Origin of the sequence: Streptomyces sp. CWNU-52B (genome assembly GCF_047444975.1) — a bacterium.
Classification (GTDB): Bacteria; Actinomycetota; Actinomycetes; order Streptomycetales; family Streptomycetaceae; genus Streptomyces.
This window is the reverse complement of sequence record NZ_JBLFJV010000050.1, coordinates 341,120-455,779: the sequence shown is the minus strand read 5'-3', so window position 1 is coordinate 455,779 and position 114,660 is coordinate 341,120. Positions and strand designations below refer to the sequence as shown.

The 114,660-nt window shown below is 72.0% G+C and carries 97 protein-coding genes, 1 tRNA gene and 1 pseudogene (2 of these 99 only partly in view); 58 read left to right on the top strand and 41 right to left on the bottom strand.

The features are described 5' to 3' along the window. The 3 genes from ACLVWQ_RS34865 to ACLVWQ_RS34855 form a co-directional block, all read left to right on the top strand. Positions 1-331, top strand: the 3' portion of a protein-coding gene (locus tag ACLVWQ_RS34865) for a sigma-70 family RNA polymerase sigma factor (protein WP_414113343.1). Its footprint begins 269 nt before the window's first position; 331 of the gene's 600 nt are visible here — the last part of the coding sequence; the start codon falls outside the window, past its left edge; the stop codon is at positions 329-331. After that, positions 328-1,119 carry an anti-sigma factor domain-containing protein gene (locus ACLVWQ_RS34860; protein WP_414113245.1) on the top strand — a complete coding sequence of 264 codons (792 nt, stop codon included), beginning with the start codon at positions 328-330 and terminating at the stop codon, positions 1,117-1,119. Before ACLVWQ_RS34865 ends, ACLVWQ_RS34860 begins: the two co-directional genes overlap by 4 nt. A gap of 115 nt (positions 1,120-1,234) precedes the next feature. Continuing rightward, positions 1,235-1,504, top strand: a complete 270-nt coding sequence (locus ACLVWQ_RS34855; protein ID WP_414113244.1) for a hypothetical protein — start codon at positions 1,235-1,237, stop codon at positions 1,502-1,504. Positions 1,505-1,564: 60 nt separating this feature from the next. On the opposite strand, the gene ACLVWQ_RS34850 is transcribed toward ACLVWQ_RS34855, so the two are convergent. The 4 genes from ACLVWQ_RS34850 to hmgA all read right to left on the bottom strand — a co-directional run bounded on the left by ACLVWQ_RS34850 (position 1,565) and on the right by hmgA (position 6,558). Next, positions 1,565-2,809, bottom strand: coding sequence for a CaiB/BaiF CoA transferase family protein (locus tag ACLVWQ_RS34850; RefSeq protein ID WP_414113243.1), 1,245 nt, complete (start codon positions 2,807-2,809; stop codon positions 1,565-1,567). 63 nt (positions 2,810-2,872) lie between these two features. Next, a complete protein-coding gene (locus ACLVWQ_RS34845) occupies positions 2,873-4,093 on the bottom strand; it encodes a type ISP restriction/modification enzyme (protein ID WP_414113242.1) in 1,221 nt (406 codons plus the stop codon). A 41-nt stretch (positions 4,094-4,134) separates the two neighbouring features. Continuing rightward, on the bottom strand, positions 4,135-4,884 hold the full coding sequence (locus ACLVWQ_RS34840) for a GntR family transcriptional regulator (RefSeq protein ID WP_414113241.1): 750 nt from the start codon (positions 4,882-4,884) through the stop codon (positions 4,135-4,137). A gap of 273 nt (positions 4,885-5,157) precedes the next feature. Then, positions 5,158-6,558, bottom strand: coding sequence for a homogentisate 1,2-dioxygenase (gene hmgA / locus ACLVWQ_RS34835; RefSeq protein ID WP_414113240.1), 1,401 nt, complete (start codon positions 6,556-6,558; stop codon positions 5,158-5,160). A gap of 227 nt (positions 6,559-6,785) precedes the next feature. Between hmgA and ACLVWQ_RS34830 the strand changes: the two genes are divergently transcribed. The 7 genes from ACLVWQ_RS34830 (at position 6,786) to ACLVWQ_RS34800 (ending at position 16,511) form a co-directional block, all read left to right on the top strand. Further along, entirely contained in the window at positions 6,786-7,355 is a 570-nt protein-coding gene (locus tag ACLVWQ_RS34830) for a hypothetical protein (protein ID WP_414113239.1), read from the top strand. Between the two features lie 440 nt (positions 7,356-7,795). Further along, complete coding sequence (locus tag ACLVWQ_RS34825; RefSeq protein ID WP_414113238.1) at positions 7,796-8,416, top strand: TetR family transcriptional regulator; 621 nt, start codon at positions 7,796-7,798, stop codon at positions 8,414-8,416. Between the two features lie 232 nt (positions 8,417-8,648). Next, positions 8,649-10,973, top strand: coding sequence for a molybdopterin oxidoreductase family protein (locus tag ACLVWQ_RS34820; RefSeq protein WP_414113237.1), 2,325 nt, complete (start codon positions 8,649-8,651; stop codon positions 10,971-10,973). A gap of 122 nt (positions 10,974-11,095) precedes the next feature. Next, on the top strand, positions 11,096-12,583 hold the full coding sequence (locus ACLVWQ_RS34815; RefSeq protein WP_414113236.1) for a CitMHS family transporter: 1,488 nt from the start codon (positions 11,096-11,098) through the stop codon (positions 12,581-12,583). A gap of 61 nt (positions 12,584-12,644) precedes the next feature. Continuing rightward, positions 12,645-13,922, top strand: coding sequence for an MFS transporter (locus ACLVWQ_RS34810; protein WP_414113235.1), 1,278 nt, complete (start codon positions 12,645-12,647; stop codon positions 13,920-13,922). 103 nt (positions 13,923-14,025) lie between these two features. Beyond that, entirely contained in the window at positions 14,026-15,414 is a 1,389-nt protein-coding gene (locus tag ACLVWQ_RS34805) for an aldehyde dehydrogenase family protein (protein WP_414113234.1), read from the top strand. Between the two features lie 14 nt (positions 15,415-15,428). Further along, positions 15,429-16,511 carry a Zn-dependent alcohol dehydrogenase gene (locus ACLVWQ_RS34800; protein ID WP_414113233.1) on the top strand — a complete coding sequence of 361 codons (1,083 nt, stop codon included), beginning with the start codon at positions 15,429-15,431 and terminating at the stop codon, positions 16,509-16,511. 141 nt (positions 16,512-16,652) lie between these two features. Here ACLVWQ_RS34800 and ACLVWQ_RS34795 read toward each other — a convergent pair whose 3' ends face one another. After that, complete coding sequence (locus tag ACLVWQ_RS34795; protein WP_414113232.1) at positions 16,653-17,372, bottom strand: ArsR/SmtB family transcription factor; 720 nt, start codon at positions 17,370-17,372, stop codon at positions 16,653-16,655. A gap of 150 nt (positions 17,373-17,522) precedes the next feature. Then, a complete protein-coding gene (locus ACLVWQ_RS34790; RefSeq protein WP_414113231.1) occupies positions 17,523-18,158 on the bottom strand; it encodes a TetR/AcrR family transcriptional regulator in 636 nt (211 codons plus the stop codon). A gap of 90 nt (positions 18,159-18,248) precedes the next feature. Between ACLVWQ_RS34790 and ACLVWQ_RS34785 the strand changes: the two genes are divergently transcribed. The 3 genes from ACLVWQ_RS34785 (at position 18,249) to ACLVWQ_RS34775 (ending at position 20,480) form a co-directional block, all read left to right on the top strand. Continuing rightward, positions 18,249-19,400: an acyl-CoA dehydrogenase family protein gene (locus ACLVWQ_RS34785; RefSeq protein WP_414113230.1), complete on the top strand. Its 1,152-nt coding sequence runs from the start codon at positions 18,249-18,251 to the stop codon at positions 19,398-19,400. A gap of 83 nt (positions 19,401-19,483) precedes the next feature. Next, positions 19,484-19,780, top strand: a complete 297-nt coding sequence (locus ACLVWQ_RS34780; protein WP_414113229.1) for a YiaA/YiaB family inner membrane protein — start codon at positions 19,484-19,486, stop codon at positions 19,778-19,780. Between the two features lie 73 nt (positions 19,781-19,853). Continuing rightward, the gene (locus ACLVWQ_RS34775) at positions 19,854-20,480 is read left to right on the top strand and encodes a TetR/AcrR family transcriptional regulator (RefSeq protein ID WP_414113228.1); all 627 of its coding nucleotides are present in this window, start codon (positions 19,854-19,856) and stop codon (positions 20,478-20,480) included. A 10-nt stretch (positions 20,481-20,490) separates the two neighbouring features. Here the strand turns inward: ACLVWQ_RS34775 and ACLVWQ_RS34770 are convergent, their stop codons facing one another. Next, positions 20,491-20,952, bottom strand: coding sequence for a MaoC family dehydratase (locus ACLVWQ_RS34770; RefSeq protein ID WP_414113227.1), 462 nt, complete (start codon positions 20,950-20,952; stop codon positions 20,491-20,493). A gap of 121 nt (positions 20,953-21,073) precedes the next feature. On the opposite strand from ACLVWQ_RS34770, the gene soxR reads away from it, so the two are divergent. Beyond that, entirely contained in the window at positions 21,074-21,577 is a 504-nt protein-coding gene (gene soxR / locus ACLVWQ_RS34765) for a redox-sensitive transcriptional activator SoxR (RefSeq protein ID WP_414113226.1), read from the top strand. Positions 21,578-21,627: 50 nt separating this feature from the next. Here the strand turns inward: soxR and ACLVWQ_RS34760 are convergent, their stop codons facing one another. Next, positions 21,628-21,822 (bottom strand): hypothetical protein, encoded by a 195-nt coding sequence (locus ACLVWQ_RS34760; protein WP_414113225.1) that lies wholly within the window; start codon positions 21,820-21,822, stop codon positions 21,628-21,630. Between the two features lie 105 nt (positions 21,823-21,927). Between ACLVWQ_RS34760 and ACLVWQ_RS34755 the strand changes: the two genes are divergently transcribed. Then, a complete protein-coding gene (locus ACLVWQ_RS34755; protein WP_414113224.1) occupies positions 21,928-22,446 on the top strand; it encodes a hypothetical protein in 519 nt (172 codons plus the stop codon). A 57-nt stretch (positions 22,447-22,503) separates the two neighbouring features. Here the strand turns inward: ACLVWQ_RS34755 and ACLVWQ_RS34750 are convergent, their stop codons facing one another. Then, positions 22,504-23,112 carry a hypothetical protein gene (locus ACLVWQ_RS34750; protein ID WP_414113223.1) on the bottom strand — a complete coding sequence of 203 codons (609 nt, stop codon included), beginning with the start codon at positions 23,110-23,112 and terminating at the stop codon, positions 22,504-22,506. 327 nt (positions 23,113-23,439) lie between these two features. On the opposite strand from ACLVWQ_RS34750, the gene ACLVWQ_RS34745 reads away from it, so the two are divergent. Next, entirely contained in the window at positions 23,440-26,229 is a 2,790-nt protein-coding gene (locus ACLVWQ_RS34745) for a penicillin acylase family protein (protein WP_414113222.1), read from the top strand. Between the two features lie 27 nt (positions 26,230-26,256). Here the strand turns inward: ACLVWQ_RS34745 and ACLVWQ_RS34740 are convergent, their stop codons facing one another. Both ACLVWQ_RS34740 and ACLVWQ_RS34735 read right to left on the bottom strand, forming a co-directional pair. Beyond that, a complete protein-coding gene (locus ACLVWQ_RS34740; RefSeq protein WP_414113221.1) occupies positions 26,257-27,597 on the bottom strand; it encodes a serine-threonine protein kinase in 1,341 nt (446 codons plus the stop codon). A gap of 254 nt (positions 27,598-27,851) precedes the next feature. Further along, the gene (locus tag ACLVWQ_RS34735; RefSeq protein WP_414113220.1) at positions 27,852-29,123 is read right to left on the bottom strand and encodes an exo-beta-N-acetylmuramidase NamZ domain-containing protein; all 1,272 of its coding nucleotides are present in this window, start codon (positions 29,121-29,123) and stop codon (positions 27,852-27,854) included. A gap of 221 nt (positions 29,124-29,344) precedes the next feature. On the opposite strand from ACLVWQ_RS34735, the gene ACLVWQ_RS34730 reads away from it, so the two are divergent. The 4 genes and pseudogenes from ACLVWQ_RS34730 to ACLVWQ_RS34715 all read left to right on the top strand — a co-directional run. Next, complete coding sequence (locus ACLVWQ_RS34730) at positions 29,345-30,112, top strand: SDR family oxidoreductase (protein WP_414113219.1); 768 nt, start codon at positions 29,345-29,347, stop codon at positions 30,110-30,112. Further along, the gene (locus ACLVWQ_RS34725) at positions 30,109-31,791 is read left to right on the top strand and encodes a class I adenylate-forming enzyme family protein (protein WP_414113218.1); all 1,683 of its coding nucleotides are present in this window, start codon (positions 30,109-30,111) and stop codon (positions 31,789-31,791) included. Before ACLVWQ_RS34730 ends, ACLVWQ_RS34725 begins: the two co-directional genes overlap by 4 nt. A gap of 73 nt (positions 31,792-31,864) precedes the next feature. After that, positions 31,865-32,458, top strand: a complete 594-nt coding sequence (locus ACLVWQ_RS34720; RefSeq protein ID WP_414113217.1) for a TetR/AcrR family transcriptional regulator — start codon at positions 31,865-31,867, stop codon at positions 32,456-32,458. A gap of 77 nt (positions 32,459-32,535) precedes the next feature. Next, positions 32,536-32,925 (top strand): annotated as a pseudogene (locus tag ACLVWQ_RS34715) (SCO6745 family protein); the annotation flags it as partial. A gap of 7 nt (positions 32,926-32,932) precedes the next feature. On the opposite strand, the gene ACLVWQ_RS34710 reads toward ACLVWQ_RS34715, so the two are convergent. From ACLVWQ_RS34710 to ACLVWQ_RS34685, 6 genes are all read right to left on the bottom strand, one after another. Next, a complete protein-coding gene (locus ACLVWQ_RS34710) occupies positions 32,933-34,174 on the bottom strand; it encodes an acyl-CoA dehydrogenase family protein (RefSeq protein WP_414113216.1) in 1,242 nt (413 codons plus the stop codon). A gap of 6 nt (positions 34,175-34,180) precedes the next feature. Then, positions 34,181-35,203, bottom strand: a complete 1,023-nt coding sequence (locus tag ACLVWQ_RS34705; RefSeq protein ID WP_414113215.1) for a phosphotransferase family protein — start codon at positions 35,201-35,203, stop codon at positions 34,181-34,183. 183 nt (positions 35,204-35,386) lie between these two features. Beyond that, positions 35,387-35,701 (bottom strand): DUF202 domain-containing protein, encoded by a 315-nt coding sequence (locus ACLVWQ_RS34700; protein ID WP_414113214.1) that lies wholly within the window; start codon positions 35,699-35,701, stop codon positions 35,387-35,389. Then, positions 35,698-36,090, bottom strand: coding sequence for a YidH family protein (locus tag ACLVWQ_RS34695; protein WP_414113213.1), 393 nt, complete (start codon positions 36,088-36,090; stop codon positions 35,698-35,700). Before ACLVWQ_RS34695 ends, ACLVWQ_RS34700 begins: the two co-directional genes overlap by 4 nt. Before the next feature lie 72 nt (positions 36,091-36,162). Continuing rightward, the gene (locus ACLVWQ_RS34690; RefSeq protein WP_414113212.1) at positions 36,163-36,678 is read right to left on the bottom strand and encodes an NUDIX domain-containing protein; all 516 of its coding nucleotides are present in this window, start codon (positions 36,676-36,678) and stop codon (positions 36,163-36,165) included. A gap of 104 nt (positions 36,679-36,782) precedes the next feature. Further along, positions 36,783-37,676 (bottom strand): DMT family transporter, encoded by an 894-nt coding sequence (locus ACLVWQ_RS34685; RefSeq protein WP_414113211.1) that lies wholly within the window; start codon positions 37,674-37,676, stop codon positions 36,783-36,785. 153 nt (positions 37,677-37,829) lie between these two features. Here ACLVWQ_RS34685 and ACLVWQ_RS34680 point away from each other — a divergent pair, with 153 nt between their 5' ends. The 3 genes from ACLVWQ_RS34680 to ACLVWQ_RS34670 all read left to right on the top strand — a co-directional run bounded on the left by ACLVWQ_RS34680 (position 37,830) and on the right by ACLVWQ_RS34670 (position 41,017). Beyond that, positions 37,830-39,485: an FAD-binding dehydrogenase gene (locus ACLVWQ_RS34680; RefSeq protein WP_414113210.1), complete on the top strand. Its 1,656-nt coding sequence runs from the start codon at positions 37,830-37,832 to the stop codon at positions 39,483-39,485. Positions 39,486-39,564: 79 nt separating this feature from the next. After that, positions 39,565-40,320: a molybdopterin-dependent oxidoreductase gene (locus ACLVWQ_RS34675; RefSeq protein WP_414113209.1), complete on the top strand. Its 756-nt coding sequence runs from the start codon at positions 39,565-39,567 to the stop codon at positions 40,318-40,320. Next, on the top strand, positions 40,307-41,017 hold the full coding sequence (locus tag ACLVWQ_RS34670; RefSeq protein WP_414113208.1) for a cytochrome b/b6 domain-containing protein: 711 nt from the start codon (positions 40,307-40,309) through the stop codon (positions 41,015-41,017). Before ACLVWQ_RS34675 ends, ACLVWQ_RS34670 begins: the two co-directional genes overlap by 14 nt. 51 nt (positions 41,018-41,068) lie before the next feature. On the opposite strand, the gene bla is transcribed toward ACLVWQ_RS34670, so the two are convergent. Beyond that, positions 41,069-41,992, bottom strand: coding sequence for a class A beta-lactamase (gene bla / locus ACLVWQ_RS34665; protein ID WP_414113207.1), 924 nt, complete (start codon positions 41,990-41,992; stop codon positions 41,069-41,071). A 92-nt stretch (positions 41,993-42,084) separates the two neighbouring features. After that, on the bottom strand, positions 42,085-42,795 hold the full coding sequence (locus ACLVWQ_RS34660) for a TetR/AcrR family transcriptional regulator (RefSeq protein WP_414113206.1): 711 nt from the start codon (positions 42,793-42,795) through the stop codon (positions 42,085-42,087). 69 nt (positions 42,796-42,864) lie between these two features. Here ACLVWQ_RS34660 and ACLVWQ_RS34655 point away from each other — a divergent pair, with 69 nt between their 5' ends. After that, complete coding sequence (locus ACLVWQ_RS34655; RefSeq protein WP_414113205.1) at positions 42,865-44,322, top strand: MDR family MFS transporter; 1,458 nt, start codon at positions 42,865-42,867, stop codon at positions 44,320-44,322. Positions 44,323-44,420: 98 nt separating this feature from the next. Then, positions 44,421-45,125 carry a hypothetical protein gene (locus tag ACLVWQ_RS34650; protein ID WP_414113204.1) on the top strand — a complete coding sequence of 235 codons (705 nt, stop codon included), beginning with the start codon at positions 44,421-44,423 and terminating at the stop codon, positions 45,123-45,125. A 62-nt stretch (positions 45,126-45,187) separates the two neighbouring features. Here the strand turns inward: ACLVWQ_RS34650 and ACLVWQ_RS34645 are convergent, their stop codons facing one another. Both ACLVWQ_RS34645 and ACLVWQ_RS34640 read right to left on the bottom strand, forming a co-directional pair. Further along, positions 45,188-46,585, bottom strand: coding sequence for a gluconate:H+ symporter (locus ACLVWQ_RS34645; RefSeq protein ID WP_414113203.1), 1,398 nt, complete (start codon positions 46,583-46,585; stop codon positions 45,188-45,190). A gap of 69 nt (positions 46,586-46,654) precedes the next feature. Then, on the bottom strand, positions 46,655-47,182 hold the full coding sequence (locus ACLVWQ_RS34640; RefSeq protein ID WP_414113202.1) for a gluconokinase: 528 nt from the start codon (positions 47,180-47,182) through the stop codon (positions 46,655-46,657). A gap of 167 nt (positions 47,183-47,349) precedes the next feature. On the opposite strand from ACLVWQ_RS34640, the gene ACLVWQ_RS34635 reads away from it, so the two are divergent. Beyond that, positions 47,350-48,057, top strand: coding sequence for a FadR/GntR family transcriptional regulator (locus ACLVWQ_RS34635; protein WP_414113201.1), 708 nt, complete (start codon positions 47,350-47,352; stop codon positions 48,055-48,057). A gap of 182 nt (positions 48,058-48,239) precedes the next feature. On the opposite strand, the gene ACLVWQ_RS34630 is transcribed toward ACLVWQ_RS34635, so the two are convergent. Further along, complete coding sequence (locus tag ACLVWQ_RS34630; RefSeq protein WP_414113200.1) at positions 48,240-48,662, bottom strand: YchJ family protein; 423 nt, start codon at positions 48,660-48,662, stop codon at positions 48,240-48,242. 376 nt (positions 48,663-49,038) lie between these two features. Here ACLVWQ_RS34630 and ACLVWQ_RS34625 point away from each other — a divergent pair, with 376 nt between their 5' ends. The 20 genes from ACLVWQ_RS34625 to ACLVWQ_RS34530 all read left to right on the top strand — a co-directional run bounded on the left by ACLVWQ_RS34625 (position 49,039) and on the right by ACLVWQ_RS34530 (position 79,474). Next, positions 49,039-50,904, top strand: coding sequence for a phage tail sheath family protein (locus tag ACLVWQ_RS34625; RefSeq protein WP_414113199.1), 1,866 nt, complete (start codon positions 49,039-49,041; stop codon positions 50,902-50,904). A 48-nt stretch (positions 50,905-50,952) separates the two neighbouring features. Beyond that, complete coding sequence (locus tag ACLVWQ_RS34620) at positions 50,953-51,477, top strand: phage tail protein (protein WP_055614510.1); 525 nt, start codon at positions 50,953-50,955, stop codon at positions 51,475-51,477. Between the two features lie 122 nt (positions 51,478-51,599). Further along, complete coding sequence (locus ACLVWQ_RS34615; protein WP_414113198.1) at positions 51,600-52,328, top strand: hypothetical protein; 729 nt, start codon at positions 51,600-51,602, stop codon at positions 52,326-52,328. Next, positions 52,321-53,112, top strand: a complete 792-nt coding sequence (locus tag ACLVWQ_RS34610; RefSeq protein WP_414113197.1) for a hypothetical protein — start codon at positions 52,321-52,323, stop codon at positions 53,110-53,112. Before ACLVWQ_RS34615 ends, ACLVWQ_RS34610 begins: the two co-directional genes overlap by 8 nt. Positions 53,113-53,260: 148 nt before the next feature. After that, complete coding sequence (locus ACLVWQ_RS34605) at positions 53,261-54,175, top strand: DUF4255 domain-containing protein (protein WP_414113196.1); 915 nt, start codon at positions 53,261-53,263, stop codon at positions 54,173-54,175. Between the two features lie 33 nt (positions 54,176-54,208). Beyond that, the gene (locus ACLVWQ_RS34600; RefSeq protein WP_414113195.1) at positions 54,209-56,260 is read left to right on the top strand and encodes an ATP-binding protein; all 2,052 of its coding nucleotides are present in this window, start codon (positions 54,209-54,211) and stop codon (positions 56,258-56,260) included. After that, positions 56,251-56,541 (top strand): hypothetical protein, encoded by a 291-nt coding sequence (locus ACLVWQ_RS34595; RefSeq protein ID WP_414113194.1) that lies wholly within the window; start codon positions 56,251-56,253, stop codon positions 56,539-56,541. The genes ACLVWQ_RS34600 and ACLVWQ_RS34595 overlap by 10 nt, the downstream gene beginning before the upstream one ends. Further along, a complete protein-coding gene (locus ACLVWQ_RS34590) occupies positions 56,538-63,407 on the top strand; it encodes a DUF4157 domain-containing protein (protein ID WP_414113193.1) in 6,870 nt (2,289 codons plus the stop codon). Before ACLVWQ_RS34595 ends, ACLVWQ_RS34590 begins: the two co-directional genes overlap by 4 nt. Then, positions 63,404-64,096, top strand: a complete 693-nt coding sequence (locus ACLVWQ_RS34585) for a hypothetical protein (RefSeq protein WP_414113192.1) — start codon at positions 63,404-63,406, stop codon at positions 64,094-64,096. Before ACLVWQ_RS34590 ends, ACLVWQ_RS34585 begins: the two co-directional genes overlap by 4 nt. After that, positions 64,093-64,779, top strand: coding sequence for a hypothetical protein (locus ACLVWQ_RS34580; protein WP_414113191.1), 687 nt, complete (start codon positions 64,093-64,095; stop codon positions 64,777-64,779). The genes ACLVWQ_RS34585 and ACLVWQ_RS34580 overlap by 4 nt, the downstream gene beginning before the upstream one ends. A 10-nt stretch (positions 64,780-64,789) precedes the next feature. Beyond that, positions 64,790-65,179 (top strand): hypothetical protein, encoded by a 390-nt coding sequence (locus tag ACLVWQ_RS34575; protein ID WP_414113190.1) that lies wholly within the window; start codon positions 64,790-64,792, stop codon positions 65,177-65,179. After that, positions 65,172-66,311 carry a hypothetical protein gene (locus tag ACLVWQ_RS34570; protein WP_414113189.1) on the top strand — a complete coding sequence of 380 codons (1,140 nt, stop codon included), beginning with the start codon at positions 65,172-65,174 and terminating at the stop codon, positions 66,309-66,311. The genes ACLVWQ_RS34575 and ACLVWQ_RS34570 overlap by 8 nt, the downstream gene beginning before the upstream one ends. Positions 66,312-66,365: 54 nt before the next feature. Beyond that, positions 66,366-66,902, top strand: a complete 537-nt coding sequence (locus ACLVWQ_RS34565) for a phage baseplate assembly protein V (protein ID WP_414113188.1) — start codon at positions 66,366-66,368, stop codon at positions 66,900-66,902. Between the two features lie 20 nt (positions 66,903-66,922). Beyond that, on the top strand, positions 66,923-67,279 hold the full coding sequence (locus tag ACLVWQ_RS34560; protein ID WP_414113187.1) for a hypothetical protein: 357 nt from the start codon (positions 66,923-66,925) through the stop codon (positions 67,277-67,279). Next, the gene (locus tag ACLVWQ_RS34555; RefSeq protein ID WP_414113186.1) at positions 67,276-67,662 is read left to right on the top strand and encodes a GPW/gp25 family protein; all 387 of its coding nucleotides are present in this window, start codon (positions 67,276-67,278) and stop codon (positions 67,660-67,662) included. Before ACLVWQ_RS34560 ends, ACLVWQ_RS34555 begins: the two co-directional genes overlap by 4 nt. Continuing rightward, complete coding sequence (locus ACLVWQ_RS34550) at positions 67,659-70,922, top strand: putative baseplate assembly protein (protein ID WP_414113185.1); 3,264 nt, start codon at positions 67,659-67,661, stop codon at positions 70,920-70,922. The genes ACLVWQ_RS34555 and ACLVWQ_RS34550 overlap by 4 nt, the downstream gene beginning before the upstream one ends. Then, the gene (locus tag ACLVWQ_RS34545) at positions 70,919-74,752 is read left to right on the top strand and encodes a putative baseplate assembly protein (protein ID WP_414113184.1); all 3,834 of its coding nucleotides are present in this window, start codon (positions 70,919-70,921) and stop codon (positions 74,750-74,752) included. Before ACLVWQ_RS34550 ends, ACLVWQ_RS34545 begins: the two co-directional genes overlap by 4 nt. Beyond that, the gene (locus ACLVWQ_RS34540) at positions 74,752-76,899 is read left to right on the top strand and encodes a hypothetical protein (protein ID WP_414113183.1); all 2,148 of its coding nucleotides are present in this window, start codon (positions 74,752-74,754) and stop codon (positions 76,897-76,899) included. Before ACLVWQ_RS34545 ends, ACLVWQ_RS34540 begins: the two co-directional genes overlap by 1 nt. 62 nt (positions 76,900-76,961) lie before the next feature. After that, on the top strand, positions 76,962-78,581 hold the full coding sequence (locus tag ACLVWQ_RS34535; protein WP_414113182.1) for a DUF6519 domain-containing protein: 1,620 nt from the start codon (positions 76,962-76,964) through the stop codon (positions 78,579-78,581). Continuing rightward, the gene (locus ACLVWQ_RS34530; protein WP_414113181.1) at positions 78,581-79,474 is read left to right on the top strand and encodes a peptidoglycan-binding protein; all 894 of its coding nucleotides are present in this window, start codon (positions 78,581-78,583) and stop codon (positions 79,472-79,474) included. Before ACLVWQ_RS34535 ends, ACLVWQ_RS34530 begins: the two co-directional genes overlap by 1 nt. A gap of 476 nt (positions 79,475-79,950) precedes the next feature. On the opposite strand, the gene ACLVWQ_RS34525 is transcribed toward ACLVWQ_RS34530, so the two are convergent. Beyond that, positions 79,951-81,342, bottom strand: coding sequence for a M1 family metallopeptidase (locus tag ACLVWQ_RS34525; protein WP_414113180.1), 1,392 nt, complete (start codon positions 81,340-81,342; stop codon positions 79,951-79,953). A 108-nt stretch (positions 81,343-81,450) separates the two neighbouring features. Next, positions 81,451-85,392: a Pls/PosA family non-ribosomal peptide synthetase gene (locus ACLVWQ_RS34520; RefSeq protein ID WP_414113179.1), complete on the bottom strand. Its 3,942-nt coding sequence runs from the start codon at positions 85,390-85,392 to the stop codon at positions 81,451-81,453. Positions 85,393-85,854: 462 nt separating this feature from the next. On the opposite strand from ACLVWQ_RS34520, the gene ACLVWQ_RS34515 reads away from it, so the two are divergent. After that, positions 85,855-86,538, top strand: coding sequence for a siderophore-interacting protein (locus ACLVWQ_RS34515; RefSeq protein ID WP_414113178.1), 684 nt, complete (start codon positions 85,855-85,857; stop codon positions 86,536-86,538). Positions 86,539-86,757: 219 nt separating this feature from the next. Beyond that, positions 86,758-87,087, top strand: coding sequence for a hypothetical protein (locus tag ACLVWQ_RS34510; protein ID WP_414113177.1), 330 nt, complete (start codon positions 86,758-86,760; stop codon positions 87,085-87,087). A 240-nt stretch (positions 87,088-87,327) separates the two neighbouring features. Here the strand turns inward: ACLVWQ_RS34510 and ACLVWQ_RS34505 are convergent, their stop codons facing one another. Both ACLVWQ_RS34505 and ACLVWQ_RS34500 read right to left on the bottom strand, forming a co-directional pair. Next, positions 87,328-88,221: an NADP-dependent oxidoreductase gene (locus ACLVWQ_RS34505; RefSeq protein WP_414113176.1), complete on the bottom strand. Its 894-nt coding sequence runs from the start codon at positions 88,219-88,221 to the stop codon at positions 87,328-87,330. Between the two features lie 166 nt (positions 88,222-88,387). After that, positions 88,388-88,475 (bottom strand) — tRNA-Leu (locus ACLVWQ_RS34500). Between the two features lie 197 nt (positions 88,476-88,672). Here ACLVWQ_RS34500 and ACLVWQ_RS34495 point away from each other — a divergent pair. The 4 genes from ACLVWQ_RS34495 to ACLVWQ_RS34480 all read left to right on the top strand — a co-directional run bounded on the left by ACLVWQ_RS34495 (position 88,673) and on the right by ACLVWQ_RS34480 (position 93,295). Continuing rightward, positions 88,673-89,998, top strand: a complete 1,326-nt coding sequence (locus tag ACLVWQ_RS34495; protein WP_414113175.1) for a M20/M25/M40 family metallo-hydrolase — start codon at positions 88,673-88,675, stop codon at positions 89,996-89,998. A gap of 419 nt (positions 89,999-90,417) precedes the next feature. Beyond that, entirely contained in the window at positions 90,418-90,924 is a 507-nt protein-coding gene (locus tag ACLVWQ_RS34490) for an RNA polymerase sigma factor (protein ID WP_414113174.1), read from the top strand. Between the two features lie 75 nt (positions 90,925-90,999). Continuing rightward, positions 91,000-91,641: a hypothetical protein gene (locus ACLVWQ_RS34485; protein ID WP_414113173.1), complete on the top strand. Its 642-nt coding sequence runs from the start codon at positions 91,000-91,002 to the stop codon at positions 91,639-91,641. 94 nt (positions 91,642-91,735) lie between these two features. Further along, a complete protein-coding gene (locus tag ACLVWQ_RS34480; protein WP_414113172.1) occupies positions 91,736-93,295 on the top strand; it encodes an ABC1 kinase family protein in 1,560 nt (519 codons plus the stop codon). Between the two features lie 116 nt (positions 93,296-93,411). Here ACLVWQ_RS34480 and ACLVWQ_RS34475 read toward each other — a convergent pair whose 3' ends face one another. The 11 genes from ACLVWQ_RS34475 to ACLVWQ_RS34425 all read right to left on the bottom strand — a co-directional run bounded on the left by ACLVWQ_RS34475 (position 93,412) and on the right by ACLVWQ_RS34425 (position 104,477). Next, positions 93,412-94,428, bottom strand: coding sequence for a hypothetical protein (locus ACLVWQ_RS34475; protein WP_414113171.1), 1,017 nt, complete (start codon positions 94,426-94,428; stop codon positions 93,412-93,414). Between the two features lie 78 nt (positions 94,429-94,506). Continuing rightward, positions 94,507-95,949: a cytochrome P450 gene (locus ACLVWQ_RS34470; RefSeq protein ID WP_414113170.1), complete on the bottom strand. Its 1,443-nt coding sequence runs from the start codon at positions 95,947-95,949 to the stop codon at positions 94,507-94,509. A 10-nt stretch (positions 95,950-95,959) separates the two neighbouring features. Continuing rightward, entirely contained in the window at positions 95,960-96,649 is a 690-nt protein-coding gene (locus ACLVWQ_RS34465; protein WP_414113169.1) for a class I SAM-dependent methyltransferase, read from the bottom strand. Between the two features lie 101 nt (positions 96,650-96,750). Then, positions 96,751-98,118, bottom strand: coding sequence for an NAD(P)/FAD-dependent oxidoreductase (locus tag ACLVWQ_RS34460; RefSeq protein ID WP_414113168.1), 1,368 nt, complete (start codon positions 98,116-98,118; stop codon positions 96,751-96,753). Then, complete coding sequence (locus ACLVWQ_RS34455; RefSeq protein ID WP_414113167.1) at positions 98,115-98,726, bottom strand: flavin reductase family protein; 612 nt, start codon at positions 98,724-98,726, stop codon at positions 98,115-98,117. The genes ACLVWQ_RS34460 and ACLVWQ_RS34455 overlap by 4 nt, the downstream gene beginning before the upstream one ends. Further along, entirely contained in the window at positions 98,719-99,246 is a 528-nt protein-coding gene (locus tag ACLVWQ_RS34450; protein ID WP_414113166.1) for an SRPBCC family protein, read from the bottom strand. The genes ACLVWQ_RS34455 and ACLVWQ_RS34450 overlap by 8 nt, the downstream gene beginning before the upstream one ends. Before the next feature lie 61 nt (positions 99,247-99,307). Next, positions 99,308-100,594, bottom strand: a complete 1,287-nt coding sequence (locus tag ACLVWQ_RS34445) for an aspartate aminotransferase family protein (protein ID WP_414113165.1) — start codon at positions 100,592-100,594, stop codon at positions 99,308-99,310. Beyond that, positions 100,591-101,739 carry an SDR family oxidoreductase gene (locus tag ACLVWQ_RS34440; protein WP_414113164.1) on the bottom strand — a complete coding sequence of 383 codons (1,149 nt, stop codon included), beginning with the start codon at positions 101,737-101,739 and terminating at the stop codon, positions 100,591-100,593. The genes ACLVWQ_RS34445 and ACLVWQ_RS34440 overlap by 4 nt, the downstream gene beginning before the upstream one ends. A gap of 96 nt (positions 101,740-101,835) precedes the next feature. Further along, on the bottom strand, positions 101,836-102,966 hold the full coding sequence (locus ACLVWQ_RS34435; protein WP_414113163.1) for an acyl-CoA dehydrogenase: 1,131 nt from the start codon (positions 102,964-102,966) through the stop codon (positions 101,836-101,838). 61 nt (positions 102,967-103,027) lie between these two features. After that, positions 103,028-104,020, bottom strand: coding sequence for a bifunctional lysylphosphatidylglycerol flippase/synthetase MprF (locus tag ACLVWQ_RS34430; protein WP_414113162.1), 993 nt, complete (start codon positions 104,018-104,020; stop codon positions 103,028-103,030). Next, positions 103,983-104,477 carry a hypothetical protein gene (locus ACLVWQ_RS34425; protein WP_414113161.1) on the bottom strand — a complete coding sequence of 165 codons (495 nt, stop codon included), beginning with the start codon at positions 104,475-104,477 and terminating at the stop codon, positions 103,983-103,985. Before ACLVWQ_RS34425 ends, ACLVWQ_RS34430 begins: the two co-directional genes overlap by 38 nt. Before the next feature lie 278 nt (positions 104,478-104,755). On the opposite strand from ACLVWQ_RS34425, the gene chpH reads away from it, so the two are divergent. Both chpH and ACLVWQ_RS34415 read left to right on the top strand, forming a co-directional pair. Continuing rightward, a complete protein-coding gene (gene chpH, locus ACLVWQ_RS34420; protein WP_414113160.1) occupies positions 104,756-104,989 on the top strand; it encodes a chaplin ChpH in 234 nt (77 codons plus the stop codon). Between the two features lie 181 nt (positions 104,990-105,170). After that, on the top strand, positions 105,171-105,938 hold the full coding sequence (locus ACLVWQ_RS34415) for a chaplin (RefSeq protein ID WP_414113159.1): 768 nt from the start codon (positions 105,171-105,173) through the stop codon (positions 105,936-105,938). A gap of 197 nt (positions 105,939-106,135) precedes the next feature. Here the strand turns inward: ACLVWQ_RS34415 and ACLVWQ_RS34410 are convergent, their stop codons facing one another. Beyond that, positions 106,136-106,324, bottom strand: a complete 189-nt coding sequence (locus ACLVWQ_RS34410; RefSeq protein WP_414113158.1) for a DUF5703 family protein — start codon at positions 106,322-106,324, stop codon at positions 106,136-106,138. A 47-nt stretch (positions 106,325-106,371) separates the two neighbouring features. Between ACLVWQ_RS34410 and ACLVWQ_RS34405 the strand changes: the two genes are divergently transcribed. After that, positions 106,372-107,127, top strand: coding sequence for a hypothetical protein (locus tag ACLVWQ_RS34405; protein WP_414113157.1), 756 nt, complete (start codon positions 106,372-106,374; stop codon positions 107,125-107,127). A 211-nt stretch (positions 107,128-107,338) separates the two neighbouring features. On the opposite strand, the gene ACLVWQ_RS34400 is transcribed toward ACLVWQ_RS34405, so the two are convergent. Together ACLVWQ_RS34400 and ACLVWQ_RS34395 are read right to left on the bottom strand one after the other, a co-directional pair. Then, entirely contained in the window at positions 107,339-109,684 is a 2,346-nt protein-coding gene (locus tag ACLVWQ_RS34400; RefSeq protein WP_414113156.1) for a helix-hairpin-helix domain-containing protein, read from the bottom strand. Further along, positions 109,681-110,664, bottom strand: coding sequence for an aldo/keto reductase (locus ACLVWQ_RS34395; RefSeq protein ID WP_414113155.1), 984 nt, complete (start codon positions 110,662-110,664; stop codon positions 109,681-109,683). The genes ACLVWQ_RS34400 and ACLVWQ_RS34395 overlap by 4 nt, the downstream gene beginning before the upstream one ends. A 150-nt stretch (positions 110,665-110,814) precedes the next feature. Between ACLVWQ_RS34395 and ACLVWQ_RS34390 the strand changes: the two genes are divergently transcribed. After that, positions 110,815-111,870: an LLM class F420-dependent oxidoreductase gene (locus ACLVWQ_RS34390; RefSeq protein WP_414113154.1), complete on the top strand. Its 1,056-nt coding sequence runs from the start codon at positions 110,815-110,817 to the stop codon at positions 111,868-111,870. Between the two features lie 288 nt (positions 111,871-112,158). Further along, a complete protein-coding gene (locus ACLVWQ_RS34385; RefSeq protein WP_414113153.1) occupies positions 112,159-112,947 on the top strand; it encodes a ferritin-like domain-containing protein in 789 nt (262 codons plus the stop codon). A 76-nt stretch (positions 112,948-113,023) separates the two neighbouring features. Here the strand turns inward: ACLVWQ_RS34385 and ACLVWQ_RS34380 are convergent, their stop codons facing one another. Continuing rightward, positions 113,024-114,022 (bottom strand): magnesium and cobalt transport protein CorA, encoded by a 999-nt coding sequence (locus ACLVWQ_RS34380; RefSeq protein WP_414113152.1) that lies wholly within the window; start codon positions 114,020-114,022, stop codon positions 113,024-113,026. Between the two features lie 62 nt (positions 114,023-114,084). Here ACLVWQ_RS34380 and ACLVWQ_RS34375 point away from each other — a divergent pair, with 62 nt between their 5' ends. Next, positions 114,085-114,660, top strand: partial view of a histidine phosphatase family protein gene (locus tag ACLVWQ_RS34375; RefSeq protein WP_414113151.1) — the 5' portion only. The gene runs 123 nt beyond the window's last position; only the first 576 of its 699 coding nucleotides appear in the window; the start codon lies at positions 114,085-114,087; its stop codon lies off the right edge, out of view.

The following is a 114,660-nucleotide window of genomic DNA, read 5'->3' as shown; positions in this document are numbered from 1 at the left end:
GGTCCTGACCCTCGCGCACCGCAGGGCGGTCGACCGGGTCCGCAGTGCCCGCGCCGCGGGGGAGCGCGAACTGCGCATGGCCCGGCGGGCGAACGGCCCCGCCTTCGACCAGGTCGCCGAGGAGGTGGAGGCCGGCCTCGAACGCGAATGGGTACGCCGCTGCCTCGACCGGCTCACCGCCCTGCAACGGCAGTCCGTCACCCTCGCCTACTACGACGGCTATACGTACCGTGAAGTGGCCGAACGGCTCTCGCTGCCGCTCGGCACGGTGAAGACCCGGATGCGGGACGGGCTCACCCGGCTGCGCAACTGCCTCGGAGGTGTGGCATGACCGGCATCTTCCGCCGCGGCGAACTGCACTCGCTGGCAGCCCCGTACGCCCTCGACGCCCTGGAACCCCGTGAGCACAAACGATTCGAGAAGCACCTGAAGGGCTGTGACAGCTGCGCCGCCGAGGTACGTGCCCTGCGCGAGGACGCGGTCCGCCTCGCCTGGTCCACGGCGGCCCCGGCCCCCGCCGCGCTGCGCGACCGGGTCCTGACGGCCGTACGCACGACCCCTCAGGAGCCGGCCCACGCCCGTCCGCAAGCGGGGGCCCGCGCGCGTGCGCAGCGCCCGCCGTCACGTGCCCGCCGCTCGGGCTTCTCGCCGTTCCTCGTCCCGCTCGCCTCCACCACGGCCGCCGCCGCCCTCGTCGTCGCCGCGCTCTTCGGCATGCAGGCGTCGCGTACGCAGGACCAGCTGAGCCAGGAGCGGGCGCAGGCACGTGAGATAGCCCACGTTCTCGCCGCGCCGGACGCGCGCGCGGGTGCCGGACGCGACGCGAAGGGCCAGGGCATCGGTGTCGTCGCGTCCGCCTCGCAGCACAGCGCCGTGGTCACCTCGGCCGGGCTCGTCACCCCTTCGAACGAACGGGTCCATCAGCTGTGGCTCATGCGGCCGGAGGAGAAACCGCGCTCCCTGGGGCTCCTCGACGGCGACACGCCCTTGATGGTCGCCGGGCTCGAAACGGACGCGACATCACTGGCTGTCACCGTCGAGCCGTCCGGTGGTTCTCCGCAGCCCACCAGCGCACCGGTTGTCCAACTCGCCCTGGAATCACTTGGATTCGGAGAGTAATCGTCAACGCCCTTACCGGAGAGGTGAATCCCGCGCCCGGGATACACGAGTGTCGCGAGGGAGCGATAGGGTTAACCTGCCCGGGCCGGGTGCCCTCGTATGGGTGGGGAGTGACATGGAACAGATAACGGTGCGTGGCAGGGCACGAGTCCCTGCGATCACGTGTGGAAGCAGCGCGACCAGTTCGCGCCTCGACCGCCATCTCTCGGTGATGGGCGGCCCAGCCGTCCCGCAGCGGGAAGCGGCCGAGGCGACGTTGCTGATGCGCGAGCTCACCGCTCGTGACACCACGCACGACCGCACCGGCAGGAGGGCGCGAGTGGGGCGGGTTTCGCTCTTCGCGCCGTTGCGCCGACTGCGCCGTTCCCTGTTCGGCGGTCGCTGACCGGCGACCCCGGTCGCTGACAGGCGGCCGAATCCGAACAGGACCGACCCCGACCCGCGCTCAGGCGGACACACCGTCCCGGCGCAATGCTGCGATCTCATCGTCCGTCATCCCCACGGCACGCAGCAGCGCCCCGGTGTGTTCCCCGAGTGCGGGTACGGGCCCCATCTTCGCCGAGTCCCCGCCCGGCAGCGTGATCGGCGGCAACAGCGCCCTCAGCGGCCCGACCGGCGAATCCACTTCCCGCCACCGGTCCCTGGCCGCCAGTTGCGGGTGCTGAGCCACTTCCGCCACGTCCCGCAGCAGCGCGCAGGCGATCCCGGCCGCCTCCAGCCGCGCCACCGCCTCCCGCGAGGTGAGCGCCGCCAGCGCCCCGCCGACCAGCTCGTCGGTACGCTCCCGGTGCTCGACCCGCGCCGCGTTCGTCGCGTACGCCGGATCGTGGGCCAGCTCCGGCCGCTCCAGCACCTGCTCGGCGAGGCGCCGCCACTCCCGGTCGTTCTGCACCGACAGCAGCACCCTGCCGCCGTCCCCGGTCGGATAGCCGTCGTACGGGGCGATGACGGCGTGCGCGAGGCCGGTGCGCGCCGGGGGAGTTCCGCCGTGCATCACATGGTGCAGCGGATGGCCCATCCACTCCGCGAGCGCGTCGAGCATCGACACCTCCACCGGTCCGCCGCGCCCCGTCGTGCCACGCCGCACCAGCGCCGCGAGCACCCCCGAGAACGCGTACATCGCCGCCGCGATGTCGGCCGCCGGAATACCCGCCTTGACCGGCTGCCCGGCCGTGCCCGTCACGGACACGAGGCCCGCCTCGCACTGCACGAGCATGTCGTACGCGCGCTTGCCGGCGTAGGGCCCGGTGGCCCCGTACCCCGAGATGTCCACGGCGATCAGCCGCGGGTGCGCCGCGCACAGGGTGGCCGCGTCCAGGCCGAGCCGGGCGGCGGCGCCCTGCGCGAGGTTCTGCACGAAGACGTCGGCGTCGGCCACCAGACGGCGCACCACGTCGAGCCCCCGCGGGTCCTTGAGGTCGAGGGCGATGGATTCCTTGCCGCGGTTGCACCACACGAAGTGCGAGGCGAGCCCGGCGGCCGCGGTGTCGTAGCCGCGCGCGAAGTCGCCGCCGTCCAGCCGCTCGACCTTGATGACCCGGGCCCCGAGATCGGCGAGCTGCCGGGTGGCGAAGGGCGCGGCGACGGCCTGCTCGACGGCGACGACGGTGATGCCCTCCAGGGGCAGGGGCAGGGGCAGGGGCAGGGACTGAGGCTGAGGCTGAGGCTGAGGCGGGGGAAGTGGCTCCATGCGAGGGATCATGTCCCGGGTGCGGCGGTTTTGTCATGCACTGTCATGCACGGGGGCGGGCGGTCACAGCAGGGCGAACTGGCCCTCCGGGCCCTCCTCCGGGTGGTCCAGGACCGAGGCCGGGCGGCGGGTCGCGGCCGGGGGCGGGAGTATGCCCGCCTCGCGCAGGTCCGCCGCGGTGACGGGTGCCTCGACCGTCAAGTCCGTCTGCTGTGCGCGCAGGTCGGCCAGCAGGGTCAGTACCGTCACCAGTTCCAGCAGGTCCGACGTCCAGGGCTGGGGCCACGTCGTGGGGCGGACGGCCTCCAGCGTGCCGGGCTCCGGGCGGGTGATCCGGCCGGTGAACCACTGGTCCAGGACGCGGACGCCGCCCACCTCGAAGTCCCAGGCGGCCGGCGGCACGGGGGAGATGCGGCCCTCGTCGAGGTGGAGGGTCTCCTCCTCGCGGTCGTAGCGCGGTTCGAGCGGGAAGGCCGGGAGCGGGGCCCGTACGTAGGGGCGGCGGCCGCCGGGGAGCTTGGGGCGCTCACCGTCACGGCGCATCAGCCGCAGCGCGCGATGACCCGACTCGGTGCCCCGCGCCCACAACTCGGGGTCGGAGGTGAGCGGGACGGTGTGCCCGTCCGGCCCCGGGCGGGCGACCGCGACCGTCCAGGCGAGGACGTCGAGCGGCGTCACGGGACGGCCCAGACGCTCGGACAGCAGCTCCGTCAGACCCGGGGCCAGATTCGGTTCGAGGCCGCCGGGACGCCGGTACAGGGGCCGGACGCGCCCGGCACGGGTGGCGCCGGGGGCGCTCTTCGTCCGGGGGTTCTTCGGTGGCGGCGGGACCACCGGCAGGACGGACGCGACGAGGAGCGCGGGACCGTCGGCCACCGGCGCCTGCTCGACGGCGAACACCTGGTGCTCGTCCGCCACCCGCCACAGCTCGGGGCGCGCCGCGTCGATCAACCGGTGGTCGGGAATCAGCCACTGCTCGTCGAACGGCCCGACCAGGACCCGGACCGGTGCCGCGCAGGGGCCCGACGCGCGCGCCAGCCGGCCCGTTCCGCAGGGGTGGCCGGGCAACTGCCCCACCGCCGAGTGCAGGGTCCGGGCGCGGGTGACGCCGAACAGCGCCTCGCGGTCGGGCCCCTCGGCCTTCACGAGGGCGTCCCACCGCGCTTTCAGGGACGCCGCGTCGGGCGCCGCCGGCCACGCCCGGCCCAGCCGGGGAGGTGCGACGGACCACGGCATGAGGTCCGCGAGCAGCGGAGCGTCGGTGTCGGGCGTCACGCCCGGCATCGTACGACGTGGGCTCCGGACGGCGGCCGGGTCCCGCACGGTCAGTGGGCGTCGAGGGTGACGGTGAACGAGAAACGGTCCCCCCGGTAGTGGATGCGGGCCACGTCGAGGGCCCGGCCGTCCTCGCCGTGCACGACGCCCGTGTAGTGCAGGATCGGGCTCAGCAGCGGGACCTGGAGCAGCCGGGCGGTCTCCGGGTCGGCGAGCCGCGCCTCCACGGTGTCGGTGATCTGGCCGATCCTCGCCCCCACGACATCCCGCAGCACCTTGGTCATGGGCCAGCGGACCAGGTCCTCGGGGTCGATCAGGGCGGCCAGTTCGGGCCGGACGTAGTTGCGCGCGTGATTGGTGGGTTCACCGGTCTTCTCGTCGCTGCGCAGCCGGTGGTACGTCGCGACCTCCGCCAGATCGGGGAAGTGCTCGCGGAGATCGCCCGACACGGGCTCGCTCCCGTGGGCCAGCAGCCGCGTCGTCATGCCCGACTGCTGGGCCACGATGGCGTCCACCGAGCCGAGCAGGCGGACCGGCGCGCCTCGCAGGGCGCCCGGCTCGATGAACGTGCCGCGCCTGCGGTGGCGGCTGATGAGGCCCTCGTCCTCCAGTTCCTTGAGCGCCTGCCGCATGGTCAGCACGCTCACCCCGTAGTGCTCCGCCAGCCGTTCCTCGGTGGGCAGCCGCAGTGGATCCTGCGGCGACCGGCCGAGTATCGAGGCGCGCAGGGACTGCGACACCTGGTACCAGAGCGGCAGCTTGCGGTTCAGGACGATCGAGTCCGGCGCGAAGGAGGTCACGAAGGTATCCGTACCGGTCGCGGGCGTTCGGTGCAACGGTCGGTCATCGGCAGCCGGTGGCCGGTTCGCGGCTGCGCGGCTGTCGCCGACTCCGCGGCTGCCGCGGTCCCGGCGGCCTTCGCTGCCTTCTTGGCCGGCACCGTCCCGGCGGCCGGCGCTGCCTCCGCGACCGGCACCGTCCCGGCGGCTGGCGCTGCCTCCGCGGCTGTCACCGCAGCCTCGGTCGTCACCGCAGCCTCGGTCGTCACTGCCGCCCCGCGGCCGGGACAGTCCTCATGGGCGTGCGTCGTCCGGTCGGAAGTTCCGCTGGAGGCCCTGCCACACGCTGTCGTACGCACTCTGCAGGTGGTCCGCCCGTGCGGCCTGCGCGGTGGCGGTGACCGGCCAGCGCGTCTCGAACATGAAGGCCAGCCCGTCGTCGACCTTCTGCGGTCGCAGCTCGGCGGCGCTCGCCCGCTCGTACGTCTCCCGGTCGGGGCCGTGCGCCGACATCATGTTGTGCAGCGAACCGCCGCCCGGCACGAAGCCACCTTCCCCGGCCGCCTTCGCGTCGTAGGCGCCCTCGACGAGGCCCATGTACTCGCTCATCACGTTCCGGTGGAAGTAGGGCGGCCGGAAGGTGTCCTCGCCCACCAGCCAGCGCGGCGCGAAGACCACGAAGTCGACCCCGGCGAGACCCGGGGTGTCCGACGGCGACGTCAGCACGGTGAAGATCGACGGGTCGGGGTGGTCGTAGCTGATGGTGCCCATCGTGTTGAAGAGGCGCAGGTCGTAGACGTACGGCACGTGGTTGCCGTGCCAGGCGACGACGTCCAGCGGCGAGTGGTCGTACCGCGCCGTCCAGAGGTTGCCGCAGAACTTGTTGACCACCTCCACCGGGCCCGCCGTGCCCCCGGCCGCCTCGGCGTCCTCGTACGCGGCGACCGGCGCCCGGAAGTCCCGGGCGTTGGCCAGGCCGTTGGCGCCGATCGGGCCGAGGTCGGGGAGCCGGAAGGGAGCCCCGTAGTTCTCGCACACGTACCCCCGGGCGGCCGGGCCCCGCCCGCCGTCGGACGCGGCGGTGTCCAGCAGCTCCACCCGGAAGCGCACCCCACGCGGGATCAGCGCCACATGTCCCGGCTCCACGCACAGCAGCCCGAACTCGGTGCGCAGCAGCAGTCCGCCGTGCTCCGGCACGATCAGCAGCTCGCCGTCCGCGTCGCTGAACACCCGCTCCATCGAGGAGTTGGCGTGATAGAGGTGCACGGCCATGCCAGTGCGCTGCGTGGTGTCGCCGTTGCCGCCGAGGGTCCACAGGCCCGCCAGGAAGTCGGTACCCGGCGCGGGCTCCGGCAAGGGGTTCCAGCGCAGCCGGTTCGGGTCCGGCACCGTCTCCGTGAAGGGCGCCGAGCGCAGTGTGCCGTTGTCGGTGCGGGTGAACGCGGGGTGCGCGGCCGACGGTCGGATCCGGTACAGCCACGAACGGCGGTTGTGCGCTCTGGGCTCGGTGAACGCCGAACCGCTCAGCTGTTCCGCGTACAGCCCGAGCGGGACCCGCTGCGGTGAGTTGCGGCCGCGCGGGAGGGCGCCCGGGACCGCCTCCGAGCTGTGTTCGTTGCCGAACCCGGAGAGATACGTCAGCGCCTCGGCGGTCTTCCGCGACTCCCCGGCGCCGTTGTGCGCGTCCCCGCTCATGCCCACTCCCTCACTCCCGCACTTGCGCTGCACTGCCTCGCCCTCGATTCCTATGTATCACCGTAGGATTCGATGAATCGGCGCGCAAGGGGGAGGTTCCCGGCGCCCGGTGGGAGCCGGTGCGATCGAGCCAGGGTGGCTCCTGATCGCGCCAGGGCCCGCTGAAGTGCCAAGAACCCGACTCAAGGGGGATCCGGCTGTCGGAGCGGTGCTCTAATCTCCCCGGCATGTCGTGGACGCGCGCGTTCCTCACCGCGCCGGCGGTCTGTGCCCTGCTCGGCGCTGTGCTCGCCGGAGCGACGGGCTGCGGATCCGGCGGCGCGCCCGAGGACGACGAGGTGAGGCCGTCGCCGGTGGGCAAGGTGCTGAAGGACACGGACGAGGAGGGGCGGCACTACCGTGAGATCGACAAGAAGAGCGCGCCCGAGGTCGCGATCGAGATACAGCCGGACGCGGACGACGGCTGGGACGTCCGGCTGACCCTCCGCGGCTTCCGCTTCTCCCCTGCCGGTACGGGCAGGCAGGCCGAGCCGGGCCGTGGTTACGCCATGCTCCGGCTGGACGGCCGGCCGCTGTCCCTGTTGCGGGGCCGGGAGCACCACCTCGCGGGGGACGCGGTCTCGCGGGGCACTCACCAGGTGACGGTACGGCTGCACGCCGACGACGACACGGTCTGGGCCGTGGACGGGGAGCCGGTCGGCAGCACGGCGGACATGACGGTGTCCGACCTGGCTCCGACGCGCGGGGGCTTCTCGGCGCCGGGTTCGGCGCCCGGTTCGGTGCCTGCGGGTGGGTGAGGGCTGAGCGCGCAGTTCCCCGCGCCCCTGAAAGATTGCGCCGTTCCCCGCGCCCCTGGAAGGCCTGGGGTCTGCCGTGTTCCGCGGCCGATCTGGTTCCGACGCGCGGGGGCTTTTCGGCGCCGGGTTCGGCGCCCGGTTCGGTGCCTGCGGGTGGGTGAGGGCTGAGCGCGCAGTTCCCCGCGCCCCTAAAAGATTGCGCCGTTCCCCGCGCCCCTGGAAGGCCTGGGGTCTGCCGTGTTCCGCGGGGTGGCTGCGGGTGGGTGGGGGCTGAGCGCGCAGTTCCTCGCGCCCCTAAAGGATTGCGCCGTTCCCCGCGCCCCTGGAAGGCACGGGGTCTGCCGTGTTCCGTGGTCGTGTGGGCGGTGGTGGATGAGTGGTGAGGGCACCGGTTTTCGTACCCAAGGGCATGGTTCACCGGACCGCGGCGGAAAGGCATCATGAAGCCCGTGCCCCAAGCGACCTCGCTGCGCCGCGCGCCCGTCCAACGTCGTAGCGCCGAACGACTCACCCGTATCCTCGACGCCTGCGCGGACCTCCTCGACGAGGTCGGTTACGACGCCCTGAGCACCCGCGCGGTCGCCCTGCGCGCCGGGGTGCCCATCGGGTCCGTCTACCGGTTCTTCGGCAACAAGCGGGCCATGGCCGACGCGCTCGCCCAGCGCAACTTCGAGATCTACACCGAGCGGGTCACCCACCGCCTCCAGAACACCGGCGCCGACCTGGGCTGGCGGGCGGCCGTGGACGCCGTCCTCGACGAGTACATCGCCATGAAGCGCACCGCGCCCGGCTTCTCCCTCGTCGACTTCGGCAACCAGATACCCGTCGGCACCCGCGACGCCCAGCCCAACACCCGCGTCGCCGACCGGCTCACCGACCTGCTCTCCGGCTACCTCGACCGCGAGCCCGACGACGACCTCCGGCGCGTCTTCCTCATCGCCGTCGAGGCCGCCGACACCCTCGTCCAACTCGCCTTCCGCCTCGACCCGTCGGGCGACGAGCGGGTCATAGAGGAGACACGGGAACTGCTCCGGGCGTATCTGTCACGCTCCCTGGACTGATGTCCTGGGTTGATGTCCTGGACTGATCCGGTCCCGGCACCGTGACTGTGGCGTCGAAAGGCTCTGGATCCAGGACGCCGGCAGGCCCCGCTCGTCGGCCCCCGCAACGGCCTGCCCCCGTCCTTCTCGGCCGGCTGCTCCAGGCCGACAGACCTGGGCGGCCGAAGGCGGACCGCACGCGAATTCCCGACCCGACCCCCGCGCCCCCTCCCCACCGTCCATACCGGTCGGTATGCTCGGCAGGGTCAGTGCGTCGCCGTTGCCGCCACCCCCTCCGGGAGGACCCGTGTCCAGTACCACCGACTCCCGTGCGGCCGACACCCGTACGGCCCTGCGCATCTGCCCGCTCTGCGAGGCCACCTGCGGGCTGACGCTCACCATCGAGGGGACCCGGGTGACGAGCGCGCGCGGGGACCGTGACGACGTGTTCAGCCAGGGGTTCATCTGTCCCAAGGGGGCGTCGTTCGGGGCCGCCGACAGCGACCCGGACCGGCTGCGCACCCCGCTGGTCCGCAAGGACGGGGAGCTGCGCGAGGCCACCTGGGAAGAGGCCTTCGACGCGGTCGCCGCCGGGCTCCGGCCGGTCGTCGAGCGGTACGGGCCGCACTCCGTCGGAGCCGTCCTCGGCAACCCGAACGTGCACACCATGGCCGGCGCGCTCTACCCCACCGTCCTGCTCGCCGGCCTCGGCACGCACAGCCTGTTCACCGCGTCCACGCTCGACCAGATGCCCAAGCACGTCTCCAGCGGCCTCCTCTTCGGCGACGCGAACGCGATCCCCGTACCCGATCTCGACCACACCGACCATCTGCTGCTGATCGGCGCCAACCCCCTGGAGTCCAACGGGAGTCTGTGCACCGCGCCCGACTTCCCCGGCAAGCTCAAGGCCCTCAAGGCGCGCGGCGGCACGCTCACCGTCATCGACCCCCGCCGCACCCGCACCGCCAAGCTCGCCGACCGGCACGTCGCCGTCCGCCCCGGCACCGACGCCCTGCTCCTCGCGGCGATGGCGTACGTCCTCTTCGACGAGCACCTCACCGACCTCGGCGAGCTCGGCGAACTGGTCCAAGGCCTCGACGAACTCCGCGACGCCGTACGGGACTTCACCCCCGAGGCGGCCGCCGGGGCCTGCGACGTCGACGCCGGCACCATCCGGGCGCTCGCCCGGGAGCTCGCCGCCGCGCCCACCGCCGCCGTCTACGGCCGCATCGGCAGCTGCACCGTCCCGCACGGCACCCTGGCCAGCTGGCTGGTCGACGTCCTCAACGTCCTCACCGGCAACCTCGACCGGCCTGGCGGCGCCCTCTTCCCGCAGGCCGCCACCGACCGCACACCCCGCCCCGCGGGACCCGGCCGCGGCTTCGCGCTCGGCCGCTGGCACAGCCGGGTGAGCCGGCACCCGGAGGCCAAGGGCGAACTGCCGCTCGCCGCGCTCGCCGAGGAGATCGACACCGCGACGGCCGAGGGCGAGCCGATCCGCGCCCTCGTCGTCATCGCCGCCAACCCCGTCCTCTCCGCCCCCGACGGCGACCGCCTCGACAAGGCCCTCGGCTCGCTCGACTTCATGGTCAGCGTCGACCCGTACCTGAACGAGACCTCGCGGCACGCCCATGTCGTACTGCCGCCGCCCCCGCCCTCGCAGAGCCCGCACCACGACTTCGCCTTCAACACCCTCGCCGTACGCAACCAGGTCCGCTACACCCGGGCCGCCGTCCCCCTGGAAGAGGGCAGGATGGCCGAGACGGAGATCCTGGCCCGGCTCGTCCTCGCCGCGACCGGCCTGCACGGCACCGACCCCTCCGCCGTCGACACCATGGTCATCGACCAGACCCTCGGCAAGGCCGTCAAGGAACAGCACTCGCCCGTATACGGTCGTGAACCCCGCGAACTGGCCGCCGCCCTCACCGGTGACACCGGTCCCGAGCGCCGCCTCGACCTGATGCTGCGCCTCGGCCCGTACGGCGACGGCTTCGGCGCCCGCCCCGAAGGGCTGACCCTGCGGCAACTCCTCGACCACCCGCACGGCATCGACCTCGGACCGCTCGCGCCACGCCTGCCGGGTCCCCTCAAGACCCGCAGCGGACTGGTCGAACTGCTTCCGGGGCCGCTCGCCGACGACCTGCCGCGGCTGCGCGACGCCCTGCGCAGGCGCCCGGAAGGCCTCGTCCTGGTCGGCCGCCGCCATCTGCGGTCCAACAACAGCTGGATGCACAACATCCCCGCCCTCACCGGCGGCACCAACCGCTGCACCCTGCACATCCACCCCGACGACGCCGAACGCCTCGGCGTCACCGACGGGGCACCAGTACGCGTGAAGGGCGCCGGGGGAGAGGTCGTCGCCCCCGCCGAGGTCACCGACTCCGTACGGCGCGGGGTCGTGAGCCTGCCGCACGGCTGGGGGCACGACCGGCCGGGCACCCGCACCCACCACGCCGCCGCCGACCCCGGCGTCAACGTCAACCAGCTCCTGGACGGCAGCCTGCTCGACCCGCTCTCCGGCACGGCGGTCCTCAACGGCGTACCCATCGAGATCGCCCCGACCAGCGCACCGCTGTGACCAGGAGTTCTGCGCTTATTGCTCTCGTGTCAACATCTTGTTAAGGCTTGTGGCCCCGACCTAACGTCACTCGAACCGCCGTCCCTGGTGGGAGTTCAAGGGCGAACGTTAGGTATCCACTCATGCTGACCATCCTCGGCTTCACCATGATCGCGACCTTCCTGGTCCTGATCATGCTGAAGAAGATGTCGCCGATCGCGGCGCTGGTGCTGATCCCGGCACTGTTCTGTGTGTTCGTCGGGAAGGGGGCCCAGCTCGGCGACTACGTCATCGAGGGGGTCGGCACCCTCGCGCCGACCGCCGCGATGCTGATGTTCGCCATCGTGTACTTCGGTGTGATGATCGATGTCGGCCTCTTCGACCCGATCGTCCGGGGCATCCTCAAGTTCTGCAAGGCCGACCCGATGCGCATCGTCGTCGGCACGGCCCTGCTCGCCGCGATCGTCTCCCTGGACGGCGACGGCTCGACCACCTTCATGATCACGGTCTCGGCGATGTACCCGCTGTACAAGCGCCTCAAGATGAGCCTCGTGGTGATGACCGGTGTCGCCGCCACCGCCAACGGCGTGATGAACACCCTGCCCTGGGGCGGTCCGACGGCCCGCGCCGCCACCGCGCTCAAGCTCGACGCCGGCGACATCTTCGTCCCGATGATCCCGGCGCTCGCCGTCGGCCTGGTCGCCGTGATCGCCCTCTCGTACGTACTCGGCCTGCGCGAGCGCAAGCGGCTCGGCGTGCTGAGCCTGGACGCGGTACTGGGGGACGAGCAGCGGGCGAACAGGACCGAGGTCGGGACCGAGGCTGAGGCCGAGACGGTGCTTGTCGGTGCGGGTGCCGGTGTCGCCGGCGGTTCGGGTGGTTCCGATGGCTCCGGTGGCGGCAAGGTGCGTTTCAGCAAGACCGCGGGGGGTGGCGGCGCCGGCACGGACGCCGAGGGCGACAACGAGGGCGAGGAGGACGACGTACGCCTCCAGGGGCTCGACCCGAACCGTGCGACGCTGCGGCCCAAGCTGTACTGGTTCAACGCGCTGCTCACGGTGGTCCTCCTCACCGCCATGATCATGGAACTGCTGCCGATCCCGGTCCTGTTCCTGCTCGCCGCCGCGCTCGCCCTGACGGTCAACTTCCCGCACATCCCGGACCAGCGGGAGCGCCTCGCCGCCCACGCCGACAACGTCCTCAACGTCTCCGGCATGGTCTTCGCCGCCGCCGTCTTCACCGGCGTCCTCCAGGGCACCGGCATGGTCGACTCCATGGCCGAGTGGCTCGTCGACGGCATCCCCGACGGCATGGGCCCGCACATGGCCGCCGTCACCGGGATCCTGAGCATCCCGCTCACGTACTTCATGTCGAACGACGGCTTCTACTTCGGAGTCCTGCCCGTCCTCGCCGAGGCGGGCGGCGCGCACGGCGTCTCACCGCTGGAGATCGCCCGCGCCTCCATCGTCGGCCAGCCGCTGCACATGTCGAGCCCGCTGGTCCCCGCCGTGTACGTGCTGGTCGGCATGGCCAAGGTGGACTTCGGGGACCACACCAGGTTCGTGGTCAAATGGGCGGCGCTCACGTCGCTCGTGGTGCTCGGCTCCGCGATCCTGTTCGGCATCATCTGATCCACGGCACCCGGCTGCCGCCCGGCCGGGAGGCCGGTCTCATCCCAGGGAGAACGTCACCATGAAGCCCGGTGGGAACCGCGGCTGGCTGCTCCGCCTGGTCATCGCCTTCAGCTTCTCGCAGGCGGCGGTGTCCATGGCACGACCCGCCGTCTCCTACCGGGCCCTCGCGCTCGGCGCCGACGAGCGTGCGATCGGTGTGATCGCCGGCGTGTACGCCCTGCTGCCGCTCTTCGCGGCCGTACCGCTCGGCCGCAGGACCGACCACGGCCGGTGCGCCCCGCTGCTCCCGGTGGGCGTCGTCCTCATCGCCGGGGGCTGCGCCCTCAGCGGTACGGCCGACTCGCTCACCGCGATGGCGGCCTGGAGCGGTGTGATGGGCCTCGGCCACCTCTCCTTCGTGATCGGCGCCCAGTCGCTGGTGGCCCGCCAGTCCGCGCCGCACGAACAGGACCGCAACTTCGGTCACTTCACCATCGGCGCCTCGCTGGGCCAGCTCGTCGGACCGATCGCCGCGGGCGCCCTGATCGGCGGCCCCGACATGGCGGGCACCAGCGCCCTCGCCCTGGTGGCCGCGGGCGCGCTCGCGGCGCTCTCGTTCGTCTCCCTGTGGCGCATAGAGCACCGCACGCTCGCCACGTCCCGTACCGGACAGGGCGCACGCGTGCCCGTGCACCGCATCCTGCGCACCCGGGGCGTGCCCGCGGGCATCTTCATCAGCCTCGCCGTGCTCTCCGCGACGGACATCCTCACCGCGTACCTGCCGGTGGTCGGCGAACACCGGGGCATCGCGCCCTCCGTGATCGGCCTGCTGCTCAGCCTGCGCGCGGCGGCGACCATCGCCTGCCGACTGGTGATGACGCCGATGCTGCGGGTGCTGGGCCGGGCCGCGCTGCTCGCCACGACCTGCCTCCTCGCGGCCCTGCTGTGCGCGGGGATCGCACTGCCCCTGCCGGTCTGGGGCCTCGCCGTGCTGCTCGCCCTGCTCGGGTTCTGCCTGGGCGTCGGCCAGCCCCTGTCGATGACCACCGTGGTGCAGGCCGCCCCGGGCGACGCGCGTTCCACCGCCCTCGCCCTGCGGCTGACGGGCAACCGGCTCGGCCAGGTCGCCGCGCCCGCCGCGGCGGGCCTGATCGCCGGGGTCGCGGGTGTGGCCGCGCCGTTCGTGATGCTCGGAGGGCTCCTGCTGATCGCCTCCGGGCTGGGACTCCGGCAGGGCCGGAGCGCCGCCACGGGCGCCGCCGGGACCGAGACGGAGGGAGCCGCGGCGGCTCCCTCCGCGACCGCACGACGGGTGCGGGCCGGACGCGGCCGGTCGGGCGGTTCCCCTCGTCCCTGACGGCCGGGGCCGCGCCCCGATCGGCAGCCGGAGGCCCTGGCGTCCAAAAACTAACACCGCTAGTTTGGAGCGCGGACGACGACGCACCCCCCGGGAGGACCACATGAAGGCACACGACGGCATGTACATCGACGGCGCGTGGCGCCCCGCGGCCGGGGAGGACACGATCGCCGTCGTGAACCCGGCCGACGAGCAGGTCATCGCCCTCGTGCCGGCCGGCACGATCGAGGACGTCGACGCCGCCGTCCGGGCCGCGCGCGCCGCCTTCCCGGCCTGGGCCGCCACCCCGCCCGCCGACCGCGCCGCACGCATCGGCGCCCTGCGGGACGTCCTCGTCGCCCGCAAGGACGAGATCGCCGGGACGGTCACCGCCGAACTCGGCTCGCCGTTGAAGTTCTCCCAGGCGGTGCACGTCGGAGCGCCGATCGCGGTCGCCGGTTCGTACGCCGACCTCGCCGCCTCGTACGCCTTCGAGGAGAAGGTCGGGAACTCCACCGTCCACCTGGAACCGGTCGGCGTCGTCGGCGCGATCACGCCCTGGAACTACCCGCTCCACCAGATCGTCGCCAAGGTCGCCCCCGCGCTCGCGGCCGGCTGCACGGTCGTGCTGAAGCCCGCCGAGGACACCCCGCTCACCGCCCAGCTCTTCGCCGAGGCGGTCCACGAAGCGGGCGTCCCGGCCGGCGTCTTCAACCTCGTCACCGGCCTCGGCCCGGTCGCGGGCCAGGCGCTCGCCGAGCACGAGGGCGTGGACCTGGTCTCCTTCACGGGCTCGACCGCCGTCGGCAGGCAGATCGGCGCCACGGCGGGCGCCGCCGTCAAGCGGGTCGCCCTGGAACTGGGCGGCAAGTCCGCCAACGTCATCCTGCCGAGCGCCGACCTGGCCAAGGCCGTGAACGTCGGCGTGGCCAACGTGATGTCCAACTCCGGCCAGACGTGCAGCGCCTGGACGCGCATGCTGGTCCACGACTCCCAGTACGACGAGGCGGTCTCCCTCGCCGCCGAGGCCGCCGGGAAGTACGGCGAGCGCATCGGCCCGGTCGTCAACGCCAAGCAGCGGGAACGCGTGCGGGGTTACATCGAGAAGGGGGTCGGCGAGGGCGCCCGCCTGGTCGCGGGCGGACCCGAATCCCCGAAGGAGCAGGGGTACTTCGTCAGCCCGACCGTCTTCGCCGACGTCACCCCCGGGATGGCGATCGCCCAGGAGGAGATCTTCGGCCCGGTCCTGTCGATCATCCGGTACGAGGACGAGGCGGACGCCCTGCGCATCGCGAACGGCACGGTGTACGGGCTCGCGGGCGCGGTGTGGGCCGGGGACGAGACGGAGGCCGTGGCCTTCGCGCGGCGCATGGACACTGGACAGATCGACATCAACGGCGGACGCTTCAACCCCATGGCCCCCTTCGGCGGTTACAAGCAGTCGGGCGTCGGACGCGAGCTGGGCTCGCACGGGCTGTCCGAGTACCTCCAGACCAAGTCCCTCCAGTTCTAGGAGCGTTGTACGCCATGGTCCGCGCCGCAGTTCTGCCCGCCGTCGGCTCTCCCCTGGAGATCACCGAGATCGACCTGCCGGAACCCGGCCCCGGACAGGTGCGGGTGCGCCTCGCCGCCGCCGGGGTCTGCCACTCCGACCTGTCCCTGTCCGACGGCACCATGCGCGTGCCGGTGCCCGCCGTGCTCGGCCACGAGGGGGCGGGCACCGTCGTCTCCGTCGGACCCGGTGTCGAGCGCATCGTGCCCGGCGATCCGGTGGTGCTCAACTGGGCGCCCTCCTGCGGCAGTTGCCACGCCTGTTCGCTGGGGGAGGTGTGGCTGTGCGCCAACGCCCTGACCGGGGCCGCGGACGTCTACGCACACCGTTCCTCCGACGGGACGGACCTGCACCCCGGGCTGAACGTCGCCGCCTTCGCGGAGGAGACGGTGGTGGCGGCCGCGTGCGTGCTGCCGGCGCCGGCCGGGATCCCGCTGCCGGACGCGGCCCTGCTCGGCTGCGCCGTCCTGACCGGCTACGGGGCCGTGCACTACTCGGCCCAGGTGTGCCCCGGCGAGACCGTGGCCGTCTTCGGGGCCGGCGGGGTGGGACTCGCGGCGATGCAGGCCGCACGGATCGCCGGCGCCTCGAAGATCGTGGCGGTCGACGTGTCGCCCGAGAAGGAGGCCCTGGCCCGTGAGGCCGGAGCCACGGAGTACGTGATCGCCTCGGCGGACACGGCGCGCGAGATCCGGGGCCTCACCGGCAAGCAGGGGGTGGACGTGGCCGTGGAGTGCGTGGGCCGGGCCGTCACGATCCGCACCGCGTGGGAGTCCACCCGCCGAGGTGGCCGGACGACGGTCGTCGGCATCGGCGGCAAGGACCAGCAGGTCACCTTCAACGCGCTGGAGCTCTTCCACTGGGGCCGCACGCTCGCCGGCTGCGTCTACGGCAACTCCGACCCGGCCCGCGACGTGCCGATCCTCGCCGAACACGTCCGGGCGGGGCGCCTGGACCTGGGCGCGCTCGTCACGGAACGGATCGGCCTGGACGGCATCCCGGCGGCGTTCGAGAACATGCTGGCGGGCAAGGGCGGACGGGCGCTGGTGATGTTCTAGGAGTCCGGGCCGACTCCTCGGTCTGTTCCGGCTGAGGTGTGTTCTGGCTGCGGGGAGGTGGGGGCCGGGCGCGCAGTTCCCCGCGCCCCTGCGGGCCGCCGCCTGGCGGGCCGCCGCCTGGCGGGGCGTCCTCGGTGGGGGTCAGTGGAGGGTCTCCGGGGGGATGCCCAGCAGGGTCGAGAGAGTTCTTTCGCCTCGGGGGGTCACCTTCACGGCTCGTTCCGAGCCGATGCGTACGCACCAACCCGTGTCCAGGGCGTGCCGGCACAGGGCCGCGCCCGCGACGCCCGCCAGGTGGGGGCGTCGTTCCGTCCAGTCCAGGCAGGCGCGGGCGAGCGGGCGCCGGCCGGTGCGTACGAGCGGGATGCCCAGGCCGTCGAACCAGCTCACCCCCTCGTCCGTGAGCGCGAACCCGGTGTCCTGGCGGAGCAGTCCGAGCCCGGTGAGCGCGTCGGTGACCGCGATGCCGAGGCGGCCGGCCAGGTGGTCGTAGCAGGTACGGCCCCGGGCCATCGCGCTGCCGGCGCCCGCCTCGCGCAGGGTGCGGGGCCGGGCGGCGGCCGAGGGGGCGACCTGGGCGACGAGGTCCTCGACGAGCTGGGCGACCCGGGCGTCGGCCAGCCGTACGTACCGGTGGCGCCCCTGCCGCTCCTCGGTGAGCAGCCCGCCCGCGACGAGCTTGCCCAGGTGCTCGCTGGCCGTCGACGCGGCGACCCCGGCGTGCCGTGCCAGTTCCCCGGCGGTCCACGCCCGCCCGTCGAGCAGCGCCAGCAGAAAGCCGGCCCGGGTCTCGTCGGCGACCAGTGAGGCAAGACCGGCGAGCCCCGCGGCCCCGCCGGCCCCCGTACGTGAGGAGGTCATGCACCCAGCATGAGCGACACACGGTTCGGCGCCGGCCGAAGGATCAGAGCCGGGGCGCGGCCCCGCTCCTCAGGGGCGCGGGGAACGGCGCGACCGGTCCCCACCGGCCCGCGGCACCGAACGCCCCGGACGTCCGGGCGCCCGGATGGCCTACCTCCGCAGCGCCGCGTACTGCAGAGCCAACCCGTCCAGCAGCGCGGTGAGCCCTGTCTCGAAGGCCCGTTCGTCGATCTTCTCCGGCTGCTCGGCGAGCAGGTGGGCCTGCCCGAGGTGCGGATAGTCCGCGGGATCGTACGCCGTCTCGTCGTCCACGAACCCGCCGGCGAACGAACCGAGCGCGGAGCCCGTCACGAAGTACCGCATCAGCGCCCCGATGGACGTGGCCTGCGCCGCGGGCCACCCCGCCCCCACCATCGCGCCGAACACCGCGTCCGCGACCCGCAGTCCGGCCGGCCGGCGCCCGGGACCCCGGGCCAGGACGGGCACGATGTTCGGGTGGTCGCGCAGGGCCGCCCGGTAGGAGAGGGCCCAGTCGTGCAGCGCGGTGCGCCAGTCCCGGCCGTCCTCGAACATCGACAGATCGACCTGCGCGCTCACCGAGTCCGCGACCGCCTCCAGGATCTGGTCCTTCGTCCTGAAGTGGTTGTAGAGGGACGGACCGCTCACCCCGAGCTCCGCGGCCAGCCTGCGGGTGGAGACCGCGGCGAGGCCCTCGGCGTCCACCAGGGTCCGGGCCGCCGCGACGATGCGGTCGGTGCTGAGGAGGGGCTTGCGCGGTCGTGCCATGGCGCACATAGTAGGGCTGCGCGCCAGAAACTAGCAGTGCTAATTAAAAGCTACGCCGAATCTGCGACAGATGTGACAGAGGTGGATCGTATGAACCTGGAACTCAGCGAGGAGCAGACCGCCGTCCGACGGCTGGCCAGGGACTTCGTCACGCGCGAGATCACCCCGAACGTGATCGCCTGGGACCGGGCGGAGGAGGTCGACCGCTCGATCGTGAAGAAGCTCGGCGAGGTCGGCTTCCTCGGTCTCACCGTCGACGAGGAGTACGGCGGCTCCGGCGGCGACCACCTCGCGTACTGCCTGGTGACGGAGGAGCTGGGCCGGGGCGACTCCTCGGTCCGGGGCATCGTCTCGGTCTCGCTCGGCCTCGTCGCCAAGACCGTCGCGTCCTGGGGGACCGAGGAGCAGAAGCGCCGGTGGCTGCCGGGGCTCACCTCCGGCGGGTACGTCGGCTGCTTCGGCCTCACCGAACCGGGCACGGGGTCGGACGCGGGCAACCTGTCGACCAGGGCGGTGCGCGACGGCGACACGTACGTCATCAGCGGCAGCAAGATGTTCATCACCAACGGGACCTGGGCGGACGTCGTACTGCTCTTCGCCCGCTCGACCGACGCCCCCGGACACAAGGGCGTCTCCGCCTTCCTCGTACCGGCCGACACCCCCGGCCTGACCCGCCGCGCCATCCACGGCAAGCTCGGCCTGCGCGGCCAGGCCACCGCCGAGCTGACCCTGGAGGACGTCCGGGTACCCGCCTCGGCCATGCTCGGACCCGAGGGCAAGGGCTTCACCGTCGCCATGTCCGCGCTGGCCAAGGGCCGGATGTCGGTGGCGGCGGGCTGTGTGGGGATCGCCCAGGCCGCGCTGGATGCCGCCGTGACGTACGCGACCGAGCGAGAGCAGTTCGGCAGGACCATCGCCCACCACCAGCTCGTACAGGAACTGATCAGCGACATCGCGGTGGACGTGGACGCGGCACGGCTGCTCACCTGGCGCGTGGCCGATCTGGTCGACCGCGGCGAACCGTTCGCCACCGAGTCCTCGAAGGCCAAGCTGTTCGCCTCGGAGGCCGCGGTGCGCGCCGCGAACAACGCCCTCCAGGTCTTCGGCGGTTACGGCTACATCGACGAGTACGCGGCCGGGAAGCTCCTGCGCGACGCCCGCGTGATGACGCTCTACGAGGGCACCAGCCAGATACAGAAGCTCCTCATCGGACGGGCCCTGACCGGGGTTTCGGCCTTCTGAACGGCTGGCCGGGTCCCCGTGTGAGTACGCGTCTGAGTACGCGAGCGGATGTGGCGCGGGCCACCGCCGCCGATCCTGGTCGCATGAGTGAGACACCGGTCAAGCAGCAGTCCACCGCCGCCTTCTACGGCCAGGCGGTCGCCTCGTTCGGCGTGGCCGCCGTCGCCACCACCATCGGGATCTTCAAGCTGGAGGCCGACACCTGGGTGCGGGCCTTCCTCGGGATCGCCGTGCTGTATCTCGTCACCTCCGCGTTCACCCTCGCCAAGGTGATCCGCGACCGGCAGGAGGCCGGGCAGATCGTCAGCCGCGTCGACCAGGCCCGCCTGGAGAAGATCCTCGCCGACCACGACCCCTTCGAAAAGCGGCAAGGGCCCTGAGCGGGCACGCTAAGCGCTCGCTCAGTATCGGGGGTATGGTGTTCGCTCTGCCACTGGAAGGGGCGAACGAGCGATGAGTACGGCGGAGGAGACGGCCGGCGGCGAGGTGCAGCCGTGGGCCGAGGTCACCCCGGACGCGGCCCGGCGGCTGCTCGTCGCCGCGGTGGAGGCCTTCGCCGAGCGCGGGTACCACGCGACGACGACCCGGGACATCGCGGGCCGGGCGGGGATGAGCCCGGCCGCGCTCTACATCCACTACAAGACCAAGGAAGAACTGCTCCACCGGATCAGCAGGATCGGCCACGAGAAGGCCCTCGACATCCTGCGGACCGCGTCCGGCCGGGAGGGCAGCCCGGCCGAGCGGCTCGCCGACGCCGTGAGCTCCTTCGTGCGCTGGCACGCCGGTGGGCGCACCACCGCGCGGGTCGTGCAGTACGAACTGGACTCGCTCGGTCCGGAGGCCCGCGCGGAGATCATCGCCCTGCGCCGGCAGGTCGACGCCGAGGTGCGTGCGATCATCGAGGACGGCGTGGCCGCGGGGGACTTCGACGTCCCGGACGTACCGGGCACCACCCTCGCGGTGCTGTCCCTGTGCATCGACGTGGCCCGCTGGTTCAACGTGGCAGGCCCCCGCACCCCGGAGATGGTCGGCGAGCTGTACGCGGACCTGGTGCTGAGGATGGTCGGCGCGCGGGGGTGACCGGCCTCGGTCAGAAGTAGTACCGGGACACTGACTCGGCCACGCAGACCGGCTTCTCGCCGCCCTCGCGCTCGACGGTGAAGCCGATGGACACCTGTACGCCGCCCGGCACCTCGTCGACCCCCGTGATCTTCGCCGTGGCCCGCAGCCGCGAGCCGACCGGGACCGGCGCGGGGAAGCGCACCTTGTTCGTCCCGTAGTTGACGCCCATCTTGACGTCCTCGACCTTGATCAGCTGAGGTCCGAACAGCGGCAGCAGCGACAGCGTGAGGTACCCGTGGGCGATGGTCGTCCCGAAGGGGCCCGTCGCGGCCCTCGCCGGATCCACGTGGATCCACTGGTGGTCGCCCGTCGCCTCGGCGAACAGGTCGATCCGCTTCTGGTCGACCTCCAGCCACTCGCTGTGCCCCAACTGCTCACCCACCGCCGCCTTCAGCTCGTCGGCTGACGTGAAGATCCTCGGCTCCGCCATGTCCCGGCCTCTCGCGTTGCTGTGTCCCGCCCAGTATGCCTAAGCAACTGCTTAGCATGGTGGGGTGGGAGGCCCCCTGTCAACGGACCGGAGGTGTGACGCGCTGGGTAGGCTTCGAAAGGTGCCTCAGATTCCCGAGAAGATCCATGAACTCACGGTCGGCCAGTTGTCGGCCCGTAGTGGAGCCGCCGTCTCGGCCCTGCACTTCTACGAGTCCAAGGGCCTGATCCGCAGCCGTCGCACCACGGGCAACCAGCGCCGCTACCACCGTGACGCCCTGCGCCGGGTCGCCTTCGTACGGGCCGCGCAGCGCGTCGGCATCCCGCTGGCCACGATCCGTGAGGCGCTCGCCGAACTCCCCGAGGAACGGACGCCGACACGGGAGGACTGGGCCCGGCTCTCGGCGGCGTGGCGTTCCGAACTCGACGAACGCATCAAACAGTTGGGCCGCCTGCGCGACCACCTCACCGACTGCATCGGCTGCGGCTGCCTCTCCCTGGAGAACTGCGTACTGTCCAACCCCGACGACGCCTTCGGCCAACGGCAGAGCGGCTCACGCCTCATGGTGGAGCACGGCCGCCGGGCTCCGGAGCAGGAGAAGGAAGCCCCCGGCGACTGCCACTGAGTCCGCCGGGCAGGCGAGACCGCGGTCACCGCTGTTTCGCCGAGCGGGGCTCAGGAGGCCCCGGCCCCGTACCGCACCAGTGCCCCCTCACCGGCCGGGCGTCGGGCGCCGCCCCGCTCCCCACGCAGCAGCACAGGGCGCCCGTGCCAGTTGACGGAGGCGTGGCCGGGCAGGATGGTCCAGGTGTGCACGCGCGCCGTGCGATCCGGCTCGGCCCCGGTGTCCGTGGTCGCGCCGGCAGGCACCGCCGCCGGACCCGCGCCCCTCGTTCGCACAGCCCCGCGCCATGCCCCGACGGTGCCGGGCGGCACCGACAACCGGAGACCGGGAGACCGAGAGGGGGACGGGCGATGAGCCTGGCCATCTGTTCGCTCAAGTGGGAAGCCGCGCACACGGGGGCCCAGCGGATCACGTACGACAGCGACGGGTACCACCTCGTGCGCTTCCCGTACGTCACGGGGGAAGAGCAGTACGACCGCTGGGACATGCACCATCCGGCGAAGGGCGGCACCACCGCGTCGACGTTCCCCGACGCCCGCTCGGGCCTCATCTGGCCGAGCCACGACGGCCGGGGCGTCCTGTCCGCGCTGGTCTTCTGGGAGGCCGACGCACACGGCCTGGAGTACCGGGCGCGGTTCGTGCGCGACCCGCTGAACCTCACGACGGGCTACAACTCGACGGCCACCACCGACATCGCACCCACCAGGGGCGGGCAGTACCGCTCCTACCTGTGGCAGATGTTCGTCCACCCGGACACGCCGGTCGCACTGAAGGTCTCCGTGCGCGGCGCGGGTGACGTGAAGATCGCCACCCCGCTGATGCTCGCCGAGTTCAAGCTCGCCATCCACACCGACGTACACGTCCCGTAGGTACTCGCCCGGGGGTGCGGCTGAGCCGGGCGGGCCGGCGGCGCACCCCCGGCAGCACTAACCGGCCACCGCGACCAGCAGGCGGCCTCTCCTGCACTCCGCCAGGGCCTCGGGGGTGAGAACCGGTCGGGGGACCACTATTCCGCAGGCCGTGCAGACCGGGCCCGAGGACGGCTCGTGGGCCAGGTCGTACTTCCAGACGAGGCGCTCGCCCGTGCAGACCGGGCAGACGGCGCCCGGCTCGCGCTCCAGGGCCGCGATGAGCCGGCGCAGCACCTCGGCCAGCGGCTCATGGGGGTGCACCTCGGGGTCGTCGCACCAGGCGACCCCGAAACCGCCCCAGGTGAGCCGGTGCCAGTCGTCCACGCTGCCGGGACTGCGCAGACCGTCGTGCTTCTCCTTCTTGCGGCGCTGGGCGAACGCGACCTCGTAGGCGAGCCAGACGGAGCGGGCCTCCTCCAGTTCGTCCAGTGCGGCCACGAGCCGCGCCGGATCGGGGGACCGGTCCTCGGGGCCGAACCCGGCCCGGGAGCACAGATGGTCCCAGGTCGCCCGGTGACCGTAAGGAGCGAACCGCTCAAGGCACTTGCGCAGTGAATAGCGCCGCAGTGCCAGATCACTCCTCGGGTCGCGCACCTGTCTCGCCAGACTCCGGAATCCCGCCATCGCCCTGCACCTCCGTCACACCTGCACCTGTACTTCGGTCACTTCGGCGTCGTCGTAAGGACGTCGCCGAATAGACGTATCGACACGCGATTCGGCTCCATCTGTTTTTCGGCGACCGCCGCTGAACCGCCGATCCGCCGGTTATCGGCCACCCGCAAGGCAGTTGTCGGCCGTCTGCCGAGCTTTTCGCGGCCGTCGGCCCCTGACGGTCGGCGGCCCCGGCTGGGCCCGTCGGCTCCTCCGGTGCCAAAAGTGACGCATGTTCATCTTCAAACACGGGGATACCGGCGGTAACGTCCGGCACATCCCCGTCGTGAGGAGTCAGCCATGCCTCGGCGTACCCCACGCACCATCCTTGACAGACTGAGAACTCCCCGCGGATTCCCCAAGTTCCTCACGGGAGCTTCCGTATGTGTTCTCATTACCGGCCTTTTGTCACCGCTTTCCCAGGCGGTCGCCGCCGACACCCCCCGCGCGGCGGCGAACGACTACTGCGGCGGTCAGTGTTCCGACATTCTTCCGCCAGGTCAGAACGGCAATGCGACCCTCGCCGAGATCATTCTCAACCAGGCCTTCGGCACCCAGCCCGCCCACGCGGAGGACCAGCTGGCGCCTTACGGGAGTCTGGCGTCGGGCCACTCCACCCTCACCGACGCCAAAATTAATGACTTCTTCAGGGACGCCTCGTTCGGTGTCCCCGCCGATCAGGTCGAATCCACGCTGAAGCCCGCCGGGCGCACCGACGTGACGATCGTCCGTGACAAGAAGACCGGCGTGCCGCACATCACGGGCACCACCCGCTACGGAACCGAGTTCGGCGCCGGTTACGCGGCCGCCCAGGACCGGCTCTGGCTGATGGACGTCTTCCGGCACGTCGGCCGGGGCAAACTGACCCCCTTCGCGGGCGGAGCCCCGTCCAACCAGGGTCTGGAACAGGAGTTCTGGCGCCACGCCCCCTACACCGAGGCCGATCTGCAGGCCCAGATCGACAGCGCCGTCGCCACGAACGGCGCCCGCGGCCAGCAGGCGCTCGCCGACGTCAGGGCGTACCTCGCCGGCATCAACTCCTACATAGACGCCTCCGACAGCGGCCGCTACTTCCCCGGCGAGTACGTCCTGACCGGCCACAAGGACTCCATCACCAACGCCGGGACCATCGAGCACTTCAAGGAGACCGACCTGGTCGCCCTCGCCTCGGTCATCGGCGCGCTCTTCGGCTCCGGGGGCGGCGGCGAGGTCAACAACGCCGTCTCGCTGCTCGCCGCCCAGTCCAAGTACGGCGTGGCGAAGGGCACCGAGGTCTGGGAGTCCTTCCGCGAGCGCAACGACCCCGAGGCCGCGCTCACCGTCCACGACGGCGAGAGCTTCCCGTACGCCACCAAACCGGCCGACCCGAAGGGCGCGGCCCTGCCCACCGCCGGCACGCTCAGCGAGGAACCGCTGGTCTACGACCGCACGGGCAGCGCCGCCACCGCCACGGCCACCGGGACGACCGCCTCGGCGACGGCGAGCGCCCTCAGCTCCGCCCGGCGCGGTATGTCCAACGCCCTCGTGGTGAGCGGCGACCACACCGCGAGCGGCCACCCCGTCGCCGTCTTCGGACCGCAGACCGGCTATTTCGCGCCACAGCTGCTCATGCTCCAGGAGATCCAGGGACCGGGGCTCAGCGCCCGCGGCGCCTCCTTCGCGGGCCTGAGCATGTACGTCGAACTCGGCCGCGGCCAGGACTACGCGTGGAGCGCCACGACCTCGGGCCAGGACATCATCGACACGTACGCCGTCGAGCTGTGCCAGGACGACACGCACTACCTCTACCGCGGCACCTGCACGGCCATGGAGAAGATCGAGCAGACCAACGCGTGGAAGCCCACCACCGCCGACGGCACCGCGGCCGGCTCGTACCGCATGCAGGTCTGGCGGACCAAGTACGGGCCGGTCACCCACCGGGCCACGGTCGACGGCAAGAAGGTCGCCTACACCTCGCTGCGCTCCTCCTTCATGCACGAGGCCGACTCGATCATCGGCTTCCAGATGCTCAACGACCCGGACTACGTGCAGAGCCCCCAGACCTTCCAGGCGGCGGTGCAGCACATCAACTTCACGTTCAACTGGTTCTACGCCGACTCGCGGCACACCGCGTACTACAACAGCGGCGACAACCCCGTACGCGCCACCGGCGTCGACGCGGAGTTCCCGGTCTGGGCGCAGCCGGCGTACGAGTGGCGGAACTGGACGCCGACGACGAACACCGCCGACTACACCCCGGCGTCGGCCCACCCGAACTCCATCGACCAGGACTACTACATCTCCTGGAACAACAAGCAGGCCAAGGACTACACCACGGCCTCCTGGGGCAACGGCTCCGTCCACCGCGGCGACCTCCTGGAGGACCGGGTGCGGAAACTGGTGACCGCGGGCGGGGTGACCCGGGCGTCCCTCACCAAGGCGATGGCCGACGCGGCCCTCGCCGACCTGCGCGCCGAGGACGTGCTGCCGAAGCTGCTGCAGGTCGTCAACAGCTCGCCGGTCACCGACACGACGGCCGCGGCGGCGGTCACGAAGCTGTCCGCCTGGGTGACGGCGGGCGCCAAGCGCAAGGAGACCTCGGCGGGTTCGAAGGCGTACGCCGACGCCGAGGCGATCCGGCTCCTGGACGCCTGGTGGCCGCTGCTGGTGAAGGGCGAGTTCGAACCCGGCCTCGGCAGCGGCCTCTACACCGCCCTGACGAACAACCTCCCGGTGGACGAGGCCCCTTCGGCGGGACACGGGCCCACCGGCTCGCACGCCGGCAGCTCCTTCCAGTACGGCTGGTGGAGTTACGTCCACAAGGACATCAGGGCGGTGCTCGGCGAGTCGGTCCAGGGAGGTCTCGCCCAGCCGTACTGCGGCGGCGGCGTGCTCAGCGCCTGCCGGGACATCCTGATCAGCACGCTCAAGCAGGCGGCCGGCCGGACCGCGGCCCAGGTCTACCCCGGTGACGAGCTCTGCTCGGCGGGCGACCAGTGGTGCGCCGACTCGATCAACCAGCGGACCCTGGGCGGCATCAAGCACGGCAGGATCAGCTGGCAGAACCGGCCGACCTACCAGCAGGTCGTGGAGTTCACCTCGCACCGGTGACACGGGTACGTGCGCAGCGGCGGCGGGTCAGCTGATGCGGCCCGCCGCCAGTACCACCCTGGCCAGTTCCCGATGGCAGATGTCGCTGTGGGCGCCCGAGGGGCGTCCGCCGCGCCGCACCACCGCGGACGCGTCGATGTTCACGCACCCCGAGGCGGGCAGTTTCGCCCGCAGCGCGTCGGAGAGCGTGAACACCTTCGTGCCGGCCACCGCCTGCACCCCGTCGTGGCCCAACGCGCCCCACCGGGCGCCGAGCAGAGGGGGGACGCCGAGACCGGCGACGGTCCGGTCGTCGCCCGCCGTGCGGGAGGCCAGCGGGTAGATGGTGCCGAGCGCCGAGTCGAAGCGGGAGAAGCAGCAGACCAACGGCCCGTCTATCCGGTCCTGTTGGCCGTGCAGCACACCGCCGGACCGCGCCTCGTGCGGCAGCCGCGCCGCGAACGCGTAGTGCGAGAAGGCCGCCTGGAGCAGCGTCACGGACTTCACGGTCCGCACCCCCTTGGGCAGCCCGCGCAGCGCGAACGACACCAGGCGCCCGCCGAAGCTGTGCCCCACGAGGTGGACGCGCACCCCGGGCGCCGCCTGGGCGAGCCGTCCGACCAGCCGTCCGAGCCCGCGCTCACCGACCGCGCCGGCCCGCCGCTTCATCGCGAAGTAGGTGGCCTGGCGCAGCAGTTCGTGCGCCCCGTCCCAGGCGCTCGGGAGGGCGGCGGACGCGGCCCGGGGCGCTTCGCCGCCGGGCCCGGCTCCCGCCGCCTCGCCGTCCTCCGCGAGCGCCCGCGCGAACTCGTGGCAGATCTCCGCCGTGTTCCCGAGGAACATCTCCGGATCGCCGTGGGGTCCCGTCTCGGTCCGGGTGTCCGCGGCGAAGGCGGCGCCCGGTGCCTCCGGGCGCAGCTCGACGAGCAGCCGCACCAGCCGCCCGTACTCCTCCAACGCGGCCTCGCCCTCCGGCTGCTGGTCGAGCATCCGGGCGATCTGGTCGATCAGCGTGGCGCGGCCGGGGAAGGCCGTCAGCAGGGCGCCCCGGGTGCCCTTGGCCAGGGCCGGGCCCACGGACACCGCGGTCACGGTCCGCTCGAAGTCGGGGATCGGCTCGTCGGAGAACCGCATCGACGGCCAGATCACCCCGACGTACCCGAGCCGGGCGTTCGGCGCGAGAGCGGGGACCGGCTCGAAGAAGCGGCTGTAGAGCCGGGTCGCCGCCGAGCGGTCGTTGTTCCAGCCGTGCGCGAACACGATCAGGTCCTTGACGCCCCGCTCCACCACCTCCCGCAGGAGCCGGTCGCGCTGCCTGCCGTCCACGTCCCCGTCCGCGTCGAACGTCAGCTCCCAGTACGGGCTCACGCCCACTGCGGTATCCGTCATGACGAGCCCCCTTCGGCCTCCGCAACCCGTGCGCGGTGCCCGTATCGTCCCGCCGACGGGGCGAGTCGGCCAGCGACCACGTCCGAACTGACCAGCCCGGACTCATATCTCGGAGGATGATCGGGAACGGGTGGTCCAGGATAGGCGATCCGGTGCGACCGGGACGCCGCGGACGGTCCGGGACGGCTGCCCCGCGGGGGTTCGGGAGACCCTCGGTGGGGTTCGGTGGGGTTCAGTGAGGTGCGGGAGGCGCTTCAGCGGTAGAGCAGATACTCCTTGCGCACCCGCCGGAACGCGGCCAGCTCGTCCTGCCAGCCCGCCACGACCTCGTCGGCCGTCGCGCCCGCGTCGATCATCGTGCGCACCAGCGTGGAGCCCGTCAGCTTGTCGATCCAGTTGTCCGGACGCCAGGCGAAGCCGTCCCAGACCTGCTTGGCGCTCACCAGCAGCGCGATCCCGGTGCGTACCGGGTCGTACGCGGCCCGGTCGTGCACGTGGAGCTGCACACCGCCGACGGTCCTGCCCTGGAACTTCGAGAAGGTGGGCGCGAAGTACGCCTCCCTGAAGTACACCCCGGGCAGGGCGAGTTCACCGGCCGCGGCGGCCCACCGGCGGTCGATGCCCTCGGCGCCGATCAGCTCGAAGGGGCGGGTCGTGCCGCGCCCCTCCGAGAGGTTCGTCCCCTCGAAGAGGCAGGTGCCCGAGTACACCAGGGCGGTGTCGGGCGTCGGCATGTTCGGGCTCGGCGGCACCCAGGGCAGCCCTGAGGCGTCGTAGAAGTCGGACCGCTGCCAGCCGGACATCGACACGGTGTCCAGGGGCACCGGCGTGGTGAGGAACTCCGCGTTGAACAGCCGGGCCAGCTCGGCGACCGTCATCCCGTGCGCCTGCGCGATCGGCTCCCGGCCCACGAAGGTCGCGAACTCCTTGTGCAGCACCGGCCCGTACGCGCCACGGCCCGTCACCGGATTCGGCCGGTCGAGCACCACGAAACGCTTTCCCGCGAGCTGAGCCGCCGCCATGCAGTCGTACAGCGTCCAGATGTACGTGTAGAACCGGGCGCCCGCGTCCTGGATGTCGAAGACGACCGTGTCGACGCCGGAGGCCGTGAAGACGTCGGCCAGCGGCTGTCCGCTCTTCAGATACGTGTCGTAGACGGGGAGCCCGGTCGCCGGGTCGTCGTAGCGGCCCTCGGAGCCGCCGGCCTGCGCGGTGCCGCGGAAGCCGTGCTCCGGGCCGAAGACGGCGACCAGGTCCACCCGGTCGTCCGCGTGCGTCACGTCGACGATGTGGCGTGCGTCCCTGGTGATGCCCGTCGGGTTGGTGACGATCCCGACGCGGTCGCCCGCCAGGAGGGCGTAGCCGGCCGCGGCGAGCCGGTCGAAGCCGGTCCGGAAACGGCGGTCGGCCGGCGGCGGGGCGGCGGCGGGCCCCGCCGCCGGTGCGGCCGTCGCGGGCGGGCCCGCGGACAGGGCGGCGGCGGTGGTCGTCGCGGCGAGGAGACTCCGTCTGGACAGGCGGCGCATGGGGGTCCTCCGTGATCGCGGAAGGGGTGGCACCGTGCACGGTAGGGCCTGTGCCGGTCGTTCGTAAGCCTCGGCCGTGAGCCGCGGGCTCGTCGTGGCGTGTCGCGCCCCGCGCCGGAGCCGCGGTTCGATGCCGTCCCCGATCCCCTTCCGGGGTGCATACCGACCGGTTAGTCTGTCGGTGTAGCGGAGCCGTGTTCTCGTCGTGTCGAAGGAGACCGATGGTGGAAGCCATGCAGGATGCCGGAGTGGTCGTCACCGGGGCGGGTGGCGGGATCGGAGCCGCGCTGGCCCGTCGGTTCGCCGCCGCGGGGGCCCGGGTCGTGGTCAACGACCTGGACGGGGCGAAGGCCGCGGCCGTCGCCGAAGAGATCGGCGGGACCGCCGTCCCCGGCGACGCCTCCACGATCGTGGCCGAGGCCAGGGACGCACTGGGCGGCACCGTCGACGTCTACTGCGCCAACGCGGGCGTGGGCTCCGGCGGCACCGAGGCGGCCCCGGAGCAGGTCTGGGAGCTCGCCTGGGACGTCAACGTGATGGCACACGTCCGTGCGGCCCACCAACTGCTCCCCGCCTGGCTGGAGCGCGGCAGCGGCCGTTTCGTCTCCACCGTCTCGGCGGCCGGGCTGCTCACCATGGTCGGCGCGGCCCCGTACAGCGTCACCAAGCACGGCGCGTACGCCTTCGCCGAGTGGCTCTCCCTCACGTACCGCCACCGTGGTCTGAAGGTCCACGCGATCTGTCCGCAGGGCGTCCGCACCGACATGCTCGCGGACACCGGCAGCGCCGGGGACCTGGTGCTGCGGCCCACCGCCATCGAGCCCGAGGACGTCGCGGACGCCCTCTTCGCGGGGATCGAGGAGGACCGGTTCCTGATCCTTCCGCACCCCGAGGTCGCCGACTACTACCAGGCGCGGGCCGCCACCCCCGACCGCTGGCTGACGAGCATGAACCACATCCAGCAGAAGTGGGAGGCGGACGGCCGATGACCACCTCCGTGTACGCGGCCCGGCCGTGGATCGCGCTGCTGGACGAGGCGCAGCGCGGACCGGTCAGCCCCGACGCCTCGCCCGTGCACGCCCTGCGCCGGGCCGTCGCCGCGGCCCCCGACCGAACCTTCCTCGCCTACTTCGACGGACGGCTCAGCTACCGCGAGGTGGACGAGCTGAGCGACTCCGTCGCCGGGCACCTCGCCGCCCGGGGTGTGGAGCGCGGTGACCGGGTCGCCGTCCTGCTGCAGAACAGCCCCCTCTTCGTGCTGGCCGTCCTCGGCGCCTGGAAGGCCGGCGCGACCGTCCTGCCCGTCAACCCCATGTACAAGTCGGGGGAGGTCACCCATGTCCTGCGGGACGGCGAGGTCACGGCGCTGATCTGCTCCGACCGCGCCTGGGACACGTATCTGCGCGACACGGCCGCCGGCACGTCCGTACGCGTCGTGCTGACCGGCTGCGAACTGGACTTCCAGACGCGGGGCGACGCGCGGGTGCTGACCTTCGAGCGGCTGCCGCAGGCACCGGACGCCGACGACCTCACGACCGTGGCGAAGGCGGGCCACCAGGCCCCCGCGGCATCCGGCAGCGCGGGCCCCGGTCCCGGTCCCGGCCCCTCGGACATCGCGCTGATCAGCTACACCTCGGGCACGAGCGGCGCCCCCAAGGGAGCCACCAACACGCACGGCAACATCATGTACAACGCCGAGCGCCAGCGGACGGGCCTGGCCCTGCCCGAGCGGCCCGTGTACTTCGCGCTGGCGCCGCTGTTCCACATCACCGGGATGGTCTGCCAGTTCGTCGCGTGCCTCAACAGCGGGGGCACGCTCGTCCTCGCCTACCGCTTCGAGCCGGGGGTCGTCCTCGACGCGTTCGCCGAGCACCGGCCGCACTACACGGTCGGCCCCTCGACCGCCTTCATGGCGCTGGCCGCGCACCCGGCCGTGACGCCGGACCACTTCTCCTCCTTCGCGCACATCTCCTCCGGAGGCGCGCCGCTGCCGCCCGCGCTCGTCGAGAAGTTCCGGGCGCGGTTCGGCCCGTACATCCGCAACGGGTACGGACTGACCGAGTGCACCGCGCCCTGCGCGTCCGTGCCGCCCGGCCGTGAGGCGCCGGTCGACCCGGTCTCCGGGACGCTCGCCGTGGGCCTGCCCGGCCCGGACGGCGTCGTGCGCATCGTGGACGACACCGGCCGCGAGACGCCGCTCGGGGAACCGGGCGAGATCCTCGTGAGCGGTCCGCAGGTCGTGCCCGGTTACTGGCGGCGCCCCGACGCCACCGCGGAGACCTTCCCCGGCGGCGAGCTGCGCACCGGTGACATCGGGTTCATGGACGCGGACGGCTGGCTGTACGTGGTCGACCGCAAGAAGGACATGATCAACGCGTCCGGCTTCAAGGTGTGGCCGCGCGAGGTCGAGGACGTCCTCTACACCCACCCCGCCGTGCGCGAGGCGGCGGTCGTCGGGGTTCCCGACGGGTACCGCGGCGAGACCGTCAAGGCGTACGTCAGCCTCCGGCCGGGCGCACAGGAGGACCCGGCCGCGTTCGCCGCGTACTGCAAGGAGAGACTGGCCGCCTACAAGTACCCGCGACAGGTCGAGATCCTGCCCGACTTGCCGAAGACGGCCAGTGGAAAGATCCTCCGTCGGGAACTGCGGTCCCGGCCGCAGGCGTAGAAGTACACACACGCGTAAGAAGTACACACACGCGTGGAACCTCACAAAGAGAACTGGAAGGCAGGTGGCGGCAGTGCCCAGGACGACGGACGGGGACGGCACGCCCGTTCCGAGGCGGCTGCTGGCCGCCGCCACCCGGCTCTTCGCCGACCGCGGCTACGACCGCACCTCGGTCCAGGAGATCGTCGAGGCGGCGGGCGTCACCAAAGGCGCGCTCTACCACTACTTCGGGTCCAAGGACGATCTGCTCCACGAGGTGTACGCGCGCGTGCTGCGCGTGCAGCAGGAGCGGCTCGACGCCTTCGCGGACTCCGAGGCGCCGGTGGAGGAGCGGTTGCGGGGGGCCGCCGCCGATGTGGTGGTCACGACGATCGACAACCTCGACGACGCGTCGATCTTCTTCCGCTCGATGCATCATCTGAGCCCCGAGAAGAACAAGCAGGTACGGGCCGAACGGCGCCGCTATCACGAACGGTTCCGGGCGCTGATCGAGGAGGGGCAGGAGGCGGGGGTGTTCTCCAAGGAGACGCCGGCGGATCTCGTCGTCGACTACCACTTCGGCTCCGTGCACCACCTGTCGACGTGGTACCGCCCCGACGGCCCGCTCTCGCAGCAGGAGGTCGCCGACCACCTGGCGGACATGCTGCTGCGGGCACTTCGCCCGTAGGCACGTTCCCCGCGCCCCCGACTGTCAGGGGCGCGGGGAACCGCGCAGTCCTCTTCCGCGGGTCAGACCGCAGGCGTCTGCGCGGTGGCCACGAGCGTCGCCGGCAGGCACGGCCGCCGTACGCCGCGAACGCCCGACTCCCCGTGCCCGAGGAGCCGCACCTGGCCCTGTGGCACGCCGCGACGCTGCTGCGCGAGCACCGGGGCGACGGCCACCTCGCGGCGCTGCTGACGGCCGGCGGTGTTCATGAGGACCCGCGGCTGGTCCGCCGAGCAATGGGCCGCCGCCCGGGGCCGGTTGCGCGAACGCGAACTGCTGGACGGGGCGGGGGAGCTCACGGAGGCGGGTGCGGACCTGCGGTCCAGGCGGCCGAGACGCTGACCGACCGCCTGGACGCCGCTCCGTACGAACACCTCGGGCCCGCCGCCACCGAGCGCCTCACCGAGTCGGCGGGCGCCTTCCCGGCCGGGCGGATCAGGCGTACTTCTTCAGCTCGTTGCGTGCCAGCGACCGCTGGTGCACCTCGTCCGGGCCGTCCGCCAGCTTCAGCGTGCGGGCGCTCGCCCACAGCTCGGCCAGCGGGAAGTCCTGGCTGACGCCGCCCGCGCCGTGCAGCTGGATCGCCTTGTCGATGATGTCGACGACCGTACGCGGCGTGGCGATCTTGATCGCCTGGATCTCGGTGTGCGCGCCCTTGTTGCCGACGGTGTCCATCATCCAGGCCGTCTTGAGGACCAGCAGACGGAGCTGTTCGACGGCCACCCGCGCGTCCGCGATCCAGTTGTGCACGACCCCCTGCTGGGCCAGCGACTTGCCGAAGGCCTCACGGGAGAGCGCCCGCCGGCACATCAGCTCGATCGCCCGCTCGGCCATGCCGATCAGCCGCATGCAGTGGTGGATACGGCCGGGGCCGAGCCGCGCCTGGGCGATGGCGAAGCCGCCGCCCTCCTCGCCGACGAGGTTCGTGACCGGGACCCGCGCGCCGTGGAAGACGACCTCGGCGTGGCCCCCGTGCGAGTGGTCCTCGTAGCCGTACACCTGCATCGCGCGCCTGACCTCGACACCCGGGGTGTCACGCGGCACCAGGACCATCGACTGCTGGCGGCGGATGTCGGACCCCTCGGGGTCCGTCTTGCCCATCACGATGAAGATCTTGCAGTCGGGGTTCATCGCCCCGGAGATGTACCACTTGCGCCCGGTGATGACGTACTCGTCGGTGCCGGACGTGCCGTCGGATCCGCCGCCGGTCCGCTCGATGCGGGTCGTGATGTTGGTGGCGTCGGAGGAGGCCACCTCGGGCTCGGTCATCGCGAACGCCGACCGGATCTCACCGGCGAGCAGCGGCTCCAGCCACTGCTTGCGCTGCTGCTCGTCGCCGAACTGGGTGAGCACCTCCATGTTGCCGGTGTCGGGCGCCGCGCAGTTCAGCGCGGTCGGCGCCAGGTGCGGGGAACGGCCGGTGATCTCGGCGAGCGGCGCGTACTGGAGGTTCGTCAGCCCGGCCCCGTACGCGGCGTCCGGCAGGAAGAGGTTCCACAGGCCCTGGCGGCGGGCCTCGGCCTTCAACTCCTCGACCACGGCCGGGGTGTCCCACGGCGAGGACAGCCGCTCACGCTGCTCGTGGGAGACGGCCTCCGCCGGATAGACGTACTCGTCCATGAAGGCGAGGAGCTTGGCACGCAGTTCCTCGGTGCGCGCGTCGAATGCGAAGTCCATGGTCCGTCAGCCTTCCTGAAGGGTGGTCAGACCGTGCTCGATGAACACGGGCACCAGGTCACCGATGCGGTCGAAGCCCGCGCCGACGGTCTGGCCGAGCGTGTAGCGGTAGTGGATGCCCTCCAGGATCACGGCGAGCTTGAACCACGCGAACGCCGTGTACCAGGCGACGGCGGACACGTCGCGCCCCGAGCGCGCGGCGTACCGCTCGATCAGCTCGGCCGGCTCCGGGTGCCCGGCGGCCGTCGCGGTCGTGGAGACGGGGGAGTCGGGCAGTCCCAGCGGCATGCTGTACATGACCAGCAGACCCAGGTCGGTGAGCGGATCGCCCAGCGTGGACATCTCCCAGTCGAGGATCGCCCTGATCCGGTCGTCCTCGCCGATCAGCACGTTGTCGAGGCGGTAGTCGCCGTGCACGATCGTGGGCGTGGGAGAGCGCGGCAGGTCACGCCCAAGCGCGGCGTGCAGCTCGTCGATCCCGGCCAGTTCACGGTTGCGGGAGGCGTCCAACTGCTTGCCCCAGCGCCGCAGTTGCCGGTCGAGGAAGCCCTCGGGCCGGCCGAAGTCGGCGAGGCCCACCTTGGCGGGGTCCACGGCGTGCAGCTCGACCAGGGTGTCGACGAGGCCGAGCACCGCGCCGCGCGTGCGCTCGGGGCCGAGCGGAGCGAGCTGCTCGGCCGTCCGGTAGGGCGTGCCCTCCACGAAGTCCATGACGTAGAAGGGCGCGCCGAGCACCTCCACGTCCTCGCAGAGCAGCAGCGTCCCCGGCACGGGTACGGCGGTCGGGTGCAGCGCGCTGATCACCCGGTGCTCGCGCTTCATGTCGTGCGCGGTGGCCAGCACATGGCCCAGCGGCGGCCGGCGTACGACCCACTTCGAGGTACCGTCCGTCACCGCGTACGTGAGGTTCGACCGTCCGCCCTCGATCAGCCGGCCGGACAGCGGGCCGTGGACCAGTCCGGGCCGCTCGCCGTCGAGCAGGCCGCGCAGCCGGTCGAGATCGAGACCCGGCGGGTGGTCTGGACTCATCGTGTTCCTCCGTTGGCGGGAATCAGGACTCCCCATATGATGCCGACCGGTCGGTATGCCGTCCAGTGGGCGAGCGGACCGTACGACGAAAAGTGACCGGAGTCTCGGCCGCGCGGCACCTGACGCGGCGGTACCCGACGTACCCGACGTACCCGACGCGGTGGTACCCGACGTACCCGACACTCAGAAGACGAGTGCTGTCGCGCAGACCGCCAGCGCGATCGTGCAGAGCGTGGCGACGCCCGCGTGCCGTGGTGTGAGCGTCGCCGGCGGCACGGCCCCGGACAGGGTGCTGATCCGCCGGTGCGCGACCGCCAGGAACCCCAGCCACAGCCCGCAGCACAGCGCGCAGGCCACGAACGCCGTCACGCCCGGCCCGTCGCGCAGCGCCGACTTCCCCGCGAGCACGGCGGCCACGGTCGCCGCCAGGGTCGTCCGCCGCCAGGCCAGCCGCGTACGCTCCGGCTGCAGTCCGGGGTCCCGGGCCGGTGCCGTCATCCCTCCCACCCGGCCAGCACGACCACCACCATCGCGACGGCCACCAGGGCCACCCCGATGCTCAGCAGGGCCGGGAAGCGGGACACCGGCAGGTCCTCGCCCCGGCGCATCGCGCGCTCGCAGCGGACCCAGTGGTTCACCGCGCGCAGCGCGCACAGCACGCCCGCGGCCAGCAGCCCGAGCGCCAGCCCGGCCCGCCACGCCCACCGCAGGTCGGGCAGGAACTGGTCGACGGCGAAACCGCCGCCGATCAGCGCGAGCGAGGTCCGCAGCCAGGCCAGGAACGTCCGCTCGTTCGCCAACGAGAACCGGTAGTCGGGGGTGGTCCCTTCCGCCTCGATCCGCTCGGGCGCGAACCACATACGGACGTTCCGCACAAATTCGATCACGCCGGCGACCCTACCGGGGCAGCCGCGCGGGCGATCCCGGCCCCACACACCCGCACCGGCGGGAGCCGGACCTCAGCCCGCCTCCCGAAAGGCCCGCAGCCGCGCGTACGCGGCGAGCCCGTCCGGCACCCACTCCCACTCCGCGAGCCGCTCCCGCACCTCGTCCTCCGGCAGGAAGGCGTGCCAGGCGACCTCCTCGGCCTGCGGGTCCACCGGCAGCTCGCACCGCACCTCGTAGACGGCCGACCACCAGCTCTTCCCGGCCCCGTCGTCGTACAGGAACTTGAAGAGGAACTCCGGCCGGGGCAGCCCGGACACCCCCAGCTCCTCCTCGGCCTCCCGCAGCGCCGCCTCGTCGTAGCCCTCGCCCGCGCCCAGGACCCCGCCGACGAACATGTCGTACAGGGAGGGGAACGCCAGCTTGGTCGCGGTGCGCCGGTGGACGAACAGCCGCCCGGCCGCATCCCTGACCTGGATGAACGCGCATCGATGCCGCATCCCGCGCGCGTACACGTCCCCACGCCGGGCCTGGCCCACCACCACGTCGTGCTCGTCGACGACGTCCAGAATCTCGTCAGCGGAAGTCATCCGACCATCAAAGCAGTACGAAGATCCCTCCGTCAGCGGCAGTCGGGGCGGCAACCGTGCGGCAGCCGTGCGCGCGCGGCGGTCGGCGAGCGGCCGGCCGGCCGTCAGCGAGGCTGCAGATCCCGCAGCCGCTCCTTGAGCGAGACACCGTTCGGCATCGCGGGATGCAGTCCCAGCAGGACCACGCCCACCACGATCCCGGCGAGCCCCGCGGACTCCCAGGCCAGCGCTCCGGCGTCGGTCCGCAACCGGTCCCCGAGGAAGCCCACCCCGCACGCGATCCCGGCCAGCGGCTGGGCGGCGGTGAGCGCGGGCAGCGACATCCGCAGCGGGGCGGTCTCGAAGGCGCTCTGCACGAGCACGAGTCCGGTGATCCCGAGCACGACGACCGCGTACACCTGCCATCCGGTGGCGAGCGCGACCCAGCCACCGTCCGAGAACCGCTGCCCGCTCACCCGGGTGAGGGCGTCCTGCACCCCGTACAGCAGCCCCGCCGCCACCGCGAGCAGCGCCGGTCCCGCACTCAGCCGGGACCGCTTCGCGTACGTCGTGAGCAGCAGGGCGAGCCCCACCATGATCCCGATGATCAGCCAGTGCCGTACCGGATCGGTGATGTCGGCGCCGCCCTTCGGCTGCCCGGCCACGATGAAGGCCGTCACGCCGCCCGCGAGCAGCAGCAGCCCGCCCCAGCCCTGTCTGCCGAGCGGCTGGCGGGTCTGGCGCCGGGAGAGCATGAGCGCGAACAGCAGGTTCGTCGCCAGCAGCGGTTCGACGAGGGACACCTCACCGTGGGCGAGCGCGATCGCGCCCAGCACCATCCCCGCCACCATGAACCCGATGCCGCCCAGCCAGCGAGGCACCTTCACCAGGTCGAGGAGCAGGCGGGGGGAGAGGAAGTCGCCCAGGGGCGCGCGAGCCGCCGCGTTCTGCTGGAGGACGAATCCGAATCCCAGGCAGCAGGCCGCGCCGACGGCGAGGACGAGAACCAGAACCGACACGCTGCGTACCTCAGACTTCGGGGGTTACGGGCTACGGGGCGAGGTGCGGTATCGAAGACTCTAGCCCGAGTACCCCGAACCCGGCAGTTGACTGGGTCACTCCGTTGCCCAAGGATCTGACCGACCAGTAACAAGGCCGAGGAGGACCTGCTCATGGCGTACGACGCAGATGTGATCGTGATCGGAGCGGGCCTGGCGGGTCTCGCGGCGACCGCGGAACTCGTCGACGCGGGGCGCAAGGTGATCCTTCTCGACCAGGAGCCCGAGCAGTCGATCGGCGGCCAGGCGCACTGGTCGTTCGGCGGCCTGTTCTTCGTGGACTCTCCCGAACAGCGCCGGATGCGCATCAAGGACAGTCACGCGCTGGCCCTCCAGGACTGGATGGGCACCGCGGGCTTCGACCGCCCGGAGGACCACTGGCCCCGCAAGTGGGCCGAGGCGTACGTCGACTTCGCGGCCGGGGAGAAGCGGAGCTGGCTGCACCAGCAGGGCGTCCGCTGGTTCCCCGTGGTCAGCTGGGCCGAGCGCGGCGGCTACGACGCGGGCGGCCACGGCAACTCCGTACCGCGCTTCCACATCACCTGGGGTACAGGTCCCGGTCTCGTCGCACCCTTCGAGCGCCGGGTCCGCGAGGGCGTGGCGCGCGGCCTCGTACAGCTGAAGTTCCGCCACCGCGTCACGGGTCTTTCGCGCGGCGCGGGCACGGTCGACACGGTGAGCGGCGAGGTCCTGGAGCCGTCGTCCGTCGCGCGCGGCCAGGCCAGCGGCCGCACGGTCACCGGCGCCTTCGAACTCAGGGCGCAGGCGGTGATCGTCACCTCCGGCGGCATCGGCGGCAACCACGACCTCGTACGCGCCAACTGGCCCGAGCGGCTCGGCACCCCGCCCGAGCGGATGATCTCCGGCGTGCCCGCGCACGTGGACGGCAAGATGCTCGGCATCGCGGAGGAGACCGGCGCGCGCCTCATCAACCGCGACCGCATGTGGCACTACACCGAGGGCATCCAGAACTGGGACCCCATCTGGGACAAGCACGGCATCCGCATCCTGCCGGGACCGTCCTCGCTCTGGCTGGACGCGCGCGGCAACCGGCTGCCCGTACCGCTGTTCCCCGGCTTCGACACCCTCGGCACGCTCGAACACATCATGAGCACCGGGTACGACTACACGTGGTTCGTGCTCAACCAGAAGATCATCGGCAAGGAGTTCGCGCTCTCGGGGTCCGAGCAGAACCCCGACCTCACCGGCAAGTCCGTCAAGGGAGTCCTGCAGCGGGGGCTGGCCGCCGTGCCGGCGCCGGTCCAGGCGTTCATGGACCACGGCGCGGACTTCGTCGTCGAGAAGGACCTGAGCGCGCTCGTGCGCGGGATGAACGCGCTCACCAAGGAGCCGCTCATCGACGAGGCCGCCCTGCGCCGCGACATCGTCGCGCGCGACCGGGAGATCGCGAACCCCTACACCAAGGACCTCCAGGTGATGGCGGTCCGCGCGTCCCGCGCCTACCTCGGTGACAAGCTGATCCGCACGGCCACCCCGCACCGCGTCCTCGACCCCAAGGCCGGGCCGCTCATCGCCGTCCGCCTCAACATCCTCACCCGCAAGACGCTCGGCGGCCTGGAGACCGACCTCTCCTCCCGGGTGCTGACCGAGGGCGGCGACCCGCTGCCCGGGGTGTACGCGGCGGGGGAGGCGGCCGGGTTCGGCGGCGGGGGAGTGCACGGGTACCGCTCCCTGGAGGGCACGTTCCTCGGCGGCTGCCTGTTCTCCGGACGGGCGGCGGGGCGCGCCGCGGCGAAGGCCGTGAACTGACGGCGGGAACTGATTACGGAATTCTGACGAGCACCCTGGGCCCCTGGCTTCCGGCGGCCGGGGGTGTTCGAATCAGTAGGTGAACCCGGAACTGTCGTCAGCGGCCGCCGGCGGACCCGAACCCGAACCCGCGGAGAGCGGCGCCCCGGTGGGCCGCCGGCTCATGCTCGGGATGCTCGGACTCGGCGCCCTCGGAGTGGTCACCGCGCCCACGCTCCAGCGCGGCCTGGAGTCCTTCCTCGGCAGCGCCGCGGACAAGGACCCCACCGGCCTGACCGGCCTCCTGCCCAACGGCGGTGGCTTCCGCTACTACTCGGTCACCTCCTCCGTGCCGCACAAGGACGAGGACTCCTACCGGCTGAGGATCGACGGCCTGGTGGACCGTCCGGCCACGTACACGCTGGCCGATCTGCGCGCCCTGCCGCAGACACGGATGGTCCGCGACGTCCAGTGCGTCACCGGCTGGCGGGTGCCGGACACCCCCTTCGAAGGGGTACGGCTCTCCCAGCTGCTGGACGCCGCGGGGGTGCGCTCCTCGGCCGGGGCGGTGCGCTTCACCTGCTTCGACGGCGCGTACTCGGAGAGCCTGACGCTGTCCCAGGCCCGCCGCGCCGACGTCGTCGTCGCCCTGCGCATGCAGGACAAGGACCTCAACCACGCCCACGGCGGCCCCGTACGCCTCTACGCGGCGCCCATGTACTTCTACAAGTCGGCGAAGTGGCTCTCCGGCATCACCGTCACGTCGGACGTCCGCCCCGGTTACTGGGAGGAACGCGGCTACGACGTGGACGCGTGGGTGGGCCGGTCGAACGGACGGGACGATGACGCGACCTGAGACCGACGCGACCGGTGCGACCGACGCCTCACCACCGGCACCGGCACCGGCACCGAACCCCGGGGAACGCCCGGGAGAGCGCTCCGGGGAGCGGCTCGCGGGTGCGCTGCGCGTCCGCCGCTTCACGCCCGCCGAGCGCTGGGTGCACCGCACCACGGCCGTCCTGATGGGGGTGTGCGTGCTGACCGCGGCCGCCCTCTATCTGCCCCAGCTCGCCGAGGTCGTCGGCCGCCGCGAGCTGGTGGTGCGGGTCCACGAGTGGTCGGGGCTGCTGCTGCCGGTACCCGTGCTCGCCGGGCTCGCCTCCCGCGCCTTCCGGGCCGACCTGCGGCTGCTCAACCGCTTCGGGCCGCACGACCGGGTCTGGCTGCGCTCGGCGCTGCGCCGGGACGACCGGCCCGCGTCCCGGCCGGCCGGGAAGTTCAACGCCGGGCAGAAGACGTACGCGGGCTGGATCGCCGGGGCCGTCCTGGTCATGGTCGGCACGGGGCTGCTGATGTGGTTCACCCACCTCGCCCCGCTGGTCTGGCGCACGAGTGCCACCTTCGTGCACGACTGGCTCGCCCTGACCATCGGGCTCGTCCTCGCGGGACACATCGGGATGGCACTCGCCCGCCCGGAGTCCCGGAGGGGACTGCGGACGGGCGAGGTCAGCCGGGAGTGGGCCGAGCGGGAACATCCGCTCTGGCGGCCGTGAGGAACGGGGCCAGGTCGGGGCCGGCCCGCCCGGCCCGGCGGCCCTGAGGCCCTATCCGAGCGCGGCCGCCAGGATTTCGGCCGACCTGGCGACGAGCAGGTCGTCCTTCGGGGCGTCCGGGTCCGGCGCGGTGGACAGGACGGCGAGCACGACAGGCGCCCCGTCCGGCGTCCAGGCGATGCCCACGTCGTTGCTGGTGCCGTACCGGCCCGTGCCCGTCTTGTCACCGAGGACCCAGTCCGCGGGCAGGCCCGCCCGGAACCGGTCGGTGCTCGTGGTGTTGGCCAGCAGCCACTCGGTCAGCTGCCGTCTGTCGCGGGGCACGAGCGCGTCGCCGAGGGCGAGCTTCGCGTACGTCCGCCCGATGGCGGCGGGGGTGGTGATGTCCGTCGTACGCCAGGGCTCGGCCGAGTTGAGCTCCGGCTCCCACCGGTCGAGGCGGGTCGTGGTGTCCCCGATGGAGCGACAGAAACGGGTGACCGCGGTCGGGCCGCCCAGCTCGCGGAGCAGGAGGTTCGCCGCCGCATTGTCGCTGAAGGCGATGGCGGCGTGGCACAGCTCGGCGACGGTCATGCCGCCCGCGAGGTTCTCCGGCTTCCCCGTGACGGGGGAGCCCTGCGCCTCGTCGAGGTCCTGCTGGGTGTACCGGATCCGCAGGTCCAGGTACTCGCCGTGCCGGTCGAGGTCCCGCAGGACGGCCGCGGCGACGAGGGTCTTGAACACCGAGCACATGGGGAACGCCTCGTCGGCGCGGTACCGCACGGCCTTGCCGGTGACCGTGTTGAGTGCGTAGACACCCAGACGGGCGGCGTGGGCGTGCTCCAACTCGGCCAGCGCCCTGACGACTTCGTCCTCCGCCGGGTGCGTGCGCCCGGCCGTCGCGAACGCGGTCGGGGCCGCGGCTGTGACCAGCGCGGCTCCGGCACCCAGGGCCAGGGCGGCTCGGCGGGTACGGGGGGAACGTGAGCTTTCCAAGGTGGCTCTCTCTTCGCTTCGAACGATGATCAGTATGCGTAGAGGGAGACTTCGGAGAAGCCTGTGTGGTTCCTGGTGGTCCTCGGCGGTGCCTAGCGTGTGCCGTACGCGCGCATGAACGCGTGGACCCCGTCGACCATGATCCGGCGGACCTGCTCCGGGTCGGCCTCGGCGGGGACCGGTTGGCGTTCGTAGGCCAGCAGGAAGGTCAGGGCCCCGAAGTGGTCGGCGGCCAGACCCGGGTCGTCCGTGTCCAGGAGTCCGGCCTCGGCGTAGTGGGCGATGCGTTCCTCCAGCGCGTCCTCCATGGCCGCCGTCGTGATGTCGTCCGTGGTCGACGGCGTCCGCAGACGCTCCTGGGCGACGAGGGCGAACCCGGCGGCGTAGTCGGCGGAACCGACGATCGACCGCCCGAGGTCGACCGCCAACGCGGTGAGGGCCTCCTCCAGTTGCGTCACCGTCGTGATCGGCGCGCCCTCCGGGAGGTGCTCGTCGAGCGCCCGGCGCCCGGTGGCCACCATCGACTGGGACACGTCGGCGAGGATGGCCAGGAAGAGGCGCCGCTTGTCGCCGAAGTAGTCGTACACGGTGCGCTTCGACACCTCGGCGAGGGCCGCGACGGCGTCCATGCTGACGCGGTCCACCCCTTGGCGTACGAACAGTTCGCGGGCCGCGACGAGGATCGCGGCCCGCTTCTCGGCGGACCCCTCGCGCACCGCCTTCTCCGTACCGACCACGTCGGTACCGACCACGTCCGAAGCGGTCGCGTCCGTACCTGCGGTGTGCGTGCCAACAGTGCTCATCTGCACCTCCGTCGGCAGCCTACACCGTGCGGTGTACCTGGCTACACTGCACGGTGTAGTGTGCTCGCCATGGATGCGACAGCTTCGACACATTCGACAGTGACGGCGGGCCGGGCCGGGCCGCCCGTGACCGATCGCCGGCTGAACCTCATCAGCCTCGTCCTGGCTCTCGGGGTGTTCACGACCCTCCTGGACACGACGATCGTCAACATCGCCCTGGACCACCTGCAGACGGGGTTCCACGCCTCGGTCGCCCGGACGCAATGGGTCGCGACGGGCTACCTGCTGGCGTTCGTGGCGGTGATCCCGGTGAGCGGCTGGCTCTCCGAACGGTTCGGGGCGCGCAACGCGTGGATGTTCGCCGTCGGCGTCTTCCTCGGCGGCTCGATCCTGTGCGGCCTGGCGGGATCTCTGCCCGCGCTCATCGCCTTTCGGGTGGTCCAGGGGATCGGCGGCGGCATGGTGATGCCGATCACGCTCTCCATCGCCACGCGGGCGGCCGGACCGGACCGCATCCAACGGGCCACGGCCGCCGTCGCCCTTCCCGGCCTGCTCGGCCCGGTCCTCGGATCGGTGCTCGGCGGCGCCGTCCTGCAGTCGTTGAGCTGGCGCTGGCTGTTCTTCCTGAACGTGCCGGTCTGCCTGGCCGCGCTCGCACTCGGCCGGACCCTGCTGCCCGCGGCCGCCAAGGTACGAGGCCACCGACTCGACGTGCTCGGCCTCCTCCTGCTCACGCCCGCCGTCGTCGCCGTCGCCTACGGCATCAGCGAGGTGTCAGGACAGGACGGCTTCGCCGCCGTCGGCGCCTGGCTCCCGCTCGTCGTCGGTGCCGTGCTGCTCGCCGCTTTCACGGTCCACTCGCTGCGCAGCCGGCGTCCCGCTCTCCTCGACGTGCGCGTGTTCGCGCGGCGCAGCTTCGGCCTGGGCAGCGTCATCACGTTCGCGGGCGGGTTCTCGACCTACGCCCTGTCGTTCCTGCTTCCCCTCTTCTACCAGCAGGTTCGCGGAGAGACCGTGCTGCACACGGGGCTGCTGCTCAGCACGCAGGGACTCGGCACGATGTTCTTCGTGGTGGCCGTGCGCAAGGTCGCGGCACGGTTCGACAGCCGCTTCGTCATCGCCGCCGGAGCGCTGCTGACCATGGCCGGAACCGTGCCGTTCGCTCTCGCGGACACACACGGCGGAACAGCCTTCCTGCTGGCCGGGCAGTTCGCCCAGGGGCTCGGCTTCGCCGCCACCACGTTCCCGGTGATGGCGCTCGCCCTCGCGGACCTGAGCCACGACGAGACCCCCCGGGGCAGCGCCGCGTTCAGCGTCGTCCAGCGTGTCGGCGCGCCGTTCGGTGTCGCGGTCGTTGCGGTCGTCCTGCAGAACCTCCTCGACGGCGCCACCACGGAGGCGGACGGCCTCTCGGCCTTCACGGGGACGTTCTGGTGGATATGCGGGCTCAGCGCGGTCCCGCTGCTGCCGGCCTTGTTCGTTCCCTCGGAGAAGCGAGCCGAGCGCACCCGGTCCCCTGAGCCGTGAGCAGGGCCGCAGCCCCGGCCGACGTCCGTATCGGCTCCTGGGCCGGTTTCCGTGTGCCGGCTCCCGTGTGCCGGCTCCCGTATCGAGTGGAGATCTCCATGCCGCAGGCACCCGCCGTCATCGGCGACCTCGTCGAATCCGCCCTGGGGCGGCCCGCCCACGTGCTCGACGTCCGTGAACCCGCCCCCGGATTCGTGGAACTGGAACTGCTCGCCGCCGCGCCGCCCGGTGGCTGGCAGCCCGGTCACGAGATCCAGTTCCGCGTCACCCGCACGCTGGGCCGCCGCTACACGGTGCGCACCGTGAGCGGACCGGACCGAGCGCGGATCGGCATCCTCGCCGCCACCGGCGCGTCGGGTCCCGGCACGGCGTGGATACGGGGTCTGCGCGCCGGCGGTCGTACGACGCTGCTGGCCGGCCGGTACCGGCCCCTGCGCGAGCACGGGACCCGCCGCCTCTACCTCGGCGACGGCTGCGCCCTCGGCACCATCGAGGCCTGTGCTCAGGACGGCGGCGCGGCGATCGTGGCCGTCGAGGTGCCGGCTGACGCCGTGGCGACCCTGACCGGTCGCCGGCCCCGGTACCACTTCCTGCCCGCCGGGGAAACGCCCGGCGACGCACTCCAGTCCTGGCTCGAACGCGCCTTGGACGAAGGCGGGTTGGCGGAGGTCGACGGTGCCGTGCTGCTGGGCCACGCCCAGTCCGTCCAGCGCCAGCGGCGTGCGCTCGTCGAGCGCCGGAACCTGCCACGCCGCGCCGTCACCACGAGGCCGTACTGGGCCACGGGCAAGGAGGGCCTCTGAGCCGGGCCGGTCCCGGTGGCGAGGCCGATGTCTCCCCACCGGGACCGGCCCGGTGAACGGTGCTAGATGATCAGCGACAGCAGCAGGACCAGGCCTCCGGCGACCACCGAGATGATGGTCTCCATGACCGACCAGGTCTTGATGGTCTCGCCGACACTCAGGCCGAAGTACTCCTTGACCAGCCAGAACCCGGCGTCGTTCACATGGCTGAAGAACAGCGAACCGGCGCCGATCGCGAGCACGAGCAGCGAGGTGTGCGCGGTCGACATGTCGGCGGCGAGCGGCGCCACCAGACCGGCCGCCGAGATGGTGGCGACGGTCGCCGAACCGGTCGCGAGCCGGATCGCCACCGCGATCAGCCAGGCGAGCAGCAGCGCGGGGATCGACCAGTCCTCGGAGATGTCCAGGATCATCTTGCCCACGCCGGAGTCGATCAGCGTCTGCTTGAAGCCACCGCCCGCGCCGACGATCAGCAGGATGCCCGCGATCGGGGCGAGGGACTTCTCGACCGTCGAGGAGATCCGGTCCTTGGTGAACCCGGCCGCCCGGCCGAGGGTGAAGAGGGCGACGAGCACCGCCGCGAGCAGGGCGATCAGCGGCGAGCCGATCACGTCGAAGACGCGCTGCACCATGTGCGTGGGGTCGTCGACGACGATGTCCACCAGCGCCTTGGCCAGCATCAGCACGACCGGCAGCAGCACGGTGGCGATGGTGACGCCGAAGCCGGGGCGCTTCTCCAGGTCCTCGGAGGCACGCTGGGGGATCATCTTCTCCGGCGCGGGGACGTCCACCCAGCGGGCCGCGTACTTCGAGAAGAGCGGGCCCGCGATGATCACGGTCGGGACGGCGACGAGGATGCCGAGGGCGAGCGTGACGCCGAGGTTCGCCTTGACCGCGTCGATCGCGACCAGCGGGCCGGGGTGCGGCGGGATCAGTCCGTGCATCACGGACAGGCCGGCGAGCGCCGGGATGCCGATGCGCATCAGCGAGTAGTTGCCGCGCTTGGCCACCATCAGGACGACCGGGATCAGCAGCACGATGCCGACCTCGAAGAACAGCGGCAGCCCGATCACCGAGGCGATCAGCACCATCGCCCAGGGCATGTACCGGCCGCCGGCCTTGGCGAGGATGGTGTCGACGATCTGGTCGGCGCCGCCGGAGTCCGCGAGCAGCTTGCCGAGGATCGCGCCGAGCGCGATCAGCACGCCCACACCGGCCACCGTCGAACCGAGTCCGGCGGAGAAGCTGGTGATCGCCTTGTCGAGCGGGGCTCCGGCGAAGGCGCCGAGCGCCAGCGACCCGATGGTCAGCGCGAGGAAGGCGTGGAGCTTGAACTTGGTGATGAGCAGGACGATGACGGCGATGCCCGCCAGAACGGCGATGCCCAGCTGAGCGTGGCCCGCCGAGGTGATCGGTTCGACGGGATCCGCTGCCAGCATCTCGACGCTGAGTCTGGTCACGGTGCTTTTCCTTGGGTGGGATGGGGAGAGAGGCGGTGGGGGGGAGAGGGACTGGAGCGGCCGAGGGCGTTACCGGTCCGACGGGCGCCCGCGGTCGAGGCCGCGCAGTTCCGTCACGGCCCGGTCGGTGATCTCGTCGGGGCTGCCGGTGACGTCCACGGCGACACCCGCCTCGTCCGCCTGGAGCGGCTGGAGGGTGGCGAACTGGGAGTCGAGGAGCGCCGTGGGCATGAAGTGGCCCCGGCGGTGCGCCATCCGGTCCTCGATGAGCGCCCGGTCACCGGTGAGGTGGACGAAGACGACGCCGGGAGCGGCCGACCTGATCCGGTCCCGGTAGGCGCGCTTCAGCGCGGAGCTGCTGACCACGCCGCCGAGTCCGGCCCGCCCGTGCGCCCAGGCGCCGATGGCTTCCAGCCAGGGCCACCGGTCCTCGTCCGCGAGCGGGGTCCCGGCCGTCATCTTGGCGATGTTGGCCGCGGGGTGGAAGTCGTCGCCCTCGGCGTAGGGAACGCCGAGCCGGCTCGCAAGCAGGGGCCCGATGGTGGTCTTGCCCGTGCCTGCCACGCCCATCACCACGACGACGTGGGGGGTAGTCATGTGTGCTGCCTCGCTGTCTGCTGTCTTCTTCGACATCGGATGGACGTCATGGACGTCCAGGTGTCGCACCCTCACGACACTGAAACTCATAAGTCGGATGAATTCAAGGGTCTGGTGCTCATAAGTCTGACTTTTTGTTCCTGCTCTCCGCCTCGTACTCTGACCTCATGAGCGCATCGGGCCGGGGGCTGCACGGCCGTGTACTGGAGAGCCTCGGTCCTTCGATCACGGCGGGCGAGTACCCCCCGGGCAGTGTGCTGCGCACCGACGAGCTGGCGCAGCGTTTCGAGGTGTCGCGCTCGGTGATGCGTGAGGCGGTCCGGGTCCTCGAGTCGATGCACCTCGTCGAGTCCCGGCGCCGGGTCGGTGTGACCGTACGCCCGGCGGACGACTGGAACGTCTACGACCCGCAGGTGATCCGGTGGCGTCTGGCGGGTGCCGACCGGCCGCGGCAGCTGCGCTCGCTGACCGTGCTGCGCTGCGCCGTCGAGCCCGTGGCGGCGGGGCTGGCCGCCAAGCACGCCACGGCGGAGCAGTGTGCCGCGCTCACCGAGTGCGCGCTGGGCATGGTGGCCAATTCGCGTGGGCACCAGCTGGAGGGGTATCTCGTCCACGACATCGCCTTCCACCGGATCGTGCTGAACGCCTCCGGCAACGAGATGTTCGCGCGGCTCGGGGATGTGGTCGCCGAGGTGCTGGCGGGGCGTACGCATCACCGGGTGATGTTCGAGGATCCCGATCCGGCGGCGGTGACGTTGCATGTGCAGGTCGCGGAGGCGGTGCGGGCGGGGGATGCGGGGCGGGCGGAGGCGTTGACGCGGGAGGTTGTGCTGGGGGCGCTGCAGGAGTTGGACATTCTCAGCCCGGAGGGCTGAATGTCCTTGCTGGGTGGGGTGGTTGGGGTGGGTGGGGTGCGTTGTCCGGCGCGGGTGCGTCGTGGCTGGTCGCGCAGTTCCCCGCGCCCCTAAAAGCAGTTCCCGCGCGCCTATGAGATTGCGCCGTTCCCCGCGCCCCTAAAAGCATCTCTCCGCGCCCCCGAAGGCCGTTCCGGTGTCGGCTAGTTCGTGATGGTTCCGGATGTGTAGAGCCATTCCCCGTTCACCCGTTCGAAGGCGCTGTGTTCCTGTAGGGAGCCGGCTGTGTAGGTCGCCTGGAACGTGACCGTGCCCGTGGTGTGGAAGGGCGTGCCCTCCGTTGTGGCGAGGATGCGCAGGCCGGTCCAGCGCATGGCCGGGTCGAGGTCGAGGGCGGCCGGTCGCGTGCGGGGGTGCCAGGTGCGCAGCAGGTACGCCTCGTCGCGCTTCACGAACGCGCAGTAGCGCGAGCGCATCAGCGCCTCCGCGGTCGGAGCCGTGCCCTCACCCCGGTGAAACCGGCCACAACACCGCTCATAGGTCTCCGCAAGACCGCAAGGGCATGAGGGGTTGCGCGCGGGGGCGGAACGGCGCTGGTTGCGAGAGTGCGGGGTGCGTCGGGGCATGGGCTCCATTCTGCTGCAACACGGCCTGTGGGAAACCTGTGAAGCAGGCGACCCGACACGAGTACATCGTGTGCGAGCTGTGCGCAGCGCCCTTCATCGAACCTCCTCCAGGGGTGGCGTGAACTCGCCTTGCTTATGCAACTGCCGGACCAGCAACGTGGGTTGAGCACTTGAGCATCAGGAGTCACAAGCGTGTCGCTTGACCCCGGACGGCCGTCCGGCCGGGGCACTGACGGGGGAAGCTGATGTGGTGCCGCGGACCGGCGTGCGCTCGCACGTGCCGGAGACCTCCGCGTGCGTCAACAAGCACCACTGCCCCCTCTGCCGCCTCTTGGTGCACGTCAACCTGTGCCCGAGACTGGACAAAAGAGGGGGAATGCTGATGAGCGCGGTGAATACTGCCAGGCCGACGTATCCCGGCGTCTACGTCGAAGAACTGCCCAGCAGCGCACGGACCATCTCGACCGTCACCACCTCGGTGACCGCCTTCGTGGGGCACACCCGGCGCGGTCCGCTGAACGAGCCGGTGCGCGTCACGAGCTTCACCGAATTCGAGCGCCGCTTCGGGGGCCTGAGCTCACGGAGCGCCGTCGGCTACGCGGTGCACCAGTTCTTCGGCAACGGCGGCACGGTCGCCGTGGTCGTCCGCGTCGCCAAGGCCGGCAGCGGCAAGGCCGCCTGCGTCACCCTGGAGTCCACCGAGGGCCACAGCGAGAGCCCGGCCCTCGAAGTGCACGCCAGGGAGCCGGGCGGCTGGGGCAACGGCCTGCGGGTCGCCGTCGACTACGACACACCCCGCCCGGACGAGACCTTCAACCTGCGGGTGTACGACGCCAAGGGCGCCGCCCGCGAGAGCTTCACCGGCCTGTCCACGGACACCGCGCACGGCCGGTACGCGCCGACCGTGATCAACGCGGGCTCCCGGCTCATCCGGGTCGAGGCCGTGGGCGAGGGCCGGCCCGACCCGTCCGGCACCGTCTCCAAGCCGTTCGGGCACGAACTGCCCGACCTCGCCGTCGACCTGACCGTCAAGATCGGTGAGGTGGAGCGCGAGTTCACGCTGTACGACCCCGACTGCGACGGTGAAGTACCGTCCACGGTCACCGAGTTGGCGCTGCTCCTGGAGCGCAAGCTGCGGGCGCTGCCCGACGCGCCCGGCCGGCACGCCTTCGCGGGCGCCGAGGTCACCGCCTTCGGCAGGCGCCTTCAGGTCGTCGCGGGCTCCACCGACCCCGAGGACGTCGTCCGGTTCGTCGGCGAGTGCGCCAACGACCTGGGCCTGGAGGCCTCCGTCAACCCGCCCGTCTTCCCGCTGGAGGGCGGTGAGGACGGCAAGGCACCCGGTCCGGGCGACCTCATCGGCAGCGAGGCCGACAAGACCGGCATCCAGGCGCTGCGCGGCGTCGCGGACGTCAACCTGCTCGTCCTGCCCGAACTGGCGGCGTACGAGTCGACGGACGACGCGATCACGGTCGTCTCCGCGGCCCAGCGGCTCTGCGAGGAGCGGCGGATCTTCCTCCTCGTCGACGCGCCCGGCACCTGGGTCAGCGTGGACACCGCCCGCGCCGGACTCGCCGCCTTCGACGCCGTCCGCGGCAACCACGCGGGCCTGTACTTCCCGCACCTCCAGCTCACCGACCCGCTCACCGGACGGCTGCGTTCCTTCCCGCCGTCGGGCGCGGTCGCGGGGGTCTACGCGCGCACGGACTCCGAGCGCGGAGTGTGGAAGGCCCCGGCCGGCACCGAGGCGAGGCTCGCGGGCGTGCACTCGCTCACGGTCGACCTCACCGACCGCGAGACCGGACTGCTCAACCCGCTCGGCGTCAACTGCCTGCGCACGCTGCCGCTGGTGGGTCCGCTCGTGTGGGGGGCGCGCACCCTCGAAGGGTCCGACGCGCTCGACAGCGAGTGGAAGTACGTGCCGGTGCGGCGGCTCGCCCTGCACGTCGAGGAGAGCCTCCAACGCGGCCTGCAGTGGGTCGTGTTCGAGCCCAACGACGAGAACCTGTGGCAGCAGATCCGCCTCGGCGCCTCCTCGTACCTGCACACGCTCTTCCGCCAGGGCGCCTTCAAGGGCGGCACGCCGCGCGAGGCGTACTTCGTCAAGTGCGACCACGACACCACGACGGACGAGGACATCGCGAACGGCGTCGTGAACGTCCTGGTCGGCATCGCCCCGGTCAGGCCCGCCGAGTTCGTGATCGTCAGGATCCAGCAGACGTCGGGTCAGTTCGAGCTCTAGCCGAGCTCTGGGCCCGACGTCCGACGAGGGAGAACGTGAAGGAAACCGATGGCTGAGTTCACTGTCAACGCCCAACGCTTCGACCCCTACAAGAACTTCAAGTTCCTCGTGCTGTGGGACGGTCGCACGGTCGCGGGCATCAGCAAGATCAGTCCACTGAAGCGGACCACCGAGGTCGTCAAGCACCGCCACGGCGGCGACCCCAGCTCCCCGCGCAAGTCGCCGGGGCGCTCCGAGTTCGAGGGCATCACGCTGGAACGCGGGGTCACCCACGACCCCGAGTTCGACCGCTGGGCCAACAAGGTCTGGCAGGTCGGGGCCGGCCTCGGCTCCGAGGTGTCCCTCGCCGACTTCCGCAAGGACATCGTCATACAGGTCCTCAACGAAGCCGGCCAGGTGGCCGTCTCGCACAAGCTCTACCGCACCTGGCCCAGCGAGTACCAGGTGCTCGGCGAGCTGGACGCCAACGCCAACGCGGTGGCCATCCAGTCGCTGAAGCTCGAGTGCGAGGGCTGGGAGCGGGACTACGAGGTGCCCGAGCCGGAAGAGCCCTCGTTCCTCAACCCCGCCTGACCGGCGGCACGTTGAAGCACGTGGGCGCAAGCACGCGGACGGAAGCGCGTAGCGGGATGCGCGGAGCAGGCAGCACGTAAAGGCTGCGGGGGCAGCGGGGCCGGTACGGAACGGGGGCAGGCATGACCATCACTCGGGCGGCAGAACTACTCACCACCTGGGAGACCGGGCTTGCCCAGGCGCCGTCCGGCCGAGCCCTGCTGCTGCACCGTGCCGCCCGCCCCGACACCGGGGGCGAGACACTGTCCGCGCTGCCGGTGGGCGAGCGGGAGGCCGACCTGTTCACGCTGCGCCGGGCCCTGTTCGGCGAACGGATGCAGGTCCGCCTCGCCTGCTCCGCCTGCGGCGAGGACATGGAGTTCGACCTGGACGCCGGGGAACTGGCCCGGTCGGCGGGTACTCCCGCCGAGTCCTCGGTCCGGGTGGCCGAGGACGGCTGGGACATCGAGTTCCGGGTGCCGAGCGTCGCCGACCTGACGGCGGCTGCCAGGCACCCCGAGCCCCGCCTCGCCCTGCTGGAGCGGTGCCTCGTCTCGGCGGTGCGCGACGGGGCGCAGGTGCCGGCCGGCTCGCTGCCCGAGGCGGTGCGGCACCGGCTCGCCGAGGCGGCACAGGAGGCCGACCCCGGCGCGGACGTCACGCTCAACATCAACTGCCCCGAGTGCGGCGCGGCCACCCGCGCCGAACTCGACATCGCCTCCTATCTGTGGACCGAACTGGACGCCTGGGCACGTGACGTGCTCCTCGACGTCCATCTGCTCGCCACCGCCTACGGCTGGAGCGAGCCGGAGATCCTGGCGCTGAGCCCGCTGCGGCGCCGCTACTACCTGGAGCTGTGTGCCGATGTCTGACCCCCTGGGAGGGCGCCCCGAGAACGACCGGGCGGGCCGGGCGGACCGGGTGTCACGGGCGCCCGACTTCTTCGACCGGCTGCTCGCCCGGCACGCCCCGACCGCCGTGCCGCCCACCGACGTGGTGCGGCTTCGCCCGCGCCTTGCGGGCCCCTTCGAACGGGCCGAGGCGGTACGGGCCACCGGGCCCGAGCCGGACACGGCGGGACCGCTGTGGCCCGCCGCCACTCCGTCTCCGTACCCCGAACGGGACTTGACGGGCCCGACGGTGCGCGAGGTCCAGTTGCGTACCGAGCGCGAGCGGACCGTCGTACACCCTGTACCGGCACCGTCGGACGAGCCCGCGTCCCGGCTCCTGGCGCGGGACCTGCCCGAGACGCCGCTGCTGCGGCCCGCCACGGCGGTGCTGCCCGCACCGCGGCCGGTTCCCGGCTCCGGTCGGCGCGGCGACGGGAGTACCGAGCGGGAGCGGGCCGCCACCCGAAGCGCGGTGTCCGTGCCCCTCCCCTCGGTCACGGACACCGTTCCCCCCGCCGCCGTGTCCGCCGCGCTGCGACCCAGCGCCGCGGACACGGCGGCGGCCCGCGACGCCGTACGGCAGGCCGCGGGCCGCCGGTCCGGGCGCGGTGGGGAACAGGTGGTCCAGGTGCAGATCGGGCGCCTGGAAGTCACAGCGGCGGGCGCGGCCCCGGGCACCGGCGACGGACACCGCCGACCGGCCGCCACCGGACGACCGGCGGCGAGCCTGAGCCTGGCGGACTACTTGGCGAGGGGATCCGAGTGAGACACGAGCTGAGGAACACACGCCACACCGACGCACGACGGACCGGCAGGCGCAGGTGTGGCGGACGCCGGATCGGCGGTCGACGGATCGACGGACGACAGATCGACGGACGACGGATCAACGGACGAGGGACCGAGGAACTGACCTCATGAGCAACGCACTCGCCATCGCCCACGTCACCCAGGCCCTCGCCCTGCTGATCGAGGCCAATCTGCAGCCCGAGATCGACATGGCCGTCAAGGTCGACGCGCGCAAGCCGTCGGCCGAGCCGCCCACCGAGCCCACGATCACCGTCTTCCTCTACCAGGTCACCCCCAACACCTCGCAGCGGAGCAGCGACCTGCCGACCCGCGCCTCCGACGGCACGCTCCTGAAGCGGGCCGCCGCGCCGCTGGACCTGCACTTCCTGATCAGCGCGTACGGCGACGAGATGGAACTGGTCGGCCAGCGGCTGATCGGCTCCGTCGTGCGCACGCTGCACGAGATACCCGTCCTGCCGAAGGACATCATCGAACTGGCGGGGGAGAAGCCCTACTTGGCGCAGAGCGACCTCGCCGAGGCGGCGCAGCGGGTGCGGTTCACCCCCACCGTGATGGACATCGACGAGACCTCGAAGCTGTGGGGGATGCTCCACCAGACCCCGTACACCCTGTCGGTGGTCTACCAGGCGGCTCTCGTCCTCATCGAGGGCCGCGAGACGCCGGTACCGGCCAAGCCGGTGGAGCGGTCGTCCGTACGGGTACTGCCGTTCGGCGCGCCGGGTGCGCCGGGTGCGCCTGGGGCACCGACTGTGCCGGGCGGGGCGCCGCAGCCGCAGCCGGAGACGCAGGAGGCGGGCGCCGCCGAAGCGGCAGCCAAGACGCCCGCCAAGACGCCCGCGAAGACGCCTTCCAAGGCACCCGCGAAGGCGTCAGCCAAGCCTCCGGTGAAGGCCGCCGCCAAGGCACCGGCCCGTGCGCGCAAGTCCACGCGGGGCGCGGCCAAGAAGGCGGCCCCCGCGAACCCGGACTCCCCGGCGGGCTCCCCGAAGGCCGACGACGGCCCCGACCGCGCGGAGCGGTGAGACGGCGTGCGGACAACGGGGGCAGGTGAAGGAATGGGCACGAACGAGCCGGACGAGACGAACGGGACGAGCGAGACGAACAAGGAAGGTGCGTCGGGCGATGGCAGCCCGACCCTGACCGCCGAGATCCGGCGCGTCCTCGCCCGTGTCGACGCCCACGCGGCGAGTGCGGCCCGCGCGACCGAGCCGGAGGGCACATCGACGGGCACCGACGCCGGCGACCCCGCACCGCGTACGCGTACGCGTACGCAGGCGCACCCGCCTGCACAGCCGTCGGGCCCGCCGACCGGGCACCTCGACGCGCTCGTCACCTGCTTCGGTCTCAGCTCCTTCGAGCGGGACCTCGTACTCCTCACCGCCGCCTACGAGTTGGACGCCACGACCGCCGCCCGCTGTGCCGCCGCGAGCGGTGACCCGGAGCGCGCGTACCCCACGTTCTCGCTCGCCCTGGCCGCGCTCGCCGAGCCGCACTGGAGCGCGCTGACACCGGTCGCGCCGCTGCGCCGCTGGCGCGTGGTCGAGCTGGACGACGACTCGCGGCTGACCCTGTCCCGGCTGCGGCTCGACGAACGTGTCCTGCACTTCCTGCTCGGCTCGCCGTACCTGGACGCCCGCCTGCACGGCCAGCTGCGCCGCGCCCCGGTGCCGCAGGACCTCCCGCCGTCGTACGGCCTGGCCGCGGACCAGGTCGCCGCGGGCTGGACGACGGGCGCCCGGCCAAACGCGCCGCTGCTCGTCGAGGTGGTGGGCGGAGACCTGCGCAGCCGGGCCGACATCGCCGCGGCCGCGGCCGCCCGCTCCGGGCTCGCGCTGTACGCGATGAACGCCGAGGACATCCCGACCGCCCCCGCGGAGCGCGACCGGCTGGCCCGGCTGTGGCAGCGCGAGGCGATCCTGCTGCCCGCCGCGCTGCTCGTCGAGGCCGGCGAACTCGACCGTGACCAGCACGCGGCGACCGACGCCTTCCTGGCCGGAGCCGCCGTACCCGTCGTCGTGTCGGGCCCCGACCCGCGCCCCACGGACCGCGCACGCGGTGAACGGGTGACGGTGCCGCGTCTGGACGACGAGGAGCAGCTCGGCTTGTGGACGGGCGCGTTCGAGGACGTCGTCGACATCGGAGAGAGCGAACTGCGGTCGCTGGTCGCGCAGTTCCAGCTGCCACCGCATGTCGTACGGTCCGCCGCCGCGGCCGTGCGCCGCGATCTGCCCGCCGAGGACGAGCCGGACCCGGTGCGCATGGCCTGGCGGGCCGGGCTGAACGAGGCCCGGGTCGGGATGGACGAGCTGGGCCGCCGTGTCGAGCCGGACGCCGGCTGGGGCGACCTCGTGCTGCACGAGCGGCAGACGAGCGTGCTGCGGGAGATCGTCGCGCATGTGCGCCGGCGGGCGACGGTCCACCAGGAGTGGGGGTTCGCCGCCACGCTGCGGCGGGGCCTCGGGGTGACCGCGCTCTTCGCGGGCGGCTCGGGCACCGGCAAGACCCTCGCGGCCGAGGTCATGGCCAAGGAACTGGGCCTCGACCTCTTCGTCATCGACCTGTCCCAGGTGGTCAGCAAGTACATCGGCGAGACCGAGAAGAACCTGCGGCGCGTCTTCGACGCCGCCGAACGCGGGGGCGCGCTCCTCCTCTTCGACGAGGCCGACGCCCTGTTCGGCAAGCGCAGCGAGGTCAAGGACAGCCACGACCGGTACGCCAACCTCGAAGTCAGCTATCTGCTGATGCGCATGGAGGCGTACCGGGGTCTGGCGATCCTCACCACCAACATGAAGCAGGCCCTGGACACGGCGTTCATGCGGCGGATCCGGTTCGTCGTCGACTTCCCGTTCCCGGCCGAGTACGAGCGCGCCGAGATCTGGCGCCGTGTGCTGCCGCCGCAGACCCCGGTGAAGGGCATCGAGCCGGAGCTGCTGGCCCAGCTGACCGTCGCGGGCGGCTCCATCCGCAACATCGCCCTGTCCGGCGCATTCCTCGCCGCGGAGGAGGGCGACCGCCTCCAGATGCGGCACATGCTCGCGGCGGCCCGCACGGAGTACCTCAAGCTGGAGCGGTCCCTCACTCCGGGGGAGGTCCGCGGATGGGTGTGAACAGGGAGCGGCCGGACACGATCCGGGTGGACGTGGGTGAACTCGTCCTCGACGGGTTCCGGGTCGACCCCGACCGGGTGTCGGCCGCGTTCGAGCGCGAACTGACGCGCCTGGTGCGCGAGCACGGGGTGCCGCTGGCCGAACAGGGCGCGGTGAGCGTGGACGCGCTGTCCGGGCTGCCGCCCCTGCCGGCCGGGCTGTCCGCGCGCCGACTCGGCCAGGAACTGGCACGCGCCGTGCACGCGGGGCTCTCCGGCCGTGGGGAGGTGGAGTCCCAGTGAGCGGCAACTCGGCGACCCAGGAGGCCGGTTCGGAGCAGGCTGCCGAACAGCGCCGCCGCAAGCGCAAGGAGCGCGCGGCGAAGGCACGCACGCCCGAGCCGAAGGACATCGTCAGCGGTGCGGGGCAGCCCCTCGACGTCGGCGTACGACGGGAGTTGGAGGAACAGCTCGGCCACGACCTGGGCCGCGTACGCCTGCACACCGGGCGGGACGCCGGGCAGCTGACCGAGATGCTGGGCGCGGACGCCGTCGCCGTCGGCCAGGACGTCTTCTTCCGCGAAGGCGCCTACCGCCCCGGCACCGCCGACGGCCGACGCCTCCTCGCCCACGAGCTGCTGCACACCGTGCAGAACCCGGACGGCCTCGGTGCGCTGCGGGCCGGCCGCGACCTGGGCGCGGTGAGTCTTCCGCAGCAGTCGATCGAACGGGAGGCGGAGTCGGCGGCCCAGTCCCTGGTGCGCCCGGCCGGACAGGACTCCGCGCGGGAGGTGACGCCGGGTCAGGCCACGCCCGGCTGGCTGCGGTACGCCACCGTGGACGCCGACCGGCGCCGCATGGAGGAACTGGACCCCGCGACCCTGGTCGACCGCCTGACCAACGGCGTCCTGAGGTCCCTGCGGGGCGACCCGGAGGACCGGTCGGGCCGGGTACGGCTCCAACTGGCCCGCATGGCACCGTCGGTGCAGGAGACCGTGCTCGACCGACTGGAACAGCGCCTGCCCACACCGGTCCTGGACCGCCTGTGGGAAGCCGTGGAGGAGACGGAGCGGTCCTGGCCCCTGCCGCCGGACGCGGCGGCGGCCCCGATGGCCGTGCCCGGCGCGGCGGAGGAGATCGCTCAGGAACGCGAGCGCGCGTCGGCGGAATCGGACGAACGGCGAGACGAGGCCGAGCGGCCAGGGGACGCCGGTGACGGCCGGGCCCCGGAGAACGGGAAGCCCGGCGAAGACGGAGACAAGACCGGCGAGTCGCACGCGCCCGGTGACCGGCCCCGCGGCGGCACGGACGCGGACGGCACGGGCACGGCGGGCCGGGACCAGGATCAGAGCCGGGGCCGGAAGCAGGGGCAGGCGGCGGGCCAGGGGGAGGCAGCCGAACGGCAGCAGGACCGGTCCCGGTCGCGGAAGGACGAGAAGGACGCCTCCGCCGAGGAGGACGCGAAGGGCGCACAGGACGCGGGCAAGGACGCGGCGGTCGCCGAGGAGGAGAAGAAGGGGGAGCAGCGGGAGGAGCGTAAGGCGGAGGGCTCCGAGGAGGAGGCCGCCCAGGAGACAGAACGGCAGGCATCCGAAGAGGAGTCGCAGCAGAGCGAGGATCCTGCCGCCGGCCGGGACGTCGCGGACGCCCCGGCGGCCGTGGACAGGAGCGGGGCCGAGCCGGGGGAGAAGGCCAGGAGCGGGGACGACCTCGGCACGGGCCGTGCCCCGGGCGATCCGGAGAACGAGGAGGACGCGGACGACGAGCCGTTGGGGCTGGAGGGCGAGGCGTCGGATCTCGACGCGGAGGACGACCGGGCCGACGACGAGGATCAGGTGTCCGGGGGTGAGGACACGACCGCCGAGTTCGAGAGTGACACCTCGACCCCTGCGGCCCTGAGCCCGGCCAAGCCGAACCCTCGAACGATGGACGACGAGGAACCGGCCGGCGGGCCCGTCGACCCCGAGCAGGCTCCGGTCTCCGCGGCGGACAGTGGGCACGAGGGGAAGCGGCAGGACGAGGACCGTCTGCTTCAGGACCTCCAGCCCGATCCGGCCGCCGAGCGGGACACCGGCCCTGGTCCCGGCGACACGTTCTCGGGTGGCTCCACCCCGGACGCCCAGGCCGCCTCGGGCATCACAGGCCGTCATGAGGCCGAGCGGGACAAGGAGCAGGCGGCCGAGCAGCGGGAGGACGCCGAGGCCAGGCGTGCCGACGAGTCGGTGCGCGCGGCGGACGACGGCGCGGCCGTTCCCGGGACGGTGGCAGGCGGTGAGACGGCACCACCGGAACGGCTGGCGAAGGCCGGTGAGGACGGGCGCCGGCAGACGGAGGGCACTGCCGCCGGCTCCGCGCGGTCGGGTGGAGGTGCGGGTGGTGCCGCTCCCAGCGGCGGAAAGGGCACCGACGCCGGGGCCTCGGACCGTGAACGGGCCGAACAGACCGGTGGCCGGCCGGGTGCCGGGCAGGAACCGGAAGCCGGCTCGGCCACCGGCGGGGACACGGAGGGCACGGGCGCAGGTCCCCAGGAGTCCGGCAAGGACGTGCCGGACTCCGACGGCGCAGAGGTTCCTGAGACGTCAGGGGTGAGCGAGGGCCATGGCCCCGCGACGGAGGCAGGTCCGACGACCGGCCCCGACCAGGTTTCCGCCCCGGGGCCCTCCGCCGCGCCGAAGCTGGCACCGGGCAACGGCCCTGTGCCCATGTCCGCCGGAACGGAGCCGAAGGACAACGCGCCCAAGGCCGCGGGCCCGTCGAACTCCACGGCAGCCACGGCCAGGACTGGGGGCGCCGCCCCGCAGAACAAGCCGACGGGGGCGCAGCGGCAGGCCGCCCGGCAGGTGGCCAAGAAGGCCCGCAGTGGAGGCGGTGGCGGTGGCGGCAGCCGCTCGGCTGCGGCTCCGGCCCCCGTGCGCGGCGGTGCCCGTGGCGGCGGGCGGGCCGGTGCGTCCCGCCCGGCGAAGGCGAAGAAGGAAGCCCCGGCGCCCGACGTCTCGAACGCCACGCCCGAGTCGGGGCTGGCCACGGCGGGGTCGCTCAAACCCCACCAGGCGCTGGAGACGCTGAAGGGCGTCGACGGCGCCGTGGGCCGCTCGGTGGAGAAGGAGCGTGGGGCACTGCGCAAGGCTCCGCCGAAGACGCAGCGGCCGTCCGGCTCCCCGCGTACGGTGCCGGGCGGCCCGAAGGCGGCGGCCCCGGGGACGTACACCAACGCCAAGGTCGCGCGTACCGACGCCGCCCGGGGCAAGACGCCCGAGATCGCCGGTGAGCAGCGGCCGGAGGGCGAGCCTCCCGGCGCGAACGTGCCGGAACCGAGCTGGTGGGACATCGCCGTGACGATCGGCGCCCAGCTGTTCGGGAAACTCCTCAAGGAGATCCTGCCGCTCGACGATCTCATCGACTCGATCCTGGGGCTGCCGACCAAGGACGAGGGTCTGAAGAACGCCAAGGTGGGCGACGCCCCCAGGCTGCCGCTGGAGAACGACTCGGATCCGCAGCGCACGGACGAGCAGGGGCAGAAGCTCGACGAGCGCAGGACCGAACTGCACCGGGCCGGCCGTGACGACGCGGCGCGGCCGATGGGCGAGGACCAGATCTACCCGGACGTCCCCGACGAGACGCTGACCGGCAAGGTGGCGGGCGGTGGACGCAAGGGTGCCGGAGCGGGCGGTGCGCGCAAGCCGTCAAGCGGTGTGCCGATCGAGTCCGCGTCCGCGGTGGCCGAGCACGACCGCGGTCCGCAGATCAAGGCGGGCTTCTCCGAGGGCCGGCAGAAGATGACGCAGGAGCGCCGGACCAAGGACAAGACGGCGCAGGACGACAAGCGCAAGCACGACGAGGATCTCCAGCGGGAGGTCTCGTCCAACAGCGAGCGGCAGGCCGCCACGCGTGAGCAGGGCCAGTCCAAGATCAGTGATTCCCGCGACAAGTGGCGCAAGGAGCAGGACGACAAGGTCGGGGAGATCGACGACAAGAAGGGCAAGAAGTACGACCAGGTCCGCAAGGACATCAAGGACAAGGACGAGGAGACCGACAAGGACGTCGACAAGCGCACCGAGGACGACAACAAGAAGATCGAGGACGAGGACAGCAAGGCCGAACGCGAGGCGGAGAAGAAGCAGGAAGAGGGCAAGGGCGACGCCGACAACTGGCTCGAAGACGCGATCGACAAGCTGAAGCAGTTCTTCGAGGACCTCAAGAACGCCATCAAGAGCGTCTTCGAGAAGGCCCGCCAGCTTGTCACCGACCTCATCGACAAGTTCAAACAGCAGGTCTTCAAGCTCATCGACGACGCCCGCAACTGGGTCGTCGAACAGATCAACACCTTCGCGGACGCCCTGATCGCCCTCGGCGACGAACTCCTCGCCGACTACCCGGCGATGCGCGACAAGTGGCGCAACACGATCGACGGTGCGCGCGACTGGGCCGTACAGAAGGTCAACGAGGCGGCCGACGCCCTCAAGGAGGTCGCAGGGAAGCTGCTGGACGGGCTGTGCGGTGCGCTCCTCGCCGGACTCGACATCCTGGAGACCGGGCTGCTGGCGGCGGTCGACGTCGCGGAGACGGTCACCGTCGGCGCTCTGGAGTTCGGGGCCGCCGTCGTCGAGGGTCTCGGCGAGTGGGCCGCCATCTTCAACGACATCGTCTCCGATCCCGGCGACTGGATCAGCAAGGCAGGGGCCGCCGCGGAAGCCGGTTCCAAGGAGTACCTGTTCGACGAGATCAAGACGGCGGTCAAGGCCTGGTTCGACCAGAAGGTCCAGGAAATCATCGGGATCCCGCCCGAGGACTTCGCGGAGTTGCTCGACGGCGGCGTCACCGTGGCGGAGATGGGCCAGATGGCCTGGGACGCCGCGTTGCCCCAACTCCCCGTCATCATCGGCGTGATGGTCGTCGAGAAGGTCGTCGCCAAGCTGATTCCCGGCGCGGGCTGGGTCATGGCGGTCATCGACGCCCTGCAGACCGCGTGGGGCGCGCTCAGCGAGATCCTCGCCGCCTTCGGCCTGTTCATGGACTTCCTGAAGTCGGTCAAGAGCGGCAACGGCGCGCTGCCGTTCGCGAAGGCGGTCGCGGCGGGGGTCGTCGCACTGCTGGAGCTGGTCTACACGTTCCTGATCGAGGGTGTCAGCCGCTTCATGGGCAAGGTGGCCGACAAGCTCGGCGACATACTGAAGAAGATCCGCGGCAAGAAGAACAAGCCGGGCGGATCGGACGACCCGGACCAGCCGGGAGCACCCGCCAAGCCCAAGGACCAGGAGTCGGCGCCCGCCGACGACCGGACTCCGGCCACGAACAGTCCGGCCGGCCGGACGTCGGACCGCCCCGCCGACGACCGCCCGGCCCCGCGCAAGCCCTCCTCCGACAAGACGTCCCGCCCACAGTCGAAGCCGAGCCCCGGCAAGCGTTCGTCACCCGGGAAGAAGCCGCGCCCCTCGCACACCACCAGGCCGAAGAAGCGCCGCGACGACGAACGCCGTGAGGAGGGCCGCGAGGTCAATGCGGCCAGGCGGCGGGAGCGGGACGCCGAACGGCGCAGGCGTGACGAGGACCGGGACGACCGCACCGGCGGGCCGGCGCGTCGTGGCCCGGCCAAGGACACGCTCCGTCCCGACCGCCGCCGACGGGACACGGACCGTACGGACGACCGTGACCCCGATCCCAGAAGCAGTCGTCCGGGTGACAGGCGTCGGCCGGACGACCGCCGCCCGGACCGTGACCGTGGGGACGACCGGGGGCGCGACACGGACAAGGGCGGGGACAGGGACGGAGGGCAGGGCAAGGATCGCCCCAGCCGGATCAGGCGCGCCCGCCAGACCGTCAAGTCGGCGGTGAACAGGGTCCGTCGGGCCGGTCGCCGGCTCTACGGCAAGGGCAGGAAGCTCGGACGCCGGCTGAACGACCGCGTACGGCGTATGCGGGACCAGTGGCGGCGCCGCCACGACCGGCTGCGGGACCGCCGGACCAAGCGGCGGGACAGGGACCGGGTGCGCAAGCAGAACGATCCCATGACCACGCTCGAACGGCCGAAAGCGCGCTTCCGCGACGAGGGCGGGGAGTTGCACACGCTGAGGTTCCACGGCCGTGGCCGGGGAGCGGACCTCTTCGTGCACAGCATCCCGACAGAGGTGCCGAACTTCCTGGCCGACTGGCAGCGCGACGTCACGCGGCAGGCCAACGCGTCGGAGAAGGCCGAGCAGTCCAAGGCGATCAAGAAGATGACGCTGTGGCACGCGAAGGCGGCGGACATCGACGACCGGATTCCCGCGAGGGTGCCGAAGAGCGAGCGGTCCCGCTGGAACCCGGAACGGGCGGAGCTGCGGGCGGCGATGGCCAAGGTCGCGGAGGCCGCGAGCCTGCGCCGCTTCTACGACCTGCCGGATCCTCAGTACCCCGACTACGCGGATCGGCGCGCCACGGGGCATCTGTCGGAGTTCCTGAGCGAGCGCTCGAAGACGGTGTTCGGCGGTCCGGGCGAGGACGCGCGGCTGGCGAAGGACGGACAGCCCCCCGGCTGGGACTACATCGAGGACAACGGCCTGGGCCGGGAAGGCGCCTGGGTACGGATGCATCTGCTGCCCGAGCGTCTGGGCGGCAGGGCGTTCGGAAACAACCTCGTTCCCGCGCGCGGCATCAGGACGAACATCAAGTTCCTCAACGAGATCGAGAACTTCGCGTACGACGCCGTCCCGAAACCGGACCGGATCATCTGGTACGAGACCGATGTCAGGTTCGACCACACGAGCGACCCGGAATTCACCGACTTCCCCAGCTACATCAGGTCGGCCTACGGACGGTACGAGAAGATTCGCGGTACCGGCCGGGAACCGGGCGACTGGAGAAGAATCGAGTCGGCGGTCAAGGAATTCCCGCAGAAGGTCGAACCGCCCGGCAGCGACGAGTCGGGAAAGCTCTACATCAACGAGGACGGCCGCAAGATCATCGCCAATATGCTGAAGTGCAAGCGGTCCCTGGCCGATCACCTCCTGGCTGTTCGAGCGGAGAACGGCGGGGAGTTCGAGGACGCGGACGAGGTCGCGCTGCTCATGAGGGAGCGCCGGCAGGAGAAGGGCGGCGGTCACTTCATGGGCAATCTGGAATCCATGCTCGACAACCTCTTCGCACTGGACGCCCAGGGCAAGGTCAAGTGGAAAGACGAAGAACCGTCATGAGCACCGATGAGAACGAGTTCCCTTACGAGCGACGTTGCGCCGACATGCTGAGTGACCTGGGGGAGTGTCCGGACCTGACCGTTTCGAAGGCCCGGTTCGGCACCATCTCCAAGACACTCGGCGATGTGGACCGGGTCTTCGAGAGCCTGGCACGGGACAGCGAACTGCCCCTCGTGCCCGATATCCGGGAGCGTTTCTTCCGGTTCAAACGCATCGAGGTGCACTGGCGCTCTTCGAGCCCGGAAACCCAGCTGGTCGGGGAAATCGACCTCAAGCATGTGTACGGGAGCATGGCGGGGCGGAGTCTGCATCACACCTGGGAGGGTTCCGACGACGAGGAGCGGGCTCTGCACCGGGAGTTGCGGGTATTCGACGACACCCCCCGCAGCGGCACCGGACGCATGGCCGCCCTGCGCATCGTGCCCGGTGCGACGAACCCGGAGATCTGGTATCTCGACATGCGGCAGGGCGCCATTCCCATGGAGCTCGATTACGCGGCATATCTCGACACCCTGCTCATCACCAAGGGAACCATCGGCTGGCAGTACCTCTACTGCGACACCGGTTCCGGTGATCCGGGGTTCACCTCCGTCGCCGGAGGCCTCAAAGAAATGCTGGACGTCTTCCCCCGCCTCTTCCCCGACCACGACTACACGGACCTGCGCACCCGGCTGGAGGCCCGCCTGTGACCCGCTACGCCGACATCCCCAAACCCATCCGCTCCGGAATAGTCGTCGTCGACCCCGACCGCGGCACCCCCCAGCGCGTCATCGTGCTCCAGTTCAACCCGGACACCCTGGAGCGCAGCGTGTCGCCGCAGACCGCCGGGGACAGCGGGGACGCCGGTGGCGGTGGGGCCGGCAGCGGCGACCGCAACGAGGCCCTGCGGCTCAAGGGCCCCGCCCAGGAGACCTGGAAGTTCACCGCCGAGATCGACGCCACCGACCAGTTGGAGATCGCCGCCCCCGACGGCATCCACCCGCAGCTCGCCACGCTGGAGATGCTGGTGCAGCCGACCACGGCCCAGCTGCGCGACGCGATGCGGCTGGCGCAGAAGGGCACCATCGAGATCAGCCCGATCGAGATGCCGCTGACCCTCTTCACCTGGGGGAGCAAGCGGGTCATGCCCGTGCGGCTGACCGAACTGTCCGTCAACGAATCCGCCTTCGACGTCGACCTCAACCCCATCCGCGCCTCCCTCAGCATCGGGCTCAAGGTCCTCACCGTCAGCGACCTCCCGGCCGGACACCGCGGCGCCGACCTCTACATGGCCCACCTCGCCCAGAAGGAACGCCTCGCGGCGGCGGCCCGCGGCGGCAGCCTGGGATCGCTCGGGCTGACCGGAACGAACGCCGTGATCGGAAGGGGCTGAGCGGACCACCATGCCCGACATCGAGCCGTACGAGAACGCCCTGGACGCCATCCCCGGCGCCCACCCCTACCCCCGCACCAGCCGCTACCACGACGCCGAGATCGGCGTGCACCGCCAGGCGGACGGCACCGAGGTCCGGTACGCCAAGCGCCGGTTGCTGCCCCCGCTGCCCGACGCGGGGGACTCGCAGGACGAGGGCCAGGACCACACCGTCAGCAGCGGTGAGCGCCCCGACCTCCTCGGCCAGCGCTACTTCGGCGACCCCGCCCAGTGGTGGCAGATCGCCGACGCCAACCCCGTACTCGACCCGCGGGAGCTGACCGACGAGGCCGGCCAGGTCATCGAGGTGCCCCTGCCCGGCGGCTTCCCGCGGTCGGACCGGGGGGACCGGCGTGTTTGACGTCCCCGTGGGGCAGGGCCCCGTCCACATCACCCTCCGCATGGGACCCAAGCTCACCCGCCCCGTCCCCGCCGAGGTCACCGAGGCGCTGCTGTCCGCCCAGATCACCGCCACCGCCGGCGAACGCAGCGGCTTCCAGCTCGCCTTCGACCTCACCAAGAACGGGCTCATCAACCGCGCCCTGCTCCCGGAGGGCTTCTTCGACCCGAAGACCCGCGTCATCGTGTCGGTGAGCGTGAAGGGCACGGCCGAGGTGCTCCTGGACGGCCTGATCGTCCGTCAGGAGGTCGGCGCCAGCAACCAGCCGGGCCACTCCACCCTCACCGTCACCGGCGAGGACCTGTCGCTCCTGATGGACCTGGAGGAGCGCACCGACCGCTACCCCAACCTGCCGCCGTCCGAGCGCGTCCTGGCGATCCTGCGCCGGTACTCCGACTACGGCATCCGGCCGGACGTCTACACGGAGAAGGTGGCCCAGCCGCCCCACCAGGACCTGCGCGTCCACTACCAGACGAGCACCGACCTCCAGTACGTCAACGAACTGGCCCGCGCCAACGGCTACACCTTCTACCTGGAGCCGGGCCCCACCCCGGGGCAGTCGTCCGCCCGCTGGGGCCCCGAGGTCCGCCTCGGCATCCGCCAGCACGCCCTCAACGTCAACATGGACAGCAACTCCACCGTCGACCAGCTGACGTTCTCGTACGACGGCACGGCACGCGAGGAGCCGCAGGCCCGCTGGCAGGACCCGGGGACCCGGCAGTCCACCCTCCTGCCGCAGCCACCCATCAGCCCCCTGCGCCCGCCGCTCGGCAGGCGCCCCACGCCCGCCCTCAAACGCCGCACGCTCTCCGGCACCGCCAAGCAGCAGCGCGAACAGGCCGAGGCCGAACTGCTCGCCCGCGCCGCCGTGTCCGCCGACGTCATCGCGGGCTCCGGCTCGCTCGACGTCAACCGGCACGGCTACATCCTCCAGCCCCGCCAGCTGGTCGGCGTCCGCGGCGCCGGACGGGCGTACGACGGCGACTACTACGTCAAGTCCGTCACGCACACCCTGCGCCCTGGCTCCTTCCAGCAGAACTTCACCGTCTCCAGGGAGGGACTGGAAGCCCGCAGCGCCTACGTCAGGCCCTGACCCCGCGCCATCCCCAAAGACCAGGACCAGCCCACAGACCAGGAGCAGTTCAGCATGGCGGCACCCAGCAATCGCTACCTCGGCAAGTTCCGCGGCCGGGTCGTCGACAACAACGACCCGTTGCGCATCGGCCGCGTCACGGCCGAGGTCCCGGACGTCCTCGGCGACGAGCCGTCGACCTGGGCGCTGCCCTGCCTGCCCTTCACCGGACCGGAGTCCGGCCAGTTCGTGGTGCCGCCGACCGGCGCCGGCGTCTGGGTGGAGTTCGAGCAGGGCGATCCCAGCTTCCCGATCTGGACGGGCTGCTGGTACGGGGCCGCCGAGGAGCTGCCGCCCGACGCGCGCCGCGAGTTGCAGGCGAACGTCGCGAACAAGCCGGTCGTCGTGCAGACGCCCCTGGCGCACAAGCTCGTGATGAGCGACACCCCGGGTGCCGAGCAGGGGATCCTGCTCCAGGCCCAGGGCGGCGCGTACATCCGCATCACCGAGGAGGCCGTGGTCATCGCGACCGGCGCGGGCGCCGAGGTCGTGCTGCGCGGAAACCAAGTGACGATCAACGAGGGCCAGTTGACCGTGCTCTCGAAGCGATAGGAAGACGGGGGACCCATCAAGTGTCCAGTGCAACAGGGGCGTCCGGGGGCCTGCTAGGCGCCGGAGCCGTGATCAGCTGCCCGCACGGCGGCCGTGCGAGCACCGCCACCACATCCACCGCCGCCGTACTCGTGGACGGCCGTCCCGTCGCCACGGCCACCGACGGCTACGTCGTGACCGGCTGCCCGCACACCGTCGACGGCGTGCCCGTGCCCTGCGTCTCCGTCCGCTGGACGGCCGACGGCGGCACCGGGGTCACCGTCGGCGGCGCGGCCGTGCTCCTCGACACCTCGGCCGCCCAGTGCTTCACGGCGGCCCTCGTGCCGCAGGGGCCGCCCGTCGTCCAGCCCGACCGGCGAAAGGTGACCGTCCGATGAGCCCACGCACCCGCACGCGTACCGACATCGCGTTCCCCTTCCGGGCCGACCGCCGTGGCCGTACCGCGCACGCCCGCCACGACGAACACGTCCGCGACCTCATCGAGCAGGTGCTGTTCACCAGCCCCGGCGAACGCGTGATGCGCCCCGACTTCGGCTGCGGGCTGCTCGACCTGGTGTTCGCCCCCAACAGCCCCGAGCTGACCAGCACCCTCGAACTGTCCGTGCAGGCATCCCTGCAGCGCTGGCTCGGCGACCTCGTCGACGTGGTGGCCCTCGACGTGATCAGCGAGGACGACACCGTCCGCGTACACCTCTCGTACGCCGTGCGCTCCACCGGGACGCGCCGCGACGACGTCTTCGAAGGGAGGGCCGCCGCATGAGCACCACCTCGGCCACCTCCAACTCCACCTCCCGGCGGGCGAAGGCGAGAGCCGCCCAGCTCAACGGAGTCGACGCCGTCGAGGTCGGCGACGACGGACTCACCCTCACCGTCACGTTCCTCGGCAAGGCCCCGCACGGCCTGTGCGCCGAGAACGTACGCATCGACGGCGGCCGGCGCGTCAGCGGAACCGACATCACGGTCGTCGACCTCGGCGTCGAGCGCGAGGAGGACCCCGAACTCGACGACCGGCTGTACGTCACCCTCGACCGGGCGGGCGACACCTCCCGCTACCGGCTCTCCCTGGTCGAGACCGACCCGTACGGGCGCCCCGGCACGGAACCCTTCCGCGGCTTCGACCAGCGCTATCACAGCGCCACCTTCGCCTTCCGCCCCGACTGCCCGACCCCCTTCGACTGCGCGGACGACAGTTACGGGAGCGAGAGCCACCAGGGCGGCGGGGGCCACGGGCCGCACGAGTTCCCCGTGGCACCCGTCGTCGACTACACCGCCCGCGACTACGAGACCATCCGCAAGCTGCTCCTGGACCGGCTCGCGCTCACCACCCCCGACTGGGTCGAGCGCAACCCCGCCGACCTGGGCATGACGCTCGTCGAGATGCTCGCGTACACCGGCGACCAGATCAGCTACCAGCAGGACGCCGTCGCCACGGAGGCGTACCTCGACACCGCGCGCCGCCGGGTCTCGGTCCGCCGGCACGTCCGGCTCATCGACTACGCGATGCACGACGGCGCCAACGCCCGCGCCTACGTCACCGTGGCGGCCGCGGGCGACCACACGCTGCTCCCGGGCACGTACCGGTTCGCCTCCGTCGACGTACGCGCCCTCGACCCGCACGACCGCCCGGAACCCGGCACGGTCATCGGCGACGGGGACCTAGCCGAACTCGACGAGCGCGGCTCGGTCGAGGTCTTCGAACCGGTCGCCGCGGCCGACCCGTTGGAGCTGCGCGCCGCCCACAACACCATCCGGCTGTGGACCTGGGGCGGCGAGGTGCGCTCCCTGCCCGGCGGCGCCACCGCCGCGACCCTGCGCGACGAGTGGCGCGACACGGAGACCTGCGAGGAACGCCGACTCGCCCTGCGCCCCGGTGACCTGCTCGTCCTGGAAGAGGTGAAGGGACCGCGCACCGGCACACCGGGCGACGCCGACCCCACCCACCGCCAGGCCGTACGGCTGACATCCGTCACCCCCGGCGTCGACCGCATCGAGGACCAGCCGGTCCTGGAGGTCACCTGGGCCGCCGAGGACGCCCTGCGCTTCCCGCTCTCCCTCACCGCACGCGGCGGACGCCACTGCGAGCCGGTCGAGGACGTGACGGTCGCCCGCGGCAACGTCGTCCTCGTCGACCACGGCCGCTCACTGAACTGGTGCGGCGACGGCCTCCCGGAGACGGTGACCGTACCGCCCGCACCCGCCGTCGTCGGCTCCTGCGCCCCCGCGGTCTTCGGCTGCGGCGACCGCGACGAGGGCAACGCACCCGCCCGCCTCGTCAACTCCCTCACGGACAAGGCCGAGTGCGGCGATCCGCTCACCCCCCACGACGTCCGCGAACTGTTCGACGTGGTCGGCGAGGACGCGACCGTACGCGCCGGACTCGGCCTGGAACTCACCGGGCAGCGGCACGGACGGCACACCAGGAACGAGACGGGGGCGGCGGGGGCCACCGCGCCCGGAGGAGGGGAAGGCGGCGAGGGCCGGGTCGTGCCCCATGCGGCGTACGCGCAGGCCGCGGCCCTCCGAACGCTGCTGGCCCAGTCCGTGTACCCGGGCATCACCCCTCGCTTCCGCCCGGTCCTCGGTCGCTCTCCCGTTACCCAGGCCGTGCCCTTCCCCGACCCCTCGGCCGTCGCCACCGGCCAGGCCGACCGGATCGCCGCCATCCCGGGACGGGTCGAACAGCGGCTGGTCGAACTGTGGCGCAGCGCCCGCGACCGCGACGGGCTCGGCGACCCCGAGATCGCCGAACTCACCGTGCTCTACGGCCTGAAGATCCTGGAACGCCTCGAACTGCGCCGCCACCCGGTACGCGCGCTGCGTGAACTCCTCTTCCGCAGCGACCGGTTGCTCGCCGCCAAGCTCCGGCGCGTCCAGGTGCTCACGGCACGGGCCCGCGCGGGCACGGTCCTCGACGGGCACATCGCCTGGGAGATCGCGCACAGTTGGGGCCCCGCGTACGCGGACGGACTGCACCCCGACGAGCAGGTCCTGCGCGGTCCCGCCTCGGCCGCGCTCCGGCACGACCCGCGACAGGCGCTGCCGGCCGTCCGGCTCCACGAGCACGAAGGGGACACGACCTGGGAGCCGCGCCGCGACCTGCTCGACAGCACGGCCCGTGACCGGCACTTCGTCGGTGAACTGGAGGACGACGGCCGCCTCGCCCTGCGCTTCGGCGACGGCCGCCGCGCTGCCCGGCCCACCCCCGGCACCCGGCTCGAACTCCGCTACCGGCTGGGCGGCGGCACGGCGGGCAACGTGGGCGCGGAAGCCATCAACCACGTCGTCCTGTGCGAGGCCGCCGACGGCGACCACGAGACGCCACCCGTGACCGGCGTCCGCAATCCGCTCCCCGCCGTGGGCGGCACCGAGCCCGAACCAGTCGAGCAGGTACGCCAGTTGGCGCCGCTCGACCTGCGCCGCACCCGCCTGCGCGCCGTCACCGCGGACGACTACGCGGCCCTCGCCTCCGCCCTGCCCGGCGTCCAGCGAGCAGCCGCCACGATCCGCTGGACCGGCAGCGGCCAGGAGGCCCACATCGCCGTGGACGCGTACGGCGCCGGAGCCCCCACGCCTGAGCTCCTCGCCGAGGTGACCTGGGCGTTGGAGGCGTACCGCCGCATAGGCCACGAGCTGGTGGTCGGCGCGGCCAGGCCGGTGCCGCTGGACATCGCGCTGCGGGTCTGCGCGAAACCCGGCCACCAGCACGGCCAGATCCTGGCCGAGCTGTACCGCGTGCTCGGCCGGGGCCGCCTCCCGGGCGGTCGGCTCGGCTTCTTCCACCCGGACGCGCTCACCTTCGGCGAACCGGTCCGGCTCAGCCGCCTGGTCGCCGTCGCGGCCGCGGTGCCGGGCGTCGAGTCCGTCCAGGTGACCCGTCTGCGAAGGCTGTTCCACGAGGACCGAGGAGAGAGGGAGGACGGCGTGCTGCGGCTCGGCCCGCTGGAGATCGCCACCTGCGACAACGACCCCGACCGACCGGAGAACGGCCGGTTGGCGATTTCCCTCGGAGGTGCCCGATGAGCGACGACGACTGCACCTGCGGCGGCGCGTGCGGCGGTCACGACGAGCGACTCGCCCCCGTGCCGATCCACAACCCTCCCGGCCGCACCGCCCTCGACCACCGCGTCGGCGACTACGGCTCCTTCCTGGCGGCCCTGCTCGACCGGCTCGCCTCACCCGCGTACCCGGCGCTCGAAGGCCTCACCGTCCGCACCCCGGACGACCCGGCGCTCGGCCTGCTCGACGCCACCGCCGTCCTGGGCGACCTGCTCACCTTCCACTCCGAGCGGATCGCCGACGAGGCCTATCTGCGCACGGCCGACGAGCACCGCTCACTGGCGCTGCTCGGCCGCCTGGTCGGGCACCGGCCGCGCCCGGGAGTCGCCGCCGCCACCCATCTGGCGTACAGCCTCGAACGCGACGCGCGCGCCGAGACCCTGCCCGTGGTGATCCCGCGGGGCGCGCGCAGCCACAGCGTGCCCGCGTCCGCCGACGAGGAGTCGCAGACCTTCGAGACGAGCCGCGACCTGACGGCCCGCTGGGACTGGAACGAACTGAAGGTGAGGCGCCGCCGGCCCTCCCTCGTCACCCCGCAGGACTTGGAGCGCCGCTCCGGACTCTTCGTCGAGGGCACCGCCAACTCCCTCGCGGTCGGCGACCAGTTGCTCTTCGTCTTCGGTGAACAGGCGGGCGGGCAGCGGCTGCTGCTGCCCGTGGCGAGTGTCCGCGTCGACCGGGACGACGAGATCACCGTGATCGGCCTGCCCCGGTCGGCCCCGCCCACCTTCAGGGAACTCGTCGACGAGGTACGCCGCTGGACCACCGAGCCGGCGGCCCCGGGGGAGCCGGGAGAGGAGCCGCCCACCCCCGAGGTGCCCAACCCGCGCCCGGTCAGCCGCCTCGTCGACGACCTCGACGACCAGGTCCTCGCCCCGCTGCGCGCCGACCTGGACGGCATCGGCACACCGGAGAGCCTCGCGGCCCGGCTCGCCGAACCCGTCGCCCGCCTCGGGGAGGCCCAGGTCCTCGCGACGCCGTACGACGACGTGGCGGCCTGGTTCGAGCAACTGGAGGCGGTACTGGCCGAACTCGCCGAGCGCGCCCTGGAGCTGGCCCCCTCGCAGCCGGTGCCTCCGGCGGAGGGACAGCCCCTGGCGGCCCCGGCGGAACCAGGCGCCCCGGCCTCGACGCCCGGATCGGCATCGGTATCGGCACTGTCGGCCGGCCGCCGTGAAGCCGCCCTGGACACCCTCGGCTCCGTCCTGCCCGCACTGCGCGGCAGGGCCGCCCCCACCTCCGTCTCCACCGCGGGGGCGGCCGGGACCCGGCGCCCCGGCGCGGACACGGCCCGCCTCCTCTCCGTCCTCGACCCCGGCCTGACCGGCCTCTACCCGGCCTGGCGCACGGCCGCCGCCCCCGCGGACCCGCAGCTCCTGCGGGAACTGCTCGCCCTGCGGGTGAGCGCCGCCCCCTTCGGTGCGATGGCCCCGCTCAAGCCCGTCCAGGACGACCGGGGCCGGGTCATCCGCACCGCGGACTGGCCCCTCACCGGCGCCTCGCTCGTCAGCATGCGCGTCGTGTTCGACACGGCGGGCAGGACCCCGGTGCGGGCGGAGTTCCAGTACGTCGAGGGCAGCAGCTCCGACCAGCGCGCGGAGAACCTCCCCGTCACCGCACCGGTCACCTTCCGCCTCGGCACGGGCGAGGTGGACCTGTCCACCCGCGCGGGCCAGGACCGCGAGCTGAGCTGGCTCAACCGGCGGCCCACCGACTCGCAGGAGCCCGGCGTCACCGCGGTGCTCCGGGCGGGCCTGCCCGAGCGGACCCTCTTCGTGTCCCGCCCGGACGCCGACGGCCTGATCCACGTGGGCGTCCACAACGGCACCTCCGAACAGGTCACCCTGCGGCCGGGGGTACCCGAGCAGTTCACCCACGGCGAGTACGAGGTGAGCCTCACGTACACCGTGGGCAGCTCCGCGCCGAACGTGGAAGTGGTCATCGCCTCGAAGCCGGAGCCCGCCAACCGCCGTGTCCTGCAACTGGACTCGGTGCGCGACGGCATCACGGTCGGCAGCTGGGTGGCGATCCAGCGCCCCACCAAGGGAGCCGAGGGAGGCGTCCCGGGCGACGCCGCCCTCGCGTACGTCACCACGAAGGTCGTGGCCACCCGCACGGCCGCGTACACCAACTACGGCATCACCGGCCGGGGCACCGAACTCGTCCTGGCCGACCCGTGGCTGGACGAGTTCGACGTCCTGCTCTCGCACATCCGCGACACCACCGTGCACGCGGCGGGCCAGCCGCTGCGCCCGGCCGACGAACCGCTCGGCGAGGACGTGCACGGCAACGAGATCGAACTCGCCGAGCTGTACGACGGGTTGCGGCCCGGCCGCACCCTGATCGTCGAGGGGGAACGCAGCGACGTACCCGGCGCGGCCGCCGTCCGGGCCACGGAGGTCGTCACCGTCGCCGCCGCCGAGCCCGCGGTCGACCCGCGACTCCCGGGCGACCACGTGCACACCGAGCTGACGCTCACCGCGGACCTCGCGTACCGCTACCGCCGTGAGAGCGTGCGGATCCTCGGCAACGTCGTCGAGGCGACGCACGGCGAGGGCCGCGACGAGGCGATCGGCAGCGGCGACTCGGACCGGGTGAACCAGACGTTCGCGCTCTGGCAGTCACCTCTCACCTGGCTCGCCGCCGACAACCCGCTCGGCGCCACCCCCGTCCTGGAGGTGCGCGCCGACGGCGTGCTCTGGCACGAGGTCGACAGCCTCGCGGGCCGCTCCCCGCGCGACCGGGTCTACATCACCGGCACCACCGCCGACGGCCGCACCACCGTGACCTTCGGCGACGGCGTCCACGGCGCCCGGCTGCCCAGCGGCCACGAGAACATCCGCGCCCGCTACCGCTTCGGCACCGGCAAGGCCGCCAACGTCGCCGCGGGCCGTGTCACCCAGGCCCTCACCAGGCCACTGGGCGTCTCGGCGGTCACCAACCCACGCCCCGCCACCGGCGGCGCCGACGCGGACGGCCCCGCCCTCACCCGCCGCACCGTCCCCCTCGCGGTCTCGGCCCTCGACCGGCTGGTGTCGGAGACCGACTACGAGGACTTCGCCCGCTCCCGGGCCGGTATCGGACGGGCCGCCGCACGCGAACTCTTCGACGGACGGCGCCGCGTGCTGCACGTGACGGTCGCGGGCACGGACGACGTGCCCGTCGCGGGCGACGGCGGCGACTCGCCCCTCCTGCGGTCCCTGCGCGGAGCGCTCACCGAGTACGGCGACCCGAACCTGCCGGTCCGGGTGGACGCCCGTGAACTCGTCGCGCTGCTCGTCTCCGCGCGGGTGAAGGTGGCGCCAGACCACACCTGGGAGATCGTCGAACCCCGCCTGCGCCAGGCGCTGCTGCGCCGACTCGGCTTCGAGGGAAGGGAGTTGGGACAGCCCGCCCGGCTCTCCGACGTCCTGGCCACCGCCCACCAGGTGCCCGGCGTCGACTACGTGGACGTCGACGTCTTCACCGGCGTGCCCGCCGCCACGAGCGCCGAGGAACTCACGAGCCTGCTCGCGGACCCCGGCCCGCCGAAGGCGTCGGTCCCGGCGCGCGGGGCGACGTACGACGAGAGGACCCACACCGTCCGCGCGCAGGACGGCGAGACGCTGTCGGAGATCTGCGCCCGGTACGGCGTCCCGCTCGCCGGACTCCTGCGCCTCAACCCCGACATCACCGACACCCGCCGCCTGGCGAAGGGCCGTTCGGTGTACGTCTTCCGCGGCATCCGCCCGGCCCAGCTCGCGCTGCTGTCGCCGAAGGCCGCGGACACCCTGATTCTGACGGAGGTCAAGTGATGTCCAGGGAACCGGACGGACTCGCCGAGCTGCTTCCCCAGTGGCACCGGCTGCGGGACGCCCAGGAGGGCGAGCCGCTGCGCGCCCTGCTCGCGGTGATGGCCGAGCAGCTCGACCTCGTACGGTCGGGGGTCGAGCAGGACTACGAGGACCTGTTCGTCGAGACGGCGGCGCCCTGGGTGCTGCCGTACCTCGGCGACCTCGTCGGCTACCGGACCCTGCCCGGCTACGAGCGGGTGCTCACCACCGGGCTGCGCGGCGGGAGTCAGGCCGCGCTCACGGAGGCCGTCGCCCCGCGCGCCGACGTCGCCGCCACGGTCGCCAACCGCCGCCGCAAGGGCACCCTCCACCTCCTCGAAGAACTCTCCGAGAAGGTGGCCGACTGGCCCGCCCGCGCCGTCGAACTCTCCCGCCACGTCGCCCACCAGCAGCCCGTGAAGCTGTACGGCACCGGGGACGGAGCGGGCCGGCGCGGCACCCGTGGGCGGCTCGCCGACCTCAGGGACGGCTCCGCACTCGACCTGGCGGGCGGCCCCTTCGGCGAGGTGGCCCGCTCGGCCGACGTCCGCAGGGCCGACTCCCGCCACCGGCAAGGGGGTTGGACCCCGGCGGGCGTCGGGCTCTACGTCTGGCGCCTGAAGGCGTACGCACTGACGAGCTCGCCCGCCTACTGCGTCGACCGGGCCCGCAACCTCTACACCTTCTCCATCCTCGGCAACGACACCCCGCTCGTCACCAAGCCCGTCCCGGAACCCTCACCCACCCACATCGCCGCCTTCGACAACGTGCCGGACCTCATCCACCGCCGGGGGCTCCACGACCGCCTCGCCGACCACTACGGCCCCGGCAAGAGCTTCGTCATCCGGCGCGACGGCGAGGACCGGCCCGTGCCGCCCGCCGACATCGTGGTCGCCGACCTGTCCGACTGGCGCTACCGCCCCAAGCGCGGCCAGGTCGCCGTCGACCCGGAGCGCGGCCGGATCGCCTTCGGCGCACGGACCGCGCCCCGCAAGGGCGTCTGGGTCGACTACCACTACGCGGCAGCCGCCGACCTCGGCGGCGGCGAGTACGCCCGTGACCGTGAACCGCGCCCGGACGCCACCGTGTTCCGGGTCGGCCCCGGCGAGAGCCACCGGCAGATCATGGACGCCTACCGGGCCTGGCAGCACGACCGCAGGGCCGGCCGCTGCGGACCCGAGGGCATCATCGAGATCACACACAGCGGCGCCTACCAGGAGCAACTGGACTTCGACCTCGACCCGGGCGACCGCCTCGAACTGCGCGCCGCCGAGGGCACCCGCCCGGTCGTCCGGCTGCTCGACTGGTACAGCAACCGCCCCGACGCCCTCAACATCCGTGCCCTGTCGGACGACTGCGCACCCGGCGAGCGGCCCCGGATCGTACTCGACGGGCTGCTCGTCACCGGCCGCGGCATCAACGTCACCGGGCCGATGGGCGCCGTCGTCGTACGCCACTGCACCCTCGTGCCCGGCTGGTCCCTGGAACCCGAGTGCGACCCCCACTCGCCCGAGGAACCGAGCATCGTCCTGGAACGCACCACCGCGTGCCTCCAGATCGAGCACAGCATCCTCGGCACCATCGAGGTCATCGGCGACGAGGTCTCCGAGGAACCCCTCGACATCCACCTGCGCGACAGCGTCCTGGACGCCACCGCCGACGACCGCGAGGCACTCTCCGCCCCCGACTGCCGGCACGCCCACGCCGTCCTGCACCTGCACCGCACCACCGTGATCGGCGAGATCCACACCCACGCGGTCCGCGTCGCCGAGAACTCGATCTTCACCGGACGCCTCCACGTGGCCCGCCGCGGCATCGGCTGCCTGCGCTTCTCGTACGTCCCCACCGGGTCCCGTACGCCCCGCAGGTACCGCTGCCAGCCGGACCTGGCGGGCCCGGGGCAGGCCGCCCGGGTACGGCCGAGGTTCACGTCCGCGCGGTACGGGACGCCCTGGTACGGGCTGCTGGCCGACCGGTGCGCCGAGGAGATCAGGCGCGGCGCGGAGGACGGGGCCGAACTCGGCGCCTTCCACGACCTGTACCGGCCGCAACGCGAGGACAGCCTGCGGGCACGGCTCGCGGAGTACACACCGGCGGGCACGGACGCGGGGATCTTCTTCGTGACGTAGACCCCGCTCCACCCACCCCACGACTTTGTGAACCCGCACTTCAGACCAGGGGGACACCCTTCATGCACGCAGATCTCTCCCGCTCCACCTTCCGCCCGGAGCGGCACTACTCGGCGGTCGTGGCCCAGCAGGGCCGCGTCCAGCTCGACGCGGACGCCAACGAACAGACGGCGATCCAGCTCCACCAGGCCCGTACCCTCACCGCCGACCTGATCGGACCGCACGGCGGACCGCGCGACGCGGCCGGTTTCCGGATCGAGTACGTGGGCGGCAAGCACGACATCGACACGCTCTTCATCCACGGCGGCCGCTACTACGTGGACGGGATCCTGTGCGACGCGGACCGCCCGGCCGTGGGCGTCCCCGTACCGGACGAGGAGCACGAAGACGACAAGGCCGAGGCGCAGGGAACAGCGGCCGCCGCGCAGGAGAGCGCGCACTGGACGTACTGGGACCAGCCGGACGGCTTCCGCGACCCGGAGAAGCCGGGGGACCGGCTGCCCTCGCCCGCCCAGGCGCCGTTCGTCGCCTACCTCCGGGTGTGGGAGCGCGCGGTCACCGCGGCCGAGGACCCGGCGCTGCGCGAGGTCGCCCTGGGCGCGGCGATGCCGGACACCTCCGCGCGCGTCAAGGTCGTCTGGCAGGTGCTGCCGCTGGCGCTCTCGGCCCTGGAGATCGAGGACCCCGAACCGTCGAAGGACACCGTCCGCGAGGCGTTCACCCGCTGGGCCGGGAAGCAGGCCGCCTCCTCGGCCCGCCTCGCGGCCCGCGCCGAGCGCCCCGGGCACGCCGACGAGGACCCGTGCCTGGTCAAGCCCGACGCGCGCTACCGGGGCCCGGAGAACCAGCTGTACCGGGTCGAGGTGCACGCGGGCGGCGAGGCGAAGGACGCCACGTTCAAGTGGTCCCGCGAGAACGGCTCCGTGGTCTTCCCGGTCGACGAACTCGACGGCACCTGGGTGCAGTTGGCGTCCTTGGGCCACGACGACAAACTGGACCTGGACGTGGGCGACCGCGTGGAGTTCACCGACACGGCGTACGCGTCCCGCCTCGAACCCCTGCCCCTGCTGCGGGTCGAGGAACTGGACCTGCCGGGCCGCCGCGTACGGCTGTCCGCCGAACCGGAGCCGGGTGTCGGACGGCTGCCGCACCTCAACCCGTTCCTGCGCCGCTGGGACCACCACGAGGGGCCCAGGCGCAAGGGCCGTACGACCACGCTGCGGGGCGGGGCCGTGCCGGTCGCGGAGGGGGAGTGGCTGCCCCTGGAGGACGGCATCGAGGTGTACTTCGCCCAGGGCGGCGCGTACCGCACCGGCGACCACTGGACGGTTCCCGCGCGCACCGCGACGGGCGGCGTCGAATGGCCTGCCGACCGGGCCCGCAGGCCGCTGCTCCGTTCCCCCGCGGGCATCGCCCGCCACTTCGCGCCGCTGGCCCTCGTGAAGAGCGAGGCGGGCGCGGTGGACCTGCGGCTCGGCTTCGCGCCGCTGGCCACCGACATCCCGGCGGCCGACGAGGCGACGCTGGCGGCGGAGGCACGGGCCCGCGAGGAGGAACAGGAGGCGGAGGCCGACCCCTCCGGCGGCAGGTCGCAGACGACGGCGGAGGCGGAGGCGGCGGTGGACACCACGGACACCACCGGCACGACAGGCACTACGGGCACGACGCAAGGAGACAACTGATGGCCACGCCCCTGACCGCGTCGAAACTGGTGGCGATCCTGCGCGCCGAGGGCCTCACGGTCCACGAGGTCCGCAACTGGCGCAGCCACAACCGCAATTCCAAGGGCGCCTGGGGCCCGATGAACGGCGTGATGATCCACCACACCGTCACGTCCGGCACCGACGCCTCCGTGGACATCTGCTACGACGGCTACTCGAACCTGCCGGGACCCCTGTGCCACGGAGTCATCGACAAGAAGGGCCACGTCCACCTGGTCGGCAACGGCCGCGCCAACCACGCGGGGCTCGGTGACGGTGACGTCCTGCGCGCCGTCGTCAACGAGACGAAACTCCCGGCCGACAACGAGGCGGACACCGACGGCAACCGCCACTTCTACGGCTTCGAGTGCGTCAACCTCGGCAACGGCAAGGACCCCTGGCCCGAGGTCCAGAAGGAGGCCATCGAGAAGGTCTCCGCCGCGATCTGCCGCGCCCACGGCTGGTCGGAACGCTCCGTCATAGGCCACAAGGAGTGGCAGCCGGGCAAGGTCGACCCGCGCGGCTTCACGATGGACAGCATGCGGTCCCGCATCAAGGCCCGCCTGGCGGGCAAGGGCAACACGACCCCGAAGCCGGACCCGAAACCCACCAACCCGAAGCCGACGTACCAGTCCTTCCCGGGCAGCGGCTTCTTCCACATAGGCCAGAAGTCCGCCGCGATCACCGCGATGGGCCGCCGCCTGGTCGCCGAGGGCTGCAGCCGCTACGAGACCGGCCCCGGCCCCAACTGGACAGAGGCCGACCGCAAGTCCTACGCGGCCTGGCAACAAAAACTCGGCTACAAGGGCAAAGACGCAGACGGAATCCCCGGCAAAAAAAGCTGGGACGCCCTAAAGGTCCCCAAGTCAGACTAGGAAACCCATTCAGGCCCCGCGCCCCGAGCCCTCAGGGGCGCGGGGAACGGCGCAGTCTTTTGTCTTTGGGGGGCGCGAGGAACCGCGCGTTCTTCGGCTTGAGGGGCGCGGGGTGCGGCGCAGTCTCTTGCCTTTGAGGGGCGCGGGGAACGGTGCGTTCTTCGGCTTGGGGGGCGCGGGGTGCGGGCGCAGTCTTTTGTCTTTGAGGGGCGCGGGGTACGGCGTGTTCTTCGGCTTGGGGGGCGCGGGGTGCGGCGCAGTCTTTTGTCTTTGGGGGGCGCGGGGAACGGTGCGTTCTTCGGCTTGGGGGGCGCGGGGTGCGGCGCAGTCTTTTGTCTTTGGGGGGCGCGAGGAACCGCGCGTTCTTCGTCTTCAGGGGCGCGGGGAACGGCGCAATCTTTTAGGGGCGCGGGGAACTGCGCGACCAGCCACGACGAACCCGCACCATCAACACGGAGCCCAGCCCCCCGAACCGCTCACCCACCGCCGGTAGGCGGATACGGCGGCCGAGCCGGAATCACCGCCCCCGGCACAGAAGACACCGGCACAGGCAACGCGGGCAACGCCGCCTCATACACCCACGCCCCGAACAACTCATCCACCGGCTCCACCGCGTACCGGGCAACGTGCGCGACGAACCCCGCCGTGGTCACCACCCCACCCCGATGCACCCCGGCCCACCCCCGCAACATCCGAAAGAACGCCTCGTCCCCCAACACACACCGCACCGCGTGCAACACCAACCCACCCCGCTCATAGAGCCGGTCGTCGAACATCGACTTCCGCCCCGGGTCAGCCAACCGCAGGTCCTGCGCCTGCCCGGCCAACCCCCGGTGCGCGATCCCCGCCAACGCCTGCGCCGTACGCCCACCCGACCGCTCGGACCACAGCCACTCCGCGTACTTGGCGAACCCCTCGTTCAGCCAGATGTGCCGCCAGTCGGCGATGCTCACACTGTTGCCGAACCACTGGTGCGCCAACTCGTGCGCCACCAACCGCTCGGACCCCCGCGCCCCGTCCACATGGTTCGCGCCGAACAGCGACAGCCCCTGCGCCTCCACGGGCACATCGAGCTCCTCCTCCGTCACGACGACTGCGTACTCACCGAACGGATACGGCCCGAACAACTCCTCGAACAGCGCCATCATCGCGGGCTGCCGGGCGAAGTCCCGCGAGAACTCCGTCAGCAGCCGCACCGGCACGTGCCCCGTCTGCGGCACACCACCAAGACCCGGGTCGCCGAGCAGCACGGTCTGGTACTTCCCGATGGACAGCCCGACCAGATAGCTGGACGTGGGCGCCGACTGCTCGTACACCCACGTCGTCGTGGACGCCTTCGCCGTACGCGTCAGCAGCCGCCCGCCCGCCACCACCGAGTACGCCGACGGCGTCGTGACGGCGATCTGGTACGAGGCCTTGTCGGCGGGCCGGTCGTTGCACGGGTACCAGGACGGCGCGCCCACCGGCTGGCTCGCCACCAGCGCCCCGTCCTCCAGTTCCTCCCAGCCGAGCCCGCCCCACGGGCTGCGTACCGGCTTGGGGTTGCCCGCCCAGTGGACCTCCACGGTGAACGCGGCCCCGGCCCGGATCGGCTTCGCCGGGCGGATCCGCAGCCGGCCGCCCCGGTGCGTGTAGTGCGGTGTCCGCCCGTCGACCCGCAGCCGCCCGATCCGGAAGTCGGCGAGGTTCAGCTGGAACTCCGCGAGCGGCGAACGGCCCGCTATGGCGTTCAGGCGCGCGGTCCCGGACAGCCGGTTGGGGCCCGGACGGTAGTCGAGGGCGAGTTCGTACCGGTGCACCCGGTACCGGGGATCACCGTTCGCCGGAAAGTACGGATCCAGGTCCGCTCCCGCTGTCTGCCGAACCACTGAAGTGTCTGCTCCCCTGCGCTGTGCTCGTACGACGTGCCGGTGGCGCCCGGTGCCTGTGCCCGTGCCCGGTGGACGTCCCCCGGCGCGTACCGGCCGCGCCCACTCCTAGGACCGCCACGCCTCGATCGGGTTGCCCAGCCAGCGGGTGTCGTCGGGAACGGATTCCGCGGCCATGACGAGGGACGCGGGCCCCAGTGTGCTGCGCGCCCCGACGGTGCTGCCGGGCAGAACGATTCCGCCGGGACCCAGGGTGGCGCCCTCACGGAGGACCACAGTATCCGTCCGCAAGATCCGGTCGTGGAAGAGGTGGGTCTGCAGCACACAGCCGCGGTTCACCGTCACCGCGTCCTCCAGCGTCACCAGATCCGTCTCGGGCAGCCAGTAGCTCTCCACCCAGACGCCCTTGCCGACGTGGGCACCGAGGCCGCGCAGCCACAGGTTCATGACGGGTGTACCCGGCACGGACCCGGCCAACCACGGCACGGCGACGACCTCGACGAACGTGTCGGCCAGTTCGTTGCGCCACACGAAACCGCTCCACAGCGGATGCTCACCGGCCCGGTGGCGCCCCACGAGCACCCACTTCGCGACCACGGACAACAGCCCCGCCGCCGCCCCGGCACCCAGCAGCACCACCCCGGCGAGCGCCCAGGCCCACCCGCCCAGCGCGCTCAGCGCCGCCACCGTCAGCACGGCGAGCGCCGCCGAGCAGAAGACCGGCACGATCCGGCACAGCTCGACCAGCGCCCGCGCCCACAGCAGCCGCGCCGACGGGTCGTACGTACGGCTCTGGTCGCCGCCCTGCGTGGAGCGGGGCAGCTTGACCGGCGGAAGCCCCAGGTAGGAGCTGCCCTTCTTGGCCTTCTTCGGCGTAGCGGACAGCACCCCGACCAGCCCGCCGTCCGGCACCGAACGGCCCGGCGCGGTCATCCCGGAGTTCCCGAGGAAGGCCCGGCGCCCGATCTCCGCCCGCCCGATCCGCATCCAGCCGCCCCCGAGGACGTACGGCGCGGTCAGCGTGTCGTCGGCCAGGAAAGCGCCCTCGCCGACCGTGGTCAGGCTCGGCAGCGCGAGCACCGTCGACACCTCGGCGCCCCGCCCGATCCGCATCCCGAGCAGCCGCAGCCACACGGGGGTGACCAGCCCGGCGTACAGCGGGAACAGCGTCTCCCGCGACCGGTCCATCAGCTGGGTGACGGTCCAGGCCTGCCAGCCGATCCTGCTGTGCGTGGGATGCGTACCGGGCCGCAGACCGAGGCTGAGCAGCCGCACGGCGACCAGCAGGAGCAGCGCGTACGCGAGCCCGAAGGCGAGCGTCGCCGGCACCAGCGCCACCGCGGCACCGCGCAGCGCGTCGACGAGCCCGGCGCCGGGCGCCACGAAGGCGCTCATCACGAGCAGCGAGGCGACCCCCGCGACCAGCGGAAGCAGCGTCAGCGCGAACCCGGTCGCCCCGTACATCGCACGCCAGTACGTCCCCTTCTGGGGGCGCTCCTTGGGCCAGTCCCGCTTGGCCTTGCCGAGCTTGACCGCGGGCGCGCCGGCCCACCGCTGACCGGTCGGGACATGACCGGTGACGGCCGAACCGGGGGCCACCTCGGCCCGCTTGCCCACGCGGGCACCGGGGAAGAGGATGCTCCGGGTGCCGACCACGGCGTGCGCGCCGACCTTGACCGCGCCGATCTCCAGGCGGTCGCCGTCCAGCCAGTGTCCCGACAGGTCCACCTCGGACTCCACGGCGGCGCCGCGGCCGAGCTTGAGCAGGCCGGTCACGGGCGGCAGCGAGTGCAGATCGACGTCGGGCCCGACCTTGGCGCCCAGCGCACGCGCGTACCGCTCCAGCCAGGACCCGGTCAGCGAGGTCGCGCCGCTGAACTCGGCGAGCCGCTCGGCGGCCCACAGCCGCAGATGCACGCCCCCGCCCCGCGGATACCTCCCGGGTGTGACGTTGCGCAGGAGCAGCCGCGCCCCGCCCGCGCCGATCGCGAGCCGGCCGGGCGGACTGAAGAGCAGGACGGCGCCCGTGGCGACGAGCCACCAGGAGGCGGTGGGCGCCCACGGATACGCCCCGAACCACTGGAGGGCGTTGCCGAGCGCGGCCAGCGCCACCGTCCAGCGCAGCCCGAGCAGCGCGAAGAGCGGAACGAGCACGAGCAGCTGAACCACCTTGGCGCGCAGCGGCACCGGCGGGATCACCCGCTCGGCACCGTCGCCCTGTGCGGACTTCTCCAGATGCCGGGCGAGCTTGCGCAGGCTCGGCTGCTGGTAGATGTCGAGCACGGCGGCGCTGGGGTAGCGGGTGCGCAGCCGCGTGGTGAGCATGGCGGCGGCGAGGCTGCCCCCGCCGATCGCGAAGAAGTCGTCCCGGGCGGACCCCACCGGGATACCGAGCACCTCGCTCCACTGCTCGGCGAGCCAGGCCTCGGTCCCGTAGAGCTGCTCGCTGGGCCCGGCGCTCTCCAGCCCCTCCAGCGGCCAGGGCAACGCGTCGCGGTCGACCTTGCCGGAGGTACGGGTCGGCAGTTCGGCGACGGGGGCGAGGAGCGGGACGAGGGCGGCGGGCAGCACGGCCCGCAGCTTCTCGACGGCGGCGGCGTGATCCCACCCGTTCCCGTCCCCTGTGTCGTCTGTGTCCTGGGCGTCCTGGGTGTCGTCTGTGCTGTCCTGGAGGACGACATAGCCGACGAGGAGCTGGTTGCCGCCGCGGGCGGTGCGTACGGCGGCCGCGGCGCCCGCCACCCCGGGCAGTGCCTGGAGCGCGGTGTCCACCTCGCCCAGCTCGATACGGCGCCCGCCGAGCTTGATCTGCTCGTCGGCCCGCCCGAGGAAGATCAGCCCTTCCGGCTCGGCGGTCACCAGGTCACCGCTGCGGTAGGCGCGTTCCCAGCCGAGTGATTCCAGCGGGGCGTACTTCTCGGCGTCCTTCTCCGGATCGAGATAGCGCGCGAGCCCCACCCCGCCGATCACGAGCTGCCCGCTGCCGCCCATCGGCACGGGGTCCCCGGCGTCGTCGACGACGGCCAGCTCCCAGCCGTCAAGGGGCAGCCCGATCCTGATGGGCTCCTCGCCGGTCAGCAGCGCGGCACAGGCCACGACGGTCGCCTCGGTGGGCCCGTAGGTGTTCCACACCTCGCGCCCCTCGGTCACCAGGCGCTGCACCAGCTCGGGCGGGCAGGCCTCGCCGCCGAAGATCAGCAGCCGGACCTCGTTGAGGGCCTCCGGCTCCCACAGGGCGGCCAGCGTCGGCACGGTGGAGACGACGCTGATCTCCTGCTCGACCAGCCAGGGGCCCAGGTCGGCGCCGCTGCGCACCTGGGAACGCGGTACGGGCACCAGGCAGGCCCCGTACCGCCAGGCCAGCCACATCTCCTCGCAGGAGGCGTCGAAGGCCACGGAGAGCCCGGCCATGACGCGGTCGCCGGGCCCGATGGGGTCCTCGGCGAGGAACAGCGCGGCCTCCGCGTCCACGAAGGCGGCGGCGCTGCGGTGACTGACGGCGACGCCCTTGGGCTTGCCGGTGGAACCGGAGGTGAAGATGATCCAGGCGTCATGCCCGACCCCGGGCCGGGAGGCGGGCACGGCGCTGCGCCCTTCGACGGTCAGCTCATGCCCGGCCCCGACGACGGCGCGTACACCGGCCTCCCCGAAGACCAGCTCGGCGCGCTCGTCAGGATCCTCGGCGTCCACCGGAACATAGGCGGCGCCGGCGGCCAGCACGGCGAGAATGGCGACGTACAAGTCGTTGCTGCCGGAGGGCACCCGCACCCCGACACGATCCCCGAGCCCGACCCCCGCGTCACCCAGCCGCCGCCGCAAGCTCTCGACCTCGACGGCCAGCGCACGGTAGGAGAGGCAGCGATGCCCGTCGTCGAGAGCGGGCTCGTCGGGATGGGCCCGCACGGAGGCGTCCAGAATGTCGACGAGCGTGCGCGGAGAGGGCGCGGATCCGGCGGAGAACCGAGCCCGGTCACCGAACTCCGCCCGTACCTCGGCGTCCGACAGATCGCCGGACAGAGGGAACGCGGGGCCTTGCTGGAGGGCTGCCATCGGGTCCTCACATGTCGTACCCGGATACCCCGGGGGAGCCGGCGGGCCCGCAGGTATGCCTGGGGATATTCCACTCAGCTCCGAACAAGCGTGGAATTTTAGTACGACGCTAGCCCCGGACCTGCACGGCAGCGAGGTGAACGCCCCGCGAAGGCTGCGTCAGAGCGGGCCCCGCGACGCTCTGACGTGGCGGTATGTCACCCTGACGAGATCTACCCCACACATCCCGGAAACACGGCTCGACGGCGAGTTCCTCCTCGGTGTCGTCCACGCACGCACGCCTCGAAGAGGACCTCCGCCTTCGCCGACAAGGACTGTCAAGGACTGTCAGGGCGCCCGCGAACGGGCCGGCGCGGCCCCCGGTGCGCGCACGCACTATCGCGACCTCGCGCAAACGCGTACTATCGCGTTCGAGTTCGGCCTCCCGCTGAGTCGGCAACCCATCCCGTTGAGGAACCCTTCATGCCCGCTGTCCTGAACCCCGTCCTCGATCTTCTGACCGTACGAGGCACCGTCACCGAGGCCGAGCAGGTCACCGCCCGGATGCGTCGGCTGCGCATCGACGGCGGACAACTGGCCGGGCTGGATGTCCGGCCCGGCCAGCAGGTGAGAGTCCTGGTCGGCGGACTCACCCTCCGTACGTACTCGATCTGGCACTACGACCCGTCCGGCGGCGTCGAGTTGTGTGTACTGGACCACGCGGCGGGCGGACCGGGCGCCCGCTGGGGCCGCACCGTGGCGACAGGCGAACAGGTGCGGCTGAGGCGACCCGAGGGCACCTTCACGCTGCGTCCCGACGCAGCCCGCCACCTCTTCGTCGGCGACGAGACGGCCTCGGTCGCGTTCGGCGCGATGCTCGCGGCACTGCCCGAGGAAGCCGTCGTCTCCGGGTGCGTCGAGACGGCGACAGCCGCGGACCGACTGCCCCTGGCGGGCGGCGACCGGCTCGACTGGGTGCTCCGGGGCGAGACATCACTGCCGGACGCGGTACGACATCTCGCTCCCGAACCGGGCGGGATCGCGTATGTCGCCGGGGAGGCACGGGACGTGCAAGCGGTGCGACGGGTGCTCCAGGAAGCAGGCTGGGACCGGCGCGCGGTCCTGACCAAGCCGTTCTGGACGCCGGGCAGGAAGGGCATGGACTGACGGCCGGCGCGTACGCCTCAGTCCGCCACCGGAGGCTGAGGGACGACTGCGGCACCGGATGGGGGCAGATCTTCGCCTGGGTGACAATCGAGGTCCGTAAAAACGAGGACGAGACCTGCGACGTGTTCGAAACCCAGCGTCTGCCGGCCAGGTGCAACGGCATCGGCGAAGACGCCGATCGGTACGGCCGCGAACTGATCAAGAAACGAGGCCGGACACATGGGCAGGAGCTGGCCCGTACCCTTCGCGGTCAACATGGTGCTCGGGATCCCGGGCATCGTGCCGGCCTGGCTGGTGTACTACTTCGCCGCGAACTGGCCACTGGCCGGACTCGGCCTCGCCGGGAGGAATCCCACGGAGAACGACGGTGTCCTGCCCTGGCTGCTGCTCGCCGGGCCGGTCCTCACGCTGTTCTTCCTCATGTGGTGGCTGATCAACTTGCCGATCCGACGCCGCACACGCCTGACACCGGGGACCTACTGGCTGCTGAGCGCCGCGGCCGCCACTCTGCCCACGCTCGCCCTCACCACCCTCGTCATCATTCTTTGAGGAAGGTACGAAGGCGTACAGACCGACATGTGCGGCAACACCGATGACATGGTGAGACGGACCGTACTCACACGCGCCGGTGTCGTCACGGCGGCAGTCGCCGTGGATTTCCTCGTGTCGGGTGTGGCCACCGCCGCACCCTTGGAGGCAGCGAAGACGGAGAAGGCGGCCCCTGCGGTCTGAGCGTCGGCATCCGCGGTACGCGTCCGCCCCGGTGCCGTCTCGAAGGGCGGGCTCAGCTCAGACGACGATCACCCGGCGTCCGCGCGTATGGCCCGCCTGGCTGTCGGCGTGTGCCGCCGGGGCGTCGGCCAGCGTGTACGACTTCTCCACCGGGATGTGGAGCCTGCCCCGTGCGATGAGGTCTGCGGCCTCGGCCAGCGCGTCCGGTACGTTCCCGGCCACTCCGGAGAACCGGACACCGAACTTCGGCGCGTCGAGGTCCGCGATGGTGACGACCTTGTGCGGATCCCCGGTCAGTTCGACGAGTTCGCCGAGGACGCCCGAGCCGGCCAGATCGAGGGCCGCGTCGACCCGGCCGAGCCGCCGCACCCGTTCGACCCAGCCCTCGCCGTACGTCGTGGCGCGGGCGCCCAGGCTCCGCAGATAGTCCTGGTTCGCGGCGCCGGCGGTGCCGATCACCGTGATGCCGCGCTCACGGGCGATCTGCAGCACCGCCGAGCCGACCCCTCCGGACGCGCCGCTGGCCAGCAGTGTCTGTCCGGGCCGTACACCGACCTCGCGGATGACGCGCAGCGCGGTCTCCACCACGGACGGGTACCCGGCCGCCTCTTCGAAGGTCAGCCCCTCGGGCATCCGGGCCCAGGCGGACAGCACGGCGAACTCGGCGTAGGTGTCCGAGCCCTCGCCGAACACGGGATCGCCGATCTCGACCCCGTCGGCCCCCTCGCCGACCTCGTCCACCACTCCGGCGGCGTCCCGGCCGCTCCCGGAGGGCAGTTCGATCGGGCGGAACGTCTGGAACTGGCCCTCGCGGAGCCGCCAGTCGTACGGGTTCACGCCGGCCGCCCGCACGGCGACACGTACCTGACCTGGGCCCGCGTGGGGCTCCTCGGCGTCCACGAGGCGCAGAACATCGGGACCGCCGAACTCGGCAAAGCTCACTCTCTTCATGTCGTGGACCGTAGCACTATCGGTTAGTGGTTTGAAACCGGTGCAAGTTTGAATCCGGTGGTGTCACGGGGGAGGTGGGCGTGCGACAGAGGGCTGCGGCTCGTTCGCCGGACCCGGAAACGCAAAAAACCCCACCGAAGTGGGGTCTCAGCTGGTGCTCACATACTGGTGTCCGAGGGGGGACTTGAACCCCCACGCCCGATAAAGGGCACTAGCACCTCAAGCTAGCGCGTCTGCCATTCCGCCACCCGGACAAGGTGTCTGTCGCGCGGGGTTCCCCTCGCGGCGACGAAGGAAACATTACCAGGCTTTCGAGAGCCCCCGATCACGGGCCGTCCGGGCGTGAACGGCGTGTGACGGGCGTGGTCCGGGCGTGGTCCGGCCTTGGGCGGGGAGGACCGGAGAGAGAGGATGAGAGGGACCACCAGCAGTGACAGTGGGAGGAAACGGCGTGAGCGAGCAGGACACGACCAGGAGCATCAAGGGTGAGGACGAGGTCGTCGACCTCTGCCGCGAGCTGATCCGGATCGACACGAGCAACTACGGCGACCACTCGGGCCCCGGCGAGCGCAAGGCCGCCGAGTACGTCGCGGAGAAGCTCGCCGAGGTGGGTCTCGAACCGGAGATCTTCGAGTCGCACCAGGGCCGGGCGTCCACGGTGGTCAGGATCGAGGGGGAGGACCGCTCGCGGCCCGGCCTGCTCATCCACGGCCACACCGACGTCGTACCGGCGAACGCCCAGGACTGGACGCACCACCCGTTCTCCGGCGAGATCGCCGACGGGTGCGTGTGGGGCCGGGGCGCGGTCGACATGAAGGACATGGACGCGATGACCCTCGCGGTCGTACGCGAACGGGTGCGCAGCGGCCGTAAGCCTCCCCGGGACCTCGTGCTGGCGTTCCTGGCCGACGAGGAGGCGGGCGGCACGTTCGGCGCCAAGTACCTCGTCGACAAGCGCCCCGACCTCTTCGAGGGCGTGACGGAGGCGGTCGGCGAGGTCGGCGGATTCTCCTTCACGGTCAACGAGAACCTGCGGCTGTACCTGGTGGAGACCGCCCAGAAGGGCATGCACTGGATGAAGCTGACCGTGGACGGCACCGCCGGGCACGGCTCGATGATCCACCGGGACAACGCGATCACCGAGCTGTCCGAGGCGGTCGGGCGGCTGGGCCGGCACAAGTTCCCGGTACGCGTGACGAAGACGCTGCGGCACTTCCTGGACGAGCTCGGCGACGCCCTCGGCACCGAGCTGGACCCGGAGGACATGGACGCGACGCTGGCCAAGCTCGGCGGTATCGCCAAGCTCATCGGCGCCTCGCTCCAGAACACCGCCAACCCGACCCAGCTGGGCGCCGGCTACAAGGTGAACGTGATTCCCGGGCAGGCCACCGCGCACGTCGACGGCCGCTATCTGCCGGGCTACGAGGAGGAGTTCCTCGCCGACCTGGACCGGATCCTCGGCCCGAACGTGAAGCGCGAGGACGTGCACGCGGACAAGGCGCTGGAGACCACCTTCGACGGGGCCCTCGTGGACGCCATGCAGATCGCGCTCTCGGCCGAGGACCCGATCGCGCGGGCCGTCCCGTACATGCTCTCCGCCGGTACCGACGCCAAGTCCTTCGACGACCTCGGCATCCGCTGCTTCGGCTTCGCCCCGCTGAAGCTGCCGCCGGAGCTGGACTTCGCCGGGATGTTCCACGGGGTCGACGAGCGGGTGCCGGTCGACGCACTGAAGTTCGGAGTGCGCGTGCTCGACCGCTTCATCGAAGCGTCCTGAAGTTCCCCGGGAACGGGACGTGTGCGCGCCACGCCGGCCTTGAGACCCGCTCCACTTCATCCGTGTGACCACCCCACCGGTGAAGTGGAGCCCGGGGTCCAGCCGATGAACCCCGCCGATGAACCCGGGAAACGCGGGCATTCGCGGACGGCCCAGATTAGCCGAATGTATTACTAGTATCCAGAGATCTGTGGATTGTAGCGCACCCCTTGGCGCTCTCGACAGCTTCCTCTCATTTCTCGTTCCAACGAAGGACCGGATCCGGTGGGCGTGTTTGCTTATCCGCCCCCAGGGCATGAAAAATTCTGTCTGCCTCGAAATAGAGAAGGGCAGGAGAAAATGGTTAATCGCGCTCCCGGCGAGCGTGCACGAAAAGAACCATCACGTGCTTTCCCGTCCTTCGACCATTGGTTATGTGCATGCACTCGTTCTGCGATTCCTCCTGGTATGACGTCATCCAGCACCGCGAACGACTCATCCGACTGGTGCGCCGCCGACTGCCAAATCCCCACGACGCCGAGGACTGCGTCCAGGAAGCCATGCTGCGCGCGGCGGCCCACCGCGACCTGGACCGTGATCGCCTCGGTGCCTTCCTGACCTCGGTCGCCATGCGGCTGTGCGTCGACTACTACCGGGAGCGGGAGCGCTGCCTGCGGCTGTTGCAGCGCACCACCACCGGACGAGAGCCGGAGATGCTGGAAGAGGCCGTCTGCGACCGGGAGTTCGGCCGTTGGCTGCTCCGGCAGGCCCATCAGCTCAGCGGCCGGGAACGGCAGGTCATGCTCGCGCGGGCCGATGGAATCTCCATCGCCGAGTTCGCCCGCATCAACCAGATTTCCGTAAAGGCCGCCGAGGGTGCTTTCACGCGTGGCAGAGCGCGGCTCCGCAATGTGTGCAGTAAATCCCTGGGTGAACCTCGCGGATAACCGGAAAAAAGTCCGGCATCCTGGTCGATTCCATGTCGATTCCATGATGCCCATTCGGGAAGGACGCTCGCAAAAGTGGCTGACAAGCCGAGCACGCAGGACACCATCAAGAACTTCCTCAGCGATATCGCCGACAGTTCGAACCGGGCCTTCAACGAATTCCTCGACCCGCCGAGCAAATCCAATAAGTCCAACACCCCGGACTGGTTCTCCGCCGGCTACCCGCTGGCGGCCCTGGCCGGCACACCGGCCGGGGCGCTGCAGGCGCTGGCCGCTATCAGCGGTGGCGCGAACCCCATGGCCAACCCGTTGGCCGCGCTCGCGGGGGTGAACCCGCTCGCCGCCCTGGCGGGCGCCGGCGCGGGTGACCGGGACCGCGGCCCGGACGCGGCGAACCTCCTCGGAGCCCTCGCGGGGGCGGCCGGCCCGCTTGCCGCGCTGGCAGGTGCCGGGGGCCGAGGTGCCGCGGCGGCGAACCCGCTGGCGGCACTGGCCGGGGCGGCCAACCCGCTCGCCGCCCTGACCAATCCGCTCGGCGCCGTCGGCCAGCTCGCGGGCACGGCGAACGACCTCGGCGGCCTGGCCGAGTCCCTGGCGACACTGCCCCAGCAGCTCGCCAGGCTGACCGACCTGCTCGCCACCCTCGTCGGCGCCCTGGACGCCGTCAAGGACGTCGCGGGCGCCGCCGGCGTCGTCCGGCAGCCGGTCAAGAAGTAGCACCACCGCAGTTCTGTCGCTCCGCCGTCGATCCGCTGTCCGGCCCGGTCCGCCGGGCCGGACAGCGCAGCACCCCAGGAGGGGAACCCGCGTAGTGAGGACCTTGGTCGGCGACCGGCTCCGGCTGGTCGTGAAGGTGCTGGGAAGTCTGATCGCCGACGAGGTCGGTCACACGGCGCGGGGACGCAGCAGATCCAGAAGGGACGGCAGGTCACCGGCGGAGGAGGAGGCGTTCGCCTCCGCCTCGGCCGGGGACGCCCGGCGGCGTGCCCGCGCCGTACGGCACGCCCTGGAGAGCCTGGGGCCGTTCTACGTGAAGCTCGGCCAGATCCTCTCCACCCGGCCGGACATGGTCCCCGCGTCGATGATCGCCGAGCTGCAGAACCTGCACGACCAGGTCGACGTACAGCCGTTCTCCACGTTCGAGCCCGTCCTGGAGCGTGACCTCGGCCCCGACTGGAAGCTCCGGTTCGACGACATCGACACGGTGAAACCCCTCGGGGCCGCGTCCCTCGCCCAGGTCTACCGCGTGGCCCTGCCCGGCGGGCGCCCGGCGGTCGTGAAGATCCAGCGGCCCGCGATCCGCGAGGCGGTGCACGCGGACATGGTCCTGCTGCGCCGCGCCGCCCGGATCGTGGCCCGCGCGGCGCCCCGGTTCAACGAGGTCATCGACGTCGAGGGGATGCTCGGCTCGATCTTCGACGCCATGGAGCCCGAGCTGGACTTCACCGGCGAGGCGCGCAACATGGAACAGGCCCAGGAGGCGGTACGGGACTTCCGCACGCTGGCCGTCCCCGAGGTCCTGTCGGCCACGCCCCGGGTGCTGGTGCAGTCGATGGCTCCCGGCATGTCCGTACGGCATCTGGACCGCGGGTCGTTCAGCGACACCGAGCGCACCGACATCGGCAAGGACCTGCTGCGGTTCATGTACCGCGGCTACTTCGTCCAGCGGACGTTCCACGCGGATCCGCACGCGGGCAACGTCTTCGCCATGCCGGGGGAGCCGGCGACCCTGATCGACTGGGGCATGGTCGGACGCCTGGACAAGCGGACCAGTCTGCAACTGCTTCCGCTGCTGATGGCACTGGCACAGAACGACGGACACGGCCTGGCCCGCGCCTGGGCCGACATGGGGAAGATCACCGCCTGGGCGAACCTGCCGGCGTTCGCCGCCGACATGGCGGCCCTGGTCCCGAAGATCGCCAACGCCTCGCTGGACGAGCTCAACTTCGGCGTCTCGCTGACCACCGTGCTGGCGAAGGCCAGCAAGCGGGGGATCGGCTCCGCGCCGTCGATCTCCCTGCTCGGGAAGTCCTTCGCCAACCTGGAGGGCTCGGTGCGCTGTCTGGCGCCCGAACTGTCCCTGGCGGAGATCTTCAAGGGCGAGGTCCGGGGCATCCTGCTGTCCCTGCTCAGCGAGTTCGTCTCGATGGAGCAGCTGGCCCGTACGACGATGGACCTCATGGTCACCGCCAGCACGAGCCCCGAGCAGCTGCGCGGACTGCTGGCCGACACCGCCAACCAGCGGTTCGCGCTCCAGGTCCACCAGCCGCGGACGTCACCTGCCATGGGGGGCGAGCGCGGATCCCACCGGGGCCTGCTCGCCCTGGGCGCCATGGCACTGCTGCTGGACCACCGCCGCAGATCCCGCTGAGCGGCAGCGGCGGCGGCCGTGGTGAGGCGAAGGGGCCGGCCCCCTTCGGCCCCCCTGGCGCCGAGCCCCGCGCCAAGTGCTGCGCCGAGCCTCGCGCAGGCGTCAAGTCCTGTCCGTCACGCGCGGATGGGGACACCGTGCTCACGGTCGTCCGTGAGGATCTCCATCAGGGCGCGGTTGTCGGTCCTGAGCTCGGCCCGCTTGCCGGTGATCCGGTTGACGATCTCCACCGTGCAGGAGCCGATCTTCGTGTTGAGGCAGTGTTTGATCCCGCCGGGCGGGTTGTAGTAGTTCAGTCCGACGAACCGCTCTCCCGGGGCGCTCATCCGGCCGCGGATGTCGACGGTCCCGTCGGAACTGGCGAAGTCCCAGTAGAAGTAGCCGAAGTCCGCACGGGCGGAGAGCGCCTGCCGCAGCGACACCAGCGAGTACTCGCGGTCCTGGTGCCGCAGGACGAGGAAGGTGACCTTCGGAGTGCTCAGCGGGCCGATCTTGGCGCGGGCGGTGACGATCTCCAGGAAGCTGTCGGGCTCCCCGTCGAAGCCGGCGACCTGCCCGAAGGCGTAGTGATCGGTGTGCCGGCTGCCCCAGTTGTGGTTCTGGCTGCCCCGCCAGCCGTCGACGGAGACGCTCTCGCCGTTGACGCGCAGGCTGCCGCTGTACTCGGCGAGCGGCGTGCCGACCAGGCTCTTGGCCTTGGGGAACCCGCCCGTGTACATCTTCTGCGGCAGCAGGAAGAGCGGCGGCTCGTCCCCGGTGTACGTCAGATCCCAGCCGACGCTGCCGTCCGGACCCGTCGCCTCGCCCTTGAGACGGCCGGGTTCCAGCAGCCGGTCGCCGACCCGGGCGCTGAACGAGTCGGTGCTGAAGTGGCAGTCCGCGACCGGGTGTTCCTCCTTGGCCACCACGTGCTGTCCGGTGACCCCGTCGAAGTAGATCGCCCACAGTTCGCCGATGGCCGCCTCGGGCATCTTCGCGGGGCTGAAGATCGTGTACCTGATCCAGAAGGCGCGGGGCTCCGTGGGGTGGTTGCCCCGCTGGTAGAAGCTCTCGTAGTGACCGGCCTGCTGGCCCGGCCGGTACCGGGTCCAGTTGACGCGCTCGGGGCCGGCGATTCCAGGGTCAGCGTTCATCGAGGTCCGTTCTTCTCTTCCGGGTCTTCGTCTTCCGGGGCTTCGCTCCCGGACGTGTTGCCGCGCCGCGGCAGTGGGTCACTGCGCTCGGGCGGGGCGCTGAGCGGGGCGCGCGGCCGACGGCGTCCGCTGATGCATCGTCATCAGCATCCCGTGCCGGGGCCGCAGAGTGATGGTGGCGTGGTTCACCACCCGGTGCGAGGGGACATGCCGGAACTCCCAGCGGCGTACCAGGGCGACCAGCAGCAGATGGGCCTCCATCAGCGCGAAGTGCTTCCCGATGCACAGGTGGGGCCCCGCCCCGAACGGCAGATAGGCGAAGCGGTGACGGCCCTTCCTGGCGTCCGGCAGGAAACGGTCCGGGTCGAAGCCCTCGGGGTCCGGCCAGTGCCGAGGGTGACGGTGGATGTTGAACAGGTTGACCAGGACCCGTGACCCGGCCGGCATCCGGTAGCCGCCCAGTTCGGTGTCCCGCCGCACCAGCCGGGGGACGATCGGCGCCGACGGGTACAGCCGCAGGGCCTCCTCGAAGACCCGCAGCGTGTACGGCATGGCCGTCAGGTCCTCCGGGGTGGGCAGCTCGTCGCCCACGTGGTCGTCCACCTCCCGCTGGACCCGCCGCAGCACCTCACGGTTCCTGGTGAGCAGATAGAAGGCCCAGGTGAGCGTGATCGCGGTGGTCTCGTGCCCGGCGGCGAAGGTGGTGATCACCTCGTCCCGCAGCTCCCGGTCGGTCATCCCCTCACCGGTGTCGGCGTCACGGGCGGCCAGCAGCATGTCCAGCAGATCCCCGTGCCCGGCGGCGGTGGACGCACCGGCGGCGGTGCTTCCGGTGGACTGCCGGCGCTCCGCGATGATCCGGTAGATCAGGTCGTCGAGTCCCCGCATGACCTGGTGGAAGCGCCGGTTGCGCGGCGTCGACCAGTGGGTGGGCGGGCTGAACGGGTTCTGCAGCCGGTCGAAGGCGTAGTTGATCGCGACGTCCACCGCGTCCGGTCCGATCCCGGCCAGGGTCCGGCTCACGTCCGTGCTGAACATGCAGCGGCTGACGATGTCCAGGGTGACCCGCATCATCTCGGTGTGCAGGTCCACGACCGAGCCCGTGCGATAGCGGGCCGACATGTGCGAGATCTGCTCGGCCGCCGAGACACCCATCGTGGTGAACATGTCCGCGAGGGCCTGCTTGGTGTAGATCGGCTGCATCATCCGGCGGTTGCGCAGCCAGCTCTTGTGGTCGTCGCTGGTCAGCAGGCCCTCGCCGAGGACGAGCCGCAGCGGGTTGTCCGGCCCGAGCTTGCCGAACCGGTCCGTGTCGGTCAGCACCTCGCCGGCCAGCTCCGGGCTGGACACCCCGTGCACCACCACCGTGCCGAGCCGGTAGCGCACCAGGTCACCGTGGGAGGCGAGCCCCCGGTGCATGGTCCGCAGGATGTCGCGCCTGAAGTCCAGGACACTGCCCAGCACCGGGAGCCCCTCCACCCGGGGGGCGGGCACCGCCGCGTACGCGCGTACCTCGGTCATCGGGCCGTCCTCACTTCCGCGCCAGGGCGCAGACCCAGCCGAGCGACCTGCTCGGCTCCGACACGAACCGGGCGTCCTGGAAACCGGCCTTGGTGAGCCGGTCCACCAGGTCGTCACCGGAGAGGATGTGCAGCCCGTCGCGCTCCGAACGCTCCGTGAAACGCCGGCCGAAGAACCGCTGCACCATGGACGGGTCGGCACCGGCCTCCCGGCTCATCTCCAGCGTGACCGAGACCTGGCCGCCCGGCTTGAGCACCCGGTACGCCTCGGCGAGGCCGCGCATCGGATCCGGCCAGAAGTAGAAGGTCTCGATCGCGCACACCTGGTCGAACGAGGCGTCCTCGTACGGCAACTCCCGGCAGTCGCCGTGCCGGACCTCGACCCGGCCGCGCGCGATCCCGGGCACGTTGCGCCGCACCGCCTGCGCGACCATCTCCATCGAGTAGTCCACCCCGGCGGTGAACCCCTGCGGGGTCCGCAGCGACAGCAGCTTCACCGCCATGCCCCCGCCGCAGCCGATGTCCAGCACCCGCTGGTGGCCGCGCACGTCCATGTGCTCGATCGCCCACTCGGTGAGACTGCGGTGCTGCACCGCCATCAGGTTTCCGAAGAACCGGCCGGCTCTCCCGGTGGGCTTGCGGAAGTTCGCTTCCATGAGTTCCAGCGGCTTGGCCAGCAGCGTGCCGATCGTGCCGATCATTGTGGGGCTCCTTTCACGAGCGGTCCTGTGTGCGTGTCGCCTCTGCACGGCGTGCGTGCGTACTGCTTCCGGGACCGGCCGGCGGGCCGGTCCCCGGCGCCTCAATTCCGGGGTCCGGTCCTGGGTCCGAGCTCGGGACAGGCCCCGCGGAGCACGGTCCGGTCCAGTGCGGCCAAGTAGGCCCGTACCAACGGCCGGGCGGGGCCCGACACCGGCAGCCGCGGGGCCCGGGAGCGGTGCCAGGGCAGCTGCTCCGGCCGGTCCGCGCCACCCAGCAGCGCCTCGGAGAGGTACGCCCCGTGCGCCACCGACATCGCCAGGCCGTGCCCGTTGCAGCCGCCCGCGTACCAGACGCCGGTACGCCCCAGGACCGGCCCCACCACGGGAAGCCCGTCCCCGGTCATCCCGATCCGGCCCGCCCAACGGTGCGTCACCTCCACCTCCGCCAGGGCCGGGTGCAGCGCCCTCAGCCACTGCTCCAGCCGGTGCCACGCGAAGACCCGCTGCGCCGCCGTACGGCGTGGCCCGACGCCGTCCGGCTGGAGGACGGTCCCGCCCCCCACCACCAGCCGGCCGTCCTCGGCGAGCCGGAAGTACGGAGCCGGTGGCACGGCGTCGATCACCGCCGGACCGCCTCCACCGAGCAGCGCACGTGTCTTCGGGGGCAGCGGCTCGGTCGCCACCGCGTGCACCTCCAGCGGAAGCACCGTGCCCACCGGCAGTCCGAGCCCGGCCGCCTCGGCGTTCACCGCCAGCACCGCCCGCGGCGCCCGGACCGAGCCGTGCGGGAACACCAGCTCGGGCGCGGATCCGTCCCCGCCGCGCACCTCCCGCAGCGGGCTGCCGCCGTACAGCCGTACCCCCTTGTCCGCGCAGGCCCGCGCCAGAGCCGCCGTCAGCGCGGCCGGGTCGAGGGTCGCGGTGTGCCGGTGGAGCAGACCCGCCTGGTAGGGCACACCGGCCCGGCGCCGGATGTCGGCGGCGCTCAGCACCGGTACGTCCAGGCCCAGGGCGCGATAGGCGGCGGCCTGCCGTACCAGCGACGCCAGCCCCGTACGGGACCGCGCGGCGACGATCTGGTCCCCGTCCGCGCAGGCCACGCCGAGCCGGGCGCACAGGTCCACGGTGTGCCGTACCGCCTCGACGCTCGCCTCGTGCATCCGCCGGGCGACGGCCGGGCCGTGACCGCGTACCGCCTTGTCGATCGGCGGGCCCACCCGGGGACCCAGCAGGCCGGTACCGCGCCCGCTGGCACCCGCCGCGGGCCGCCGCGCGTCCACGACCGCGATGTCCAGCGAGGGCCGGCGCTCCGCGAGGTGGTACGCCGTCGACAGCCCCACCAGCCCGGCCCCGACCACCACGACATCGGCGTCGAGCCGGCCACGTACCAGGGGCAGCGGGTCCCCGCCGTCCCGTCCGGCCGGGTCACCGGGCACCCAGCAGGGCGTGCCCCCCGCGAACAGGTTCACCGCGGCGCTCCCACGGTCAACGGCCCGTCGGACCCGGATGCCGCCGATGTCGATGCCGCCGACAGGGCGTGGAAGTCCCGGTCGTGCCAGAGCAGTGGCCGACCCGACGCCACCCGCACCGCGGCCAGCCGGCCCACCACCGTGCTGTGGTCCCCGTACCGGCGGATGTCCTCGACCAGGCAGACCGACCAGCCCAGCGCGTCACCGAACACCGGCGCCCCCAGGACCGTACGGGTCGGTACGCCGCAGAACCGCTCCGCGGGCGAGGCCGCCGGATCCGCGAAACGGGCCGCCCGGGGCCGCTGCTCCTCCCGCAGCAGGTTCACCGCGAACACGCCCTGCGTCCGCACCGCCGCCAGGGTGTGCGAACCGTGGTGCAGGCACGCGAGCAGCAGGGGCGGCCTGGCCGACAGCGAGGTGAGAGAGGAGACCGTCATCCCGGTGGGACCGTGCGCGCCCTGTGCGGTGATCACGGTGACGCCGGACGCGAGTTTCGCGTACAGGCGCAGGCAGTGCGCGGTGTCCGGTCCTGGCTCGTCCCGCACCTCCTCGTCCGGGCGGCGCGGCCGCGCCTGTGCGGTGGCCCGTGTCCGGGCCGGGTCAGCCATGCGCGGCGTCCGCGAACTCCGCCGGTGACCCGGCGACCGGTGACACCGAGACCGGTGACACCGAGACCGGTGACACCGAGACCGGTGACTCCGAGCCGAGCAGCCCCTGGACGATCTGTTCGATGTTGGTGCGCAGGGTCGACTCGGCCACCGGGTCGAGGATCTCCGCCAGGGTCGGGATCCCCAGGTCGAACGAGGCCCGGAAGGTGATGGTGGTGCCGTCCCGGTGGGGCTCGCAGGCCCACGTGCCCTCGAAGGTCTCGAAGTCGCCGGTGAGCTGCTCGAAGGCGATGGAGTGGGTGAGCGGCGAGAAGACGTCGCGTTCGGTCCAGCGCATCAGGCCGTTGCGGAAGGCGACCGTCCACTCGGAGACCACCGAGCCGTCGGGCCGGGGCGGGTGCACATCGACCTGGTGCACGGTGCTGGTGAGTTCGGGGTATCGGCGGAAGTCACTGATCCTTCGGTAGGCGTTCTCGGGGTCGATGCCCTGAGCCGTCATCCGTACCGTCACTTGGCGCATGGTTCGTTCTCTCCGATGTGTGGTGCCGATGCCGTGACCGCGGGAGCGCGGGGCGGGACGGTCAGCCGAGGCGTGCGCGCACGGCGCGCAGCGCCTCGGCGAGGGCGGTGAGGAAGAGTCCGGTCTCGTCGGGTCCCGCGATGGCCGGGGGTGTCAGCCGCAGCACTCGTGTGGAGTTCAGCGAGTGGTTCACCAGGACGCCGCGGGCCACGAGTTCGAGCAGCGTCTCGCCGACGGCCTGCGCCTGGGCGAACTCGACGCCGATCAGCAGCCCGCGGCCGCGGACCTCGTGCACGAGACGGCCCCGGTAGGGCGCGCAGACCTCCAGGACGCCGTCGAGCAGACTCCGGCCCAGCGAGTCGGCCCGGCCCACGATGTCCTCGCGCTCCATCGTCTCCACCGAGGCCAGGGCGGCGGCGCAGGCGATCGGCGAGGCGCCGAAGGTGGAGGTGTGCAGATACGGGTCGCGGGAGAACGGACCGTAGGCGTCCTTCGTGGCCACCATCGCGGCCACCGGTACGACGCCGCCGCTCAGCCCCTTTCCGACGAGCAGGACGTCCGGCACCACGCCCTCGGTGTCCACACCCCACCAGGTGCCGAGGCGGCCGAGACCGGTCTGCACCTCGTCCACGATCAGGAAGGCCCCGTACGCGCGGCACAGCCGGGCCGCCTCCGCCAGATATCCGGGAGGCGGCACGCGTACCCCTCCCTCGCCCTGCACCGGCTCCAGGATCACGCAGGCCCGGTCGCGGCGCTCGGCGAGTGCGGCCTCGAGCTCGGCCGCACTCCCGTAGGCGACCTGCGTGGTGTCCGGGAGCAGCGGCTCGAAGGGCCGCTGGTACAGGGTGTTGGCGGTGGCGCTGAGCGCGCCCAGGGTCTTTCCGTGGTACCCGGACACGGTGGTCACCAGGGCGTTGCGGCCGTGCGCGCGGGCCAGTTTCAGCCCCGCCTCGGTGGCCTCCGTACCGGAGTTGACGAAGTGGACGTGGTCGAGGCCGGCGGGCGTGCGGGCGGCCAGCGCGGCGGCGGCGCGGGCGGCGACCGGCTCCAGGAACACCCGGGTGGCCAGGGGATGGGCGTCCAGCTGCCGGTGCACGGCCTCGACGACCGCGGGATGGCGGTGGCCCAGGATGAAGACGCCGTAGCCCCCGAAGTCCAGATAGCGGCGCCCGTCGTCCGTGTGCACCCAGGCGCCCTCGGAGTACACCTCGACCATGCCGCCGAGCACCGCGCCCATGACGGCCCGGCCGGAGCCCAGATGGCGCCGGTAGAGCTCGGCGGTCTCCTCACGGGACACCTCGGGACGCGACACCCCGGCCGGGTGGACGGCCACCGGCGCGGCGGTCATGAGGCCAGCTCCGCCGGAGCGGGAGCGGGAGTCGCGGCCGGAGCCGGAGCCGAGGCCGGCTGCGGACCGCGCAGGTGGCGCAGGCCGCCCCGGCCGGTCGCCCAGCACTCCACGTTGCGCATCAGGGCCGACCGGATCGCGGCCCGGGTGGGGGCCTCGCCGCAGTGCGGTGTCCCCATGTCGGACGCGAAGGGCAACTCCCGCTGGAAGACCAGCAGCAGCTCCGCGTAGTCCTGGAGCCGGCGCCGCACGGACTGCGGGAACGACGGCCCCTCCAGGAGCGGCAGCAGCAGCCGGTGCACCGCCTCCAGGGGGATCAGCCGCGGCGGATGCGGGCGCTCACCGTGGCGTTCGGCGAACTCCAGGCAGACGTCGACGACCTCCCGCTGCAGGATCGCCTCGGGCCCGGCGGTCAGCCAGTACTCGCCCTCGGTGGTCCCCGCCCTGACCAGGTCGCCCACCGCGCGGGCCACCATGTCCTGCGGCACCATGTCGATCCTGGACCCGTCCGAGCCGGGAAGCACCGGGACCTGGCCCTTGACCATCCCTCCCAGGGCCCGGGTCAGTCCCTGGATCCGGGCGATCCGGCCGGTGGACGAGTCACCCATGACCACCGAGGGCCGCAGGACGACGCCGGGTACGCGAGCCGACCTGACAGCTTCCTCGGCCGCGCTCTTGGAGGCGAGATAGGCCGCCGCGCCCGGGAACCGCTGCTGCTCCTCGGGCGCGAGCGGGTTCGCCACGAAGGCGGTGCTCATGTAGAAGAAGGGGGCGTCGACACGGGCCGCCAGAGCGAGCATGGACCGGGTGCCGTCGAGGTTGGTGCGCCAGATGTCGGACGGGGCCGCCCGCCAGTTGGTGGCCGCGGCGGAGTGCACCACCACGTCCACCCCGGCGCCGAGTTCGCGCCGCTGGTCGGCCGAGAGCCCCAGGTCCGGGGCTTGCAGGTCCGCCGTGACCTCCCGTACCCGGGGGTCGTCCAGGGGGGTGCTGTGGCGCAGGCAGACCACGTCGTAGTCGTCGTGGAACTCGTCGATCAGGGCCCGGCCGAGTACGCCCGCGGCGCCGGTGAGCAACAGGGTCGGGCGTTCGTCACGTGGTCGGGGCCGGCTGCTTCGGGGCTGGACACTGGGTTCTGGCGGCATGGTTGAGGGACTCCCATCGGATGCCTTGCGGTGAGCTGCGGCTTACGGGGCGCGGGTGCTGAGTGCCGAGCGCTGAGCGCGGTGACCGGGACCGGATCAGGCGATGACGAGCGGGCCGTCGGCCAGGTGCGCCGCCAGCGGGCCGGTCATCCTGGTCCGGGACGGCGGGTGCAGCGACAGCCCGTTGGCGCAGGCGGCGAGATAGCCGACCTCGTCCGAACTCATGAAGTTGAGTCCGCCGAGCAGTTCCACCGCCCGCGGGACCATGCGAGCGAGGGCGTCCTGGACGCTGTACCGGACGTACAGCGAGTCGGCCAGCGTCGACGCGTCGCAACAGCCCTCGTCGATCGTGCGGGCGACACCCTCGGCGGCGGACATCGCGCCCTCCGCCTCCACCAGCAGCCGGACCCGCTCGGACTCGGGCACCCGCTCGTTGCACAGCACCCGCTCCACCAGCGCGCTGGCGGCCCCGAGGTAGCTCCCCGTCATCAGCAGCTCGAACCAGACGAAGCCGGCGGTCTGCAGGTCGTCCAGCTGCCCGTCCGGGGCCGAGGTCCGCAGCAGCAGCTCCGGCGGCACCAGCACGTCCGTGAGGGTGACCTGGTCGCTCTCCGCCCCCGACAGGAACGAACTGGACCAGAATCCGCTGACGCTCACGCCCTCGCTCTCGGCGGGCACCAGCGCCACCGCCAGCTCCTCGCCCGGCCCCTCCGCCCGGGGCACCATGACACTGGCGGTGAGCAGGTCCATCGACCGGGCCAGACTGCAGGGGCGCTTCACCCCGCTGATCCGCAGCCCGTCGGGCCCCGCCGTGGCGGTCATCGACGGGGACAGGATGCCGGCGCCGGGACGTCCCTCGGCGAAGCCGGAGGCCACCAGCCGGTTACCGGACGCCACGCCCTCCACGAGCATCCAGCCCAGGCCCTCGGCGTCGTCCATCAGACCGACCAGGGTGGCCATGGAGAAGTGGTGCATGGTGGTGGCCACCGCGAGGGACGGCGACCTGCTGCCCAGGGCCCGTTGCACCCGCAGGGCGTCCAGGGCGGTGGCGCCCTTCCCCTGGCAGGGGACCGGCACCACCAGGCCGGGGCCGCCGCTGTCGCGGAAGAGCCGGATGCCCGGACTGCGCGGGCCCTCCAGCTCCATGAGCGGCACCGCGCGCAGACTCTCGTCCAGACCCGGCAGCAGCTTCGTCAGAATGGCGCGTTCGCGCTCCAGAAATCTCATGTTCTCCCCGTTGTTCTGGCTTGCCCTGAAACTCCAGGCCGACGGCTCGGAAGCCGCCGGGTCACAGCGCCCGGGTGGCGCGCAGCAGTTGCCACACGGCTCTCGGGCCAGGCCGCCCCTGGAAGGCGATGTACTCGGGCAGCACGGCGTGCGGCGCCCATTTCTCCTTGTAGTCGAGCTGCGCGGCGGCCGGGTAGATCCGCTCGCCGTGCTCGGCGAGCAGCCGTACACAGCGGGCGAAGGCACGGCTCGCGGACGGCAGTTCGTGCTCGGCGGACAGTCCGGTGAAGGGGGTGAAGCCGAAGTGGAGCCAGCGCTCACCGGCGGCCGACATCCGCTCCATCGCGGTCGCGTTCAGCGCCTCCATCACCCCTGGCGGAGCGGTCGGGGAGCGCCGGCTCAGGTCGTGGAGCCAGCCGGGACGGCTGCCGAACACGGGGGAGTAGCTGATGTACCCGACGGTCGTGTCGCCGATCCGCCCCAGGAACAGCCGCCGGTGGCGCTGGGCCGGTCCGGTCCGCTCGCCCACCATGAACCGCATCTCCTTGATACGCCGGCCCTTGCCGCGCAGCCAGGCGCGGTCGATCAGGTCCAGTTCCGCCGCGGTGGCCGGGTCGACGGGGTCGGCCTCGACGACGTCGAGACCGGCACGGCGGGCCCGGGAGATCTTGTTGCGGAGCCGTACGAAACGGGAGCCGCGCAGGGTGAACCGGGCCAGCTCGACCGCGTACGACGCTCCCAGCTGGTTCACCGTGAACCCGCGCGCCGCGTACAGCTCGGCGTCCGCGCGCTGCAGCTGCACCGCGACCACCCGGTGCGGACGGGCCTGTGCCACGAAGGCGTCCAGCAGTCCTGCGCGCTGTTCCGTCGCCGCGACCGGACCCGCGAACTGCAGAAGGTGGCGTCCGGACCGGCGGAACACACAGGTGCCGTCGAAACGAGGGTCCCGGAAGTATTCGTTGCCCTCGTTGAGGGCGAGGAAGGAGCTCGGATCGTCACTGTGGCGGACCAGGGAATCAAAGACGGACGGTGCCCGCTCCCCTTCGGGAGGCATCGGATTTCCTTCCGGTTGACGTGGAGTATCTCCACTCGAAATCGACGTATGCCGGATGCGGGTCCGGTTCGAAACGTACACCGAACGGTTTGAGTGAATTACCGAACAGCGCGCGGTCGCCCAGCAGGTGCAGGGGGAGGGCGAGCAGTGCCCATTCCGGTTTCACCAGCAACGCCCACAGGCCGGCGACGACACCTGCCGTCACCAGGCTGTGCATGGTGTTGTACGCCACGAAGTACCAGTGCGAGATGTTCCCGTCGGGGCTCCTGCGGAAGGCCACGGCGCCGGGTACGTAGCCGATGGCGTCGATGACGACGAAGAGCCCGATGAACACCGCCCACCGTATGTCCGAGAAGTGCCGCACGGTGAGCGCGGAACACACCGCGAGACCACCCAGCCATTCCAGTCGCAGGAGAAAGAAGGTGGTTCGCGTCTCGAACCTGTTCTTCGCGTCCATGTGCTCCTCCGCTCTTCACCCTTGTTTACGGAGGAAGCGGTGGTAACCCTCGGGGGAAAAACAGGAGTCCGAAATGTTCTCTTTGTCGACCCGCTTGCGTGCGTCCGTCGGGCCCGCTCGGTGTGAATCCGCCGCGACGCTCTCCGGTAATCGTCCGCGTGTGCGGGGGTGACTGAGACGAGTGAATGCGCTCATAAGCTCGTAGCCCTATTACTCCCTCCTCGTTACAGCTCATGTGATCCGCGGTTGGGATCACCTTTTGCCAACAAGGAGGAATAATGATCAAGAAGATCGTCGCCGCTGCGGCCGCCACGGGTGGCCTGGTTCTCGCCGGCGCGGGTATGGCGGCTGCCGATTCCGGTGCCCAGGGTGCTGCCGTGCACTCCCCCGGCGTGCTCTCGGGCAACGTCATCCAGGCGCCCATCCACATCCCGGTGAACGTCTGCGGCAACACGGTCTCCGTGATCGGGCTGCTGAACCCCGCCTTCGGCAACACCTGCGTCAACAGCTGACGTTGTGTTCACCTCATGAGGGCCTGCACCCCATGAAGGCCTGAAGTCATGAGGGTCTGAGTCCGCGGCCCCGGAGTGCGCCCCATGCGCTCCGGGGCCGCCGACGTTCCGTACCGCGCGTATGTGCGTCCGGCGCGTGCGCGTTCCTGAACCGACACGGCTCACAAGGCAGGGAAAAGCTATGCGACAGGTCACCCGCAAAGGCCTGATGACGGTGGCGGCCGCGACCGGCGTCCTCGCGGCCACCGGCGGTTACGCGCACGCCGACTCGGGGGCGCACGGCACCACCTCGGGCTCCCCGGGCGTGCTCTCCGGGAACTCGGTGCAGGCGCCGGTGCACGCGCCGGTCGACGTCTGCGGCAACACCGTGGACGTGGTCGGCCTGCTCAACCCGGCGTTCGGCGACAAGTGCGCCGACAGGGGCGGCGGCAAGGGAGGCGGCTCCGGTCATCACGGGAACGGGGGCTCGGGGCACCACGGCTCGGGCGGTGGAGCGCAGGCCGGGGGGCACGCGGGCGGCTCGTCCGGTGTGGGCTCCGGCAACCACGTGGAGATCCCGGTGGACGTACCGGTGAACGTCTGCGGCAACGGCGTCTCCGTCGGCGGTATCGGCAACGCGGCCACGGGCAACACCTGCGGCGACGCCGACGGTGGTCGGCCGAACCCGCCGGGCGGGCCGGGGCGGCCGGAAGAGCCGCAGCGGCCCGGTGAGCCCGTGGAGCCCGGTCGGCCTGGTGACCATGGCCGGCCCGGCGGATCCGGCAACGGAAACGCGGGCGGCTCGCACGCGAACGCCCCGGGCGCCCAGGCCGCCGGCCGGTCCGTGGGCTCGGCGCATCTCGCGCAGACCGGCAGCGACCTGCCGCTCGGTGTCGCGCTGCCGGTGGGCGCGGGCGCGCTGCTGGCGGGCACCGTGCTCTACCGCAAGGCACGTGCCTCTGCTGCGTGAGGCGGCCGCCACGGCACTCTGAAAGGTGCCATAGCGTCACAAATCGTCCTGTCGATGGCGGTCTTCGTCCGCGCGAGCCGCTCCGGGCAGGGCGGACCCGGCATCACGGCCCTGACAGGGCGGACCTGACAGGGCGGACCGAGCGGGCCCGCACACGGGGCCCGCTCCGTCTCGGTCGTCGTCTCAGTCGTCCCGCGTCACCACGTGGCACGCACCTGGCGGATGATCCGTCGGCGCAACCGCACCCTGCGGCTGCCGTCGCGATGCAGGCTGAGGCGGTCCAACTCCCAGTGTCCGTACTCCGCATGGTCCGTCAGCAGGCGTGTCGCTTCCTTGCGGGAGACCCCGCGCGGCACATACACGTTGACAAATTCGTATTCCGGCATCGCATCTATTGTGCGTCCGGAGGCCGTGTACGGATAGCGTCTGCACTATGTCTGATGCTGCGCAGCCCACCGCTGCCGAGGTACGCGCCGCCGCCGAGGCGGTCAAGACCGCGCTCGACCGCCACCTGGCGGCGGTCGAGCGCCGGTCGGGTGAGGACGACCCGACCGTCTACGAGGCGTTCAACGAGCTGGCGGCGGCCGCGGAGGAGTACGACGAGCTCCTCTACGACCGCTATGACGAGGTCACCCCCTTCGAGATCCCCGGCTCGGACGACGCCCTGCCGCCGTACACCGGGCCGGAGGAGCCCAACGCGCTGAGCGTGCTGATCCGCCGGGACTACGTGGTGGCGGAGCCGCAGCGGCTGCTGGCACAGGCCCAGCGGGTCGAGGCCGTGGAGGAGCCCGGGGTCGTGACGGCGGGCTTCGACGCCGCGTCCGGGACCGTGCACGGTGCGCTCGTCGTCCTCTTCGGCGAGTTCGAGCCCGACGAGATCGCGTCCCGGCACAAGGAGTTCGGTCTGGAGGAGGGCGACTCCACGCTGTGGGTGACCGCCGCGGACGAACCGGCCGAGCCGGGGGAGTGGCTGGAGGCCCCGTTCGACCAGGCCGACACGCATCAGGTGGTGTGCCGCTTCGACGTCAGCGCGGTCTTCGACGACGACGGCGATGACGACATCGAGGACGACATCGAGGACGAGACGGTGACCGACGTCGAGGTCGAGGCGGAGGACACCGGCGGGCCGGGACGCGACGGCGGCTTCGGTGGGGGCGGGGGCCGCACAGCGCAGGACGCGGACCGCTGACCCGCTGACCGACGGCGGAGGGACCGCTGACGGTCCGCCGATCCCCACCGGTGGCGGGCGCCTGGCCGAGGAGCCAGGTGCCCGCCACCGGCACGTCCGGCCCCGCTCGCCCCGCCGAAAACGACCCTCACCGCCACGGCCCAGGGCCTGCCGGTACGCGTTGTGCCGCGCTGCGCCCCCGGCCGCCGCATTCGTCGCGCCGTCGTGCGGCTCAGCCCGAGGCCGGTACCTGGGCCGTGAGCAGCGCCGGCAGTCTGGTCGTACGGGGCTTCGCGGCGACCTCCGCCACCGCGCGCGGCAGTGCCTGCTCCACGCCGTGGACCACGGAGAGATGCCGGTCGGCGCGGCCGAAGGCGGTGTAGACCCAGGGCCTGGAGAGCGCCTGAGCGGCGTCACCGGGCAGCACCACCACCGCGGCGGGCCAGCGGACCCCGACGGCCTGGTGGGCGGTGAGCGCCCAGCCGAGCCGCACCGTCTGCTCCACCCGCTCCTTCGGCACGACGACGGCCGCGCCCGCGCACTCCAGATGCAGTCCGGCGGCGTCGGCCTTCACCACGTGGCCCGGGACGGAACGGCCCGGCGTGGCGGCGTACACGACGCGGTCGCCCGGGTCGAAGCCGCCGAAGCGGCCGGGGCCCGGGTTGAGCCGCTCCTTCAGCGCGGCGTTGAGCACCCGGGTGCCCGCGGCGCCGCCGTGGCCCGGAGTGATCACCTGGGTCTGCTCGGCCGGGATGCCGATGGCGCGCGGCACCGAGTCGGCGACCAGTTGCACGGTGCGGTGAACCGCCTCCCCTGCGTCGCGCACCGGGATGATCACCACTTCCTTGCCGGGGGCCTCGACCTGGTTCAGCTCGCCGATGCCGATGCCCGAGACCAGTTCGCCGACGGGGCCCGGATCCGGGGTCCGCGAGGCGATCTGCGGGCACACCCGCGCGGCGAGCAGATCCGCGAAGACCCGCCCTGGACCCGCCGACCACAGAACACCGGGGTCCCCGCTCAGCACCAGCCGGGCGCCGTCGGGCAGCGACTCGGCGAGCATCGCCGCGCTCTCGATGTCGAGCTGCGGGGCGTCGAGCACGACCAGGAGATCGGTCCGGAGCATGCCGTCCCGGTCCCGCCCTGGGCCCTCCTCGCCGGAGAGCAGACCGGCGACCGTGGCCACGACCTGAGTCTCCTGCGCCTCTCGGGGTTCCTGCGTGCCTTGGGTCTCCTGTGCGCCGGCGAGCAGCCCGGCGAAGCGGTGGCGGCCGTCCGGATGGTGCGCGGCGGCGCACACCCGCAGACCGAGCGCGCGGGCGGCCGTCACCAGGGACGCGGCCTCCGCGCGGGACGCCTCACCGCCGGTGTGCAGGACGAGTCCGTGGCCCGCGACCGCGCGGATCAGCTCGGCGGCCGAGCCCGTCGCGGACGGCTCCCAGGCCGTGGCCGAACCGTCGTCCTTGGGCAGGGCGTTGACCACCCGGGCGAGCCCGTCGGCGAGGCTCTCCTCGGCGAGTGCGTACCGCTCCAGGCCGATCAGGACGCGCACGGGGCGGGTCTCCTCGCCCTCGGCGCCCTCCTCGTCCTCCTCGGCTCCGGTGTCCTCCGCGGACCGGCGGGGAGCCGGCGGCGCACCGGGCTCGTCCAGCGCGTCCTGGAAGACCAGGGCGTCGCCCTCCGCGAGGGCGCTCTGCACGGCGGCGTCGGGGTCGGGCACCGAGCGCTGCGCGAGCGCGGCGTGCAGCGCCGGGGCCTCCAGGGCGGTGTGGCCGGCCAGCGCGGCCTGTTCGAGGAGCCACACCGTGACCGCGCGGCCCCGGCGCTCGTCGTCCGGCCCGCACTCCGCGCCCAGCAGGGCACGGGCGAACCCGTCGGCCTGTTCGGGCCGCACCCCCGCGACGCGGAGCAACTGCCAGGGGTCCTCGCGCAGTTGTCCGTCCGCTCCCTCACCGAGGGTGGCGGCGGCCTGCGGTGCCAGTGTCTCCGGGGCCCCGCCGCGGACGAGTACGGCACGCACCGCGTCGACTGACTCCGAGGCCATCGACGCCGGGGCGCCGGTGGGCACGGCCTGCGGGCGCCGCACCGGCTCAGGCGCGGCCCTGCGCGGCGCGGGCTCCGGGTCGCTGAAGACGCTCACCGGGGCCTTCTCCCCGCTCTCCACCGCCCGGACGGCCGCCAGCAGATCGGCGGCCTTCCCGCTGAGTCGCGTCCCGGCGAGGACCGGGCCCTCCTTCTCGGCCTTGCGGCGCTCGATCCGCTCCCGCAGCGCCCGCTGCGCGGCCAACTCGGCCTCGGCCTCGGACAGCTGGACCGCGCCGGCCTCGGCGGCGGGCTCCCCACCAGAGGAACCCGCGGACTCGGCCCCCGGCTCGCTCCCGGCCTCGGCCTCGCTCCTGGCCTCGCTCCCGGCCTCGGCCTCGCTCCTGGCCTCGCTCCCGGTCCCGGCCTCGCTCCCGGATTCGGACTCAGCCCTGGTCCCGGACTCGGACTCGGACTCGGTCCCGGACTCGGACTCGGGACCCGCGTCCGTCGTCCCCGGCTCTGCTTCCTCCGCGGCGGCGGACGGCTCCGTGGTCACAGCGTGCTCCAGTCGTGATCGGGATAGTGGTGCACGGGCGCCGACACGTCGTCGAGCGCTCTGCAGATCTCGTCAGGAAGACTAAGGGTCTCCACTGACAACGCGGCCGTGAGCTGCGGCGCGTTGCGCGCGCCGATGATGGGGGCGGCCACCCCGGGCCGGTCGCGGACCCAGGCCAGGGCCACCTGGAGCGCGGTCACCGCGAGGCCGTCGGCGGCCGTCGCCACCGCGTCCACGATGCGGCTCGCCGCGTCGTCCAGATACGGCGCGACGAACGGCGCCAGGCTCTCCGAGGCGCCCCGTGAGTCCGCGGGCGTCGCGTGCCGGTACTTGCCGGTCAGGACGCCCCGGCCCAGCGGGGAGGACGGGAGGAGGCCGATGCCCAGGTCCAGTGCCGCGGGCAGCACCTCGCGCTCGACGCCGCGCTGCAGCAGTGAGTACTCCATCTGAGTGCTGGCCAGTCGCGTGCGTATCCCGGGGGCCGCGAGCTGCCAGGTCGCCGCCTTCGCGAGCTGCCAGCCGCAGAAGTTCGACACCCCGGCATACCGCGCCCGGCCGCTGCTGACAGCGATGTCCAGGGCCTGCAGCGTCTCCTCCAGCGGTGCGTCCGCGTCGAAGGCGTGGATCTGCCACAGGTCGACGTAGTCGGTGCCGAGCCGGGCCAGCGACGCGTCCAGGGCGGACAGCAGGTGGCCCCGCGAGCCGTCGAAACGCCGGTCCGGGTCGGGCACGCTGCCCGCCTTGGTGGAGATCACCAGGTCCCGGCGCGGGACCAGCCCCTCCATGAGCTGTCCGAGCAGATACTCCGCCTCCCCGTCCCCGTACACGTCGGCCGTGTCGACGAGGGTGCCGCCCGCCTCCCAGAACGCCTTCAACAGGTCCGCGGCGTCGTGCTCGTCGGTGCCCCTGCCCCAGGTGAGGGTGCCGAGCCCGATGCGGGACACGCGCAGGCCGGTCCGGCCGAGATGCCTCTGCTCCATGTGGCCTGAGATTACTGGCCACGAGTCGACACGTGGGGTCCTGTGGACAACCTGGATCTGCGGATTCGCACACCTGTCTCTGCCGCGGGGCCCGGCGGCGCGCTAGGGTGCCGGACAAGGGACGTTACTGATCAGTAAGGGGAATCGGCCATGCAGCTCGGGATCAACCTCGGCTACTGGGGCGCCGGAATGGACGCGGACAACCTCGCCGTGGCCAAGGAGGCCGACCGCCTCGGATACGCGGTCTGCTGGGCCGCGGAGGCCTACGGCTCGGACGCGGCCACGGTGCTGACCTGGGTCGCCGCCCAGACCGAGCGCATCGACGTCGGTTCTGCCATCTTCCAGATCCCGGCCCGCCAGCCCGCGATGACGGCGATGACCGCCGCCACCCTGGACTCGCTGTCCGGCGGCCGCTTCCGCCTCGGCCTCGGTGTCTCCGGACCCCAGGTCTCCGAGGGCTGGTACGGCGTCAAGTTCGACAAGCCGCTGGCCCGCACCCGTGAGTACGTCGAGATCGTCCGCAAGGCGATGACCCGCGAGCGCCTGTCGTACGAGGGCACGCACTGGACGCTTCCGCTGCCGGGCGGACCGGGCAAGCCGCTCAAGCTGACCGTGCACCCGGAGCGCGAGCACATCCCGCTCTACGTCGCCGCGATCGGCCCGAAGAACCTGGAGCAGACCGGCGAGATCGCCGACGGCGCCCTGCTGATCTTCCCGTCCGCCGACCACCTCGAGGACACCGCGATCAAGCACCTGCGCGCGGGCCGCGAGAAGGCCGGGCTGACCATGGACGGCTTCGACGTCTGCCCGACGGTGCCGCTCGCGCTGGGCGAGGACAAGGACGTACCGGCGCTGGCCGACATGTTCCGCCCGTACACCGCTCTCTACGTGGGCGGCATGGGCAGCCGCAAGCAGAACTTCTACAACCAGCTCGCCCAGCGCATGGGGTACGAGAAGGAGGCCGCCGAGATCCAGGACAAGTACCTGGCCGGCGACAAGGAGGGCGCGGCGGCGGCCATTCCGCACCAGCTCATCGACCAGACCACGCTGCTCGGTTCCGTGGACCGCATCGCCGACCGGATGAAGGCCTACGCGGCCGCCGGTGTCACCACGCTCACACTGGCCCCGGCGGGTTTCACCCTGGACGACCGGCTGGCCTCGCTGCGCGCCGGAACCGACGCCCTGGAGCGCGCCGGACTCGGCTAGGGCGTTTCGATCGGACCAGCCCCGGTCCCTGTCGCCCGGACCGGCCGCGCGGGTGTCGCGGCTGGGAGTTCTACGGCCGTGGTGGGGGCTCGGGGGGTCTTCCCCGCCACGGCCGTCACGGAGCACAACGCGCCGAGGCCCGCTCGGTTACGCGCCTGTCATTCCCCGCGGGTCCGTCGTTCGGCCGATTTGTCCGACAGAGGTGTTGCCGCACCCCTGGCTGCCCATTTGACTCGTTCTTCGCGGAGTCCCGCACGGAGGTGGGACTCCGTCGGGGAGGTGGCAGTCATGCTTTCGGCCAGGAGTCTCTTCCAGGAGATCATCGACAACGACGAGTCGTTCCAGCTCTTCTGCTCCATCGCCGCCGGCGGGGAGGCGCAGGGCGGCTGGGAGAACGGGCGGATCGCGGCTCTCGTCCCGGAGACCGAGCGGGCGCTCGCACCCAAGATCACCCGGCACGGCGCCGACGAGGACAAGCACGGCCGGATCTTCGAGGCGCTCATGAGGAAGCGGGGCCTCACCCCCGTCGAGGTCCCGCCCGAGACCGACTACACGATGCTCCTGGAGAAGCACGGCATCGGCCTCGCGCACGACAGGCTCAGGCGCGACGAGCCCCTCACCGTGCAGGACGTCGTCACCTACCTGTCCCACAGCAGGGTCACGGAACAGCGCGCCGCGGACCAGATGGTGATGCTCCGCAAGTACTTCGGGAACCACCCGGAGATCGGCAACGCCGTACGGATGATCTCCGCCGACGAGGACAACCACCTCGCGTACTGCCACGAGGAGTTGCTGCGCTTCGCCCGCGCGGGCCACGGCCGGACCATCCAGCGGACGCTGCGCGAGTGCGCGCTCGCCGAGATCGTCGTCTACCGCGACGTCAGCCTCGCCGTGATGGGGCACATGGGCCGCATCCTCGACTGGCCCAGGCCCAAGGCGGCCCTGCTCGCCACGGGCATCCGCGGCATGTACGCGTACGAGCGGGCGGGCGGCTGGCGGCGGATGGTCTCCCTGACGATGCCGGAGCGCCGCGACGCCCTGGGCGGCCCGCCGGCCGCGGCACCCGGGTTCGCCTGAGCCCGAGCCCGGGTGCGCGCCACGCGCGCGTGCAACCGCGCAGGCCGCCACGCGCGCGTGCGGATGGTTCGGCCGGTCACAGCCAGCCCCGCTCCTTGAAGAGCCGGTACAGGAGGACCTCCAGCACCACCATGATCAGGATCACCGCCGGATACGCCCACACCCAGCGCAGCTCCGGCATGTGCTCGAAGTTCATGCCGTAGATCCCCGCGATCATCGTGGGTACCGCGGCCATGGCCGCCCACGAGGAGATCTTTCTCATGTCGTCGTTCTGCCGCACGCTCATCTGCGCCAGATGCGCCGACAGCACGTCCGAGACCAGCCGGTCCAGCGCGTCCACCGACTCGTTCACCCGGGTCAGGTGGTCGTTGACGTCCCGGAGGTACGGCTGCGCCTTGCCGTGGACGAACGGCACCGCGGGGCCGCCGACCCCCGAGCCCGCGAGGCGGTTCAAGGGCAGGGACAGCGGTCCCGTCGCCCTGCGGAACTCCAGGATCTGCCGCTTGAAGCGGTAGATCCTGGACGCGACGTTCTTCGACCCGCCGTCGTTCGGCGAGAACACCTCCGCCTCCAGCTCCTCCAGGTCGGTCTGCAGCTCGGTCGCCACCTCCAGGTAGTGGTCGACCGTGGCGTCGGCGATCGAGTAGAGCACCGCGGTGGGACCCAGCCGCATCATCTCCGGGTCCTTGTCCAGCCGGCCGCGCACGGTCTTCAGCGGCGAGCCCTCACCGTGGCGCACGGTCACCACGAAGGAGTCGCCCAGGAAGATCATCAGCTCGCCCGACGACACGGTGTCGCTGTCCGGCTCGTACGTCACCGGCTTGAGCACCGCGAACAGCGAGTCGTCGTACACCTCCAGCTTGGGGCGCTGATGGGCCTTGAGGGCGTCCTCGACGGCCAGCTCGTGCAGAGCGAACTCCTGGGCGACGAGACCGAACTCGCGCTCGGTGGGCTCGTGCAGCCCTATCCACACGAAGGCGTCCCCGTAGGCACGTGCCGCGTCCAGCGCGTCGGACAGGTCCTCCGGGCTCTCCGTCCGGTGCCCGTCCCGGTAGATGGCACAGTCCACGATCACAGAGCGTATTCTCCTGTCACTCGGTCCTCGGCGCATTCGCGCCGCAGCCTAGGCTGGGTCGCATGCCCACCTTGATCCTCGTCCGGCACGGACGCTCCACGGCCAACACCGCGGGACTGCTCGCCGGGTGGACCCCCGGCGTCGCCCTCGACGAGCGCGGCAGCGCACAGGCCGCGGCACTCCCCGGGCGCCTTGCCGCACTGCCGCTCTCCGAGATCGTCAGCAGCCCCCTCCAGCGCTGCCAGGAAACGATTCAGCCGCTCCTCGACGCCCGGCCCGAGCTGCGGCCCCACTCCGACGACCGCATAGGGGAGTGCCACTACGGGGACTGGTCCGGGCGCAAACTCGCCGAGCTGCAGGGCGAGCCCCTGATGGAGGTCGTACAGGCGCACCCCTCCGCCGCCGCGTTCCCGGGCGGCGAGTCCATGCGCGCCATGCAGACCCGGGCCGCCGAAGCGGTCCGCGAGTGGAACGCGCGCGTGGAGCGCGACCACGGCAGCGACGCCGTGTACCTCATGTGCTCGCACGGCGACATCATCAAGTCTCTGGTCGCGGACGCACTCGGTCTTCATCTGGACCTCTTCCAGCGGATCTCCGTAGATCCGTGTTCCATCACCGCGATCCGTTACACACGGCTG

Coding starts and splice junctions, on each gene's coding strand:
- ACLVWQ_RS34860 (WP_414113245.1), top strand. CDS start 328: ATGACCGGCATCTTCCGCCGCGGCGAACTGCACTCGCTGGCAGCCCCG.
- ACLVWQ_RS34855 (WP_414113244.1), top strand. CDS start 1,235: ATGGAACAGATAACGGTGCGTGGCAGGGCACGAGTCCCTGCGATCACG.
- ACLVWQ_RS34850 (WP_414113243.1), bottom strand. CDS start 2,809: ATGGAGCCACTTCCCCCGCCTCAGCCTCAGCCTCAGCCTCAGTCCCTG.
- ACLVWQ_RS34845 (WP_414113242.1), bottom strand. CDS start 4,093: ATGCCGGGCGTGACGCCCGACACCGACGCTCCGCTGCTCGCGGACCTC.
- hmgA (WP_414113240.1), bottom strand. CDS start 6,558: ATGAGCGGGGACGCGCACAACGGCGCCGGGGAGTCGCGGAAGACCGCC.
- ACLVWQ_RS34830 (WP_414113239.1), top strand. CDS start 6,786: ATGTCGTGGACGCGCGCGTTCCTCACCGCGCCGGCGGTCTGTGCCCTG.
- ACLVWQ_RS34825 (WP_414113238.1), top strand. CDS start 7,796: ATGAAGCCCGTGCCCCAAGCGACCTCGCTGCGCCGCGCGCCCGTCCAA.
- ACLVWQ_RS34820 (WP_414113237.1), top strand. CDS start 8,649: ATGCTCGGCAGGGTCAGTGCGTCGCCGTTGCCGCCACCCCCTCCGGGA.
- ACLVWQ_RS34815 (WP_414113236.1), top strand. CDS start 11,096: ATGCTGACCATCCTCGGCTTCACCATGATCGCGACCTTCCTGGTCCTG.
- ACLVWQ_RS34810 (WP_414113235.1), top strand. CDS start 12,645: ATGAAGCCCGGTGGGAACCGCGGCTGGCTGCTCCGCCTGGTCATCGCC.
- ACLVWQ_RS34805 (WP_414113234.1), top strand. CDS start 14,026: ATGAAGGCACACGACGGCATGTACATCGACGGCGCGTGGCGCCCCGCG.
- ACLVWQ_RS34800 (WP_414113233.1), top strand. CDS start 15,429: ATGGTCCGCGCCGCAGTTCTGCCCGCCGTCGGCTCTCCCCTGGAGATC.
- ACLVWQ_RS34795 (WP_414113232.1), bottom strand. CDS start 17,372: ATGACCTCCTCACGTACGGGGGCCGGCGGGGCCGCGGGGCTCGCCGGT.
- ACLVWQ_RS34790 (WP_414113231.1), bottom strand. CDS start 18,158: ATGGCACGACCGCGCAAGCCCCTCCTCAGCACCGACCGCATCGTCGCG.
- ACLVWQ_RS34785 (WP_414113230.1), top strand. CDS start 18,249: ATGAACCTGGAACTCAGCGAGGAGCAGACCGCCGTCCGACGGCTGGCC.
- ACLVWQ_RS34780 (WP_414113229.1), top strand. CDS start 19,484: ATGAGTGAGACACCGGTCAAGCAGCAGTCCACCGCCGCCTTCTACGGC.
- ACLVWQ_RS34775 (WP_414113228.1), top strand. CDS start 19,854: ATGAGTACGGCGGAGGAGACGGCCGGCGGCGAGGTGCAGCCGTGGGCC.
- ACLVWQ_RS34770 (WP_414113227.1), bottom strand. CDS start 20,952: ATGGCGGAGCCGAGGATCTTCACGTCAGCCGACGAGCTGAAGGCGGCG.
- ACLVWQ_RS34755 (WP_414113224.1), top strand. CDS start 21,928: ATGAGCCTGGCCATCTGTTCGCTCAAGTGGGAAGCCGCGCACACGGGG.
- ACLVWQ_RS34750 (WP_414113223.1), bottom strand. CDS start 23,112: ATGGCGGGATTCCGGAGTCTGGCGAGACAGGTGCGCGACCCGAGGAGT.
- ACLVWQ_RS34745 (WP_414113222.1), top strand. CDS start 23,440: ATGCCTCGGCGTACCCCACGCACCATCCTTGACAGACTGAGAACTCCC.
- ACLVWQ_RS34740 (WP_414113221.1), bottom strand. CDS start 27,597: ATGACGGATACCGCAGTGGGCGTGAGCCCGTACTGGGAGCTGACGTTC.
- ACLVWQ_RS34735 (WP_414113220.1), bottom strand. CDS start 29,123: ATGCGCCGCCTGTCCAGACGGAGTCTCCTCGCCGCGACGACCACCGCC.
- ACLVWQ_RS34730 (WP_414113219.1), top strand. CDS start 29,345: ATGGTGGAAGCCATGCAGGATGCCGGAGTGGTCGTCACCGGGGCGGGT.
- ACLVWQ_RS34725 (WP_414113218.1), top strand. CDS start 30,109: ATGACCACCTCCGTGTACGCGGCCCGGCCGTGGATCGCGCTGCTGGAC.
- ACLVWQ_RS34710 (WP_414113216.1), bottom strand. CDS start 34,174: ATGGACTTCGCATTCGACGCGCGCACCGAGGAACTGCGTGCCAAGCTC.
- ACLVWQ_RS34705 (WP_414113215.1), bottom strand. CDS start 35,203: ATGAGTCCAGACCACCCGCCGGGTCTCGATCTCGACCGGCTGCGCGGC.
- ACLVWQ_RS34700 (WP_414113214.1), bottom strand. CDS start 35,701: ATGACGGCACCGGCCCGGGACCCCGGACTGCAGCCGGAGCGTACGCGG.
- ACLVWQ_RS34690 (WP_414113212.1), bottom strand. CDS start 36,678: ATGACTTCCGCTGACGAGATTCTGGACGTCGTCGACGAGCACGACGTG.
- ACLVWQ_RS34680 (WP_414113210.1), top strand. CDS start 37,830: ATGGCGTACGACGCAGATGTGATCGTGATCGGAGCGGGCCTGGCGGGT.
- ACLVWQ_RS34670 (WP_414113208.1), top strand. CDS start 40,307: ATGACGCGACCTGAGACCGACGCGACCGGTGCGACCGACGCCTCACCA.
- ACLVWQ_RS34660 (WP_414113206.1), bottom strand. CDS start 42,795: ATGAGCACTGTTGGCACGCACACCGCAGGTACGGACGCGACCGCTTCG.
- ACLVWQ_RS34655 (WP_414113205.1), top strand. CDS start 42,865: ATGGATGCGACAGCTTCGACACATTCGACAGTGACGGCGGGCCGGGCC.
- ACLVWQ_RS34650 (WP_414113204.1), top strand. CDS start 44,421: ATGCCGCAGGCACCCGCCGTCATCGGCGACCTCGTCGAATCCGCCCTG.
- ACLVWQ_RS34640 (WP_414113202.1), bottom strand. CDS start 47,182: ATGACTACCCCCCACGTCGTCGTGGTGATGGGCGTGGCAGGCACGGGC.
- ACLVWQ_RS34635 (WP_414113201.1), top strand. CDS start 47,350: ATGAGCGCATCGGGCCGGGGGCTGCACGGCCGTGTACTGGAGAGCCTC.
- ACLVWQ_RS34630 (WP_414113200.1), bottom strand. CDS start 48,662: ATGCCCCGACGCACCCCGCACTCTCGCAACCAGCGCCGTTCCGCCCCC.
- ACLVWQ_RS34625 (WP_414113199.1), top strand. CDS start 49,039: ATGCTGATGAGCGCGGTGAATACTGCCAGGCCGACGTATCCCGGCGTC.
- ACLVWQ_RS34620 (WP_055614510.1), top strand. CDS start 50,953: ATGGCTGAGTTCACTGTCAACGCCCAACGCTTCGACCCCTACAAGAAC.
- ACLVWQ_RS34615 (WP_414113198.1), top strand. CDS start 51,600: ATGACCATCACTCGGGCGGCAGAACTACTCACCACCTGGGAGACCGGG.
- ACLVWQ_RS34610 (WP_414113197.1), top strand. CDS start 52,321: ATGTCTGACCCCCTGGGAGGGCGCCCCGAGAACGACCGGGCGGGCCGG.
- ACLVWQ_RS34605 (WP_414113196.1), top strand. CDS start 53,261: ATGAGCAACGCACTCGCCATCGCCCACGTCACCCAGGCCCTCGCCCTG.
- ACLVWQ_RS34600 (WP_414113195.1), top strand. CDS start 54,209: ATGGGCACGAACGAGCCGGACGAGACGAACGGGACGAGCGAGACGAAC.
- ACLVWQ_RS34595 (WP_414113194.1), top strand. CDS start 56,251: ATGGGTGTGAACAGGGAGCGGCCGGACACGATCCGGGTGGACGTGGGT.
- ACLVWQ_RS34585 (WP_414113192.1), top strand. CDS start 63,404: ATGAGCACCGATGAGAACGAGTTCCCTTACGAGCGACGTTGCGCCGAC.
- ACLVWQ_RS34575 (WP_414113190.1), top strand. CDS start 64,790: ATGCCCGACATCGAGCCGTACGAGAACGCCCTGGACGCCATCCCCGGC.
- ACLVWQ_RS34565 (WP_414113188.1), top strand. CDS start 66,366: ATGGCGGCACCCAGCAATCGCTACCTCGGCAAGTTCCGCGGCCGGGTC.
- ACLVWQ_RS34555 (WP_414113186.1), top strand. CDS start 67,276: ATGAGCCCACGCACCCGCACGCGTACCGACATCGCGTTCCCCTTCCGG.
- ACLVWQ_RS34550 (WP_414113185.1), top strand. CDS start 67,659: ATGAGCACCACCTCGGCCACCTCCAACTCCACCTCCCGGCGGGCGAAG.
- ACLVWQ_RS34545 (WP_414113184.1), top strand. CDS start 70,919: ATGAGCGACGACGACTGCACCTGCGGCGGCGCGTGCGGCGGTCACGAC.
- ACLVWQ_RS34540 (WP_414113183.1), top strand. CDS start 74,752: ATGTCCAGGGAACCGGACGGACTCGCCGAGCTGCTTCCCCAGTGGCAC.
- ACLVWQ_RS34535 (WP_414113182.1), top strand. CDS start 76,962: ATGCACGCAGATCTCTCCCGCTCCACCTTCCGCCCGGAGCGGCACTAC.
- ACLVWQ_RS34530 (WP_414113181.1), top strand. CDS start 78,581: ATGGCCACGCCCCTGACCGCGTCGAAACTGGTGGCGATCCTGCGCGCC.
- ACLVWQ_RS34520 (WP_414113179.1), bottom strand. CDS start 85,392: ATGGCAGCCCTCCAGCAAGGCCCCGCGTTCCCTCTGTCCGGCGATCTG.
- ACLVWQ_RS34515 (WP_414113178.1), top strand. CDS start 85,855: ATGCCCGCTGTCCTGAACCCCGTCCTCGATCTTCTGACCGTACGAGGC.
- ACLVWQ_RS34510 (WP_414113177.1), top strand. CDS start 86,758: ATGGGCAGGAGCTGGCCCGTACCCTTCGCGGTCAACATGGTGCTCGGG.
- ACLVWQ_RS34505 (WP_414113176.1), bottom strand. CDS start 88,221: ATGAAGAGAGTGAGCTTTGCCGAGTTCGGCGGTCCCGATGTTCTGCGC.
- ACLVWQ_RS34490 (WP_414113174.1), top strand. CDS start 90,418: ATGCACTCGTTCTGCGATTCCTCCTGGTATGACGTCATCCAGCACCGC.
- ACLVWQ_RS34475 (WP_414113171.1), bottom strand. CDS start 94,428: ATGAACGCTGACCCTGGAATCGCCGGCCCCGAGCGCGTCAACTGGACC.
- ACLVWQ_RS34470 (WP_414113170.1), bottom strand. CDS start 95,949: ATGACCGAGGTACGCGCGTACGCGGCGGTGCCCGCCCCCCGGGTGGAG.
- ACLVWQ_RS34465 (WP_414113169.1), bottom strand. CDS start 96,649: ATGATCGGCACGATCGGCACGCTGCTGGCCAAGCCGCTGGAACTCATG.
- ACLVWQ_RS34455 (WP_414113167.1), bottom strand. CDS start 98,726: ATGGCTGACCCGGCCCGGACACGGGCCACCGCACAGGCGCGGCCGCGC.
- ACLVWQ_RS34450 (WP_414113166.1), bottom strand. CDS start 99,246: ATGCGCCAAGTGACGGTACGGATGACGGCTCAGGGCATCGACCCCGAG.
- ACLVWQ_RS34445 (WP_414113165.1), bottom strand. CDS start 100,594: ATGACCGCCGCGCCGGTGGCCGTCCACCCGGCCGGGGTGTCGCGTCCC.
- ACLVWQ_RS34440 (WP_414113164.1), bottom strand. CDS start 101,739: ATGCCGCCAGAACCCAGTGTCCAGCCCCGAAGCAGCCGGCCCCGACCA.
- ACLVWQ_RS34435 (WP_414113163.1), bottom strand. CDS start 102,966: ATGAGATTTCTGGAGCGCGAACGCGCCATTCTGACGAAGCTGCTGCCG.
- ACLVWQ_RS34430 (WP_414113162.1), bottom strand. CDS start 104,020: ATGCCTCCCGAAGGGGAGCGGGCACCGTCCGTCTTTGATTCCCTGGTC.
- ACLVWQ_RS34425 (WP_414113161.1), bottom strand. CDS start 104,477: ATGGACGCGAAGAACAGGTTCGAGACGCGAACCACCTTCTTTCTCCTG.
- chpH (WP_414113160.1), top strand. CDS start 104,756: ATGATCAAGAAGATCGTCGCCGCTGCGGCCGCCACGGGTGGCCTGGTT.
- ACLVWQ_RS34415 (WP_414113159.1), top strand. CDS start 105,171: ATGCGACAGGTCACCCGCAAAGGCCTGATGACGGTGGCGGCCGCGACC.
- ACLVWQ_RS34410 (WP_414113158.1), bottom strand. CDS start 106,324: ATGCCGGAATACGAATTTGTCAACGTGTATGTGCCGCGCGGGGTCTCC.
- ACLVWQ_RS34405 (WP_414113157.1), top strand. CDS start 106,372: ATGTCTGATGCTGCGCAGCCCACCGCTGCCGAGGTACGCGCCGCCGCC.
- ACLVWQ_RS34395 (WP_414113155.1), bottom strand. CDS start 110,664: ATGGAGCAGAGGCATCTCGGCCGGACCGGCCTGCGCGTGTCCCGCATC.
- ACLVWQ_RS34390 (WP_414113154.1), top strand. CDS start 110,815: ATGCAGCTCGGGATCAACCTCGGCTACTGGGGCGCCGGAATGGACGCG.
- ACLVWQ_RS34385 (WP_414113153.1), top strand. CDS start 112,159: ATGCTTTCGGCCAGGAGTCTCTTCCAGGAGATCATCGACAACGACGAG.